84 protein-coding genes and 2 tRNA genes (2 of these 86 running past the window's edge) are annotated in these 115343 nt (G+C 35.2%); 44 read left to right on the top strand and 42 right to left on the bottom strand.

All coding sequences use genetic code 11. The features are described 5' to 3' along the window. A protein-coding gene (locus tag ACJJVP_RS03630) for a gliding motility-associated C-terminal domain-containing protein (protein WP_405410808.1) crosses the window boundary here: on the top strand, positions 1-5091 show its 3' portion. The gene continues 4797 nt to the left of window position 1, outside the view; the window shows 5091 of its 9888 coding nt (coding positions 4798-9888); its start codon lies off the left edge, out of view; it ends in the stop codon at positions 5089-5091. 15 nt (positions 5092-5106) lie between these two features. Further along, entirely contained in the window at positions 5107-6030 is a 924-nt protein-coding gene (locus tag ACJJVP_RS03625; protein WP_405410806.1) for a type IX secretion system membrane protein PorP/SprF, read from the top strand. Positions 6031-6088: 58 nt separating this feature from the next. Here the strand turns inward: ACJJVP_RS03625 and ACJJVP_RS03620 are convergent. The 4 genes from ACJJVP_RS03620 to dnaE all read right to left on the bottom strand — a co-directional run bounded on the left by ACJJVP_RS03620 (position 6089) and on the right by dnaE (position 12251). Then, a tRNA-Asp gene (locus ACJJVP_RS03620) sits at positions 6089-6162 on the bottom strand. 72 nt (positions 6163-6234) lie between these two features. After that, positions 6235-7164: a DUF58 domain-containing protein gene (locus ACJJVP_RS03615; RefSeq protein ID WP_405410805.1), complete on the bottom strand. Its 930-nt coding sequence runs from the start codon at positions 7162-7164 to the stop codon at positions 6235-6237. 127 nt (positions 7165-7291) lie between these two features. After that, entirely contained in the window at positions 7292-7609 is a 318-nt protein-coding gene (gene trxA, locus ACJJVP_RS03610) for a thioredoxin (RefSeq protein WP_024481982.1), read from the bottom strand. Positions 7610-7814: 205 nt separating this feature from the next. Continuing rightward, positions 7815-12251 (bottom strand): DNA polymerase III subunit alpha, encoded by a 4437-nt coding sequence (dnaE, locus tag ACJJVP_RS03605; protein ID WP_405410804.1) that lies wholly within the window; start codon positions 12249-12251, stop codon positions 7815-7817. 400 nt (positions 12252-12651) lie between these two features. On the opposite strand from dnaE, the gene ACJJVP_RS03600 reads away from it, so the two are divergent. Both ACJJVP_RS03600 and rimM read left to right on the top strand, forming a co-directional pair. Further along, positions 12652-13227, top strand: coding sequence for a 30S ribosomal protein S16 (locus ACJJVP_RS03600; protein WP_405410802.1), 576 nt, complete (start codon positions 12652-12654; stop codon positions 13225-13227). A gap of 13 nt (positions 13228-13240) precedes the next feature. Continuing rightward, on the top strand, positions 13241-13768 hold the full coding sequence (gene rimM / locus ACJJVP_RS03595) for a ribosome maturation factor RimM (RefSeq protein ID WP_405410800.1): 528 nt from the start codon (positions 13241-13243) through the stop codon (positions 13766-13768). Between the two features lie 22 nt (positions 13769-13790). On the opposite strand, the gene ACJJVP_RS03590 is transcribed toward rimM, so the two are convergent. From ACJJVP_RS03590 to ACJJVP_RS03570, 5 genes are all read right to left on the bottom strand, one after another. Then, a complete protein-coding gene (locus tag ACJJVP_RS03590; RefSeq protein WP_405410798.1) occupies positions 13791-17129 on the bottom strand; it encodes a VCBS repeat-containing protein in 3339 nt (1112 codons plus the stop codon). A 115-nt stretch (positions 17130-17244) separates the two neighbouring features. Beyond that, complete coding sequence (locus ACJJVP_RS03585) at positions 17245-18726, bottom strand: SusD/RagB family nutrient-binding outer membrane lipoprotein (protein ID WP_405410797.1); 1482 nt, start codon at positions 18724-18726, stop codon at positions 17245-17247. Positions 18727-18735: 9 nt separating this feature from the next. Further along, on the bottom strand, positions 18736-21837 hold the full coding sequence (locus ACJJVP_RS03580) for a SusC/RagA family TonB-linked outer membrane protein (protein WP_405410795.1): 3102 nt from the start codon (positions 21835-21837) through the stop codon (positions 18736-18738). Positions 21838-21981: 144 nt separating this feature from the next. Continuing rightward, complete coding sequence (locus tag ACJJVP_RS03575) at positions 21982-23106, bottom strand: family 10 glycosylhydrolase (protein ID WP_405410793.1); 1125 nt, start codon at positions 23104-23106, stop codon at positions 21982-21984. Continuing rightward, positions 23090-24181, bottom strand: coding sequence for a carbohydrate-binding family 9-like protein (locus ACJJVP_RS03570; RefSeq protein ID WP_405410791.1), 1092 nt, complete (start codon positions 24179-24181; stop codon positions 23090-23092). Before ACJJVP_RS03570 ends, ACJJVP_RS03575 begins: the two co-directional genes overlap by 17 nt. Before the next feature lie 562 nt (positions 24182-24743). Here ACJJVP_RS03570 and ACJJVP_RS03565 point away from each other — a divergent pair. The 4 genes from ACJJVP_RS03565 to ACJJVP_RS03550 are packed head-to-tail and all read left to right on the top strand — an operon-like array spanning position 24744 to position 28280. After that, the gene (locus tag ACJJVP_RS03565; RefSeq protein ID WP_405410789.1) at positions 24744-25613 is read left to right on the top strand and encodes a sensor histidine kinase; all 870 of its coding nucleotides are present in this window, start codon (positions 24744-24746) and stop codon (positions 25611-25613) included. Continuing rightward, entirely contained in the window at positions 25610-26323 is a 714-nt protein-coding gene (locus ACJJVP_RS03560) for a LytR/AlgR family response regulator transcription factor (protein ID WP_405410787.1), read from the top strand. The genes ACJJVP_RS03565 and ACJJVP_RS03560 overlap by 4 nt, the downstream gene beginning before the upstream one ends. A 9-nt stretch (positions 26324-26332) precedes the next feature. Next, positions 26333-27046: a tRNA1(Val) (adenine(37)-N6)-methyltransferase gene (locus ACJJVP_RS03555; protein WP_405410786.1), complete on the top strand. Its 714-nt coding sequence runs from the start codon at positions 26333-26335 to the stop codon at positions 27044-27046. A gap of 55 nt (positions 27047-27101) precedes the next feature. After that, complete coding sequence (locus ACJJVP_RS03550; RefSeq protein WP_405410785.1) at positions 27102-28280, top strand: acyl-CoA dehydrogenase family protein; 1179 nt, start codon at positions 27102-27104, stop codon at positions 28278-28280. A gap of 141 nt (positions 28281-28421) precedes the next feature. Here ACJJVP_RS03550 and ACJJVP_RS03545 read toward each other — a convergent pair whose 3' ends face one another. The 6 genes from ACJJVP_RS03545 to ACJJVP_RS03520 all read right to left on the bottom strand — a co-directional run bounded on the left by ACJJVP_RS03545 (position 28422) and on the right by ACJJVP_RS03520 (position 35877). Continuing rightward, positions 28422-29777, bottom strand: coding sequence for a GH1 family beta-glucosidase (locus tag ACJJVP_RS03545; RefSeq protein ID WP_405410783.1), 1356 nt, complete (start codon positions 29775-29777; stop codon positions 28422-28424). Positions 29778-29851: 74 nt separating this feature from the next. Next, complete coding sequence (locus ACJJVP_RS03540) at positions 29852-30886, bottom strand: glycosyltransferase family protein (RefSeq protein WP_405410781.1); 1035 nt, start codon at positions 30884-30886, stop codon at positions 29852-29854. Next, on the bottom strand, positions 30883-31746 hold the full coding sequence (locus ACJJVP_RS03535) for a UDP-2,3-diacylglucosamine diphosphatase (protein ID WP_405410779.1): 864 nt from the start codon (positions 31744-31746) through the stop codon (positions 30883-30885). The genes ACJJVP_RS03540 and ACJJVP_RS03535 overlap by 4 nt, the downstream gene beginning before the upstream one ends. A gap of 239 nt (positions 31747-31985) precedes the next feature. Continuing rightward, entirely contained in the window at positions 31986-34283 is a 2298-nt protein-coding gene (locus tag ACJJVP_RS03530; protein WP_405410778.1) for an FdhF/YdeP family oxidoreductase, read from the bottom strand. Between the two features lie 83 nt (positions 34284-34366). After that, on the bottom strand, positions 34367-34732 hold the full coding sequence (locus ACJJVP_RS03525; RefSeq protein WP_405410776.1) for a DUF7009 family protein: 366 nt from the start codon (positions 34730-34732) through the stop codon (positions 34367-34369). A gap of 266 nt (positions 34733-34998) precedes the next feature. Continuing rightward, positions 34999-35877, bottom strand: coding sequence for an NDP-sugar synthase (locus ACJJVP_RS03520; protein ID WP_405410774.1), 879 nt, complete (start codon positions 35875-35877; stop codon positions 34999-35001). A 144-nt stretch (positions 35878-36021) separates the two neighbouring features. On the opposite strand from ACJJVP_RS03520, the gene ACJJVP_RS03515 reads away from it, so the two are divergent. Then, positions 36022-37374 carry a Gfo/Idh/MocA family protein gene (locus ACJJVP_RS03515; protein WP_405410773.1) on the top strand — a complete coding sequence of 451 codons (1353 nt, stop codon included), beginning with the start codon at positions 36022-36024 and terminating at the stop codon, positions 37372-37374. 9 nt (positions 37375-37383) lie between these two features. On the opposite strand, the gene ACJJVP_RS03510 is transcribed toward ACJJVP_RS03515, so the two are convergent. Both ACJJVP_RS03510 and ACJJVP_RS03505 read right to left on the bottom strand, forming a co-directional pair. Continuing rightward, positions 37384-38568, bottom strand: a complete 1185-nt coding sequence (locus ACJJVP_RS03510; RefSeq protein WP_405410771.1) for an AEC family transporter — start codon at positions 38566-38568, stop codon at positions 37384-37386. Positions 38569-38690: 122 nt separating this feature from the next. Next, on the bottom strand, positions 38691-39881 hold the full coding sequence (locus ACJJVP_RS03505; RefSeq protein ID WP_405410769.1) for a pyridoxal phosphate-dependent aminotransferase: 1191 nt from the start codon (positions 39879-39881) through the stop codon (positions 38691-38693). A gap of 515 nt (positions 39882-40396) precedes the next feature. Here ACJJVP_RS03505 and ACJJVP_RS03500 point away from each other — a divergent pair. Further along, the gene (locus ACJJVP_RS03500) at positions 40397-40870 is read left to right on the top strand and encodes an Lrp/AsnC family transcriptional regulator (protein WP_405410768.1); all 474 of its coding nucleotides are present in this window, start codon (positions 40397-40399) and stop codon (positions 40868-40870) included. On the opposite strand, the gene ACJJVP_RS03495 is transcribed toward ACJJVP_RS03500, so the two are convergent. Continuing rightward, positions 40867-42258: a Gfo/Idh/MocA family protein gene (locus ACJJVP_RS03495; RefSeq protein WP_405410767.1), complete on the bottom strand. Its 1392-nt coding sequence runs from the start codon at positions 42256-42258 to the stop codon at positions 40867-40869. The genes ACJJVP_RS03500 and ACJJVP_RS03495 overlap by 4 nt on opposite strands. Before the next feature lie 234 nt (positions 42259-42492). On the opposite strand from ACJJVP_RS03495, the gene ACJJVP_RS03490 reads away from it, so the two are divergent. After that, positions 42493-42951 (top strand): COG2426 family protein, encoded by a 459-nt coding sequence (locus tag ACJJVP_RS03490; RefSeq protein WP_405410765.1) that lies wholly within the window; start codon positions 42493-42495, stop codon positions 42949-42951. Positions 42952-43056: 105 nt separating this feature from the next. Further along, positions 43057-43410 carry a pyruvate kinase gene (locus ACJJVP_RS03485; protein WP_405410764.1) on the top strand — a complete coding sequence of 118 codons (354 nt, stop codon included), beginning with the start codon at positions 43057-43059 and terminating at the stop codon, positions 43408-43410. A 182-nt stretch (positions 43411-43592) separates the two neighbouring features. On the opposite strand, the gene hutG is transcribed toward ACJJVP_RS03485, so the two are convergent. The 4 genes from hutG to hutH all read right to left on the bottom strand — a co-directional run bounded on the left by hutG (position 43593) and on the right by hutH (position 49622). Further along, entirely contained in the window at positions 43593-44549 is a 957-nt protein-coding gene (gene hutG / locus ACJJVP_RS03480) for a formimidoylglutamase (RefSeq protein WP_405410762.1), read from the bottom strand. Positions 44550-44730: 181 nt separating this feature from the next. Next, the gene (locus ACJJVP_RS03475) at positions 44731-46731 is read right to left on the bottom strand and encodes a urocanate hydratase (protein ID WP_405410760.1); all 2001 of its coding nucleotides are present in this window, start codon (positions 46729-46731) and stop codon (positions 44731-44733) included. Between the two features lie 64 nt (positions 46732-46795). After that, positions 46796-48043 carry an imidazolonepropionase gene (gene hutI, locus ACJJVP_RS03470; protein WP_405410758.1) on the bottom strand — a complete coding sequence of 416 codons (1248 nt, stop codon included), beginning with the start codon at positions 48041-48043 and terminating at the stop codon, positions 46796-46798. 4 nt (positions 48044-48047) lie between these two features. Further along, complete coding sequence (gene hutH / locus ACJJVP_RS03465) at positions 48048-49622, bottom strand: histidine ammonia-lyase (RefSeq protein ID WP_405410756.1); 1575 nt, start codon at positions 49620-49622, stop codon at positions 48048-48050. A gap of 84 nt (positions 49623-49706) precedes the next feature. On the opposite strand from hutH, the gene ACJJVP_RS03460 reads away from it, so the two are divergent. Together ACJJVP_RS03460 and ACJJVP_RS03455 are read left to right on the top strand one after the other, a co-directional pair. After that, positions 49707-50600: a LysR family transcriptional regulator gene (locus ACJJVP_RS03460; RefSeq protein ID WP_405410755.1), complete on the top strand. Its 894-nt coding sequence runs from the start codon at positions 49707-49709 to the stop codon at positions 50598-50600. A 127-nt stretch (positions 50601-50727) separates the two neighbouring features. Next, positions 50728-51285 carry a nitroreductase gene (locus ACJJVP_RS03455; RefSeq protein ID WP_405410753.1) on the top strand — a complete coding sequence of 186 codons (558 nt, stop codon included), beginning with the start codon at positions 50728-50730 and terminating at the stop codon, positions 51283-51285. Positions 51286-51296: 11 nt separating this feature from the next. Here ACJJVP_RS03455 and ACJJVP_RS03450 read toward each other — a convergent pair whose 3' ends face one another. Further along, the gene (locus tag ACJJVP_RS03450; RefSeq protein WP_405410751.1) at positions 51297-51812 is read right to left on the bottom strand and encodes a DUF456 domain-containing protein; all 516 of its coding nucleotides are present in this window, start codon (positions 51810-51812) and stop codon (positions 51297-51299) included. Positions 51813-51956: 144 nt separating this feature from the next. On the opposite strand from ACJJVP_RS03450, the gene ACJJVP_RS03445 reads away from it, so the two are divergent. The 18 genes from ACJJVP_RS03445 (at position 51957) to ACJJVP_RS03360 (ending at position 67948) form a co-directional block, all read left to right on the top strand. Then, complete coding sequence (locus ACJJVP_RS03445; RefSeq protein ID WP_036151723.1) at positions 51957-52319, top strand: BlaI/MecI/CopY family transcriptional regulator; 363 nt, start codon at positions 51957-51959, stop codon at positions 52317-52319. After that, positions 52316-54172: a TonB family protein gene (locus ACJJVP_RS03440; RefSeq protein ID WP_405410749.1), complete on the top strand. Its 1857-nt coding sequence runs from the start codon at positions 52316-52318 to the stop codon at positions 54170-54172. The genes ACJJVP_RS03445 and ACJJVP_RS03440 overlap by 4 nt, the downstream gene beginning before the upstream one ends. 3 nt (positions 54173-54175) lie before the next feature. Next, positions 54176-55315, top strand: coding sequence for a tetratricopeptide repeat protein (locus ACJJVP_RS03435; RefSeq protein WP_405410747.1), 1140 nt, complete (start codon positions 54176-54178; stop codon positions 55313-55315). 42 nt (positions 55316-55357) lie between these two features. Next, positions 55358-55834, top strand: coding sequence for a hypothetical protein (locus tag ACJJVP_RS03430; protein ID WP_405410745.1), 477 nt, complete (start codon positions 55358-55360; stop codon positions 55832-55834). A gap of 5 nt (positions 55835-55839) precedes the next feature. Next, positions 55840-56397, top strand: a complete 558-nt coding sequence (gene ruvC, locus ACJJVP_RS03425; protein WP_405410744.1) for a crossover junction endodeoxyribonuclease RuvC — start codon at positions 55840-55842, stop codon at positions 56395-56397. Between the two features lie 59 nt (positions 56398-56456). Continuing rightward, entirely contained in the window at positions 56457-56822 is a 366-nt protein-coding gene (locus ACJJVP_RS03420) for a four helix bundle protein (RefSeq protein WP_405410743.1), read from the top strand. 58 nt (positions 56823-56880) lie between these two features. Continuing rightward, the gene (hemW, locus tag ACJJVP_RS03415) at positions 56881-58014 is read left to right on the top strand and encodes a radical SAM family heme chaperone HemW (RefSeq protein ID WP_405410742.1); all 1134 of its coding nucleotides are present in this window, start codon (positions 56881-56883) and stop codon (positions 58012-58014) included. A 102-nt stretch (positions 58015-58116) separates the two neighbouring features. After that, a complete protein-coding gene (locus ACJJVP_RS03410; protein WP_405410740.1) occupies positions 58117-58863 on the top strand; it encodes a cyclase family protein in 747 nt (248 codons plus the stop codon). 2 nt (positions 58864-58865) lie between these two features. Next, a complete protein-coding gene (locus ACJJVP_RS03405; protein WP_405410739.1) occupies positions 58866-59225 on the top strand; it encodes a DUF4260 domain-containing protein in 360 nt (119 codons plus the stop codon). Continuing rightward, positions 59218-59844: a DUF4230 domain-containing protein gene (locus ACJJVP_RS03400; RefSeq protein WP_036151740.1), complete on the top strand. Its 627-nt coding sequence runs from the start codon at positions 59218-59220 to the stop codon at positions 59842-59844. The genes ACJJVP_RS03405 and ACJJVP_RS03400 overlap by 8 nt, the downstream gene beginning before the upstream one ends. 53 nt (positions 59845-59897) lie before the next feature. Then, positions 59898-60257 carry a Dabb family protein gene (locus tag ACJJVP_RS03395; protein WP_405416128.1) on the top strand — a complete coding sequence of 120 codons (360 nt, stop codon included), beginning with the start codon at positions 59898-59900 and terminating at the stop codon, positions 60255-60257. 77 nt (positions 60258-60334) lie between these two features. Next, on the top strand, positions 60335-60688 hold the full coding sequence (locus ACJJVP_RS03390; RefSeq protein ID WP_405410737.1) for an MmcQ/YjbR family DNA-binding protein: 354 nt from the start codon (positions 60335-60337) through the stop codon (positions 60686-60688). A 40-nt stretch (positions 60689-60728) separates the two neighbouring features. After that, a complete protein-coding gene (locus tag ACJJVP_RS03385; RefSeq protein ID WP_405410736.1) occupies positions 60729-61265 on the top strand; it encodes a DUF2199 domain-containing protein in 537 nt (178 codons plus the stop codon). Positions 61266-61464: 199 nt separating this feature from the next. Next, the gene (locus tag ACJJVP_RS03380; protein WP_405410734.1) at positions 61465-62082 is read left to right on the top strand and encodes an ExbD/TolR family protein; all 618 of its coding nucleotides are present in this window, start codon (positions 61465-61467) and stop codon (positions 62080-62082) included. 4 nt (positions 62083-62086) lie between these two features. After that, on the top strand, positions 62087-62569 hold the full coding sequence (locus tag ACJJVP_RS03375; RefSeq protein WP_405410732.1) for an ExbD/TolR family protein: 483 nt from the start codon (positions 62087-62089) through the stop codon (positions 62567-62569). Between the two features lie 88 nt (positions 62570-62657). Further along, positions 62658-64430, top strand: a complete 1773-nt coding sequence (locus tag ACJJVP_RS03370) for a MutS-related protein (RefSeq protein WP_405410730.1) — start codon at positions 62658-62660, stop codon at positions 64428-64430. 49 nt (positions 64431-64479) lie between these two features. Next, a complete protein-coding gene (locus ACJJVP_RS03365; protein ID WP_405410728.1) occupies positions 64480-66879 on the top strand; it encodes a hypothetical protein in 2400 nt (799 codons plus the stop codon). Between the two features lie 67 nt (positions 66880-66946). Beyond that, entirely contained in the window at positions 66947-67948 is a 1002-nt protein-coding gene (locus tag ACJJVP_RS03360) for a metal-dependent hydrolase (RefSeq protein ID WP_405410727.1), read from the top strand. Positions 67949-67952: 4 nt separating this feature from the next. On the opposite strand, the gene ACJJVP_RS03355 is transcribed toward ACJJVP_RS03360, so the two are convergent. Then, positions 67953-70274: a BamA/TamA family outer membrane protein gene (locus ACJJVP_RS03355; RefSeq protein ID WP_405410725.1), complete on the bottom strand. Its 2322-nt coding sequence runs from the start codon at positions 70272-70274 to the stop codon at positions 67953-67955. After that, entirely contained in the window at positions 70264-75258 is a 4995-nt protein-coding gene (locus ACJJVP_RS03350; protein ID WP_405410723.1) for a translocation/assembly module TamB domain-containing protein, read from the bottom strand. Before ACJJVP_RS03350 ends, ACJJVP_RS03355 begins: the two co-directional genes overlap by 11 nt. Positions 75259-75680: 422 nt before the next feature. Between ACJJVP_RS03350 and ACJJVP_RS03345 the strand changes: the two genes are divergently transcribed. Continuing rightward, positions 75681-75809 (top strand): hypothetical protein, encoded by a 129-nt coding sequence (locus tag ACJJVP_RS03345; RefSeq protein ID WP_299797603.1) that lies wholly within the window; start codon positions 75681-75683, stop codon positions 75807-75809. A 57-nt stretch (positions 75810-75866) separates the two neighbouring features. On the opposite strand, the gene ACJJVP_RS03340 is transcribed toward ACJJVP_RS03345, so the two are convergent. From ACJJVP_RS03340 to ACJJVP_RS03330, 3 genes are all read right to left on the bottom strand, one after another. Then, positions 75867-76970 carry a DUF4407 domain-containing protein gene (locus tag ACJJVP_RS03340; RefSeq protein WP_405410721.1) on the bottom strand — a complete coding sequence of 368 codons (1104 nt, stop codon included), beginning with the start codon at positions 76968-76970 and terminating at the stop codon, positions 75867-75869. A 137-nt stretch (positions 76971-77107) separates the two neighbouring features. Further along, positions 77108-80200: a M56 family metallopeptidase gene (locus ACJJVP_RS03335; RefSeq protein WP_405410719.1), complete on the bottom strand. Its 3093-nt coding sequence runs from the start codon at positions 80198-80200 to the stop codon at positions 77108-77110. A gap of 2 nt (positions 80201-80202) precedes the next feature. Beyond that, positions 80203-80568, bottom strand: coding sequence for a BlaI/MecI/CopY family transcriptional regulator (locus tag ACJJVP_RS03330; RefSeq protein ID WP_405410717.1), 366 nt, complete (start codon positions 80566-80568; stop codon positions 80203-80205). Positions 80569-80790: 222 nt separating this feature from the next. Between ACJJVP_RS03330 and ACJJVP_RS03325 the strand changes: the two genes are divergently transcribed. Continuing rightward, entirely contained in the window at positions 80791-81369 is a 579-nt protein-coding gene (locus ACJJVP_RS03325) for a PhnA domain-containing protein (protein WP_405410716.1), read from the top strand. Positions 81370-81379: 10 nt separating this feature from the next. Here the strand turns inward: ACJJVP_RS03325 and ACJJVP_RS03320 are convergent, their stop codons facing one another. The 3 genes from ACJJVP_RS03320 to ACJJVP_RS03310 form a co-directional block, all read right to left on the bottom strand. After that, positions 81380-82072 carry a toxin-antitoxin system YwqK family antitoxin gene (locus tag ACJJVP_RS03320; RefSeq protein ID WP_405410714.1) on the bottom strand — a complete coding sequence of 231 codons (693 nt, stop codon included), beginning with the start codon at positions 82070-82072 and terminating at the stop codon, positions 81380-81382. Between the two features lie 121 nt (positions 82073-82193). After that, entirely contained in the window at positions 82194-83108 is a 915-nt protein-coding gene (locus tag ACJJVP_RS03315) for a YHYH protein (protein ID WP_405410712.1), read from the bottom strand. Between the two features lie 264 nt (positions 83109-83372). Beyond that, complete coding sequence (locus tag ACJJVP_RS03310; RefSeq protein ID WP_405410710.1) at positions 83373-84764, bottom strand: dipeptidase; 1392 nt, start codon at positions 84762-84764, stop codon at positions 83373-83375. 128 nt (positions 84765-84892) lie between these two features. Here ACJJVP_RS03310 and ACJJVP_RS03305 point away from each other — a divergent pair. From ACJJVP_RS03305 to ACJJVP_RS03290, 4 genes are all read left to right on the top strand, one after another. Next, positions 84893-84974: transfer RNA gene (locus ACJJVP_RS03305), tRNA-Leu, on the top strand. 535 nt (positions 84975-85509) lie between these two features. Continuing rightward, positions 85510-88629, top strand: a complete 3120-nt coding sequence (locus ACJJVP_RS03300; protein WP_405410708.1) for a SusC/RagA family TonB-linked outer membrane protein — start codon at positions 85510-85512, stop codon at positions 88627-88629. Positions 88630-88647: 18 nt separating this feature from the next. After that, positions 88648-90159 (top strand): RagB/SusD family nutrient uptake outer membrane protein, encoded by a 1512-nt coding sequence (locus ACJJVP_RS03295; protein WP_405410707.1) that lies wholly within the window; start codon positions 88648-88650, stop codon positions 90157-90159. A 100-nt stretch (positions 90160-90259) separates the two neighbouring features. Beyond that, positions 90260-93625, top strand: coding sequence for a VCBS repeat-containing protein (locus ACJJVP_RS03290; RefSeq protein ID WP_405410705.1), 3366 nt, complete (start codon positions 90260-90262; stop codon positions 93623-93625). 2 nt (positions 93626-93627) lie between these two features. Here the strand turns inward: ACJJVP_RS03290 and ACJJVP_RS03285 are convergent, their stop codons facing one another. The 9 genes from ACJJVP_RS03285 to ACJJVP_RS03245 all read right to left on the bottom strand — a co-directional run bounded on the left by ACJJVP_RS03285 (position 93628) and on the right by ACJJVP_RS03245 (position 106206). Continuing rightward, complete coding sequence (locus ACJJVP_RS03285) at positions 93628-94875, bottom strand: glucuronyl hydrolase (protein ID WP_405410704.1); 1248 nt, start codon at positions 94873-94875, stop codon at positions 93628-93630. 34 nt (positions 94876-94909) lie between these two features. Beyond that, positions 94910-96712 (bottom strand): glycoside hydrolase family 2 protein, encoded by a 1803-nt coding sequence (locus tag ACJJVP_RS03280; RefSeq protein ID WP_405410702.1) that lies wholly within the window; start codon positions 96710-96712, stop codon positions 94910-94912. 61 nt (positions 96713-96773) lie between these two features. Continuing rightward, positions 96774-99179 carry an alpha-L-rhamnosidase N-terminal domain-containing protein gene (locus tag ACJJVP_RS03275; RefSeq protein WP_405410700.1) on the bottom strand — a complete coding sequence of 802 codons (2406 nt, stop codon included), beginning with the start codon at positions 99177-99179 and terminating at the stop codon, positions 96774-96776. A gap of 155 nt (positions 99180-99334) precedes the next feature. Next, positions 99335-101461, bottom strand: a complete 2127-nt coding sequence (locus tag ACJJVP_RS03270; protein ID WP_405410698.1) for an alpha/beta hydrolase fold domain-containing protein — start codon at positions 101459-101461, stop codon at positions 99335-99337. 32 nt (positions 101462-101493) lie between these two features. After that, on the bottom strand, positions 101494-102531 hold the full coding sequence (locus ACJJVP_RS03265; RefSeq protein WP_405410696.1) for an L-rhamnose/proton symporter RhaT: 1038 nt from the start codon (positions 102529-102531) through the stop codon (positions 101494-101496). Positions 102532-102546: 15 nt separating this feature from the next. Then, positions 102547-103509 (bottom strand): aldo/keto reductase, encoded by a 963-nt coding sequence (locus ACJJVP_RS03260; RefSeq protein WP_405410695.1) that lies wholly within the window; start codon positions 103507-103509, stop codon positions 102547-102549. 1 nt (position 103510) lies between these two features. Beyond that, positions 103511-104218: a creatininase family protein gene (locus tag ACJJVP_RS03255; RefSeq protein ID WP_405410693.1), complete on the bottom strand. Its 708-nt coding sequence runs from the start codon at positions 104216-104218 to the stop codon at positions 103511-103513. Between the two features lie 2 nt (positions 104219-104220). Beyond that, on the bottom strand, positions 104221-105045 hold the full coding sequence (locus ACJJVP_RS03250; protein ID WP_405410691.1) for a phytanoyl-CoA dioxygenase family protein: 825 nt from the start codon (positions 105043-105045) through the stop codon (positions 104221-104223). A 114-nt stretch (positions 105046-105159) separates the two neighbouring features. Then, the gene (locus tag ACJJVP_RS03245) at positions 105160-106206 is read right to left on the bottom strand and encodes a GntR family transcriptional regulator (protein WP_405410689.1); all 1047 of its coding nucleotides are present in this window, start codon (positions 106204-106206) and stop codon (positions 105160-105162) included. Positions 106207-106436: 230 nt separating this feature from the next. Here ACJJVP_RS03245 and ACJJVP_RS03240 point away from each other — a divergent pair, with 230 nt between their 5' ends. From ACJJVP_RS03240 to ACJJVP_RS03215, 6 genes are all read left to right on the top strand, one after another. Beyond that, on the top strand, positions 106437-108542 hold the full coding sequence (locus ACJJVP_RS03240; protein WP_405410687.1) for a bifunctional aldolase/short-chain dehydrogenase: 2106 nt from the start codon (positions 106437-106439) through the stop codon (positions 108540-108542). Between the two features lie 73 nt (positions 108543-108615). Then, on the top strand, positions 108616-109896 hold the full coding sequence (locus ACJJVP_RS03235) for a sugar isomerase (protein ID WP_405410686.1): 1281 nt from the start codon (positions 108616-108618) through the stop codon (positions 109894-109896). Positions 109897-109906: 10 nt separating this feature from the next. Further along, positions 109907-111280, top strand: a complete 1374-nt coding sequence (locus tag ACJJVP_RS03230) for an FGGY family carbohydrate kinase (RefSeq protein ID WP_405410684.1) — start codon at positions 109907-109909, stop codon at positions 111278-111280. A gap of 8 nt (positions 111281-111288) precedes the next feature. Continuing rightward, the gene (locus ACJJVP_RS03225; RefSeq protein WP_405410682.1) at positions 111289-112434 is read left to right on the top strand and encodes an alpha-hydroxy-acid oxidizing protein; all 1146 of its coding nucleotides are present in this window, start codon (positions 111289-111291) and stop codon (positions 112432-112434) included. Between the two features lie 189 nt (positions 112435-112623). After that, complete coding sequence (locus ACJJVP_RS03220; protein ID WP_405410681.1) at positions 112624-113829, top strand: alpha/beta fold hydrolase; 1206 nt, start codon at positions 112624-112626, stop codon at positions 113827-113829. Positions 113830-113848: 19 nt separating this feature from the next. Next, positions 113849-114127 carry a DUF427 domain-containing protein gene (locus ACJJVP_RS03215; RefSeq protein WP_405416126.1) on the top strand — a complete coding sequence of 93 codons (279 nt, stop codon included), beginning with the start codon at positions 113849-113851 and terminating at the stop codon, positions 114125-114127. 64 nt (positions 114128-114191) lie between these two features. Here the strand turns inward: ACJJVP_RS03215 and ACJJVP_RS03210 are convergent, their stop codons facing one another. Both ACJJVP_RS03210 and ACJJVP_RS03205 read right to left on the bottom strand, forming a co-directional pair. After that, positions 114192-114440 (bottom strand): hypothetical protein, encoded by a 249-nt coding sequence (locus ACJJVP_RS03210; RefSeq protein WP_027065025.1) that lies wholly within the window; start codon positions 114438-114440, stop codon positions 114192-114194. 133 nt (positions 114441-114573) lie between these two features. After that, a protein-coding gene (locus ACJJVP_RS03205; RefSeq protein WP_405410679.1) for a TonB-dependent receptor domain-containing protein crosses the window boundary here: on the bottom strand, positions 114574-115343 show its 3' end. The gene runs 1615 nt beyond the window's last position; the window shows 770 of its 2385 coding nt (coding positions 1616-2385); the start codon falls outside the window, past its right edge; its stop codon occupies positions 114574-114576.

Genomic DNA, 115343 nt, shown 5'->3' with positions numbered 1-115343 from the left:
GGAAGTGTAATTACAAACCCAATTTTAGATACCGTAGGTACGGTAACCTATTATGCGGAAAGTGAAAGTGATACCAGTGCTTGTCCAAGTTTTACAAGAACACCGGTAAGCTTGACTATTCAAGATACACCTGATATTACGATCGCAACAGCAGCAACATGTTCCCCTGATCTATTGACATACTCAGTTTCTGTAGATGTTAGTGAGGGTACGGTAACTTCAACAGAAGGTACGGTTACTGATAATGGTGGAAATAACTGGACGATATCCGGAATTACTTCAGGTAACGATATTACTTTGACGGTGACGGCACCGAATGCATGTTTACAGACTTTAAATGTAACTGCTCCTGATTGTGCTTGTCCGGTAGTGGATGCTCCGGTAAGTGGAGGAAACCAAACGGAATGTGAAGAGAATCCTATTCAGACATTGACCGCAATGGCAACACCACCAACAGGAGCTACAGTAGTTTGGTACGATGCTGCTACTGGAGGAAACATAGTAGCTGATCCATCATTGAATACAACAGGTACGACAACCTATTATGCAGAAAGTCGTGATAATGTAACGAACTGTGTAAGCGGAAGTAGAACAGCAGTAGTGTTGACTATTAATGAAACACCGACTGCTCCAATCAGTGGAGGAGATCAAACAGAATGTGAAACATCACCAATACAAACCTTGACCGCAACGGCAACAGCTCCTGCAGGTTCAACTGTAGTCTGGTATGATGCCGCTACTGGTGGAAGTGTAATTACAAACCCAATTTTAGATACCGTAGGTACGGTAACCTATTATGCGGAAAGTGAAAATGTTACTAGTGCTTGCCCTAGTTTTACAAGAACACCGGTAAGCTTAACTATTCAAGATACTCCTGATATTACTATCGCAACAGCAGCAACATGTGCGCCTGATTTATTGACCTATTCGGTTTCTGTAGATGTTAGCGAGGGTACGGTAACTTCAACAGAAGGTACGGTTACTGATAACGGTGGAAATAATTGGACGATATCCGGAATTACTTCAGGTAACGATATTACTTTGACGGTAACGGCACCGAATTCATGTTTACAGACTTTAAATGTAACTGCTCCTGATTGTGCTTGTCCTGTAGTGGATGCTCCTGTAAGTGGAGGAAACCAAACGGAATGTGAAGAGAATCCTATTCAGACATTGACGGCAACGGCAACACCGCCGGCAGGTGCTACGGTAGTATGGTATGATGCTGCTACTGGAGGAAACATAGTAGCCGATCCGTCTTTGAATGCAACCGGTACGACAACTTATTATGCTGAAAGTCGTGATAATATAACGAATTGTGTAAGCAGCACTAGAACAGCGATTGTTTTAACTATTGAAGCTGCTCCGTCAGCTCCAACAAGTGGCGGTGATCAGGTAGAATGTGAACAGAATCCTATTCAAACATTAACAGCGACAGCATCTGTTCCTACAGGTTCAAGCGTAGTTTGGTATGATGCGGCAACTGGTGGAAATGTAGTTGCTAGCCCAACATTAAATACCGTTGGTTCAGTAACGTATTATGCGGAAAGTGAAGATACTACAAGTTCTTGTACAAGTCTTTCAAGAACTGCGGTTGCCTTAACTATTGAAGCTGCGCCAACTGCTCCAATAAGTGGTGGGGATGTTACGGAATGTGAGGCTTCTCCAATTCAAACCTTGACCGCTACGGCAACTGCCCCTGCAGGTTCAAGTATTGTTTGGTATGATGCTGCCTCTGGTGGAAATGTAGTTGCTAGTCCAACATTAAATACTGTAGGTTCAGTAACGTATTATGCAGAAAGTGAACATACTTCCAGCTCTTGTACAAGTCTTTCAAGAACTGCGATAAACTTAACCATTCAAGATACTCCTGATATTACTATAGCAACGGCGGCCACTTGTGCCCCTGATCTATTAACCTATTCGGTTTCCGTAGATGTTAGCGAAGGAACGGTGACTTCAACAGAAGGTACGGTTACTGATAACGGTGGAAATAATTGGACAATATCCGGTATTACTTCAGGAAATAATATAACATTAACGGTTACGGCACCAAATGCCTGTACCCAAACTATGGCAGTTACAGCACCTGATTGTGCTTGTCCTATTGTAGATGCTCCAATAAGTGGTGGTAATCAAACGGAATGTGAACAAAATCCAATTCAAACTTTAAAAGCTACGGCAACGCCACCATCAGACGCAACTATTGTTTGGTATGATGCTGGCACGGGTGGAAATGTAGTTACAGATCCATCTTTGAATACTGTAGGTACAATATCGTATTTCGCTGAAAGTGTACAAAATGTGACCAATTGTGTCAGTAATACTAGAACGGAAGTTGTCTTAACAATAGAAGAAACTCCACCTGCACCTACTAGTGGTGGTGATCAGGCGGAATGTGAGCAGAATCCTACTCAGACCTTAACCGCTACGGTATCTATTCCTTCTGGTTATAGTGTGGTTTGGTATGATGCCGCAACCGGCGGAAATGTGGTAGCGGACCCAAATATTAATGCTGTGGGTACGGCAACATATTATGCGGAAAAAGTAGATGATGCAAGCTCTTGTACGAGCTTTAGTAGAACCCCTGTGAATTTGACAATTTATGCATTGCCAAATGTAGTTGCTAATGCATCAACAACAACAATTAACGCTGGTGAACCGGTTACCTTAAATGGTTCTGGAGCTACGTCATACGTTTGGGATAATAGTGTTACCGATGGTGATACCGTTTATCCTTTAGTGACCACTACCTATACGGTTGTTGGTACTGATGGAAATACTTGTGAAAATACAGATAGTGTGACCATAACCGTGAATGCTACGTCAGATATTGAAATAGCGCATTCAGTAGATATTGCAAATCCTAATGTTGGCGATACGGTTACGTTCACCCTAACTGCTACCAACAATGGTCCTAGTGATGATACAGGTGGAACTGTAATTAATGATTTGCTTCCCGCAGGATATACTTATGTAAGCGATACAGGTAGTACGGTTAATGGTATATATGATGCTGTTACTGGAAACTGGACTTTACCTAGTTTAGCTAACGGTGCAAGTGTATCTGTAGAAATAGCGGCTATAGTTAATGCCCCTACAGGTGCAACAAACGAATATCTGAATATTGCACAAGTAACCTCGGTAACAAATTATGATTCTGATTCTGTACCTAATAATGATGATGGAGATCAGAGTGAAGATGATGAAGCATCGGTATCTATTGTACCTCAGGTGGCAGATTTAGAAGTAACAAATACAATTTCGCAAGCCAGTGCAAATCGTGGTGATGAATTAACTATAACTGTTGATGTTCTTAATAATGGTACTGATGATGCTACCAACGTTAGTATTGAAAATATAGTTCCGGTCGGTTTTACGGTAACAGGAATTAATAACGGTGGTACGCAAAGTGCAAATACTATTAATTGGTCCGGTTTATCGGTGCCATCTGGAACCACAACTACATTGTCTTTTAATGTGGATGTAAACAATCCTGTTAATAGTACAAATGAGTACTTAAATACGGTACAAGTTATTGCAGTAGATCAGTTTGATACTGATTCTGCTCCTAATAATGATGATGGTGATCAAAATGAAGATGATGAGGATAATGTGGAGCTACGACTACAATCAACCGATTTAGAAATTATAAATGCCGTTACACCGGGAACTGGTAATCCAGGCGATGTATTAACTTTTACCGTCGAGGTTGTTAATAATGGAATCGATGATGCTACCAATGTTGAGGTGTCTAATATTGTTCCTGCTGGCTTTACGGTAACTACAATTAATGACGGTGGAGTACAAACTGGTAACGAGATTTTATGGAGTGGTTTAGATATTCCGAATGGAACTTCTGCAACCTTGACATTTGAGGCTTCTATTAATGTACCTACGAATACAACAGATGAATATCTAAATACGGTACAGATTGTTAACGTAGATCAATTAGATCCGGATTCATCTCCTAATAATGATGATGGTGATCAAAGTGAAGATGATGAGGATAATGCTGAAATTGTTTTGATTCCAGCAGATTTAAGTTTGGCGAAAGCATTGAGTGCAGCTTCTAACTCTGCTCCAAATGCTGGTGATACTATAACTTTTGAATTGACCTTAACCAACAATGGTCCGGGAATTGCTACAAATGTAAGTATTGAAGATACTTTGCCTAGTGGTTATACTTTAGGTACTGTAAATAATAGTGGCAGTGTTTCTGGAAGTGTAATTTCTTGGAATTTTGCAAATGTACCTGTTGGTTCACAAGTGGTAAGCTATGAGGTGACTCTAAACGCACCAAACAATGTTGCAGATGAGTATACCAATATTGCACAGGTACTTGCATCTGATCAGTTTGATCCTGACTCAACTCCCAATAATGATGATGGCGATCAAAGTGAAGACGATGAGGTGAGTCATATGATAAACCCGCCAACAGTAGATTTAGAGTTAGCCAAATGGGCGGATAAAGAAGAAACCTTCTTTGAAGACACGCTGGTATTTACGGTAACGGCAACCAACAATAGTACATATGCAGCTACCAATGTAGGTATAGAGGATGTATTGCCATTTGGATATCAATTTGTGTCAGCTTCAGCTACCGATGGAGTTTATAGTGAATCAACTTCAACGTGGGATATTCCTAGTATAGCAATCGGTGCAACGGCATCTTTAGAAATGACAGTTAATGTTACGGATGTTGATGATTATACGAATGTAGCTGAGCTTATTTATGTAGATCAAGTAGATTTAAATATGGATAATGATAGGGCTGAGGCTACGCCAGTGGTTACACAGGCACAATGCTTTACGGTCTTCAACAAGTTTACACCAAATAACGATGGCTTAAACGATGTGTTCTTTATAGAATGTATTGAGAATTATCCGAATAATAATGTCAAAGTATTTAATAGATGGGGTAGTCAAGTATTTGAAATGGATAAGTATGATAACTCTTGGGATGGTACCTCTATGGGGAGTACGACAATAAATGCTTCGGAAAAATTACCGGTGGGTACGTATTTCTATCTAATAGATTTCGGTGATGGTTCAGAGCCCAAAACAGGTTGGTTATACATAACAAGATAAAACGATATAAAAGGTATGAAGCTTAGCTTATACATAAAAATAATAATAGTTGTTTTAATAGGTACAGTAAGTGGGTTTTCTCAACAAGATCCACAGTATACCCATTATAATTACAATACCATGACCGTTAATTCGGCTTATACAGGTTCTAGAGGTAATTTGGCCATAATATCATTGTATAGAGATCAATGGGTAGGTGTAGAGGGTGCTCCAAAAACAATCACTTTTGGTATAGATTCTCCTCTTGGTAAATATGATGGTGTCGGACTTTCTATAGTTCAAGACGAAATAGGACCATCATCAGAAACGTATATTGACGGTAATTACGCTCACCAACTGGTGTTGAATCGCAAAGGAGATAAATTGGCATTAGGGTTAAAGGCTGGTGTTCGTTTTTTAAGTATAGATTGGAGTAAAGGTCTTTACAGGGATGAAGGTGATGTTTTTTTAAATGAAAACATTAACGGAAAGCTGTTACCATCTATAGGTGCAGGATTGTTTTATTATACTAGAAACGCGTATTTAGGGCTATCAACACCAAATATATTGACGAATACCCATTATGATGAAATACAAGAGGCAGAAGATGTAGAGCGAGTGCATATTTTTTTAATAGGTGGTTATGTTTTTGATTTAAATCCGTTTTTAAAATTTAAACCTTCGTTTTTTGTGAAACATGTAATCGGTTCGCCGCTTTCTGCAGACGTATCAGCAAATTTTTTAATGAATGAAACTTTAACGCTTGGTCTAAATTATAGGTGGGACGATAGTATTAGTGCTCTCTTTGGCTTACAAATTACACCACAATTAAATATGGGTTATGCTTATGATTTTACTACATCACCACTAACGGCATATAACTCTGGTACACATGAAATCTTTTTAAGATTTATGCTAAAGTCTAGAGATAGAACGATTAAGTCGCCTAGATTTTTCTAAATCAAATAAAAGAATAGTATAAAACAAAAAAAGCTCTCAATTTCTTGAGAGCTTTTTGCGGTCTGGACGGGACTCGAACCCGCGACCCCCTGCGTGACAGGCAGGTATTCTAACCAACTGAACTACCAGACCGTGGCGTTTAGCGAGTGCAAATATATGTGGTTTATTTAATTGCACAAACATTTTTTTTACTTTTTTTTCAATCTAGAGAAATTTATTTCTTTCTACGAGAAAAGTATTGAGCACTGTTGAGAAATCTCGGTGTATGTCAATGTCCACATATTTGATTTTATATTGAGCACATTTCATTTTTATGTCAGATAAATACGCGGTAATACGTTCATTATAAGCTTCTTTAATATTATCGGCATATAAGTCTAAATGTTCGCCGGTTTCCACGTCGACAAATCTTTTGGGTGTATTTTCAAAATTGAAGTATAATTCGCGATTTTTATCCATCGGGTGAAAAAGTACAACATCGTGCTTATTATATTTCAAATGGCGGAGCGCTTCGAACAATTCATCATCGTTTTTTTCGGTCTGGAACATATCCGTAAATAGAAAAATGAGACTTCTTCGCTTAATATTTTCTGCAATTTGATGTAAATAGGTATAAGTGTTTGTTTCTTTTGGTGGATTTTTTGCTATCCCAACGGCACTTAACTGTGCCAATAACATTTGAAAATGACGTTCACTTCCTTTTTCAGGAGCATAATAATTGTAGGCATCAGAGTAAATACTTAAACCTACGGCATCTCGCTGTCTTTTAAGTACGTTCATTAGCGCAGCAATTGCCAAGACGCTATATCCTATTTTATTTAAGGAATCGATACTTAAATTGTCTACCTGCGGATAATACATAGAGGCAGAATTATCCAGTATCATGTGGCACCTTAAATTGGTTTCCTCTTCATAGCGTTTCGTATAAAGCTTATCTGTCTTTGCAAAAAGCTTCCAATCTATATGTTTAGTACTTTCACCATTGTTGTAGATTTTATGTTCGGCAAATTCCGCAGAGAAGCCATGAAACGGACTTCTGTGTATTCCACTAATGAAACCTTCTACTACTTGGTTAGCAAGCAGCTCTAGGTTAGAGAATAAGGATGACTTGTTTAATTCTGATTGTAGATTCACACTTCTAAAGATAATAAAGACGGTTGAACTTTTGGATGCAAGGAATTAAAATTATACTAAATAAAAAATCCTGCTTTTAGCAGGATTTTTTAAATTTTATATTCCCCCTTTGGGGGTTATGGGGCTTTTATAAAGCTGCGTCAATAGCATCTGTGTAAACTTTTTTAGGTGATACACCTACTTGTCTACTTACAATTTCACCACCTTTGAATACTAATACAGTTGGTATGTTACGTACCCCGTATTTAGCAGCGAATTCTTGATTTGCATCTACGTCAACTTTACCTACAACAGCTTTACCGTCATATTCAGTACTAACTTCGTCAATGATAGGACCTACCATACGACAAGGACCACACCATGCTGCCCAAAAATCTACTACTACTGGTTTATCGCTTTTTAAAACTACCTCGTCAAAAGTAGCGTCTGTTATTTCTAATGCCATCTTAATATCTTTTATTGATTATGCAAATTTAGTCAATTATTCTTCTGTTTCCTTACAGGCTAACAATTCGTTTTGCCTATTTAGGTATCAAGCTAATTTATCTATTTATATAGTTCTTTTCTTACATGTACCGATAAATAATAGTTAAGTTCATGTGGTATGCCTAAATCACTATGTCAATTGTAAAAAAATAATAAATATTGCTCTAATTCAGTTTAAAGTGAACGTCTTGTTTTTCTAAAAGTTGTAATAACTCGGTCGAAATATTTACCTTTTGCTTTCTACTATTTAATGTTACCTTAATTTTTTCTTTCATTTCATAAACGATAAAGTTGACAGGGTGCTCACCTTTATGATTAGTGAAAGTGTCTTTTAACGTACGCACATTTTCCTCTTTTAGGTTGGCAATGTTCAGTTTTATCGTCAATTTTCTGGCATAGGTTTCCATTACTTCTTGTAGCAACATAAAGCTATTGAACTGCATTCTTGGATCTCCTTTTTTACCGGTATCTTTATTCATCCACCCATCACGAACAAATAATTTTACATAGGCAAAGGAATTGATCATTAAGAAGTGTCTGAATTTAAGGTACTCTTCCCCAAAAATCCTAAATTCATAGGAGTCGGTATAATCTTCCATGGTAAATGCTGCCCAACCTTTTCCATTCTTGGACACCCTATGTTGTACATCTGTAATTACTGCGGCAAAGGTAAGTTCTCTGTTGACATAGGTAGGTAGATCATTTACGCAAGCAATATTGGCATTACAAAATGCCTTTACTTCTGTTTTGAAATCATCTAAAGGGTGTCCAGAAATATAAATACCTACCACTTCTTTTTCTCTTCGAAGTTTTTCCATGGTGCCCCATTCCTCGCATGGTGGTACAACTGGTTCTGGTATTTGTACCTCGCTCGCATCACCGAAAAGGCTTACTTGACTAGAGTTCTCGCTTTCTTGAAATTTAGCTCCATATTTTATGGTCTTCTCTAAAAACGTGACTCCGTCTCCTTCATTATGAAAATACTGTGCTCTGTGTGTATCGCCAAAAGAATCGAATCCTCCTGCAACGGCTAAACTTTCAAATGCTTTTTTATTTGCTGCACGAAGATCTATTCGTTTCGCGAAATCGAATACGGATTTGTAGGGTCCTTCTTCTTTTCTGTTTTCTACGATAGTTTCTACCGCACCACGACCAACACCTTTTACGGCACCCATTCCAAAACGGACAGCACCTGCATCGTTTACGGCAAACTTGTAATAAGATTCATTTACATCTGGTCCCAAAACATCCAAGCCCATACGTTTACATTCTTCCATGAAGAAGGTAACCTGTTTAATATCGTTCATGTTATTACTCAATACCGCCGCCATATATTCAGCAGGGTAGTGGGCTTTGCAATATGCGGTTTGGTATGCGATCCAGGCATAGCAAGTGGAGTGAGATTTGTTAAAGGCGTAGGCTGCGAATGCTTCCCAATCTTTCCAAATTTTTTCCAGTTTATCAACTGCATGTCCTTTGGCTGAAGCTTGTTCAATGAACTTTGGCTTCATTTTATCAAGTACATGCTTTTGTTTTTTACCCATTGCCTTACGCAAGACATCGGCTTCACCTTTTGTAAAGTCCGCCAACTTCTGTGAAAGGAGCATCACTTGCTCTTGGTAAACCGTAATACCATAGGTTTCCGCTAAGTATTCTTCACAAGCATCAAGGTCATATACAATTTCTTCGGTTCCGTGTTTACGGGCAATGAAACTTGGTATATACTCCATTGGACCAGGACGGTACAAGGCGTTCATGGCAATAAGATCTGCAAAAACGGTAGGTTTTAGCGATCTCATGTGTTTCTGCATCCCGGGAGATTCATATTGGAATACACCAACTGTTTCTCCTCTTTGAAAGAGCTCGTATGTTTTTACATCATCTAACGGAAAATTCTCTGGGTCTAGCTCAACTCCGTGTTTTGCTTTTACAATCTTAACGGTGTCCTTAATCAAGGTCAGCGTTTTCAATCCCAAGAAATCCATCTTCAGTAGTCCGGCATCCTCCACAACAGAGTTGTCAAACTGAGTACAGTACATTTCGGAATCTTTGGCAAGTGCCACGGGTACGAACTTGGTAATGTCATCTGGGGTAATAATAACCCCACAGGCATGAATACCGGTATTACGAACAGAACCTTCTAAAATGTACGCCTGATTTAAGGTTTCCGATTCAGGACCATCACCTTCGGAAATCGCTAAAAGTTCATTTATCTTTTCTAAATCTTCTGATCTAAATTTTGAACGTAAGACCTTTTCATCGACCCCAATAATCTTTTTTAACTTAGACATATCGGGTATCAACTTTGCCATGCGGTCTGAATCTTGCAGAGGCAAATCTAGGGCACGTGCCGTATCTCTAATAGCAGATTTAGCAGCCATGGTACCATAAGTGATAATCTGTGCCACTTGGTTAGACCCGTATTTGTCAATTACATAGTCCATTACACGACCACGCCCTTCATCATCAAAATCAATATCAATATCGGGCATACTTACACGATCCGGATTTAGGAAACGCTCAAAAAGTAGGTCGTACTTAATAGGGTCTAGATTCGTAATCCATAAACAGTAAGCAACGGCAGATCCTGCGGCAGATCCACGACCAGGACCTACGGATACATCCATAGTTCTTGCTGCCCTAATAAAATCCTCCACAATCAAGAAGTAACCAGGATAGCCCGTTTTTTCAATTACTTTAAGCTCAAAATCTAGTCGCTCATCAATGGCAGGTGTAATTTCACCATATCTTTTCTTTGCGCCTTCATAGGTAATGTGGCGTAAAAATTTATTTTCACCACGTTTGCCGCCATCCAGCTTATCTTCCTCGAACTGAAATTCTTCTGGAATATCGAACGCAGGTAACAGTACGTCACGAGCCAAAGTAAAGGTCTCTACCTTGTCAACGATTTCTTGAATATTGATGATAGCTTCAGGGATATCCTTAAAAAGCTCTTTCATCTCATCAGATGACTTAAAGTAATATTCTTGGTTCGGTAAACCGTAACGATAGCCACGACCACGACCAATTGGAGTAGCTTGTTTTTCGCCATCCTTAACACATAAAAGAATGTCATGCGCGTGTGCATTTTCCTTTTCTACGTAGTAGGTGTTATTGGTGGCTACTAGTTTTACATTGTGTTTTTTGGCAAACTGAATCAAGACTTGATTAACACGATCTTCATCTTCTTGACCGTGGCGCATGATTTCTATATACAGATCATCTCCAAAAGTCTCTTTCCACCAGATTAATGCTTCCTCGGCTTGTTTTTCACCAACGTTCAATACTTTACTAGGAACCTCGCCATACAAGTTTCCTGTCAGCACCATGACATCTTCTTTGTACTGCTCAATTACTTTTTTATCGATACGAGGTACATAGTATTTACCCGAAACAAAGGCAATTGATGACATCTTGGCTAAATTTAAATAGCCCTTTTTGCTCTTGGCGAGCATTACTATTTGGTAGCCGTTGTCTTTTTGTGATTTGTTGGTATGATCTTCACAGACCTGAAATTCGCAGCCTATTATAGGAGTTATTTCTTGTTCAGGTTCTGGTAGTTCGGTTAAAGGTTCTTGACCTTCTTCTAAAGTGCCGTTTTTTGTGGCTTCAAATCTTTTTTGATTTGCTTCATTTCTAGAAACAACACCTTTGTTATGATTTAACACTCCGTTTACGAAATGAAAAGCACCCATCATATTTGCGTGGTCCGTCATGGCCACCGCAGGCATTTTGGCTTTTGCTGCAGCTTTTACCAAATCAGGAACACTTATGGTAGATTGTAATATGGAGAATTGTGTGTGATTATGTAAATGTGAGAAACTTGCGTTCCCTAAGGTAGCCAGGTTTTCTTCTATCTCTTCTTGAGAAACTCCGCCAGTATCTTTTGCCCAAAGTGCATCGGCAATTTTTTTCGATGCTTTTTTAAGGTTGATGTGTTTAAGACCGATAAGTTCAATTTCCTGCGGATTAGCCTCAGAGAAATTCTTGAAATAATCGGGTTGAACATCTAACTGTTCTTTTGTATACTGTTGCTTACGGATAAGTTCTAAAAAACAACGTGTAGTTGCCTCAACATCTGCAGTTGCATTATGCGCTTCGCCAAAAGGCTCCCCAAATAAATATTGGTGCAATTCTGTTAATGTTGGTAACTTGAATTTACCACCTCTACCACCAGGGATCTGGCATAATTGTGCCGTGTGCTCTGTACAGGTATCTAAAACAGGAAGTTCTTGTAACGGATTTTCAACACCCAAACGATGAAATTCCGCGCCCATAATATTTAAATCGAAACCTACATTCTGCCCAACAATGAATTTTGTTTTAGACATGGCAATGTTGAATTTCTCCAAAACCTCTGCAAGAGAAATACCTTTTTGCTCGGCAAGCTCAGTAGAAATACCGTGAATCTGCTCAGCGTCATAAGGAATGTTGAATCCCTCTGGACGAACTAGATAATCTTCATGCTCAATGCATTTTCCCATATCGTCATGCAGCTGCCATGCAATCTGTATACAACGTGGCCAGTTGTCTGTGTCTGTAATAGGTGCGTTCCAGTTTTTTGGAAGACCGGTAGTTTCGGTATCAAATATGAGGTACATAGCGAATTTTCTGTGTGTTCAAAAGCGGTCAGTTACGTGACCTAAAAAGTGCCTATAAAATTACTAAAAAGTGCTTGTTAGAAAAAGCGGAGTTGCTAAGAGTTATTAACGAGTGCTTTTTATGAGTGATAAATGAATAGTGTAGTTAGAATTATGCGTGCTGATTAATAGCCGGAAGGCTAGAGTATATGGTGGTTACTGTTAGATAGTTGTATTTTTAAATCTTCTGTTTTGCATTTTTGAAAAAGCCAATTGAAATAACTTGAATTGATTGTTGCCAATTCAGCATTTTAAATTATATTTGCACCCGCTTTCAGATTAGCTTTGCTGGCTGATGGCGAACGAGTTAAAAAACTAGAATTAATAATCAAGGGTCGGGCACCCTACAAATTAATGTGATATGCCAGTAAAAATTAGATTACAAAGACACGGTAAAAAAGGAAAACCATTCTATTGGGTAGTTGCTGCAGATGCAAGAGCTAAAAGAGATGGTAAATTCTTAGAGAAATTAGGTATCTACAATCCTAATACTAACCCTGCAACAATTGAACTTGATATTGATAGTTCTGTAAAGTGGTTACAAAACGGTGCACAACCAACTGATACTGCTAAAGCTATTCTTTCTTATAGAGGTGTTCTTTTAAAGCATCACTTATTAGGTGGTGTTCGTAAAGGTGCATTGACGGAAGAGCAAGCTGAAGAAAAATTCAATGCTTGGGTTACTGAAAAAGAAGCTGCTATTGCTGATAAAGTTGGTGGTATTGATAAAGTTAAAGCTGATGCTAGAGCTGCTGCCTTAAAAGCGGAAAAAGAAGTAAACGATAAGCGTGCTGCTGATGCTGCCGCTGCTGCTTTACCAGAAGTTGCTGAAGGTGAAGACGCTGAAGCTGAAGTAGAAGCTGTTGAAGCTGCTGGTGAGCCAGAACAAGCTGTTGAAACTCCAGAAGCTCCTGCTGCTGAAGAAGATAAAGCATAATTTTTAAGAAACGATGCGAAAGGAAGATTGTTTCTACCTAGGTAATATCGTTTCAAAATATAGTTTCAAAGGTGAGGTGCTAGTTAAACTAGATACCGATGACCCCGAGATATACGAAAACATGGAATCAGTATTCGTTTCTTTAGGAAACAATCTGGTTCCATTTTTTATTAAAAGATGCCGACTTCATAAATCGAACTTACTTCGTATAGATTTTGAAGAGGTGAAATCAGAATCTGATGCGGACCGCATTATGAAATCTGGACTTTACTTACCACTTACCATGTTGCCCAAACTAACGGGTAACAAGTTTTATTATCATGAAATCATCGGTTTTACTATGATAGATTCCGTTCACGGTGATATTGGTATAATACAAAGCGTTAACGATACTACCGCACAAGCTTTGTTTGAAGTGGAGAAAGACGGAACGCAATTATTGATACCTGTTAGTGACGATATAATCACTAAAGTAGACCGCGAGAACAAGAGTATTTTTGTAACTACTCCTGAAGGTTTGGTTGATCTTTATTTGTCTTAGTTTTGGAATAAGTAGTTGTAAATTATTTTTTTCGTGCTTCAAAAAACTGAAGCACGTCATTGTTGTTGCCAACCAAAATATATTCTTTTTCTTTAGAAATTAGCGATGTAATTTTTTTAGCATCTTTAGCTGCGTAAAATCCTATTTCAGAACCTAGTTTTACGGTGAAATCACCTTTTCCATTACCTAACAAAAGAATACCTGTTCCTGCATCGTTTCTTGGGGTTTCGATTTCTGATACGTACAAATTACCAACAGCAAGGACATCTAACGTTCCATCGTCATTAAAATCCCTTACAAGCATGTCGTTAATATTAGTTAGCTGTGCTAGATTCGGTAAATCGGTCATTTTAAATTGACCTTTACCCAAATTCTCAATGAAAACTGAAGAAAAAGTGTCTGCACTGTAATGTAAAGAGTTCTTTAATTTTTCTTCACCGTACACATCTTTAAGTTCCATAGAAGCAAACGCATCATATTTAACGATCTTTTTCTTTAGTTCAGGTACTTGTTCAGAAGAGCAAGAGAAACCTCTCAATGGATAATGTTTTTCTTGGTTGTAGTAACCTAGAACAATATCTGAATTTCCATTCGCGTCAAAATCATTATAGTACACATCAAAAGGTTTATCTGTACTAGTTTTATATTTATAGTTGAGACCTAAGTTACCGGCTATATAATCCAAATCTCCATCATTGTCAAAATCTCCTTGTTCTATACTAAACCACCAGCCGTAGCTTGATTTGAAGTTTTTATTTTCGACTTTGGTCAGGTTTCCATTGCGATTTTCAAAAATGCTTATCGGCATCCATTCGCCAACTATGATTAAATCTAAATCTAGGTCGCCATCATAATCACTCCAAATGGCATCTGTTACCATGCCTATATATAATAATTGCGGCGATATTGATTTTGAGTTGTTAGTTAGCTGTCCATTATCATTGATTAATAGCATACTTGAAGACGGATTTGGGTATTGTTGCGGTGTATGTCTACCGCCAACAAATAAATCGATATCACCATCTCCATCGTAATCCGCAGATTTTACAACTGACCCACTAATTCTATCGGCATTAAGTATCGCACCTTTTTTAAACGTTCCATTACCTTTATTTAAATAGATTCTGTCAGTATAATGGAAATCATTTTTTGGATATTCATTACCTCCACTGACTACGTAAAGATCTTTTAGTCCATCATTGTCGATGTCGATAAATATCGCGTCTACGTCTTCATAACCAGCTTCTTTTTGCCAGAAAGCTGTTTGACTTTTATTGAAATCACCATCTTTTTGCTGAACAAATAGGATAGGAGCCTGTTCTGCGGCACCACCAATATAGAAATCAACTAAACCATCATTATTAATATCACCAGCGGTCAATGCTGGTCCGAATTGAGAAAGTTTATGGGGTAAGAGTACTTGCTTTTCAAAGTCATCAAACGTATTTTCTTGGTGTTTAAATTTAGCAGGAAAAAGATCGGTCTTATCTGCAAAAAGATGCTTGTTAGGTTTTTGAGTTCTAGCTTGTGTAGCTTTAGATTCGGTAGAAGAGATTTGCAATATTTGGTTTGCCTGAATTCCTCTTTTGGTAATACTTTTTCCGTTAGGCCAAAGTACCGAAAGACTGTCAACCTTATCGATATCTTTTAGCCCAAAATGCAAATCAGATTCGCTTGTAGAATAAATACCGCGAACGTTGGTTGTTTCTAAGGTTTGAATGCCTTTTGAAGTGTATAAGTTGACTCTGGCTCCAAATGTGGGTTTGTTGTTTTCGTCAACTAATTGAATTCTTAGGTAATTGCTGTTCTCTTTAGCTTCAGAATTATTTCTGTAAATAAAGGCTTCACTATTAATGTTGTTGACCACAAGGTCTAAATCACCGTCATTATCCAAATCGGCATATGCTGAACCATTGGAGAACGACTCATTATCTAGTCCCCAATCATTAGAACTATTTTTAAATTCCAAGTCGCCTATATTTTTGTAGGCATAGTTTTTTAAAGGTTGGGAGGGAACCATGCTCACCGCTTTATCAAGATCTACAATATCCCAAATACTACTAATATTCTGCGCATTCGGATTTTTTTGAAGCCAGTTTGCTCTCGTAGTATTTATGTAATTGGCAACATTTTTATCAGCATCGGTATTTCTAATGTCTCTAAGGAGCCCGTTGGTGACATAGGTGTCTTTTAATCCGTCGTTATCAAAGTCAGCTATAAGGTTAGACCAGCTCCAATCTGTTGCTGACATGCCACTAAATTGAGCGATATTGCTAAATGTTTCGTTACCATTATTCAATTGTAAAGTGTTATACATGTACTGATGACCACCACCATTTTCAACTACTTTCCAAAAGGAAGCTATGTTCATTCCGCTCATATTAGACTTTAGCCTAAAGTTGTCTTCAGATACCATGTCCAATACAAAAACATCTAATTTTTGGTCGTTATTGATGTCAGCGACATCTATCCCCATGCTGTAGTAAGAGGTTTGTTTCAAAGCAGTTTTTTCTATACTAGAAAAAGTACCATCTTGATTATTCAGAAATAAAAAATCAGGTGCGTAAAAATCATTTGCTACGTAAAGGTCTGTCCACCCGTCATTGTTTATGTCACTTGCTGATACGGCATTAGGGAATCCTGTTTTATTAATGTCCGCTTTTTCAGAAACATCTTGAAATGACTCTCCGTCATTTTTATAAAGTTTGAGGGAATACTTAGGTAATAAAAGGTTATCGGAATTGTGGTATTTAGATAAACTGCCAGGATTTGGTGGTTGTGTAAGTAGGAACAGATCAAGTAACCCATCTTTATCGTAATCTAAAAAAGTAGCGTGTCTTGTTCTTTCTGTATTAGCTATACCGTATTCTTCAGCATTTTCTTCAAAGGTTCCATTACCTTTATTGATATATAGTAAATTTCTACGCCACTCAGGATTTTCGTCATAAAGTTCTCGGCTAACATAGATGTCTAAATGCCCGTCATTATTAATATCAGCAACAGTTACGCCGGTAGACCATCCATCGAAATTTAATATACCTGCTTGTTGAGAATTGTCTATGAAAGATAAATTACCTTGATTGAGGTATAATTTATCGGGTACCATATTACCTGCAAAGAAAATATCTTGTAGCCCATCATTATTAAAATCACCAACACCTACGCCAGCACCACCATAGAAATTGGCATAAGCGAATATGTTTTTATCCGGATCATCTTTAACGATATTATTGAAATCTATACCAGTAACTTCTGACTTCAATAATGTAAATAATTTACTGTCTACTTCAATCTTTTCTGAAGTAGGACTGCAGCGAAAAAGTAATACACAACAGCAGTATAGTAGATGCCTGATTTTCATGATTACAAGATACTATTTTATACAAAAAAAGGAGAGTTTCCTCTCCTTTTCAAACACAATAAAATTAACTCAACGATTATGGGAGGTTTCACTCAAAAACCAAACTTAATTATTGTTACTGCACATCCCACCAAACTCTTGTGGTGAGAACATCAGGACCCTGTATAGCAATTGCAGCTGCATAGTTATCTGGGTTATTACTTTGTTCACTTTCAGAATATGTCAATCTTCTTGGTATTGTACCGTTGGTAACATTACCTGGATAGTCTACAGGTGTAAGAACAGGAAAACCAGTTCTTCTCCAGTTAGAGAATGTCTCGTATTCATTTAAAAAGGTGGCAGCCCAATATTGTGTGTTTATTTGTTCTAAGGCATTTGTCGAATCATAAGGATTAGCCGTTAGGTAATCTGTAATATCGGCATCGGCGATAATGGCATCTTCCCCATAAAGAGATAAATGTTTCATTGCTGCGGTGACACCATTGTTATAGTGAGCTTCTGCATCACCTGCAAGGCCCCATCTCACATTGGCTTCCGCTAACATAAATTCAACTTCGGCATATGTTTGAAAAATCATAGGGGCAGATTCACTAGTAATGATATTTCTGTTAGGCTCTGCATAGGCATCGGTATTATCTTCGCCCGTCATTTCTAAAAGCATAGGCAAATCTAAACCATTAGGGAAACCGACTAAATCATCTGAGATAGTACTTCCATCACTTCTTCTTGCCGCTAAAATTGGCAACCTAGGGTCTGAACCACCTTGTAAAAAGTCTATGAATGTTTTACTCATTCTAGGGTTGTCATCAGCGGTAAATACTTCCCCAATACCGTTTTTGTTATTAGCATCGTGCTGTAGATAAAAGATGTCTTCGTTAGATGTCATAACACCACCCGAAATTGCTTTTGTAACCCAGGCTTGAGATGCGGTTGGGTCTACTTTTATTAACCTAAGCCCTAAGCGTAACATTAAAGAATTGGCTAATTTTTTCCATTTTTCTTGGTCTCCATTGTAGATTACATCAGCAGATCCGAAATCAGATATTCCGGTTCCTAAAGCGGCAGAAGCTTCTTCAAGTTCATTTAATAAATCTGGATAGATTTCACTTTGTAAGTCATATTTAGGTAGATAAATACCTTCGATTACGGCTTTTCCAGCTTCGCTATAAGGAACATCGCCGTAAAGATCAGTAAGTCTAGAATATGTGAAAACACGTAATATTTTTACGATAGCTTTCATTTCTTCAGGAGATTCTTCCTCTTCTAGTTGTACCGTTAAATCTTCAATGGATTTTACGGCATTGTTATAATATCTATCAAGTAATGATGAGGCATAACCTTTGTTCCAAGTGTATTTGTCACCACTCCAATAGCTAGCAGTTGTGGCAATATGCTGCATCATGGTAGATTGATAAATCATACCAGCTCTCCAGTTATCATATCTTTCGCTAGAAATGTATTTCATAACAGCAGTTAGCTTATTGCTAGAAGCAACCTGGGTAGGCTTTGTAGGGTCGACATTTAATTCTTCAAAGCCGTCGTCACATGCACCAATAAAAAGTAGTGCGAACAGTAATATATATATTGATTTTTTCATAGTTCTCTTTTAAAACTTAACATTGATAGTTAGACCGTAACTTCTAGAAGATGGAACCCCGAAATATTCTAAACCTTGCGAGTTTCCTACAGAATATGCGCTTTCTGGATCGATATTGTCAACACTTCTTTTGATATAAAATAGATTAGAAGCAATTAAGGAGACATTTACATCAGTTAAAAATACGTTCTCTAAAGATTTCTGTGGTAAAGAATAGCCAATACTTAATTGTCTGAATTTTATGTAGTCAGAATCTTCTACGAATTCTTCTGCGATGTCTGCAATTTCACTATAGTATGTAGAAAGATCTTCAGGGGCTACTGTTGTTGTGAATGCTGCTCCTGTCTGGTCAACACCTGATACCGTTAATCCATTTTCTCTACCTTCTAAAGTATTTTTATGTAACCCGTTGCTGTATAAAATAGTGTTGGTACCAGAAAATACTTGTCCGCCAAATTTACCATCAATCAAGAAATTCATATTAAAATTCTTGTATCTGAATGAGTTAGTGAAACCAAGAGTTAAAGGAGGTACGCCTTCACCTAATATTTTACGTTCACCTTCTACGGCAATAGGTACGCCGTCACCATCAATTTCGTAAACTATTGTTCCATTTTCGTCACGTTCGTAAGATACACCTACTATTGTTCCATATGTTTCGCCAACGATATGCGTTATTCTTACATTTTGTGTTCTAGGTTCATCTAAGTTTACATCTGAATTTACGTCATCTGTTGCCTCGACAAGCCCTTCATTGTAAGCCCCATTTAGTGTTACATTCCAAGAAAAGTCATTAGTTCTAATTGGAGAACCACTAATTAAGAATTCAATACCTTCATTGCTAACCTTACCTAAGTTGGCACTTGCACTTTCATAACCAGAATATATTGAAGTGGCTACATCTACAATGTCATTGGTTGTTTCATTGCTATAATATGCAACGTCAAAAGAAAGCCTATTATTGAAAAATCTCATATCCAAGCCAATTTCAGTTTCACTTTTGCTAAATGCAACTAGATTAGCGTTTGGAACCGTGCTGCCATTAATTTGACCTAGTGGTTGACCGTTGATAGGGTTTCCGAAAATCTCATAAGTTAAAGCTAAAGAATACGCATCATCTGCACCACCAGCTACTTCAGAATAACCACCTCTAAGCTTCAAAAAACTTATAAAGGAAGGCATGTTAAAGGCATCTGATAATATTAAACTACCATTGATAGAAGGATAAAAATCATCATTTGGAGTTGTTTTGCCAGGGAATGACAATGTTGAGAACCAGTCATTTCTACCTGTGAAAGTTACGTATGCCCAACGATCATATGATAATTCTAATGAACCGTATATGGATCCTATTTTTCTTTCGGAATAGTCTCTACTTCTTGATTGACTAACTGTGTTGCCTATATCTTCTAGACCAGGAACAATAAAATCAGTTCCGCCTAAATATAGATTTTCAGATTTAACGTGGTTGTTGTTCGCTCCTACAAGAGCAGATAAAGCAAACTTATCTGTTATATTTTTTTCTGCAGCTAAAATTAAATCAGCATCAACTTGATTGTATCTTCTTTCTTCTTCATTAATACTACCTAAGGGTATGTATGCAGTACCAAATGGCTCTACAGAAGTTCTTCTGATGATGTCATTGTCTATACCGATTCTACCGGTTAATGATAACCAATCTAAAATGTCATATCGTAAAGATGTAGACGCTATTATTCTATTTCTAACATCGTTATTACTGAAATTGTAAGCGGCAAAATAAGGATTGGTTAAATAGGTGTTGTTCGAAAACCCTCTTTCTGTTCCATCAGCATTTGTTGCTGGTTGTAATGTTGTGACATCAATGTTACCTGGTAATAGTGCGACAGAATAGTTTGCATTACCTGGTGAATCTGATAGTCTAGGTCTATTTTGAACCTTTTCTATAATGTATTTTGCATTTACGTTGCTGGTAAGCTTTTCACCTAAAATTGCACTTGCATTTAAAGAGAATGATTTTCTATTTAAACCTGCATTTGGTAGAACATCTTCATTTGTTAGATCAGATGCAGATAGTCTATAGGTCATATTTTCAGAAGCGTTTGTAATTGCAACTGTATTAATAAAGGTAGAACCTGTTCTATAGAATTTATCAACGTTGTTGCCTGTATATTCATAAGGTCTAGAAACTCCATCAAATTGTATAGAATTTGCGCCGTCAAAAGCTTCGCCCCATGAAGATGTACCTGCTTCTAAAGCAGCTTCTTGAGACCCCGGTCTTACGCCTCTTACACCTTGGCCATATTCTGTTTGAAAATCTTGTAGATCAGTATTGACATTGTCAAAAGTGACCGAACTGCTGAATTCTACTCCAAAACCCTCTTGACCTTTACCTGATTTGGTGGTTACTAGAATAACACCGCCTGCAGCTCGTGAACCATATAATGCTGATGCCGCACCACCTTTAAGAACTGAAATGGATTCGATGTCATCTGGATTTAAACTCGAGATACCATCACCGCCATCGGAACCGCCCCATAAACTAGCAGAACCATTATTGCCGTTTCCAATAGGAATACCATCGACAACATATAACGGTTGGTTGTTACCAGATAATGAACTTGCCCCTCTAATTACAACTCTACTCGATCCAGCAGAACCAGTTGAATTTTGTGAGATGTTTACACCTGCAATTTTACCTTGTAAAGAATTAATTGCATTTGGTGTTTTAATAGTGGCGATTTCTTCTGCATCAACTTCTGTTAATGAATACCCCAATGCTTTAGTTTCTTTGCGAATACCTAGTGCAGTTACAACTACTTCGTCAAGTTCGCTTGCATCTTCTGCAATGGTAGTGTTTACGTTTGATCTACCATTTACACCTACTTCTTTAGTCTTATATCCCAAAGAAGAGAAAACTAAAATTGAAGTAGCATCTACGTTAATCGAATAATTACCGTCAAAATCGGTGGAAGTTCCATTAGTTGTACCTTTTTCAACTACGTTAACACCTGGTAAAGGTGATCCGGTATCATCTGTGACTAGGCCAGATACGTTTTTGTCTTGACCAGTTGCTACTTGAAAAAAAAGAAGCAACACTACGGTCAAAAAACTAAAGAATTTTTTGTTCATAAATGAGTGAGTTATGTTAGTTTGTATTAAATACGATTATAAGGTGAGCCATATTCTACTAAATCATTAAAAATTTCGACAAGTAACTATTGTGAAAAGCTTAACAACGTGTTAATAAAAAGTAAAATTAAAGATATGAAACGATTACTTTGGGTTTTGTGAAGCCTTAATTACCTGCCATTGATCATCGGTAATCGCGGGTCCGTCAAAAAAAGAAACTCCGTTGGCCCCGTTACTTCTTGCTTGATGAATAGCTTCGGTTAACTGATTCGTAGTCATTTCTGGCACATAAATGCCGGTGTGTAATTCCGTATTTCTTCCTTTTAAATCTTCTACACCCTGTTTTGTAGCATAGCCGATCCAATCAATTTCTTCGTTATAGAATTTGTTGTAGATCATTGGTAAAACAGCATCTATATTCCATTTATCCCATCTTTGGCGTACCATATGGTCTGCCATTTCTGGATAGGGAAATACTGCGGCTGTTAATATTTTATTGTTTTCATGGGTAATTCTATATGCCTCGTCTACAATAGCTTTGACTTTGTTCAACCTAAAATTTTTCCATTCCATATCAATAGCAGGATTAATAAAATTATTCGGGTTTTTATGATGTTCTTTTTCGAATTCAGATGTACATACATCACAATAACAGAAGTCATATTCAGGTAGCTCGGTTTCTTGCTCTAAATCGTATTTAGGAAGTAGTCCAATAGGTAAAAAAATGTCCGAGTATCTTATGTAATCTAAGTGAAAACTTGCAACACCCTCTACTTTTGCCAATCCTTCAATTAGCCTTAAAATATGTTCTCGAGATTCTTTTCTGGTGGGGCAAAGCCACTTATAATATCCTACATATGGTGGGTCATCAAAACAAGATTTGCCATCTCTGCTTACCGCATACCATTCGGGATGTTGTTCTGCGATTTTGTCTCCGGGTCTGTTCATGGTAAACATCCAAGCATGTACTTCAAGGTTATGTTTTTTTGCAATTGGCACTAACCTAGCTAGTAATTCTGGATCACCATATGTGTTGATAAGTATGGCATTCAGGCCATTATCTCCATATTTTTTAAATTCTTCGTCAAAAGAATCGTCGGTTCTGGTTTTCTCTGCGGTAATCCACGTCCAAAGTTTAAATGGCGTTTCTTTTAAATTATAGTTTTCAGTGGTGGATGTTGTGGCTGTTTCTTTCTTTGTTTCACAAGAACTATTCAGGGCAAAGATGAAGAGCACAAAAAATGGTAATAGCTTAGTTGGTTTTATCATGATAAATTTCAAATTTTCCATCAGAGTGTATGATGAGTTTATTATTTGTAAAGGGACTTTTTACCCAAATATCAAATCCGTAATTATTCTTTTCTAAAATTGCTGTAATTTTTTTTCCTTTAATAGTTTTTGGTTCTTTTTGTAATGCTCCTCTATTGACTGCCCAACCTTTGTTATTGTTGTTTTTTAGAGACCTGTACAGTTCGTACATATACCATTTTATATATTCGTCTTCAGGAATGGTGAACTCAGTTACGCCTGAATCTTTGTTGAAATAGATATAGCCCCAATGTTCTGGTTCATGCATGTTTATAACACCTTGTGGAGACCAGACCCAATTGTATTCTGGTAGAAAATTTCCAGAATTATCAGTTTTTCTAGAGTACTTGCCATTGTTTAAATCAAAATTCCAATTCACTCGAGAAAAATTTATCCTCCAAGATTTATTTACTGGAACTTGTGTGTTTCCGCCTGGCGCTGTCGTGAATGACCATGGTATTGCAATTTCTACTGACCACCCTTTATCTATATCTGTCGCATTGTTTAAAGTTCCATTTACATGAACTGCAGTTTTAATTCCTTTAAAATCCCACCCATCTAAAATATAACCATTGTTTCTGTATGGCTTGGACAAATAAAGATCCCAAATAGTATTAAGAGCATTCATTTCAAATTCATAATAATTATGAGTGTCGCCATCTGGGTCTAGAAAGATTTCAAAATCATTATTGTAAAAAATAATTGTGTCTTTTTGTTTTAAGGTTCCCCAAACATGTGGTTCTTTTAATTCGGCAAAAAAATAGATATTAAAATCATCCCAAAGCATTTTAAACTTTGTGTCATACAATGGTTCTTTTATTCCTTCTATATCGATGAAGTTACTAGACCAGTCGCTTTTTTTCCATGAAGCTTCGTCCATTTTACCATCAATTTGGATGTCTTCATTAGTGTTTTGAACTACGTAGGTTTTTGGTATTTCTTGTGCGGCCAAAGAAATGGATCCTAAGTATAGAAGAAATAAAAGTAGAGCAATTGCCTTTTTTGATTTCAAAGAATTTTTATTGATAATTGCCATAACTCTATTTTTATAAATAGTTATTAGATAGTTGATAAAGTGGGGTAGTTAAAGTCAATAGAACATTGTGTGCTAGTAGGATCCTATACAAGTTAATTCTTCTACTTTAATTTGTTCTGCTAGAAGAGTAACTTTGAGAATTGCGTGTTAACAATTTATCTCCTGCAATTTTGGGGTATGCTAATGTAGTTTTTAAGTACATTTAACCATAATTAATTTTTTACCTGTTCTATTATTGATACTGAATATTTTTAAAAAATTGAGGAATCTGAAGATTTTTAGCCTAACAACAAAAGATTGATGCTCAACGTCAAATAAAGTCAGTGAAAAAAAGTGCATTTAGCCTATGGATATAAGATTAAGAAAGTTTTTGCGTAAACCTAAATTCTTTGGCACAAGTGAAATTAAACCATGGCATCATTTTTTATTTTGGTCAATTTATTTCATCTTTAATACCTTTCGTTGGTCATTCATTCACAATGATTTTTTACTTTCTCTGCAAACCAATTTAATAGGCTTTCCTATACATATGTTTTTGGCGTATTTAAATGCATATTATTTAATGCCAAAGTTTATTTATACTCAAAAGTATGTTCAGTATGTTATCTACATTCTTTTGTCATTATTTATAATGTTATTGGTAAAATATAACTTAACCTATTACTTAGTTAGTACCGATGTAATGCCAGAAAGTTTAGAGATAATAGACAGTTTAACAGTAGGTTATGCTGTACAAACAATGATAGGTGAAGTTTATGTGATTTCTTTCTTTACGGCTATAAAACTTACCATAGACTGGCTAAGAGAAAGTAGTAAACTTCATGATTTAGAAAAACGACAACTTAAAACGGAACTTCGATTTTTACGCTCACAAGTTTCTCCCCATTTTTTCTTTAACACTTTGAATAATATATATTCGTTAACGCTAGAAAAATCTGATCAAGCACCAGAAGTAGTTTTAAAGTTGTCTGAGCTAATGAGATATCTTTTATATGCAACAAAAAAGCAACGGCAAGATTTAACGAGTGAAATTAATTGTATAAGAAATTATATAGATTTGGAGCGTATTCGGTTCGATGATTCATTGAAGGTTGATATGAATATTTCTGGTAATCTTGATAATTGTAAAATTCCACCAATGTTATTGATTCCGTTAATCGAAAATTGCTTTAAGCATGGAGCAAGTAAGAATATTGGTGAAATGAAAATTATAATTGATGTTAATGTAGGGGGGGGATTTATGGATTTTAAAGTATCCAACTCAATTCCTTTGGTGAAAGAAGAATTTGTTTATCCTGTAAAAAGAGGAGGTATCGGACTCTCTAATGTGAAAAAGCGCTTAGAGTTAGGGTATGGTAAAAATGATTATGATTTAAAAATTTTTGAGGAGAATAAGATGTTTAATGTTTTTTTAAAGCTTAAGGTGTTATGATTTTGAAAGTGATAGTAGTTGATGATGAACCGTTAGCAGTAAATGTGCTTAAAAACTACATAGAAAGAGTAAAAGAATTGCAATTAGAGGGTACTTTTTCTAATGCCCTCGATGCATCGACTTTTTTGAGAGACAACCAAGTAGATATTATGTTTTTAGATATTAATATGCCATATCTAGACGGTTTAGAATTTTTGAGTACCCTACATAATAAACCTTTTGTCATTATGACTACGGCTCATGAAGAGCATGCCTTAAAGAGCTTTGAACTTGAAGCAATAGATTATTTGGTTAAACCAATTTCATTACCGCGTTTTTTTAAATCGGTTGACCGTGTAATTGGTCTTAAAAAAGGTTCGGGTAACGGCACATTAGAGAAGGAAGAGAAGCCGTCTATTTTTGTGAAAGTGGATAAAAAGAAACTTCAAAAAATATATCTTGATGAAATTATGGTCATAGAAAGCCTGAAAGATTATATAAGAATTATAACGCCAACAGCTAAGTATATTATTCACAGAACTCTTAGTAGTTTTACAGATGAATTACCTGGTGATAATTTCATTAGAATTCATAGATCATATACCATAGCCGTTGATAAAGTTAGTGTAGTTGAAGGTAATAGTGTAGAAATCGGGGGTATTAGATATACTATTGGCAGAAGTTATTTGGCAGAAGCAAAAAATAGAATTTTAAATGATTTAGCAGATTAATAATTTATTTTGGGCGAACTCTTTAAATTTAAACAATTCGATATCAATCAAGACCGTTGTGCCATGAAGATTGGTACCGATGGAGTGCTTTTAGGAGCTTGGGCAAATGTTGAAAATGGCCCAGAATCTATTCTTGATATTGGTACAGGTACGGGTGTTATTTCATTAATGTTGGCACAAAGATGCTCGGCTGAAGTAATTGACGCCTTAGAAATAGATGCGGATGCCTATGAGCAGTGTGTAGAGAATTTTGAATTATCACCTTGGGGTGATCGATTATATTGTTATCACGCTGGTCTAGATGAGTTTGTTGATGAAATTGAAGATCAGTATGAGTTGATAGTCTGTAATCCTCCATTTTATTCAGAAAATGTTACTTCTGGAAATTTACAGCGTGATCAAGCAAGGCAAAATGAATTTCTTCCTTTTGATGAATTAATAGCGGGAGTTTCAAAGTTGTTAGTTAACGATGGCGTGTTTACCATAATTATACCATTTAAGGAAAAAGATGTTTTTGTGAAAATGGCATCGGTTTTAGGTTTGTTTCTAAATGAGTGTCTTCATGTAAAGGGAAATCCTATAGCAGACATTAAGCGTGTTTTGTTAGCTTTTTCCCGCAAAGAGAAGGAATGTAAGGTATCAGAATTAGTTATTGAAACTGATAGGCATGTATATACTGCTGAGTATGTGGACTTGACTAAAGAATTTTATTTAAAAATGTAACTTTAGTGCGGTAAAATGTTATATTTCTTTAATTATATTTGATAAAAGCATTGTTATGAGACCAGATTTATTTGAAGCACCAGACTACTATAATTTAGACGATTTACTTTCGGAAGAGCATTTGCTAGTTCGCGATGCTGCACGCCAATGGGTTAAGCGAGATGTGTCTCCGATAATTGAAGAATATGCCCAAAAGGCAGAATTTCCAAAGCAGATAATAAAAGGTCTTGCTGAAATTGGAGCTTTTGGACCGTACATTCCTGAGGAATATGGTGGTGCTGGTTTAGATCAAATAAGTTACGGACTCATCATGCAAGAAATTGAAAGAGGAGATAGTGGTGTTCGATCTACGGCATCTGTGCAATCTTCTTTGGTGATGTACCCGATTTATACTTATGGTACGGAGGAACAACGTAAAAAGTACTTGCCTAAATTAGCTTCTGGTGAATGGATGGGTTCCTTTGGGTTAACAGAGCCTAACCACGGCTCTAATCCTAGCGGTATGGAAACCAAGTACAAAGATATGGGCAATCATTATTTGTTGAACGGTGCCAAACTTTGGATTTCGAATTCACCTTTTTGTGATATTGCTGTAGTATGGGCAAAGAATGAAGAAGGTCGTATTCACGGTTTAATCGTTGAACGTGGAATGGAAGGTTTTACTACGCCAGAAACGCATAACAAATGGTCTTTAAGAGCTTCGGCTACGGGAGAATTGATATTTGATAATGTAAAAGTACCAAAGGAAAATTTGTTGCCGAATAAGTCTGGATTGGGAGCGCCTTTGAGTTGTTTGGATTCCGCGAGATTTGGTATTTCATGGGGTGCAATAGGTGCTGCTATGGATTGCTATGATACGGCATTAAGATATGCAAAAGAGCGAATTCAATTTGGTAAGCCTATTGCAGCAACACAATTGCAGCAAAAGAAATTAGCGGAAATGATCACCGAAATCACCAAGGCGCAATTATTAGCGTTTCGTTTAGGGCAATTAAAAAATCAAGGTAAAGCTACTTCTGCACAAATTTCCATGGCGAAAAGAAACAATGTAGAGATGGCCATTAAGATAGCTCGCGAAGCAAGACAAGTGTTGGGTGGTATGGGCATTACAGGTGAGTATAGTATTATGCGCCATATGATGAATTTGGAAAGTGTAATTACGTATGAAGGTACGCATGATATTCACTTGTTAATTACGGGTGCCGATATTACGGGTATGCCTGCTTTTCAATAAAGTAACATTTTGCTATGATATCCTTAACATGGCTTAAAGAATGACAATATATCTTTGCATTGCGCAAGTAAGATGTGTGTATGTTAATTTTGGATAAAAGCTTGAGCCGGTGGGAGCATCGGCTTTTTTTGTGCCTTTATTTTAGTTGGAAAGGAATTGAGCAAACCATTTACCTGAAGATTTAATTGTTCGTTTTAGTGTTTTAAAATCAATATGTACCAATCCAAATCTTGGATGATAACCTTCTGCCCATTCAAAATTATCTGTAAAAGTCCACACGAAATAGCCGTGAATATTTAAACCTGCTTGTTTTGCCTTTAAAACTTGAGTTAAATAACGTTGTAGATAGTCGATCCGTTTCGTATCGTTAATGTGGAGACCATCTATCTTATCTTTAAATGCAGCTCCATTCTCGGTGATAATTAATTTCTTTATTTGTGGATAGTTGCTAAACTTTTCAATCATATTGTAAATACTAGGTGGGTATACTTCCCAATCCATCAATGTAGTAGCAACGTTTCTTTTACTGGCTTTTATAATCTTGGCTCTTATGTAGGGTACTAAAAGGCTGTATTTTACTTTTTCGCGTGTATAGTTCTGAATTCCTATAAAATCAAAATCGAACTTACAATCATCCATATCCGTAGATTTAATATAGGGCTGTAGTTTCTTTAGAACCGGAGCTTCTTTTGTGGGGTAACCCAAACCAATTGTTGGCTCAATGAATAAACGATTGAGTAAGGCGTCAACTTGAATCGCAGTTTTTCTATCTCTTTTGTTCTGTCTATAAGGTGTAATCTGTGAACATGAAAATGTGGTGCCAATATGAGCATTAGGTACTAGTTTCCTAAGTATTCTGCCACCTTCTGCCTGACAAAGAACTGCATGGTGAACAGCTGGCAGAAAATTTTTGAGTCCTTTTTTGCCGGGTGCATGTACACCTAAAAAATATCCTGCCCCTGTAAAAACCATGGGTTCGTTCATTACCATCCAATTTTTCACCCGGTCGCCAAAAGCATTGGCGCATACTTGGGTGAATTCTGAAAACCATGTTACGATTTGTCTATTCGTCCATCCTCCTTTTTTTTCTAAAATTTGAGGTAGGTCCCAATGATATAAGGTAATCCAAGGGGTGATATTTTGCTCCAAACAAAAATTTATGATATTATTATAGAATTGTATACCAGCTTCATTAATGGTTCCTGTACCATTAGGTAAAACCCTTGACCATGAGATTGAAAAGCGGTAGTTATTAATATTCATGGATTTCATTAATAATATATCTTCCTTGTACTTATGGTAGAAATCACAAGACACATTTGCGTTTTCTCCGTTAAGAATCACCTTTGGTGTGGCGGTAAACTTGTCCCAAATAGAAGGTTCTTTACCATGTAAATTGTGTGCACCTTCAATTTGGTATGCTGCCGTAGATACTCCCCATGTGAAATCTTCACCAAAATCTGATGCGTTCAAAATGGTTTCTTTATGTTTATTCAATGATATGGAAGGCTTTTAGGGAATTACACGATAATCGAGATTTCAATGCTTCGATGTTTGTGTCGAAATAGTAATTACATTTTTAATTCAATGCCCGGCAAACTTGTCTCGAGGTTACTTACTAGAGATTCTTCTAAAAGTTTAGAAACGATTTGATTTGTCATATCCGGGTAATTAACAGGTACAATTGTATCGTTATCTAACCAGTGCTTTACTTTGTCTAGATGCTTTTTTTTGAGTGATTTTATAACTGGAACTCCCATTTCTGCTAAAGCTGCCGCATTGCATTGTTGTTCATATTGCCCTTTCATAGGTATAACAAGCAGTTTCTTTTGCATGAACAGACTTTCTGCGGGTGTCTCAAAACCAGCTCCACATAGAACACCTTTACTAGAAGCCATACTTTTTACAAAAGCCTCATTGGTAATGGGTTTTATATGAATATTTTTATTGAAATATTCATAGGTATTGTGTTTGGAAAAAACTTCCCATTTTGTGCTCTTCATTTTACTTAAAAAATTCAATAATTTCTCATCACTGTATGAAGGGAGGTATACCGTGTAGTGTTCCCCTTTTGTAATTGTTGCAGAACGAATGTCATCTCTAATAATGGGTGTGTAAATATTATCTTCATAAGACTTAAAGTGTAAGCCATATTGTTGACTGGTGGGCGCGTAATTGTTTAAAATCCATTTGCCCATTCTATCTTTTTTCTTTGGTTTTGGTGCTAAATCAGATAAAACTGCAGCTTGGTGGCTAAAGCTGTAACAGGGTTTGTTTTTTAACTTACATGCCCATGCCGTTACAGGTTCAAAATCATTTATGATCAGGTCGTAATCTTCTACAGGGATACTCTTTATTTCTTTCTGTAAGCGCATAGAATTCGCCCTGTAATAGGTTTTCCATACATCTACACCTCCTTTTTTGCCGAAGATAAAACTAAGCCCCTTTAGCTGATATCTAACAGGGTAGGGTAACTTGATATCTGCCTGTATGCCACTAACCAAAATGTCTAACGAGATGTTGTGTTTTAAAAGTGCTGGTATTACGTCTCGCGCTCTACTTAAATGTCCGTTTCCGGTACCCTGAATTGCATATAGTACTCTCATTTACTCTGCTGTGTCATTCCACTAATTCTAAACTCTTCTAGCAAACTTTGAAAAAGCTCTGCCTTTTCTAAGACAAACGTTTCCTCCTTAACATCCTCTTTATGGTCTATGGTAAGCTGGTCTTCTAGATATGAATAGAGTTTCCACTTTCCATTATGGTATTCTAGCGCAGTTAAGTTTTCTATCCAATCTCCAGAATTAAGGTAGGTTACCTCACCTTTTTCTGTTTTTATATTACGAATTTCCGGTTGGTGAATATGACCGCAAATCACGTAGTCATATCCGTTCTCTATGGCAATATCCGCTGCAATCTGTTCAAAATCATTAATGAACTTGACGGCAGATTTTACGCCGTTCTTAATTTTTTTGGACATAGAGATAGGTCCCTTACCTATTTTCTTGCTAAAAAAGTTTATAGCTCTATTCAATAAAATCAAGAAATCATAGCCTTTAGCACCAAGTTTTGCAACCCATTTAGAATGTTGCATGGTTACATCAAACACATCGCCATGAAAAATCCATGCTTTTTTATTTTCAAGCGGAATCACCATTTTGTTTACAATGCTTAAAGAACCCATTCTATTTCCAGAAAACTTGCGCAAAAGCTCATCATGGTTGCCTGTTACATAATGCACGGGAATTCCTTTAGCTACCCATTCTAATAGAAGCTTGATCACCTTCATATGAGATTTAGGCCAGTAGCGCTTACTAAATTGCCAGATGTCTACAATATCACCATTGAGAATTACTTCTTTTGGCTTAATAGATTTCATATATTTTAAAAGCTCTTTGGCGTGGCAGCCATATGTTCCTAAGTGAACATCAGATATGACCACAATATCAACTGGTCTTTTTTTCATAAAATGGTTGGAGGTTTTTGAACTGAAACTTTTAAGAAAGTAAAGGGGGGCAGATTGACCTCCAACTTGGCATTAAATGCAAGAAGGGTATGTAAGAAAACGGTCAATTCAATAGATTTCATGTACTGAAACATATGACCGTAAAGTTTCAAAAAATAAGTGAACAGATAGGTTACTACTAACTTATTTTTGAGTTACCAGATTGTTATGTAATTGAATTTCAGTGGTATGTTGCTTAACTATTTCTTTACTAATCTCACCTTAACCGATTTGCTTATAGGTGTTTTGCTACGATCTGCGAAATGGTTGTAAGGCACTAGTACGTTGGTTTCAGGAAAATAAGAAGCTAAATTACCTGACGGAATATTATATGGCACAACCTTGAAATTATTTGCGGTTCTAATAATTTCATCATAAGTACTGGTAATATCTACAACATCTAATTTGTTAAGCCCTACGGCTTTCATGTCATTAATATTCATGAAAATTATTCGTCTTGCATTATATACTCCTCTGTAACGATCATCTAAACCATAAATGGTGGTGTTGAATTGATCGTGAGAACGAATGGTCATTAACATGTATTCGTCTTTTGCCAATTTATGTTCTGGTAATTTATTAATGGTAAATTGAGCCTTTCCATTGGGCAGCATGCTAAAGTCTAACTCACGAACATTATTTGGTAAGTAATAGCCAGCACCAACAGAACGTTCTTCTGTTTTGCTGAAACCTTTAGCTACTTGGTCTATTTGGGTTCTTATTAATTCATAATCATTTCCAAGCATTTGCCAATTCATAGAATGGTCTTCACCAAAATAAGCATAGCCCATATTTGCGATTATCTCTGGTTCGCTCATAATGGTATCTGCTGCCGGTTTAAGTATTCCTTTAGAGCGTTTTACACGCCCCATACTATTTTCGACGGTAAAATGACGAGGTTTTCCGTCTTTCATGTCTTTCTCTGATCTGCCAATAGTAGGTAGAATAAGAGCTGTTTTACCGGTAATTAAATGTGTTCTGTTCAGTTTTGTACTGATCTGTACGGTAAGGTCACAGTTTTGAATACCCTTTGCAGTATACTCGGTATCTGATGCTGCCATTAAAAAGTTACCGCCTAAACACATAAATACTTTTGCCTTGCCTTCATACATTGCTTTTAGGGTGCCCACAACGTCAACACCTTCATGATCTGGCGGTGTAAAACCTAAGTGTTCTTTAATACGTTCGTTCATTGCCTTATCAACAAAATGCTGAATACCAACGCTGCGGTCTCCTTGTACATTGCTATGACCACGAACAGGGCAGGTACCGGTATTTGGTTTGCCTATGGCTCCCTTAAGTAAAAGAAGATTAATGAACTCTCTAATATTTTCTACACCATTTTTATGTTGGGTCAGTCCCATCGCCCAACACACTATAATTTTTGATTTGTTAGCTAGTAATGCTACGGTTTCATCTATTTTTTCTTCAGATACACCTGTTTGTGCTAATAGCTCTTTTGAGTTGTAGTTTTTTAAATCAGAAATTAAAGACTCATATCCATCTGTATATCTTTCAATGAATTCATGGTCAAAAACATCATTTGATTTTTCTTCTATTGCGACTAGTTTCTTCAATATCAATTTCACTAAGGGTATGTCTTGGTTAATGTTGACCGGTAAATGAATATCGGCCATGTCTTCGCCGCCCCCGATCCACCCACCAAGGTGCTGTGGATTTTTAAAATTCACTAAACCTGACTCTTCAAGCGGATTTATACTTATCACCTTACCACCGTTCTGCTTGCATTTTTCTAAAGCAGATAACATTCTTGGGTGGTTGGTGCCTGGGTTTTGACCCACAATTAAAATCACTTCAGCTTCATATAGGTCTTCTAAAGTTGTAGAGCCCTTACCTATACCTAAAGTTTCGCCTAAAGCAACACCGCTACTTTCGTGGCACATGTTTGAGCAATCGGGTAAATTGTTGGTGCCTAATGCGCGAGCAAACATACCGTATAAAAATGCAGCTTCGTTGCTAGACCTGCCAGAGGTATAGAAAATAGCCTCGTCGGGATTATTCAATTTTTTTAATTCAGCTGCTATTAAATCAAAAGCTGCTTGCCAAGAAATTGGTTCGTAATGAACACTACCAGGTTTTAAGACCATAGGCTCTACCAAACGACCAAATTTATTTAACTGGTAATCGGTCAGTTTAGATAATTCTTCAACTGAATTTTTTTGAAAAAAACTTGTGCTAATTTTTTCTGTAGTTGCTTCATCACCCAAGGCTTTTGCTCCGTTTTCGCAATATTCTGCAACAGGTGATGGATGTTCTGGGTCTGGCCATGCACAACTAGGGCAATCGAAACCATCTTTTTGATTCATGCTAAGTAATGTACGCATGGATCGTAGAACGCCCATTTCTTTAAAAGTATGTTTTAAAGCCTCTCGAACTCCTAAATACCCAGCGGCATGTGTAATGGGGTCTTTTAATTCTATTTCAAGAAATTCTTCTGATCCTCTAAATGATACCTTGCGTTCTGTTTTTGCATCCATACCTTAAACTTAGTAAATGTTCAAGTAAAGAGGGCATCCAATACTATTAAAACTGTTTTAAAAGCGTTGAAATGAAAAGGAAGTTAACTCAGCTTCGGGTTAGGGTAGTTGTCAGACTGGTCTTCGATGGTGTTATCTAAACAGGTAAAATCTTTTTCCAATAATAAATAAAGGTCATTTCCTGAAGATGTTTTCATGGTATGATCATACGTAATAATATCATTAGTAAACCAGGTCTTTCCTGTGGCTTCTGGCATTTCTAAAATAATACTATTATTTTCAAAGCTGATGCGTAATTGTTCTATAGCGCTGTTTAGAACTACACCATAATTGAATTTAATAATTCCAAAATTAGTATGGTCGTTAATCTTTCCGTTTTCAGAAAGCGATTTTACTTCTGTTTGAGTAAGTCGAAACCGAATGGAATCACCTTTTATTCTAATTTTCATAGCTCTAAATTGAGTTCACAACAAAAATAGACCATCTGACAACAAAATATAAGCAGTTGACATCAATTTGTTTTTAATATTTAACCTTACTTGTACATTTACAATGTTATAAAAAACGAATTAAATTTTTTCATTTTCATATAGTGTTCTCGTAAAAGAGTCCGTTCTGTAAAGATCGGACTCTTTTTAGTTTACGTCAATATATAACATAAAAAAACCCGCTAAATTTATATTTAACGGGTTTTTGATTTATAAGTGTAAAAGGATTATTTCCAAACAGGAGCAGGGTATTTACCTGAATCTGATTTTTCTTTTAAACTATTCATAGCTTTTTCTTTATCACTTGCATAAGTAACACCGAACCAATCTCCACCAGAAGGAATACATTTCACTTCAATTTCTTTAGCCTGTAACATTTCTTGTATCATGAAAGGAATATACAGTTCACTACCTGCGATTTGTGCATCATCTTTTAAGAAAGTCCTGAATTCAGATTCTATTTTGTTAAAGATAGACGGTCTGCAAACCCAAAAATTCATGCTTGCTTGTTCATCACCGGTAAATTCTAAGTTGGTATCCTCATCAATGATGTTATTCTCTTTTTGAACAAGTTTAAGTCGCTCTTGAACAGAAACAAGGTTGTCTCCATTTACTTCGCAAACACCTCTAGAAACAGATCCATGCTCAGATAAGGTGTCTTTTAAAGTGTACCCTAAAAGTGCGTATGCTTCATTATCTGATTTCATGAAATCAGCCGCTTTTTTGTATGCCGCTTGTCCGTAAAAATCATCAGCATTAATAACAACAAATGGTCCGTCGATAACTTTTCTAGCTGTCCAAACGGCATGGGCAGTACCCCAAGGTTTTTTACGCTCACCTGTAAAAGTAACTCCGTCAGGTAAATCAGTAAGTTCTTGAGCAAGAACATTTAATTTTATATTTCTAGGAATTCTTTTAGAAAGATGCTCTTTTAAAAAAGAAACATTTTCCTTTTTTGTAATCACTACAATTTGTTCGAAATTATTTTGAATGGCGTCATATATGGCAAACTCCATTAAAAATTCTCCATTTGGTCCTAAATCATCAAATTGTTTTAGCTTCCCATATCTACTACCGCTACCGGCAGCCATTAAAAGTAATGTCATAATTTTCTGTATTTACGGGGCAAAAATAGCGAATGTGATTAAAATTCATACCAATTTTCGATTGTAACCTTATTAAAGTTGATGATATGTTAATGTGGGTCGGTAACTTTTTATAAATTGAGTGTTCTTAAAAATTTATGACTAATGGCATCAAGACGAAGTTTTATAAAGAATACATCATTGGCGGGAATGGGACTTTTTGCAGTACCAGGTTTTGCGCATAATAATTTTAGCCCTGCAGATAAACTGAATGTTGGTTTAATAGGTGTAGGGTTAAGAGGAACAAACCATTTACAGAATTTGTTGCTTAGAAAAGATGTGAATATTACTGCTATTTGTGATGTAGATGCAGATAGAATATCCATTGCTAAAAAATATATATCTGAGGCTAAAGAAAAAGAGCCGAAAGTCTTCGGGTCAAATGAACTAGATTATAAAAACCTTTTAGCACTTTCGGATGTTGATGCCGTAATTATTGCAACACCTTGGTTGTGGCATACGCGTATGGCCGTTGATGCTATGGAAGCTGGTAAGTATGCAGGAGTTGAAGTTTCTGCTTCTAACACGATAGAAGAATGTTGGGATTTGGTAAATACTCATGAGCGCACAGGTACGCACATGATGATATTGGAAAATGTGAACTACCGAAGAGATGTATTGGCAGTATTAAATATGGTAAAACAAAACGTGTTCGGGGAAATGGTGCATTATAGATGTGGCTATCAGCACGATTTACGACATGTAAAATTTAATGATGGTAAAACAGCATATGGAAAGGGAGTAGAGTTTGGTGATAAGGGAATATCGGAATCAAAATGGAGAACAGATCATTCGGTAAAACGAAATGCTGATGTATATCCTACACATGGTTTAGGACCTATTGCCGTAATGGCAAATGTTAATCGTGGTAATCGATTTATGTCAATGACCTCGCATGCATCTAAAGGAATAGGGTTGCACAATTACATTGTAAAAGAGGGTGGTGATGGTCATCCTAATGCAAAAGTGAAATTTAAGCAAGGTGATGTAATTACTTCCACAATAAATACCGCAAATGGAGAAACAATCATAATAACGCATGATTGTAATTTGCCAAGACCTTATTCTTTAGGTTTTCGTGCACAAGGTGCAAACGGACTCTGGGAAGTTGATGGTAGTAGAATTTATGTGGAAGGAGAATCTGAAGCTCATAAATGGGATGATGCACAACCTTGGTTAGATAAATATGACCACCCTCTTTGGAAAAAATATGGTGAATATGCCTTAAATGCAGGTCATGGTGGTATGGACTTCTTTGTATTGAATTCTTTTATAGAATCGGCGAAACAGAGTATAGCACCGCCATTAGATGCTTATGATGCTGCGGCTTGGAGCGCAGTTACGCCACTTTCTGAACTTTCAATTGCTAATAACGGTGAGCCTCAAGATTTTCCTGATTTTACTCGAGGTCTATGGATGAAGAGAACACCTTATCAATGGATGAAAGAAGCTTATTAGATTTCGATTTTAACTTGCTTTGGCCTCGTTTAGAGATTTTTTTTCATAATCAATCTTGGAAATTGTTAAGTTAGAGCTCCTTTTTAACGTTTCATCACTGGTCTTATGTTCGCGGTTAAAGATGAAATTAAAAGACTTAAATATATCTGGAGCAAATGTAATCACTAAAATAATTGCTCCTGAACCAAGTAAAATAAGTGGGTTGATGAAATACTCACTAAAAGAGAATATTCCAATAATTAATAGAGTCGAGAATGGGAGGGAACATGCCAAAATATTCAATCCGAAATTTACATCGAAAGTAGGATTTGGTTGTTTGTCTTTTTCCTCCATGGAATGTATTGCACTCATATGTGCAAATGGCCAAAAGCTGCAGGCACTTTGAGGAAAAACTACCAAAAGCAAAATCATAGCTGGTGTTAAAGCGGGAATTGTAAAAGCAAAAAGTCCGCTTAATAAAAAAGCAAGTCCCATTCTTCGAAAAAGCATAGAGATAATTAATTTAAATTCCCCTCTATTGATTCTAACAGCCATACCAATGAAAAGTAATACTAACGGAGTCATTAAATCTTTAATGCTCAAAGCAGTATTTTGAAAAAATGTGGGTAAGGAAGAAAGGTTTAATCCAAAGCCTAACATTAATAAACCAACTACTATAACTATGTTTATGGGTTCGTTGATCAATGAAATAAAAAGCCCTTTTAATTTTGCTGAAGAAGATTCTTGTTTTTCGATGACTGCGTTTTTTCTATACCAATGCATGGCTAACATGTAAAGTAGTATTAGAACAAATATTTTGTTTCCTATATCTGCTAGCGCAGCCAATGCTAAGGTGTCATCACCTAAATAGGCTACGATAAAAGGAAAACATGAAAGACCAGGTGCAGTAGAAGGTAAAAGCATCATTAAGGTCCGTTTTTTACTTTTCTCTTCTTTGTGTAAAGATGTTGCCAAGAAGTATTTTGTCGCCAATAACATGAGAAGATTAAAAGTTAGAGCTACTAGTGGATAAACTAATAAAGTTCCATTGAGTTCTATTTTTAATAGGGCTACAAATATTGTTGCAGGTAGCGCAACACTTAGAATAAGAACTTTTACACCTTTTAAATCTTGCTTGGCAACCTTTTTTTGTAAAAATACTCCAATACCTATTATTAATACTAGCTCAAGGGTTTTTTGAAGTGCAAAATTCATATGTTGGAAGGTTTCTTATTTCTAGTGTATGTAAAAAATCAATAATAGTCACTAGGAGCTGAATTCAGGTTTTTTGTGTCAAGGCAATCATCCTTTCTTTCAACTCCTGGACTAATTCAAATTTAAACGAGCACTTTTTCTAGTGCAGTCGTGAATAACTTCATTTCGTCCATAGTACCCATACTAACTCTGCACCAGTTCTTTCCATAGATTTCAAAAGCTCTTACTCCAATACCTTCGGCGGTCATTTTTTCTAAGAAAGGTTTACCGTCCATTTCTATTGGAAATATTATAAAACTTGTGGAAGAGGGAACATACTCAAATCCTAATCTATCAAGGTTCGCGTACACATATTCTCTACACTCTTTATTTAATTCTCTAGTTTTATTTTTAAAAGCAACATCTTCCATACTAGCCATTGCTGCATAAACAGAGGGTAACGAAATTCCCATACCGCCACGCGTAATTTTCTGAATAATGTCTAAAGTTTCTGGTTGCGCGACAACATAACCTACACGTAAACCTGCCATACCTTGTATTTTAGAAAAAGTACGTGCGATAATTACATTTTTTCCTTCGTTTATAAGTGAGACCATACTCTTTTCAGCAGCGTCATCTAAAAAACCTAAGTATGCCTCATCAATGAAAATCGGTGTCTTTTCAGATACGCGAGAGCAGAAATCAATCAATTCTGCATGGTCTGTCATACTACCTGTTGGGTTGTTGGGGTTGCAGATGTATACTAGTTTTGTTTCATCATCAACAGCAGCTTCCATAGCGGCCAAATCGTGAGACCAATCTTTTTTAAGTGGTATAGGCTTCCATGTTGCACCTGTTGCCTCGGCAACTTTTATAAGTGACATATAAGCTGGGTCAGCAGAAACGATATTACCTCCATTTTGAAAAAATACCATGGCCGTTTTCTCTAAGAGATCAGACGACCCCGGACCCATCATAATATTCTCTTGCTTAACCCCTTCTTCAACAGCAATCTTATCCATCAATTGATACAACTCTTTCCAAGCGTAACGATTTCCTTTAGGCGCATATTCTTGCATTGCAGATACTGCCATAGGTGATGGACCGTGTGGGTTCTCATTTGCATTCAATTTTGCTGCAAGTTCCAATGGTTGTGTTGGTGCGTATGGTAAAAATTCCTTGAAAAAAGGTGTATAAGGAATATTGCCTTTTGCATCTAAGGTGATAGTTTGTGAAGGAAAAGCTCCATAGGTTAAATATGGTGCCGCCATAACACCCGCTGCAGTAAGTACTCCTTTTTTAAGCCAATCTCTTCTGTTTACTGTTGTTTTCATATCTGTTTAAGTTTGAAAGATTAGAATTTGTTTTTTTTGTTTAAAACAATGGCTTCCAATCAAGTATTTTGAATTTTGTTGTAACCGTTTTTAAACTGGTATAATGTTGATTTAACTACAAGAAATACAAGTATTTCTGGCTACACAATATTATCAATTGTAGTATAGAAATAAAAACAACCTTAATTATATTGAAATATAAATTGGGTTGTAGTTCCATGATAAATTGAATTATCACTGGTATTTTGTCAATAAACTATCAATATTTTAATTTATATGCCCTTATAATTTTAAAGTATGTAGAATTGATATTATTTCAGCAAAAAGTACTTTTTATGTATTTGTCAATTTGATTAGTAAATAATAAACAATACGTCATTAATTGGCTTTTTTATTGCGGTATTATTACTAAAAAATACATAACTATAAATTAAATTTGTTAAAATAGGTTAAAACCTTACAATAGTTCAATAGGAATTGAATTTTATTGTGGAGGATGTTTTAATATAGAACAGATGAGGAATAAATTAGACCAAGTTGATTTTAGTATTTTAAATATTTTGGCAGAGAATGCACAAACACCATATACGGATGTCGCCAAAAAGCTAATTGTTTCTCCGGGCACCGTTCACATGAGAATGCGAAAAATGAGAGAGATGGGTTTGATAACAGGAGCCACTTTAAGTTTGGATTATGCCAAAATGGGCTGGAAAATGACCATCTTTTTGGGTATTTTTCTTAGTGAAATAAGCCTATTTAAAAAAGTAATGAAACGGTTAAACGATATTGAAGAGGTAGTGAAAATACACCACGTAACCGGTAAATATGACATTTTTATAAAAATGCATGCTAGAGATAGTTTTCACTACAAACAAGTGTATCAAGATGAAATTCTAAGTATTTCGGGTATACGTGGTATAGAATCTTTTATTTCAATAGAAGAGAATTTGGAACGCCATATTCAATTCGTAGACGTAGAAGAAGATTAAATTAATTTCATTTCTGTCGGGTTCCAGTTTACAGGTTGTTTTCTAGAATAGCTTTCGTTCGCCAATAGAGCCGCACCTGCAGCTCTTAATCCAAATTTTGGATCTTGAATTACACTGCCGCTTGTTCTAATAGCAGTAAAGAAATTATAAAAATGGTCATAATGAGCTCCTTTATAATTTCGAGGGGCTTGCCAAGTAGCACTTCCTGTTTTTAAACTGCTTGCTCTTGTATTTAAATTTTTAGAAGCATATTCTTTATTAATTTCTTTTTGCATGTCTTCGGTAAACGAAATCATAGAATAGCCAGTTGGTTCTAAACTTAATTTTGAACGATTTACAGTAACTGAATTTTGACCTACTTCCATTTCACCTTCGGTGCCAATTAGTTTAAAACCTCCCCCACCGCCACTACCGGCAATGAAATTAATACGAAAGGCTGCATTAAAAGGAGCATGGGTTTCTGTTTTTGGGTAGTCGTACAATGTAATAGAAACATCTGGCACATCTCTACCATCTTTCCAGTATCGTAATCCGCCAGTTGCTAAGGCCCTATTAGGACCATCTGAGCTTATTACGTAATTCAGCGTAGAGAATGCGTGAACGAACAAATCACCGGCAACACCTGTACCGTAATCTTTATAATTTCGCCATCTAAAAAAACGATTGTTATCGTAAGTCACTTTAGGTGCGCTTCCTAAGAAAGTATCAAAATCAACAGTTAGCTTATTTGCATCTGTAGGTATTGGATATTGCCATGCACCTTCGGCAGAATATCTATCGTTATACATATCTAGCATTACAATATCACCGATTGCCCCGTCTTCATAAAGTTCTTTTGCTTTTTCATTGCCAAGAGAAGCCATGCCTTGACTACCAATTTGGCATATTTTGCCAGAGGCTCGTTGGGCAATAATAATTTCTTGACCTTCTTTGAAGTTTTGAACCATAGGTTTTTCGCAATACACATGCTTACCTGCTTTTAAGGCAGCTACGGTAATAGTCTGGTGCCAATGGTCTGGAGTGGCAATTAATACGGCATCAACATCTTTTCTATTTAAAATCTTACGATAATCTCTTGTTACAAAAATGTCTTCACCCCAAAGTTCTTTTGCACGTTCTAGTCTACCGGTATATAGATCACACGCAGCCACCAATTTCACTCCCTTTACCTGTAAGGCTGCTTGGGTGTCATAAATACCTTGAATGCCAGTGCCTATAAGAGCTATGTTAATTTGATCATTTACACCAAAGTCTTGATAAGAATAATCTCTGTATAATAGCTGAGTTTCATTTTTTGATGTTGCAAGAATAAATGGAGCTGTGCTCAATGCGGCAGAGGTAATTGAAGCTCGTTTTATAAACGATCTTCTTGAATTTTTACTAGTCATGTTTTAAGTTGTGTTGAAAATTAGTTGTTGTTGTAAGCTATTAAAAATACCAAATTATAATAGTCTTCGTGTGCGTATTCTGTCAATTTTAAAAATTATAGTCATTTCTAAAGTATGTAGAATTATTTTGCGAGTTATTCATCCTTATAATTTACCAATGGACAATATTTATGATTAAATGGCATAGAATTTTTCTAGAAGGGTGTAATTTTGCATTCGCTTAAAAACAGAAATTTGTTGAAAGATATACTTATAGCCGCACTTTGGAGTATCTCCCCTTTAGGAGAGGCAAAAGTGGGTATACCTTATGGTCTTTTGCAAGGAGGTAATATTTATGTGGTTTTTGTAGTTTGCTTTCTAGCTAATGTTCTTGTATTTCCTATTATGATGTTCTTCTTGAATACAGTAAATAGGTATCTATTGAGATGGCATTTTTATAAAAAAAATGCGCTTTTTGTAGCTAGACGAGCAAAAACAGGCTCCGGAGATAAAATTAAGAAATATGGTTTTTACGGACTTATATTTTTTGTAATGTTACCGGTTCCTGGCACGGGTGTTTATGCAGGTAGTATAGCTAGTTATCTTTTTAAGATTGAAAGAAAGAAAGCCTTTTTGGCAAATACTATCGGTATATTTTTATCTTCTTTAATTGTTTGGGCAACTACTTTGTTGACCATGAAGGGAATGGCATAATATGTAATTTCCAAGATTTTTTATTCATTTATTTTGTGAATAACTATACCCAATTTTAATTTCATTAACTGACTTGGCCTTTTAAATTTGTAGCTTTTTTGAGCTATGGATACCCTTAAAATTGGAGACAAATTATATAATGTTGAACAGAACGGATTCAGTGATTTTGCACGATATTCTTTTTCCGAAGTAGTACGACTTACCGAAACCCTGGCGGTTTTAAAGAATGGGGTTAGACTCATTAACAGACCTAAACAGTCTTACATTATGGAAGATATTGGCTATTCTGTTAATAGAAATAAGGGTTCGCATTGGCATATTGTTTCTTTAAAAGCAATAAGAAATGCCCAGATAGAGAATGAAAAAATAAGAATTCATAACTGGTTTGAAGAGAAACAATTCACTTTAAAAGAGAAACAATATATCTACAAGCTGTTCAAGGCTGAAGAGACTCGATAATATTCAGGCGTAGTATAGTTATTATAAGAAATGAACAGACCGTTTTTTTATTAAAAAACCTTTATTACCTTTACAGCGTTGTGTTGTGTCTCAAAGAAATTTGAGGCAATTGTGTTTATCGAATATAATCGATAGAACCCAATGAAAGGCTTTCCATTTAGGGAGGCTTTTTTTGTTTCTATCTATAGTTTATGTATAACATAATGTACTAAAGATGCTGCTAATTTTGCTGTTTGCTCATCAATATCATAATTAGGATTTAACTCTACCACATCTAGACCAACAAATTTTCCGGATTCAATGATTAATTTGAGACTTTCTAAAACAATATCTGGCGAAAAACCCATAGGTGAAGCAGCACTTACACCTGGGGCATAGGCAGATGAGAAACCGTCAAGATCAATAGTAGTATATACATAATCTACATCTTCCAAAAATTGAATGAGCCTTAATTGAACGTGTTCCAGATAGCTTATATTAAAATATTTTTGAGATAAATAGTGAATATGTTGAGATTCGGCAAAATCAAATAATTCTTTGGTGTTAGAGTCTTTTCTAATGCCTAAAGCCATGTATTTTATTGGCTGATTTTTTGCCTTTTGTTCTAATGCTATTTGATAGAACGGTGTGCCAGAACTGTTACCATTGGTATTTTCCCTCAAATCGAAATGAGCATCGAAATTTATAATACCCAGTTTTTCGTTACTCTTTAAGTGCTTTAATATTCCATTGTAATGTGCATATGCCAGGTCATGACTACCACCTAATAATATTGGTATAGTTCTATGACCAATTAAAGATTCGACGGCATGAATACACTCCTGTTGTAACTCTTCTAAATTTTGATCAATACATTCTAAATTCCCGAAATCTTTTAATTGGGTCTCTTCATTTAAATGATTAGTCATTTTACCCAGTTGTTTGCGTATAGCATTAGGACCCAATGCTGCACCGACTCGCCCTAAATTTCGTCGTACACCTTCATCGCTACTATAGCCCATAAGTGCGATAGTTTTATTATTGGTAAGTGGATAAGACTCTTCTAAACACGAAAATTCTATTTTTTCATGTAAATAAAGCTTCTTGTTCGATTTTCTACCGACCCAAGCATCTTTTGAGCTTGATTTATAATGTGACATATAAGTCTAAATTTTATTAGAATTATAAAATCTTGAACTTCTAAAAGTTCGGGGGAACCTTAAGATTTTAAATAGTATTTTAATATAACGGAAAAGTAATAATAATCTTACATTATTAGTAGTCCAATATAATTTTATATTCAATTACGAAATATTGAAATGAATATGGTGTCGATTTGTATTAAAATAGATCGATTAAATATTTATCTTCAACTAATGTGGGAATTGTAACTTTTAAGGTTTGTGTTCTTTCCATTTCACGCTGTAAGGCAAACATAGCCTCTTTGTTTCTTGCCCAGCTGCGTCTAGCTATTCCGTTGTTTACATCGTAGAAGAGCATGTTTTTCAATTTACGTGCTGCATCTTCAGAACCATCTAACACCATACCGAAACCACCATTGGTGACTTCTCCCCAGCCAACTCCGCCACCGTTGTGTATAGAAACCCAGGTTGCTCCCCTAAAGCTATCACCAATTACATTATGTATTGCCATATCTGCAGTAAATTTACTACCGTCGTAAATATTACTAGTTTCTCTGTAAGGTGAATCTGTACCACTAACATCATGGTGGTCGCGACCTAAAATTACAGGAGCACTTAATTCTCCCTTCGTAATTGCTTCGTTAAAAGCCAAGGCTATTTTTGACCTGCCTTCAGCATCTGCATATAAGATTCGTGCTTTAGAACCAACAACTAGATTGTTTTGCTCAGCTTCAGCTATCCATTTTATATTGTCTGATAATTGTTGCTGTATTTCTGCAGGTGCTTCCTTATTTATTTTCTTTAATACACGTAATGCAATGGCATCGGTTTTTTGTAGATCTTCTATTTTTCCTGAAGAGCATACCCAACGAAATGGTCCAAATCCGTAATCAAAACACATAGGTCCCAATATGTCTTGAACGTAAGACGGATATTTAAAATCAATTTTGTTTGCTGCCATTACATCGGCACCTGCTCTTGATGCTTCCAATAAAAAGGCATTTCCGTAATCAAAGAAATAGGTTCCTTTTTTAGTATGCTGATTGATAGTATCTGCATGTCTACTTAGCGATTCTTGCACTTTTGTCTTAAATGCATCAGGATCCTGATTCATTAATTCGTTAGATTCTTTAAAAGTCAACCCTACAGGATAATAACCACCTGCCCATGGGTTGTGTAATGAGGTTTGATCAGAACCTAAGTGAATGAATATGCCTTCTGCATAAAATTTTTCCCATAAATCGACAACATTACCTATAAATGCGAGTGATACGACTTCGTTTTTAGATGTGGCTTCCTTTGTTCTGGTTACTAAAATATCTAAATCATTAATCAATTCATCTACCCAACCTTGTTCGTGTCTCTTTTTTGCTGCAAGCGGATTCAGCTCTGCGCAAATAGTAATGCATCCCGCTATGTTGCCAGCTTTTGGTTGTGCACCGCTCATTCCGCCTAATCCCGCAGTTAAGAATATTTTTCCATTGGGATTTTCATCCGTATTTAACACCTTTCTAAATGCGTTCATTACTGTAATTGCAGTACCATGAACAATACCTTGCGGACCTATGTACATATACGAACCCGCAGTCATTTGACCGTATTGGGTGACACCTAGTGCATTGTATTTCTCCCAATCGTCTTGTTTGGAGTAATTGGGAATCATCATTCCGTTTGTGACTACAACTCTTGGTGCTTCTTTTGATGATGGGAATAATCCCATTGGGTGACCGGAATAGATATGTAAGGTCTGCTCGTCGGTCATTTCAGATAAATACTGCATGGTTAATAGATACTGCGCCCAATTCTGGAAAACGGCTCCGTTACCACCATAGGTAATGAGTTCTTGCGGATGTTGTGCAACGGCAGGATCCAGATTATTCTGAATCATGAGCATGATGGCTGCAGCGTGACTGGTCTGTGCTGGATAATCTGAAATAGCACGAGCATGCATCTTATAAGAGGGTTGAAAGCGATACATATAAATTCTGCCATACCTCTGTAATTCTTCAGCAAATTCAGGAGCCAATACTGAATGCCAGTCAATAGGAAAATAACGCAAGGCATTTCTAATTGCCAATTGCTTCTCTTCTTTAGAAAGTATCTGCTTTCTATTTGGCGCATGACTAACCGCTGAAGAACGCTCTTTTTTTGGAGGAAGTTCTGTTGGTATACCAATCTGTATCTGTGCTTTAAAATCCATCTTTAATTTTTAAATAAATTTATTTGGTTTTGGATCTAGAGGTTTGTTTTCTAACAACCAACAACTACTTATGTCGATCAAAAACCAACTCTCCATTTTTCCAAAGCATACACGGTTTTAGATTTCCTTGATTGTACAGAATATCTTGATAATTATCTGAATGAAAAACGGCTAAATCTGCTAGTAGTCCCGCTTCCAATTTTCCTCTGTCTTCTAGTTTCAATGCTGCTGCAGCTCTAAAGGTGATTCCTGCCAAGACCTCGGCATTCGTTAATTTTTGAAATGTTCCAAGAATACTAGCTTGGGTCAGTAAATCGCCCATTGGTGCGGATCCTGGATTATGATCACTGGCGATGGCAAGTGCTACGCCTGCATCTAACAATTTACGTGCGGGGGTAAAATTGCATCCTAATCCTATGGAAGCTCCCGGAAGTGCTACGGCAATGGTATCGCTGTTTGCTAAAAGTGCTATTTCTGTATCTGTACTAGCTTCAAGATGGTCTGCGCTAATGGCTTTATGGTTCACGGCAACTTTGCTTCCGTTGGTTGAGAACTGGTCTGCGTGCACTGTAATATCAAAATCTAGTTCACTTGCTTTGGTGAAATACCCCTGAATATCATCAGCAGAAAAAGCACTTTGCTCAATAAAGGCATCAATTCGATGGGTTAGATTTTCCTTTCTAAGAACAGGGAAAAGCTCCTCACTTATCATTTTTAAATATTCCTTCTCTGAACCTTTAAAATCTTTGGGTAACATATGCGCAGCAAGGCATGTAGCTATCAATTCTGGTAATGCCTTTTTATTAGCTTTTTTAATAGCGCGAAGCATTTTTAGCTCTTCATCTATTGTTAGTCCGTAGCCACTTTTAACTTCTAGCGTTGTGGTTCCGTTTTTTAAATGACGATTGGCTCTTTTTATAGTGCTATTCGTTAACTCCTCTATACTTGCTTTTCTGGTTTGGGTAACGGTATCCCAAATGCCACCGCCGGCTTTTGCAATTTCTAAGTATGTTTTACCCGCATTTCTCATGGCATAGTCTTTAGCACGAGACCCACCAAAACAAATATGGGTATGAGCATCTACAAAACCAGGCAGGCAAACATGATTTCCTTTTAATAATTGGATATCCGCTGCTGGATATTTCGATTTTAAGTCTTCAAAATTCCCTGTGGCAAGTATTAGGTTATTTTCTATCACAATTCCGCCATCGGCAATCACCTGAAGCTCATGGTCGGCAATTGCACCTTTCAATGCCAAGCCGGTCATGGGGATGATTTGTTTAAACGGACCTATAAGTGTTCTTTTTGTCATTAGATTAGTAGTTTTCGAACTCTTCTGAGTGTTTTGTCTTTAAAGATATGTTATGTTCTGCTTGTACACGGTCAATAACTTTTAGTATGGTCTGATCTTTAATCATGGCAATACCCTTTTCAATATCATCTGCAAATACTCTGTCTTTACTTGCGAAAGCTACTTGCGCGCGGACCGCATTATGTACCTCGTCTAAATAAATACCCGATTTCAATGGCTTTCTAAATTCAAAAGCTTGTGCAGCAGTCAATAATTCAATTGCCAAAATCTTCTCAACATTACCAATAACCTGCAACGCTTTTCTGCCACCTATTGATCCCATACTCACATGGTCTTCTTGACCTAAAGATGTAGGAATACTATCTGCGCTTGATGGAAAGCAAAGTCCCTTATTTTCGCTTGCCAATGCTGCGGTAGTGTATTGTAAAATCATGTATCCGGAATTTATACCGGTGTCATTCATAAGTAGTTTTGGTACACCGGGACTATTACCTTCTAAGGAAAGATAAATACGACGGTCTGAAATATTACCGATTTCAGATGCTGCTAAACAGGCATAATCTAATGCCATAGCCAAGGGTTGACCGTGAAAATTACCACCACTTATAGTCAATTCTTTATCTATAATTACCGGATTGTCGGTGACCGAGTTTAACTCCACTTCTAATAATTCTTTTAAATGTAACCATGCTGTTCTTGAAGCGCCATGAACTTGAGGAATACAACGGATGGAGTAGGGGTCTTGTACTTTTTCGCAATCTACATGCGCTTCCAAAATTTCTGAACCCTTTAATAATTTTTTCACTCGTTTTGCTACATGCACATTTCCTTTAAAAGGGCGCAGTGCATGTAGCTCGTTGTAAAATGGTTTTACAGAACCTTGTAAACCTTCTATCATCATAGCGCCAATGACATCTGCCTGAGCTAGAATAGAATGTAATTGAGCTACCACTTTTACTGCATGTGCCGCTATAAATTGTGTACCGTTTATAAGTGCTAAACCTTCTTTTGGACCTAAGGCAATTGGTGCTAATCCTGTTTTTTTGAAAAGGGTTTCAGTAGTTATGGTTTCATTCTTGTATTCTACCTTACCTAAACCGATAAGCGGTAAAAATAAATGGGAAAGCGGCGCTAAATCTCCTGATGCACCTACTGATCCTTGGGATGGAACAACGGGAATAGCATCATTTTCTATATGCCAAATAATTCTATTTAATGTATTCAATGCAATGCCCGAATAGCCCTTTGCCAACGATTGTGCTTTAAGAATTAGCATTAATTTTGCAATGTCTTTTACTATAGGTTCGCCAACGCCTACACTGTGACTTTGAAGTATGTTGGTCTGTAAAATATTGGTTTCTGACTTTGATATTTTGGTGGTACATAATGGTCCAAAACCTGTATTAATGCCATAAACAGGATGACCTTTATCTACAATGTTCTGTACAATGTTCCAGCTTTTGGTTATTTTGTTTTCCGTAGCTTTAGACAGTATGGGGTTAATTTTACCATGAACAATTTGCATTGCTTTACCGGCTGTTAGCCAATCTTTGCCCAATTTAAACGTCTGTTTGCTCATAGCTATCTGTCTTGAATATTCTAATTAAAATTAATGACTATTTTTGATACTTGATAATATCATTTTTATCATTAATCAATAACTATGAGTAATCAGATAGAATTGCGTCACCTTACCTATTTCCTAGCGGTAGCACAAGAATTACACTTTAGAAAGGCTGCTAATAAATTATTTATTTCACAACCGGGACTTAGTAGGCAGGTGAAGCAGATGGAAGAGATTCTAGAGACCCAATTATTCGAAAGAAATAAGAAAAAAGTGGCATTAACACCCGCAGGTCACTACTTAAAGAAGGAGGTTGAATATATTTTCAACCATTTAGAAAAAGTAAAACGACAATTGAAGTTGGTTGGCGATGGTAATAGTGGCGAACTTCGTATTGGTTTTTTAGGTTCTGCGATGCAACAAGTAATACCTAAATTATTACTTGGATTAAAGGAAAACTATCCAAAGGTGAAAACATCTTTGGAAGAACTCTCTAATGTTTCCCAAGTAGATGCTGTTTTAAAAGATAAATTGGATATAGGTTTTGTGCGGGTTTCAAGGGTACCCAGTACATTAGAAATGAAAACTGTATTTACCGATACTTTTTCTTTGGTTTTACCAGAAAGATACCCGATGCTGACAAGGGAGTTTGAGGGTATGGAAAGATTTGCCAAAGAAGATTTTATATTATTTAGTCAGGCATATAGTCCTTTATATTACGATACCATTATGAGTATTTGTAAAGATGCGGGTTTTGTACCTAAAGTCTCGCACAAATCGGTTCATGCACATACCATTTTTAAGTTGGTAGAAAATTATATGGGTATTGCAATTGTACCTACTTCTTTGCAAAACGGATTTCAAATGAGGGTGAAGTTTGTGGAGCTTAAAGATATTCCCCAACGAGCAGAACTATCGGTTATTTGGAAAAAGGAACATACCAACCCTGTTCTTAAGAATTGTATTGAGTTGCTTTTAAAAGATAAGTTTTAATACTTATCTAACATAGAATGAGGTTTTCAAATCATAATTTTACTTTGATTTAGAAAAGAGAGAATAGAAAAGAGAAAATAGAGCGTGCTGCGTTTAGCGTAATGCGCACAGCAAATAAACGAAAATTATGATATTTGATATAATAAAGAAGAGACGATCGGTATTTCCGGTACAGTATAATGATACACCAATTGCGAAGGCAGATATAGAGAAGGTGTTAGAAGCGGCGAACTGGGCACCAAACCATAAGTGTACAGAACCATGGCGATTTAAAGTGATTCAAGGTGAGGCACAAGGCAGACTTGGTGTTTTCTTAGCTAAAAAGTATGAGGAGTTAGACCCCAAGCCAAAGGCAATGAAGATAAAAAAGTTGCAGGAAAACCCTAAAATGGCCGGAGCAATTGTAGCAATTTGTATGCAAAGAGACCCAAAAGAGTCGTTGCCGGAGTGGGAAGAGGTAGCAGCTGTTTCAATGGCCGTACAGAATATGTGGTTACAATGTACCGAAATGGGAATAGGTTCGTACTGGTCTTCACCGGGACTCATAAAACACATGTGTGAATTTTTGAATTTAGCCGAAGGGGAAAAGTGTTTAGGCTTTTTCTATATGGGTAATTTTGATGGGGAATTAGGTGAAGGTAAACGCGAACCTATTGAAACTAAAACCGAATGGTTATCGGAGTAAGTGCTCCTCCATTAATTAAAGAAAGGAAATAGGGCGTTACTATACTCCCATGCTTTTGAAATGAAGAGTCCCAAATAAACAATGGCGACCATAAATTTCAAAAAAGTACCCGTTAAAAATCCTAAAAAAGATCCAAAAGCCGCTTTCGTAGCGGTTTTTTTGTCCGCCTTATTTAATAATTCTCCCACTAAAGCACCAACAAAAGGCCATATAATAATTCCGAATGGTCCTAGTATAGGAAATATTAAGGCAACTAACAATCCTACGGTGGTGCCTATAACTCCTGCTTTTGTGCCTCCAAACTTTTTTGTTCCAATGGCAGGTATCACATAATCTAATCCGAAAACTATTAAAGCTATAGCTAGTGTAATGCCTAAGAACGTCCAATTCATGGTAATGGCGCTTGTGGAATACAGTAAAAGAAGACCTACCCAACTAATTGGTGGTCCTGGTAAAACTGGTAAGAAGCTCCCTAAAATGCCCACGAGCATTAAAATGAATCCTAGAACTAATAAAAATATATCCATTGTAAATAGTAAGTGTTGCTTATAAGACTAATATAGGTTGCATTTGTTACATGATCACCTATCAAAAGTAATTTTTTCAACTATAAAATTAGTTTAAACTAAATATTTAGTTATATTTGAGCGTAGAACTAAAAAATTAGTTGAATGAAACAGTTGACAAAAGCAGAGGAAGAAGTAATGATTGTGTTATGGGAATTACAGAAATGTAACGTAGCATCAATCATTGAAAAATTACCTGAACCAAAACCGGCATATAATACCGTTTCTACAATTGTTAGAATTTTAGAAAGCAAGGGTTTTGTTGATCATGAACAAGTAGGTAAAGGATATTTGTATTTCCCTTTGGTGAAGAAATCAGATTACAGTAATCAATCCATCAACAAATTGGTAGACGGCTATTTTCAAGGTTCATTTAAAAGTATGGTGTCGTTTTTTATGAAGAAAAATGATATGAGCCTTTCTGAATTAGAGTCGGTATTAAATGAAATTAAAAAGGAGAAACCATGATACAATACATTTTGGAGTGCATCGCCTTTCAACTTCTTTTTTTAGTTATTTATGACTTTTTTCTAAAGAAAGAGACATTTTTTCAATGGAATAGGCTGTATTTAATCGGAACCTTTATTTTGTCTTTGATATTACCTTGGGTAAAAATTGAAGCTTTTAAGCAGCAAGTACCGCAGACATTTGCCCAATACCCAGAATATTTATGGGGATTACAAAATACGGATGTAGTGGTACAGATTCAAGAATCATCGGGCTGGAATCTTACTTGGCAAGAAGGATTGCTGTATGGCGGAATGCTTGTAGCATTAGTGTTATTCGGATTAAAAATTAGACAATTATATCTCTTGAGAAAGAGCGGAGAAAAGTTTACATACCCCTTGTTTACACAAATAGTAATAACAAATAGCAACATTGCATTTTCATTCTTAAAGTCCATTTTTATTGGGGATAAAGTATTGAAGATGAAACATGATACCATAATAGCACATGAACTGGTACATATAAGACAAAGGCATACGTACGACTTGTTGTTCTTTGAGTTGATGCGAATTGTAGGCTGGTTTAATCCGCTAGTGTACGTATATCAAAATCGCATTTCAGAATTACATGAATTTATTGCCGATGCTCAAGTATCAAAAGAGCATAGATCAGATCATTATGAGCAGTTATTAGCTCAGGTTTTTCAAACCGAACATATATCATTCATCAATCAATTTTTTACACAATCATTAATCAAAAAACGAATAATCATGTTACAAAAATCAAAATCAAAAAAAGTTTGGCAGTTGAAGTATTTACTATTAGTACCTATGGTGCTGGGAATGTTGTTGTATACAAGTTGTGAAGTTGTCCCTAAATCTGAAAGTAAAGAATCAATCGATAGTACTAGTTTAAAATCAGGTTTAGAATTTGCTTATGCCGTTGTTGACGAAGCCCCAATTTTTCCTGGGTGTGAAGATGCTGAAGATAAACGTGCCTGCTTTAATGAGAAAATACAACAGCATATTGGAAAACATTTTAATTACCCACAAGAGGCTCAAGATGCAAATATTGAGGGTAGGGTAAGTGTTATGTTCAATATTAATTCTGAGGGAATTATAGAGAATATTAAACTGCGAGGTCCAGATAAATTACTCGAAGATGAGGTTGAACGTATTATTAAAAGATTACCAAAAATGACACCTGGTAAAAATGATGGTGTGGCTGTGAATGTTCCTTTTTCTATTCCTGTTCAGTTTAAGTTGGATGACGGTGATGATTCTGATGTTGAAGAGGAACGATACTTAAATGAAGGGGATATACCTTTTGCCGTTGTTGACGAGGTTCCAATTTTCCCAGGCTGTGAAGAAGCAGATGATAAACGCGCTTGTTTTAATGAAAAAATGCAGCAACATATTGGTAAACATTTTAATTATCCAAAAGCAGCTGTAGATGCTAATATAGAGGGTAGAGTTAGTGCTATGTTTTTAATTACTCCCGAGGGTACCATTGAAAACATTAAAATGCGTGGTCCAGATAAATTACTAGAAGATGAAGTGGAGCGCATTATTAACAGGTTGCCAGAAATGACCTCTGGAAAACATAAAGGTAAAGCAGTAAATGTTCCTTATTCTATACCTGTTAATTTTAAATTACAAGAGGGTAGTACAGCCAATATGGTTTCTGAAATTTCTAAAGAAAGTGAGGTGGAGCCATTGTACTATGTTAATGATAGAAAAATCACTAAACTAGAAATGGAAGCTATCGATCCAAACACTATAGAAAGTATTTTTATTTTAAAAGATGAAAAAGCCATAGAGAAATATGGTGAAGAAGGTAAAAAGGGAGTGGTTGAAATTAGAATTAAAAAATAATAAGTGAAGCATCTTTTTATATTTACACTGCTATTATTACAGATTAAAGTCGAGGCTCAAACCTCGGCTTTAGCTATTGCAGATAGCTTATATACTTTAGGGAATTATTCAAAGGCGATTAATGAATATTCCAAAGTTGGCGGACTTTCTGCTGCGCTTCAGATAGCAAGAAGTTACAATGCCGTTGGCAATTATGAGAAAGCTATTACACAGTATCAATATGTGGTCGATGAAGATGTTGAAAATCAACTCGCACAATTTGAACTTGGAAAATTACTGCTCAAGGTAAATAGGTTTGACGAGGCAAAACCTGTGTTTATCAATTTGTCCAATCTCAATACAACTAATCCGGAATTTCAATTTTATTTGGGGGAAGTCAATCGTCATTTAGATGCTACAGACGCAAGTTTAAAACAATATAAAAAAGCAATTGATTTAGATAGTACGCATCTTAGAAGTCTGTTTCAGCTTGCAAAACATTACACTATAAAACGAGAACGCGACAATGCTTTAAAGTATATTATAAAAGGATTGAATTTTTATGAGAATGATGTGTCGCTCATAAATTTACATGCATTGGTGCTATTTAATGATTCTCAATTCGAGAAAGCAATTCCTTTATTCGAACGGGTTTTAGAATTAGGAGAGGATAAAGATTACGTCTATGAAAAACTAGGCATTTCCTATAGGCGGAATTGGGAGTTTAAAAAGGCTAAAGAAGCTTATGCCATTTTATTGAAGAGAGATGATACCAATTCCCAGACCTATTTTGACTTAGCTAACGTCTATCAAAAAGAAAGCAAATTAGATAGTGCCAAGATTTTCATTAATAAGGCAATGGCAGTTCAAAAACCCATTTTTGCGAACGGTTATAGTCAATTGGCATATATCGCCCGTGAACAAAAAGATTTTAAAAAAGCATTCAAATTCTTCAAAATGGCTCATCAAGAAGACACATTTGATGCTCGTATATATTACAATATAGCCACTACGTACGATCAGTTTGGTACCGACTTGCAGAAGAAATTAACCTATTATCAGAATTTTTTAAATGATTACCCGAATGAGCATCCCTATTATTATGAAACCGCTAAAAAACGTATTTCTGAATTAAAGGAAGAAATCCATTTTGCCAAAGATTAAACTCCTTAAAAAAATCGTAATTTCACTTGTAGAACAGGTGTAATGAAACGAGTTGTGTTTTTTCTTTTGATGATACTTATAAGTTCATGTTCGTTCTTTGAATCTAAACAAAAAAGAACGCAAGAGCTTATAGATGAGGAGTTGCGCCATATGGATTGGAACAGTGTAGATTCTTATCCGTTTTTCTATACTTGCGATGAAGCGGTTACCAAAGAACAGCAAAAGATTTGCTTTGAAGAAACCTTAATCTCCCATTTTCAAGAAACCTTGAATGATTTTGAATTCACTTTGACCGATAAGGAAAGTGAAACCGTTGAAGTTATTTTTGTAATTGATACCTTAGGTAGAATAAGAGTTAATAATATTTATAAAAATGAACTAGTATTAAACCAAATGCCAGAATTTGATGGTGTTATTACGCAAAGTTTAAAGAATCTTCCTAAACTTGCACCCGCTTTAAAAAGAGGAATTCCGGTGAATACTAAATATCGAATTCCGGTTCAATTAAATACAAACTAAGCATTTTGGCGAACGAGAAAATAATTTTGGGTATTGACCCAGGTACTACTATTATGGGTTTCGGACTCATAAAAGTGGTGGGTAAAAAAATGGAGTTTATTCAAATGAACGAATTGCTTCTTCAAAAATATAACGACCCATACACCAAATTAAAACTCATTTTTGAGCGTACTATTGAATTGATAGATACCTATCACCCAGATGAGATTGCCATTGAAGCTCCTTTCTTTGGTAAGAACGTACAATCGATGCTAAAGTTGGGTCGTGCACAAGGGGTTGCCATGGCAGCGGGACTATCACGTCAAATACCGATTACCGAATACTTGCCCAAAAAAATTAAAATGGCGGTTACTGGAAATGGAAATGCTAGTAAGGAACAAGTCGCTAGAATGTTACAAAGCGTATTGGGACTAAAAACACTCCCTAAAAACCTAGATAGCACTGACGGACTGGCTGCTGCCGTATGTCATTTTTATAATCAAGGGAGAGTTGATGTGGTCGGTAAAAGCTATTCTGGCTGGGGTGCCTTCGTGAAGCAGAATGAGAAACGAGTTAAAAAATAGTTTTCAGTAGGCAGTACCAGTATTCAGTAGGCAGTAGCAGTAACCAGTAAAAATAATTTATGCAGTTTCAAGATTTGTTGGCTTACAAAAAGTCTTTTGCACTTGCAATGAAGATATTTCATACTTCAAAATCTTTTCCTAAAGAAGAGAAATATTCTTTGACTGACCAAATAAGACGTTCGTCTAGAAGTGTGAGCGCTAATATTGCAGAAGCCTATCGTAAAAGAAGTTATCCTAAGCACTTTATAAGTAAGTTAACTGATAGCGATGCTGAAAATTCAGAAACTCAGACTTGGCTAGAGTTTGCATTAAAATGTGAATATATTGACGAAACAACCTTTACTGATTTCAAAAACGATAGTGAAGAAGTAGGTAAGCTGTTAAATTATATGATTAATAACCCAAGCAAATTCGGTTCAGAATAAGAACTGAAAACTGGTACTGCCTACTGAATACTGGTACTGCCCACTGAAAACTGAAACTATGTCCGGTATCTACATCCACATTCCATTTTGTAAACAAGCTTGCCATTATTGTGATTTCCATTTTTCTACTACTATGGGAAAGAAAGAGGCGATGGTGAATGCATTATGTAAAGAGTTGGAAATACGTAAGACGGAATTTTTTGGGGAACAAGTTGAAACTATATATATTGGTGGAGGCACACCTTCAGTTTTAGAGACTGCGGAAATTGAGCAATTGATAGAAGCGGTTCGTGAACATTATCATGTTGTAGACAATCCGGAGATTACCTTAGAGGCGAATCCTGATGATTTATCCGAAGAAAAAATATTGCAATTGGCGGATAGCCCAATAAACCGATTGAGTATAGGCGTTCAATCGTTTTTTGAGGAAGATTTAAAGCTGATGAATAGGGCGCATAATGCTTTGGAAGCCGAAAAATGTTTACAATTAGCGAGTCAGCATTTCGATAATATTTCGATTGATCTTATTTACGGAATGCCGAATATGACTTTAGAACGCTGGAAACGGAATATAGATAAAGCACTTGGTTTTAATATTCCCCATATCTCTAGTTATGCTCTTACGGTAGAGCCTAAAACGGCACTTGCGAAGTTTGTGGAGGATGGGTTGATTACGCCTACATCTGACGAAGAGACACAAGAGCATTTTAACCTGCTGAATGATACTTTGCTTGCGGAAGGATTCGATTGTTACGAGATTTCCAATTTTGGGAAACCAGGGTATTATTCTAAGAATAACTCCGCCTATTGGCAGCAGAAAAAATATATAGGTATTGGTCCGTCTGCGCATTCATTTGATGGTGTTCGTAGAGGATGGAACATTAATAACAATCCGAAGTATATAAAATCCATAGAGCAGAATATATTACCTATGGAGGTGGAAGTACTTTCTTCGACCGATAAATATAACGAGTATGTTATGACAGGCTTGCGGACTATCTGGGGTGTTTCTCTTACTAGAATATCAACTGAATTCGGACCTAAATACAAAGAGTACATCCTAATGCAAGCCGATAAATTTCTAGAAGAGCATTTACTTTTTGTTGATGGTGACATTCTGAAGACCACTAAAAAAGGGATGTTTCTAGCAGACGGCATTGCGGCAGATTTGTTTATGTTGAATTTGAAATAGATGAAAGAAGCTTGTTATGAGCAATCTAAAAATTCGTAATTTTCTAACTCTTAAAAGAAAAGCCTTAACCATACGTCTGCACATAAATTTACAAATTGTAAAATGAAGACTACCATAACCCATAATGCTAAAGAGTATCAAATAGACTTGTCTAAACCCCTAGATATTTCCATACCTATTACTGATAAAGATGATAATGTAAATGCTTGGTATGTTGATGCTCCAACAATAGAGCCCCATAGAGAAACTAATTTTACAGGGAGTATTGCGGCAGGTTCTAGTACTAATTTTTATGATATATCTTTCAATCCGCATTCCCATGGTACACATACGGAGTGTGTTGGTCATATTTCTGCAGAGCATCAATCTGTAAATCAGCATCTAAAACAGTTTTTCTTTTTTGCTGAGGTGATTACGATTACACCATCTGAAGAAAAAGGAGATTTGGTCATCACAAAAAATCAAATTCAAAAGGCACTTGGCAATAATACACCAAAGGCACTAGTGATAAGAACGCTTCCTAATCAGGCATCAAAACGAAATAGGCAGTATTCACATACCAATCCGCCTTACATATTAGAAGATGCGATGGTGTTTATAAGAGAATTGGGAGTGGAGCATTTGTTGATCGATTTGCCATCTGTAGACAAGGAAAAAGATGATGGCAAACTTCTGGCGCACAAGGCATTTTGGAACTTTAATGGGGAGGTGAGATTAAATGCTACCATTACAGAGTTCATATATGTTCCAGATGCCATTACTGATGGTGCGTATTTTTTAAACTTGCAGGTGGCACCTTTTGAGAATGACGCTAGCCCAAGCAGACCAGTGCTTTATAAAATAGAATAATTATGAGAAATCTACTAAAATTAGAGGAACTCGCCTTAATGGTGCTCGGTATTTTTATGTTCGGCTTGTTAGGTTATCAATGGTGGTGGTTGCCAGTTTTAATACTTACGCCAGATATTTCAATGTTGGGTTATTTACTAGGTTCCAAAATTGGTGCAGTGTGTTATAATATCTTTCATCATAGGGGATTCGCCGTACTATTATACTTTGTAGGAATTTATTTTATGTTACCTATAATACAATTAATTGGTACAATTCTTTTTATACATACCGCCATGGACCGTATCTTTGGTTACGGACTCAAATATGATAAAGGGTTTAAGTTTACGCATTTAGGCGAAATAGGAAATAATAATGGATAATATATTTGATACGATTCTCGGTCTGGTTCTAGGGGCTATTGGCATGTATTGGCTTTTTAATTTTTTTAAAGGCAAGAAAAGTAAAGAGATCACAACACATCAATCTACCGTATTGTTAGAGAAGATGAAAAGTGTTTGCAAATTGATATCTGTAGAAGGTGAATTTGCAGAAATCTACCAGTATGAAAATGTAAAAGATTTCATGAGTTTGGTGAGTAGTAAAAAGAAGGCTTTGGTAGTTATAAAAGCTAAAGCACATATTGGCTATGATCTAAGTAAACTTTTAATGCATGCCGATGAGAAAAAGAAAAAAATAGTTCTTGATAATTTTCCGCAACCGGAAGTGCTAAGTATTGAACCAGAACTGGAGTTTTATGATATTAAAAGTGGATTTTTTAACTTTTTTGCTCCAGATGATTTAACCAAATTAAATGCGGAAGCCAAAGCACATATAAAGGAAAAGATTCCTGAAAGCGGACTAATGGATAACGCAAGAAAAGAAGCCTTGCAGACAGTTTTGATAATGGAAAAAATTGTAGAGACCATAGGTTGGACATTAGATTATTCCGCACTTAAAATTCCGCAGAAACAAATAGAATTACTCGAAGAAAAACAATAAACAACTAAGATTTAATTATGAAAAACGTAATTTGTATCCTTGCAATAACGCTAATGACCTCTGTGACTTTTGGTCAAAATGATGATAAAATGACTGAATTCGACGCTAATTTTTCCCATACTGTATTTTTTTGGTTGAAAAACCCTGATAATCAAGCAGACCGAACTGCTTTTGAAACTTCTTTACGTAAGTTTTTAGATAACTCGGCATATGCTAAAACACAATTTATTGGCAAGCCGCCAAAAGCGAGTAGAAATGTGGTAGATGGTTCATTTACGTATTCTTTAATCGTAAGTTTCGACTCTGCTGAATCTCAGCAAGCATACCAAGATGAGGCACCTCACAAGGTGTTTATTGCCGAATCTGAAAAGTTATGGTCTAAGGTCATCGTTTACGATTCTACTAGTATCTAAAAAGTACCATGATTTAAGGTCGGTTACTGTTTACGGTATTTGATCTTACTTAAATTATGTTCTAAAACCTCAATAGCATGAATGTTGAAGAATACCGAGATTATTGTATCTCAAAGAAAGGAGTAACAGAATCTTTTCCTTTTGATGAGACGACGCTGGTATTCAAAGTTATGGGTAAAATGTTCGCCCTTTGTGGCTTGGATAATGTTCCGCTTCGCGTTAATTTAAAATGCGACCCAGAAAGAGCTATAGCACTTCGTGAAGAGCATGATGGCATTATTGAAGGTTGGCACATGAGTAAAAAGCATTGGAACACTGTTTACTTAGATAAAATATCCAAAGACCATACAAAAGAACTTATTGATCATTCGTACAATTTGGTGGTTTCTAAATTGACTAAGAAAGTGAAGGCGGAGTTGGAGGCGTTGTGATTTGTTTGATCTTTCAACAATAAATAAAAGATTAAGATTAATGTTTTGGAAAAGAAAAAAGAAAGTACCACCTGCATTTACATGCTCCGAATGCGGAAAAATACATTCTGATTGGCCAGCTTTAGCTTTTAATTCTCCTACTAACTATCATAATCTTTCTGATAAGGAAAAACAAGAAATAGGAAAACTGGATACGGATTTTTGTGAAATTCATCATCCTGACCAAATTGACCGTTTCATTAGGGTGACGCTTACCCAAAAAGTAAATGATATTTGTGAAACTCTTGAATATGGTCTTTGGGTTTCCTTAAGTGAAAAAAGTTATTCTGATTATAAGGAGAATTATAATAATTCTAATCATGAAGTGGGATATTTTGGGTGGTTCTGTAGTAATATTGCTGAATATGGAAACACGCTTTCAATTCCTTGTGATGTTATAACTAAAACAGGTAATAGTAGACCTGAGATTTTTCCACATCAAGATTTTGACCATCCTTTAGTTAAAGACTATTATGAAGGTATTTCTAAAAAAGAAGCAGTAAATCGTATAGATGAAATGCTGAATAATATAGGGTAATTTTAAATAGCTCTAATACGCAATCTATAGGTCCATTCTATTTGAATAATGAGGGTGTCATATACATTTTATCCTAGACAGTGATATTACTATACGGTAAAGAATATCCCATTCCCTCACTCAAAACCACCATTCCCTAATTCTAACTTTCCTTTGACAATCAATTTTCAGTACTTAATAGTGTATAAAACCACTATTTATGAAAAACCACAGAAACCCTCAAGAAGTAAATGCCGGGTCAATGGCAGACATTGCTTTTTTATTACTTATCTTTTTCTTAGTTACCACTACTATTGAGAATGATGCGGGACTAAACCGTATTATGCCTCCTGATGATAATAATGCTATTGTAGATATCAAAGAGAGAAACCTTTTTGAAATCAGCATAAATGACGCTGATTTAATAATGGCAGAAGAAGATATTATAGACCCTAAAAATCTTAGAGAGAAAGTAATCGCTTTTATTGATAACGGAGGATTACCATTAGAAGCAGAGGGATACTGCGATTATTGTAAAGGAGAGAGATCAGCAAATTCCTCTGAGAATCCTGATAAAGCTGTTATTTCTTTAAAGGCACAGCGTAATAGTAGTTATCCGGTTTATGTAACTGTGCAAAATGAAGTTATTGCAGCTTATAATGAATTACGAGATAGAGAGAGCTTACGATTGTTCAATACTCCTTATAAAACCATTTATTCCGATTATTACAATGAAGAAATTAACGAGGATGAAAAGAAAGTTTTAAAAGAACGACTTGAAATTATAAGAGCACTTTATCCACAGAAAATTTTAGAACCAGAAACCTTAAATAACTAAAGCCATGATAAAATTCAACAAATATAGAACTAGTAAAAGCTTGCCGCCTGTATCAACTGCATCATTACCTGATATTGTTTTTATACTTCTCTTTTTCTTTATGACGGTTACCGTTATGAAGAATCAAAATTTATTGGTGGAGAATACCTTGCCAACCGCAACTGAAACTGAAAAATTGGACAAGAAAGATAGGGTTATTGAAATTTATGTGGGTAAGCCTACTGCAGAAGCCAATGCCAATTTAGGAGATGAGCCCAGAATTCAAATGGATAATAAGTTTATTACCGTAAGTGAAGTTGGCGATTATGCATTACAAGCCTTGTCGTCAATGCCGGAACATTTAAAAAGTGTTGCAACAGTCTCCATAAAAGCAGACGTTGGTGTGAAAATGGGAATAATAGAAGACCTTAAAAGCGAACTGCGTGTGGTGAATTTGTTGAAAATAAACTATACCACTTATGAAGGTGCTGCTGTAGATAACTTATAGAATGAAATGAATGTTTTAAATCTACTTTCCATTTATAGAAACCATTTTCTAAGACTATCTTTACCTTTTCTATAATAGGTTGATATTCATGAATAATTTAGAAGAATTTTACACCCAACGCGTACAAAAGTTTGAGGAGCTTATTGAAGTTTTAAATAAGAAACTATTTTTATTTAGCACGTTACGATTACTGATATTCTTAGGTACAATAGCTGCACTTTATTTCGCTTCGGTAAATGCCAAATATGTGGTTGCCGTTTTATTTGTTGGTATACCATTGTTCTTGTTTTTAGTAAGTAAGTACACAAATCTAAAACTTCAAAAAGCTAAAATTGAAGAGTTGAGAAATCTCAATCAAGTAGAGTTACAAGTGCTAAAAAGAGATTTTTCTAAATTACCTAACGGAAATGAATTTGCCGATGACATTCATTTTTTCAGCCAAGATATAGACTTGTTTGGTGAAGGTTCTTTTTATCAAATTTCAAATAGAACAAAACTTGCAGAGGGTAGCCTTTTATTAGCCGAAATTTATAAGGAGAATTCGATTAACGACATTGCCGAAAAGCAAGAAGCAATTACTGAAATTGGTAAAAAAGTTGATTGGCGACAAGAGTTTTCTGCTATGGCAGCATTAACGAAAACGGAAACTTCTACACATACTATTGCCAAATGGTTAAAGAATTACAAGTCTTTTGTACCAAAGGCAATGAAATTTATTCCGTTAATATTTTCAATTATTTCAGTGGCTATTTTTATTGCATACTTTTTGGATTACCTACCGGAATCTGTATTGATTTCATGGTTGGTTCTAGGTATAATCATCGTTGGTATATTTACAAAAAAAGTAACCAATTTAGGACAGAGTGCTACCAAAATGAAATCTACTTTTGACCAGTACAATCAACTTTTGGCAATGATAGAAAAGACTGATTTCACATCAGATCTATTGAAAAAACAAAAGGAAAACATTTTAAGCAATGGTGAACATAATTCTAAAGTTCTAAAGAAATTTGCATCACTTTTAAGCAACCTAGACCGTAATAATAATCTACTCTATTTAATATTTGCAAACGGATTTTTCCTTCGCTCATTAACTGATTGTCTTGCTATTGAAAAATGGATTGAGGCGCATGGTAAAAGTGTAGAAATTTGGTTCAATGCCATCGCATTTTTTGATGCCTATAGTAGTTTAGGGAACTTCGCTTTTAATCATCCGAATTTCACATATCCTACGATTACCAATGACGGAGTGGTATTAAAGTCTAAAAATGCAGGTCACCCGTTATTAGATCCAGCGAAAAGTGTATTAAATGATATTACTATTGATGGTGGACAGTTCTTTATCATTACCGGTGCAAATATGGCAGGTAAGAGTACGTTCTTGAGAACGGTGTCGCTGCAGATTATGATGGCGAATGTTGGGTTGCCAGTTTGTGCTGAATCTGTAAGTTATTCCCCAATAAAACTAATTACCAGTATGCGTACTACAGATTCATTGACAGATGATGAGTCTTACTTCTTTTCAGAATTAAAGCGCCTTAGATACATTGTAGATGAAATACAAACAGATCGCTATTTTATTGTTTTAGATGAAATTTTGAAAGGAACAAATAGTACAGATAAAGCTTTAGGTTCAAGAAAATTTGTAGAACGCCTAGTGAAAAGTAAATCTACTGGCATTATTGCTACGCATGATCTTAGTCTTTGCGAAGTCGCAAATGAATATAATGCAGTAAAGAACCATTATTTTGACGCGGAAATCATAGATAACGAACTACATTTTGATTACACGTTCAAAGACGGTATTTGTCAAAATATGAACGCTTCTTTTTTGTTAAAGAAGATGGGGATTATTGAATAAATCTTTTTTATTCTTAGATTTAAAATTGTAATCATTTTCCGTCTTTTTTATGCATAGAATTTCGCTTTTATTCCTTTTTCTTTTTTCAAATATTCTTCTAGCTCAAAATGAAATTGGTAACAATTTGGTCAAGGATAAATTCCTGAAATATTTTGAATTACCAAGAGAGTCTGTATTTCTACACACTAACAAAACAACGTATATAGCCAATGAAGAAGTATGGTTAAAGGGTTATGTGTATGACAGGCATAACAATAAACCTTTTAGTCAGACTACATCGATTCATGTAGGCTTGTATAATGCCGACGGCAAGAAATTTAACGAATATCATTTTAAAGCAGGTGATGGCTATTTTAAAGGTAGTATTATCGTAGATTCAATGCTTGCTAGTGGTGAGTATTATCTTCGTACAAGTACAAATTGGATGAAGAATTTTAAAGAAGATGATTCTTTTGTTCAGAAAGTCACCATTTTAAATGAAAAATCGATTGAAAAGGCTAAATCTATTAAAGATTATGATATCCAGTTTCTGCCTGAAGGCGGTAATTTCGTTGAAGACGCGCCTGGTGTTATGGGAGTTAAAGTTACTGATGCTAACGGATATGGTGTTAGAATTGTAGAAGGGTCTGTATTCGATAGCGATAATACTCAGGTAGCCAGATTCTATACATCAATTTTTGGTTTGGGAAAATTTAATTTTAATCCTAAGGCGGGTGTTGAGTACGTGGCTAAAATAGAGTTTGACGATGGTAGTGTGGAAACCACTATACTCCAAAAACCTTCTAAAGTAGGCATCTCTTTTAGTGTAAAGAATCTTAATGATGACCGGTTTATTATTAGTTTAACAACAAACGAGGCTACAAAGGAAATTATTAATGAAAAACAGTTTTATTTGCTGGTACATAAAGATGGTCAAGCAAATAGAATACCCATTACCTTCCCCAAGAATAAACTATTTGTATCAAAAGTTTTAAATAAAGAGGTGCTTAATAAAGGGTTGAATATCTTGACGTTATTTAATCCAGATGGTAAGCCAATTGCAGAACGATTGATTTTTAATCATGCAGATCTTTTAGACACTAAATTGAAGGTAAGCAAAATAACTACAGAGGGCGATTCTTTAAATATTCAAGTCAAACTTCTTGATTACGGTAATGTGCAACAAAATTTAAGTGTCTCTGTTTTACCTGGCAATACAATTTCTTACAATCAAAAAAACTCTATTTATAGTGCTTTATATTTAAAACCTTATGTAAAAGGATTTATTGAAAATCCAAAATATTATTTTAAGGATGTTACTCCTAAGAAAGAGAATGATCTAAATCTTTTATTGATGACCCAAGGTTGGTCTAAATATGATTGGACCGATGTTTTTAAGGGACCTCCTGGTCAGTTTTATGAATTTGAAAAGGGAATAGATTTAGAAGGAACTATTTATAATAAAGGAGTTACATCAGAAGAAAAGCTTTTAGTTAGTTTTCCTGATGGTCGTAGTAGATATTTAGACATTTTAGACAATAGATTTTTGATTCAGAAAAATTTCCCTGTAAAAGGTGAAACTTTGGATTTTACGTTAATTGTAAATAATGGAAAATTGGCAAAACCAAATATAGGTTTGAATATGAATTTAGGGGCAATCCCCGATGAAATTGATACTATTTGGAAAGAAAAAGTAGAATTTGAAGATGAAAATAGTTCTAAAATAAATAATGCGCCAGATTTAATTTCTTCTGATAATACCATAAGTCTAAATGAGGTTACGGTTGTTGAAGATAAGATTAAGACTACTGTAGAAAGTAACGTGTTTATTCCTAAATATTTAAAAGGAAAAATGACAGAGGTTACTGAAGATATAGAATTTAGTTTTCCGCTAATAACCGACATTATAGCGTCTAGGGGTTATTACGTTAGAGAAGAGTTAAGTTTTGGTAGTACAGATCGGCTAATTATTAGAGCAAGAACTGTACAATCTTTTCTTTCAGGTAATGCATTGCCTGTTCCTGTTATTTATTTAAATGGTGCAAGATTAAGTACACTTGATATTTTATATAGAATGCCAACTAGTGAGGTGGAAAGCTTTTTAATAGATAAAACAGGCGCAGGTGAAGGAGCAAGAGGTGCAGGTGGTGTAATTCGAATTTATACCAGAAGATTGCCAAGGGATTATAATGATCAGTATGGTAAAGATGAGAATGTTTTTAAGTACGAACTTAAAGAAGGATTTGAGCCTGTTAAGAAATTCTATACCCCTAAATACACTTCATACCTTTCTAATGAATTTGAGAATTTTGGTACTATACATTGGGTTCCAGAATTAAAGACTGATGAAAATGGTATTGCTACCTTCAAAATACTAAATACCTTACAGAATAATATCAATTTTTATATTGAAGGCATGGGGTCTGATGGTAGTTTGATTTCTGCTGAACAAAATCTTGTAATTGATTGATTTTTAAATTTTTAAAATAATATAACAACACCTATTAATTCCCCCTTTGGGGGCTAGGGGGCATCATATGGATTCATTAACACAAATTGTACTTGGCGCAGCAGTGGGTGAGGCGGTTCTTGGTAAGAAAGTGGGCAATAAGGCTATGCTTTATGGTGCTATTGCTGGCACAATACCCGATTTAGATGTCATAACTCGTTATTTTCTAGATACTGTTACTGCTACCGAATGGCATAGGGGAGTTAGTCATTCTATTTTCTTTTCAGTAGTATTTGCACCCATTTTTGGTTGGCTGGTCTGGAAAATAAACAAGAAAGAATCTGCTACTTGGAAAGAATGGTCTTGGTTAATGTTCTGGGGGCTCTTTACGCATCCGTTATTAGATGCATTTACTACTTGGGGAACACAATTATTTTGGCCATTTAAAACAAGATTAGCTTTTCAGAGTGTTTTTGTGATAGACCCGTTGTATACTGTTCCGTTTATTATTTTCTTGATATTAGCTATGTTTCAAAAGCGTACTTCTTTGAAACGTAAAAAATATGTGAAACTCGGACTAGTCATTAGTACATCCTATTTAGTATTAACATTGGTCTTAAAAGGTATCGCTTTTCAGAAATTTGAAAATGCGCTTGGGGAACAAGGTATTTCTTATAACGAAATGAATACCCGCCCTGCACCATTGAATACGGTATTGTGGATGGCAAATATAGCTACTGAAGATGCTTATTTAATGGGGGATTATTCTTTTTTTGATACGCAGCCTATCTCGTTTACATCGTATCCTAAAAATCATGAATTACTGGGTAAATGGTCTAGTAACGATAAAATAGAGCGACTTATAAAAATAACCGAAGGCTGGTATACGATTACCGAAAATGATGGGCAGCTGTATTTTAACGACCTAAGATTCGGACTCATTAGTTTAGACGATAATGAAAATCAATTTGCATTCAGTTATAAACTAGTACCTAATGGAGATGATTTAATTGTGGAAGAAAGACCGAAGTTCAAAAGAGACGCCAAACGTTTAATGGCTGCGCTGTGGCAACGTATGTGGGGCAATTAGTTTCTTAAAATGGATAGCCTATCGCGAAGTTCAAGGTCATGTTGTTATCTGCATTTCCAAAGAAGGGCACATTCCACCGGTTATTTTCTTCTAGATAAGGTATACGCAACGGTGATGCTAAATCTAATCGTATTACAAAACTTTGAATATCTAAACGAACACCAAAACCTACACCTGCCGCTACTTCGCTTAACCAGTCTTTTTCAAATTTACCATCAGTAAAAAGTGAGACAGATGAAGTGCTTGTAGACTCATCTTCTATTAGACTAGAATAATCGCCCGTTAGCCATACATTACCAGCATCCACAAAAAACGCACCTTTTAAATAGGAGAAAAGTGGAAAACGATACTCTACATTGGCTTCTAGTTTTAAATTACCAGATTGGTCGTAATAATCGGTAGTATCATCATCGGTGTCCGGTAAAAAATTACCGGGACCTATGGATCTGATGTCAAAAGCCCTCACGCTATATGGACCGCCAGAGTAAAATTGTTTAACGAAAGGTAAAGTTGTGCTATTTCCATACGGTACACCCCAGCCTGCATATAAACGAGATACTAATGTACGTTCTTTTTGCCAGCGTAAATAGAGTCGTAGATCAGCATCCACTTTTGCATATTGTGCATATTCTGATCCAAAGATTGTACTTGAGCCTCCGCTAAACAAACTCAATGCATTTCCTGCCAAATCAAAATTCGTAGAAAAGTAAATTGGTTTTTCTTTGCTAAGATTAGATACTTCGTCATACGTAAAACTATACAGTAAGCCAGCTATAAAACGCTGTTCAAAACTTTGACTTAAATATTCGTTATCATCTAGAATAGCCTGAAACTCATCGGTTACATTAGATAGTCTAGAATAGTTGATGCTGATAGGGTCTAAGGTGTGATATACGTACTGATTTTCTTTCCATGTATACCCAAAACTACTGTTTACAGAACTTAGGGTGAATAAATCGCTACGCTGCAGAAAATCAATACCTAAAGATATTTTAGTTTTGGGCACCGCATATTTAAATCTACTAGGTGAAAATGGTATTGATCTTGGTATGATCAAATCGGCACTTAAACCACCGGCAATACTGCTAAGGTTAGAATCGCTGTTAGACAATTGTAACTCATAAGAAAAATCTGCCGAAACACTAAAAGTTTCACCACCATTAAAAACATTTCTGTTGGTATGGCTCAATAAGATTCCCGGACCCGTGTAACCGTTAGATCTAGAAACCGCCTGTAGTTCTGCCCTAATGGATCGTTTTGTTAATGGGGCTAAATAGATATCTGCTGCTAAGGTTCCGCCATTACCGTCGGTTGCAGTAGTGTCCAATTCGGTGTATTGTATGTTTACGTACTTGTAGCTGCCCAATGCAGATAATCTGCTGCTTGTTTGTTTAGACGTGTTCGCATCGTATAGGTCACCTTCATTAAAAAGCAAGTATGACTCTAAGAGCTCAGGTTTGAAATATAATTCGTTCTGTATAAAATCTATACTATCTACTTGGGTGACGTTTTCTTTGGTGAATGGCAACGTATCTCCTTCTATTGAGTAGTTAGGATAAACGGTAATAGAGTCTATTTTATAGGGGATAGAAGCACGACTAGGAACATCTTTTTTGAGTCTTAAAAACAAATCAAATTTTCGGTTTTTGTATTGATTGGTGTCCGCTTCAAAAATTAAAAGATCTTCTTGACTATTGTAAAACCCCTTTTGCTTTAAAGCATTATTCAAACGTGCTCTTTCGGCTTTTAATAGATCTAAATCAAAACGATCTCCTTTCTTTAAAGCGGTTTCAGGTAGCATTTTTTCTATTTCCTTATACATGGGTAAGGTATCAGATTCTAGATTGTAATTCTCTAATACGTAAGGAGCAGGTAACTTGGCGGAATAATTGACCGAGGCAAATTTTTCATCTATGACCGTTTCAGATTCAGACTGACTGTAGAAAAATCCGTTATTATCCAATCTGTTCAGTATCAATTCTTCTACACGTTCAGGGTTTACATCTGAAAAATAAACGGGTTCTTCTCCAAAAGATTTGTTTAGAAATTTATATAAGAATCCTGGTTTTTCTCGCTGCGCCTTATAATGAAAAAATAAGGCAGGTTTCATTCCTAATAATTTGGTGTTAGGGTTTGGCTCAATAAGGTTGATCAATTCTGATTTTACTTCTTTACCATCTTGGAATTCACTTTCAGAATTTATGTCAAGAGTAGCTCCAGTATACAATTGTTCTCCTTCAGGTATATATTTTTCTATACCACATGAATAGGAAAACAATAGTGCTAAGCATAGTAAAGTACGATATGTGAATTTTTTATTTTTCAATTGTATCTTCTTTCTTATCGTTCTTTTTTGAAGATTTTTTCTCTGAATCTTCCTTTTTTATCGGACTAAATAATTGACTGAACTTATTGAACTCGCGATTAAAGATAAACGCGACTCCGGTAATTATCAATTGACCATCAATGATATTTTGATACTCTTGTTTTCTGTATCCTTTAAGTCGGTATGTGCCTTCTTCGCTCAAAAGGTATTCTAACGTTACATTGCCTATTAAAGGGGTTTCGGTATCACTAGAATAGGCGCTACCTTCAACATCTACAGCACTACCAGCGGTAACAATTAGCCTGTCATTAAATAGTTTTTTACTTGCGCTTATATTTAACTGTGTTCTACTTTCAGCAGTACCACTTTCATAATCTTCAAAACTATCTAAATCAAAACCTAGCTCAAAACCGGTATTACCCAATAGTTTGTTTGAAATAGAGGAGAGTTCATTTGAAAGGACCTTGTTGACATTGTTTTTGGCAATTGAAATAGCACCGCCGCTACTACCATCACTACCCGTGGTTGGGTAAAAACGATTTAATGCCAATAATGAAAAAACTTGCTTATTCAACTCAGACTCCTGTTCGTTAAGTTGTTGTACACGACTATAAACTGCACCACCAAAACTACCTTGTTCACTTTCAGGCATATCTAAAGCAAATGATAATTCTGGTTGAGTTAACTGTCCGTCGATATTTAGGTAAACCAAAAAGTCTGTTGCTTGCTGGTAAGTACCAGATACACTACTGTCTGTTCCGTAACTTATAGATGACATTAGCGAAGATGCCGAAGTTTCAATTTCGTAAATAGCGGTAACATCCATTTTGGCATCATAAGGGTCTCCGCTCCAAACAATACTACTTCCTTCCTGTAGTTTAAACTCGCGACTAACTAAATTGTATAAGCTTGTTCTGTAAAAACCGGAGTTTAATTCTAGCCTGCCCGATAAACGTATATCTTGGTTGGGGTCAATATTAAGATTTAGTGTTGCACTGCCAGATGCCTGTAGTTTGTCATCTGTTTTCTCATCAAGAACAACAGTAAACTTAGCTTCATTTGCTACTTCTAAAATTGTATTGATATCCATGCCTGCAAAAAAGGCATCTGATTTTTCGCCGTCGTTCCGCGTAAGTATCGCGTCTGGATTTTCTCTGTTTACAAAAATGACCACGCCATCTCGTTCTTGAATATCTAACTGGTCTTGCGGCACTACATAGGTGATGTCCGTTACATCACGTACACGTAATTTTCCATCTATAACAGGTAGTTCTAAATTTCCTTTTACGGTTAAATCTACCAAAATACTTGCAATACCATAAACAAGTTCGTCATCACCTTTTTTAGAATCCAATACCCTAAATTGGTCAGTTTTAACCGAAAGATCAAAATCAGGATTTGCAAAACTCTTAGTAGTTATAGTACCATCTACGGTTAATATTCCTTGATTAATATCATTAATGGCAAAGGAGTTGAATGTAATTTCATCTTGATCAATATCAATATATTCGTCATTAATGGCAAAAGAAGATTTGTACGCTGCTAAGGTTAAACTAAAATCATTGAAATTAATTCTGCCAGAATATTTTGGTTCGGCAAGTGAGCCATTTACAAGAAGACTACCATCTAAATACCCCTTACCATCCGTTAATTGATTATTTGATAAGCCTTGAATAATAGTAGCTTCTAATTTTTGAATATCGAGCTCCATGTTCAAGTCTGCTGTATTTTCTTTTGCGGTATAGTCTCCGGTCAATGTTAGATTGGCTCCACCATCTTTTAATGCCAAATCAAAATCATATTCAGATAATGATTTAGAAGACGCATCTAACGTTAATGTTCCTAACGGGTTCTCCATTACCTGAAAATCCTTAATATCAATATCTGCTACTAAACCAGAAGCGCCATACGGATTAAGAATTACGAAATCCCCGGCGACCTTACCTTTTGCTAAAGCTTCATCAGGATTAAAAAAGCTTAGGAATGTTTGAAGTTGAAAATTCTCGAATAAAATGCCAATATGTTCGGTACTCATTTTTGGAAACTTATTTGAAATTTCCATCCTCTGAGAATTTCTACTCAAGATTACGTTGTCAAAGTCTGAATAAGATTGCGCTATGACTATGTTGTTGTCTTCAGGTATTTCCCATTGCTTTTTATTTAAGATTAAATCATTTGGGCTAATGTGAAGTTTTAAAGTGTCTTTTTGAAATGCCAAACCAGATGAAATATGCATTACTTGTACAGAGTCATTTTTTGATGTAAAGTCAAGTAACAGTTCTTTGTTTTTAAGGCTGCCTTCCAAATAAGTTTGTTTTAGATGGATGGGTTCATAGATTAAATCTGCCAAACCAGCAGAGAATTTAAGGTCTACAGAATCTCCCTTTACAAAAGCATTTAAACTGTCAACAGAGCTACCTGCATATGCAATGTGCGGTACTTTTATTTCCGCGGATATCTTTCGCTTTTTAGAATTGAAACTAGCATCTATATTTACGGAGTCTAAGTCTTCAACTCCATTAAAAAACACCTTCGATAAAACGGGAGTAGGTATAATGGCAAGTGACAGGTTTGCATCGATATCGTCCTCAGCTTCAAAAGTAGTCTCATCAGTAGAGAAATACTGCTCTATTTGCTTTTTAAGTGCAGTAGTAATACGATTTGGTGATGCATTTGATGCTAATTGTCCATTTAAGAAATTACTTTTGACCGATACATCTGTAATAGAATCTTCAATATGAGCTTTTAAGGCGATAGTAGCTACTTGATATTGCTCATTGTCGGCAATGGTAACACCGTTTTCTATAGTTGTGTTTATTGTAAAATTGGATGGTGTGCCGGTATAATTTCCGTTAATATTTGCCGCTATTTTTATATTGTTTTTTGTGAGACCTAGTTGTTGTAAATCTGCGCCAATAATATTTGAAGTAAAAATAATATCATTTTCTTGAGATGAGAGTGCCATAGTTGAATTGACCTTCATGTTCAAGTTTGGGTCATCTATATTAGCGGTTACAGTACCGTTACCATTTTTTAGATTCCCGGTAATTTCTATGTCATTATAATCGTATCCGTCATATTGAAATTGTGTAATAGTGCCATCAATAGTACTGTCAAAATCATTAAGTTGAGAACCCGCACCTGTACCTTCAATTTTAAGTGATAATTTACCTAATTGGTCGTTTTGTAATAGCTTTCCTAATTGTAGACTATCAACAGAAATTTGACCATTGAACTTCATGATGTCATCAAAATCAACAAGTGCATTTACATTGGCGTTTCCTTCGGGTATTTTGATGTGTAAATCAGGATTTACCCAAGTGGTTCCACCAGATAGACTTCCTTCTGCGAGGATAGATTCTGGAATAGCTATCCCTAATTCTTTGGACGATATTATTTTATTGATTGCGAATTTAGTACTTGTAAAGCTAATATCGTTCAAGTTGTACCTAAGTGAATCTATATCAGTGAGATTGCTGATGCTACCTTCTGCAGTTAGTTTAGTATCTTTTCCCCATAATAGTTCTGTATTAAAATCATTCACTTTTTCAAGACTACCTACGGCTTTTAGATTACCAGTAATAGGTTGTGCGGACAAGGAATCTAAGTATTGATTTTGGGCTAGTTCCGGTTGTAGTTGAAGTACATCGTCAAGCTCTAAATTAAGAGCTGAAATAGTAGCGGACAAGGTACTTTTCTCAGGATTTTTCAATGCGCCTTTTAAGGAACTAAACTGTACATTAAAATCTGCCTTTACTGAACTCTGATTCATTTGAAAAACGACATCTGAAAGTGATGCTTCGGTATTGGTCAGACCTGCATTAAATACCAATTGATTTAATTCGATGCCACTAGATTCTGAAAAAGAAAATTTAGAAACGTTCAGATTAAATTTCTCGGGTTGGTATTTTAAATCTTCAGCTAGCAGTCGTAGCTTTTCAATTTTAAAAGCATTTGGGTTAAAGCTTTCGGTGTTATGTTGGTTACCATTTAATGAATAGCTAAATGTATTTTTTGCAATATCAATATCTTTGGCTACAATGATAAATTCTGGCCATTCAAATTCAGCTGTATTAGTGGTAGTAATTTCAGTTTCTTCACTACTTATTTGAAGGTCTATTTGGGAATTTTGAAAAACAAAGTCATCTGTCTCGTATCTATTCTTAGAAACATCTGCGAGTATATCTGTGAGTTCAATAGTGCCTAATTTTAATTTAGTTAGTAAACCATCAGGCTGGTTATTGTAGTTAACAAGTACATTTTCTACTTTAAAATCTTCTAATTGTATGAATGGTAGCGTAGTACTGGTAGTGTCTTCAGTAACAGGGAATGGGTGTGTTTGATTATAGGTGAATTGGGTGTTGGTTAGATTTAAATCATCTAAAGAAAACTTCATTTTTTCTAAATCAAACTCAGAAACGTCTATATCTAAGTTGCCAAGTATTAGGTTGATGTCCGTTCCTAAATAGGCATCGTTGTAATTCAATTTCCAATCAGTTGAATCTAAACTTCCTATAGAAATCTCCATAGGTTCAGAAGTAGCTGCTGTGGTATCTGTAGGCGTTGTTAATACATCGATAAGAAAAGTGAAATTAAATTCATCAGGATTATCTTCTCGACTAATATTCGCAACCACACCATTAGAAATGACTCCATCTATAGCTAATGAATTTTTAAAAACAATAGGGTAAATAGGAATATCTGCTTGAAGCGATTTTGAATAGAATAAAGTATCACCTTTTTTATCCTCCAGAAATATATTCTCCACTTGAATGTCTCCTGAGAAAGTAAGATACAATTTGCCGACTTCTACTTTAGTATTTGTTTTTTCTGATATATAATTAGTGACTTTAGAAACAATGAAGTTTTGCGTCCAAGGAGTTCTAATGACCAACACCAAAATAAAAAATAGCAATAACACCCCTAGAATAACTTTTCCGAAGCGTATTAAATACTTTTTAATTTTCTGATTTTTTTCGACCATATGGTGAACACTATAGGATTGAATACTAACATTCAATTTTCAACAGTGACGTTACCATCCCAGTTGCGCCATAAAACCTGTAGCAATTATAATTAGTAAAACTATTATGATCATTAGGTTGTAAAACCTTCTTTTCTTTTTCTTGGTTTCTTTAAGTGATGCCATAAAAACGCAAAGTTAAACCTACCAATATATAAATTTAGCTTATTTGCTACGAAGATTGTCGGTAAACAACATAATCTGTGTATGTGTTTGGTTCTAAATCTAAAATTTAAAATAAAAAAACAGCTCGTCTATATATTTTGTCATTCGGTCTATACTTATCCTCTCTTAGTCAATTGAGCCAGATTACAACGACCATAACCTTATACCTTTGAAGTGTAATTAAAGATTAGCAAGTAATATCATTAACTCTGAATCCTATGAAAACTGTTAAAAATTCAAATAGATGTTTAGGTTATTTTGAATCAGCGAACCAAGATGAAATTTTTGAAATAGACAATTTTAATATTACAAATTCAGAATTGATACTAGAAGCTATGGCAAAATAATAGTTGTTCAGGTAGTTCCCCAAATCACCAAAAAGCCAATAGAAATATTGGCTTTTTTTATTTTAAACCTTTGGTCTGAATTTTATGAAAACTATCGGCTTGTAGGCGAAGTAGTTCTTCTGCTTTTTTCTTTTTATAGCCGTACAATTCCTCTTCTCCCTTCAAATCTTCATATATTTTCTGATTAATTTCTCCGTCAGTTGAAGCTATAAGTTGACGTTGCACCAATTTTTGCTCTACCCAAGTAGAAAGTACACTTTCTTCCTCTTCTAATTTAATATCATATTCCCCTTTAGGAGCAAGTAGCTTAGCTATAATTGGTGAAGTCTCAATAGCCAAAAACAAAAGAAATATAAAAAATGATGGTAGCCATGGCAATTCGTCTAAAGCCGTAATTCTAGCCATTAATCCGTCGAAACCATCTATAATGGGTTGCGAATTTTTAACTACTTCTGCATATTCTGTATCTAATGCTGCTATTTGAGATTCTATCGCCGATACTTTTTCATTATTAATAGTTTTAAGCGCCTGTAATTCTGCAAGAGCTGCATCATGCTTATCTCGTTTTTCAGCATAAACGGGACCTTTGCCTAGCAGTTTGGTTCCGGCAGTACCTTCGGCTTCATTAATATAAATATCATATAGTGCATCTGTCTCTGTTTCCTTTATTGAAACTTCACTTTTTAATCCAGCAATAGCTTGATTTAATTCGTCAATTTTAGGCGTGTATTGCAACGAGAGTTGGTCTTTATTGGCAAGTGTAAGTTCATTTTTTTGCTCTAACAATACTTGATTTATTTCTTTCTCGAAAATTTTCATTTCCAAGGGTTTTGAAATTACTATGGCAATTATGACTGCGAGAATGATACGTGGAGTAGCTTGTAAAAATTCTTGACCAAAATTGTTTCTCTTTTTAATAGTAGCAACTATAAAACGGTCTAAATTGAATATTAATAATCCCCAGATAAAGCCAAAAAATATAGCTGCATAAACATTGTCAAAAACAGTATATAGGGCATAACTACTGGCGATAAATGCCATGACCGCAGTAAAGAAAACTGTAGCGCCAATACCTGCATATTTGTTTTGTTCACCTTTAGAGCAGGTTTTTAAAAGATCGGCATCTGCCCCTGAGCAGAGAATAAAGAAGTTTTGTATCATGATTAATGATTTGTTTTTTGACCATCCATACGGCTGGCAAGTTGATGATGATGTATACTGGGTGAACGTAACTATTTCATTTTTGGTACGCAAAAAGCCCTCGAAAAGAGGGCTTTAACATATGTTTGACGTTGTGGTTATCTTATTGTTACAGGTTCTTTGGTAATTCTTACTTCTGCTTTGCCATTTTTCTCTCTAGATTCTATATTTAACTCTTTGTTTTTCTTTAGTAGGTCAATGGCTTTATCAGACGAAACCTTTTTGCCTTCATAGAAGAATGTTGCTCCTTTTTTTGCCATATCAATGGCATAATCTAATGGGGATGGTGGAGTAGGAGGTGAAGGGGCAACCAGACTTGATGGTTTATCTAATGTGTACCAGGTATGTTTTGTTGATGGGATACCGTTTATAACTTTAGTGTCAAGAGTTAAGTAGTCATATGGATCTTGATTTTTAATTATTTCTTTTAGTTGGTTACTAGCATAGTTAGTCGTGTTCAGTGTTTTTGGTGCATCGGGTGAGCGGGGCGGTGCAGGGAAATTTAATGATGATTCTATAAGTATTTCTGGTTCTTTTGGAGCTGGTGGAGGTGGAATGTTACTTTTTTCTCCTTTTGCCACTTTAGGTGCCATTGGAGCAGGTGGTGGTTCTGGAAAATCAGGGAATGGGGCTGCGGAGGTTTTTTGTTTAGCAGACATTAATCCGTAGAAATATGTTAGTTGATCAACATCAGATTTTAGGATGCGAATATTACCACCTTTAGATAGCATGGTGTTATAACTTTTTGCCAACTTATTGTAGGTGGATATTTGCTCTTTTGTAGCACCATCTTGATTTTGCTTAGGGAAATACTTGGGAAAGGGTTGAGCTTCCTCTCTTTGAGCTGGACTCAAATTTCTATAAAGAGACTCCAATATTTTGAAATCCTTAAGTGGAATTTCTCGCGTTGCAATGGGAATAGCGTTGTATTTTTTAGCAAGGTTATTATATGTGGAAAAAGCTCTCTTGTTGAGGTTAGCATTTATGTTGCCCGAAGTCGTATATATAGCAAACTGAGAACTGTCATAGCTTTCTAGTGGAGACATTGCTTTTATACTGTTTCTATTAATATAACTGTTTAATTTGTATGCAGGTAAATATTCTTTATCATTAATAGCTATAATATCGTTTGTAGAATTTAGTTTAATCCATGACGTAGCATCTACTAAATAATGTGTTTCATTAACCTTTACAATACAATTAGTATTACCATTTTTTGCATCCTCTAACTTTGAATTGAAAAAACGTTCGCTTTCAATTATAGATTTGTCTTTTAAAACAGATGCATAATCTAAGTTACCGTTCCTCGTAAAAAGTTTAGAGAACTCAGTTGTAGCTCCGTTATTTTTTTGAAGACCGAAGAAGAAAGAGCTAGTAATTTCACTTTGAAAATTTCCCCAATGCTCTTTCTGTAATAATGATTTATAGCCATCTTTTCTGACCGTTAGGTTAAAATTTATTTCACCTTGTGAGTCATTATTTAATTCAAACGAATAATAACCTTTAATGTCTGTTTTGGTGAGAACAGTTCCGTTATGGTCCTTAATTTCTGCATTTACTAAAGGTTCTAAAGTTTCAGAATCTACTACTAAACCAGCAAGTTTTATTACTCTGTTTGAGTTTTTGTTAGAAGTGTTGTTACTGCTCAATTTATTTGAAGAATCATCTTCTGGCATGGCATATCTATCAGAGAATATGGTGATACTTTTTGTATTTAATTTTCTTAATTCTACTGTTATAGCATCTGTAAAATTTGAATCGATATGCTTGGTGGTATAAACTTGCGCTGATAGTTTGTTGTTTTTAATCGCTAATGGAAATTCTGCCTTTACCTTTTCATTTAGTTTTGATAGAGGAACAAGTTGATCATTGAACCAAATTTCGTTTTCATCTTTAATTTCTATCCAGGCTATTTCTAGCAGTGGTTCATGATTGGCATCAGTTTTATGCTCATTGAAAACATTATTCCTTCTAATACGTTGTGCTTCATTTACTGTTTTTCCATGATATTCACTTGGTGTAAATGCATTTTCACCAAGAATATTCGTAGTTTTTTCACTATAATGTTCAATGTTAGAAATGCCAATAGCTCTTAGTTCTGTCTGAACTTGGTCAATTAATCCATACTGAGTTTCATCATAAAGAATATGAGCTGTTAGATAGTTTTTTATGATGTAAGGACCGAAATTTTGATTGGTTCTTAAAACTTCTGTCGAAAGGTTTTCTAATGCTATTTGCTTATTATTGATTAGTAAATCTCCAGTTTTTGTAATTTCTATATTAATGTCTTTAATGGTGTTTTGAGCTATTACATTTTTTTGACTAAAACCATAAAGCATTAAAGCCAATACCGGTAGTAACATTAGACTTCGGATTGCAATTCCTTTTTTTGATGTTTGTTTTTTCATGATGATGAATCGTTTTTTGATTGATGAATAATTTATGGCATTTGCAATACCAACTGATTGATGGATGTTAAAGCTGTCGTTTGATAAGTACGACAGTAATGTATTTTGATAGTTTAAGTGGTCTTCTTGACTATTTAGTACAGCACTATCTGCTAAGAATTCATGGTTTAGTTTTATTGTTTTTTTGTAAACGTAAATCAACGGATTAAACCATAATACCACTTGCAATACCTCCAGAAAAAGAACATCCAAACTATGCCTTTGTATAGCATGGGTTTCTTCATGTAGCAGGACAGAATTAGGTATGCTTTTGGTCTTAAGTTTTTGTTTGTTCAGAAATATGTACTTTAAAAAAGTGTGTGGCGGCAGTTGTTCTTTTAATAGGACTCTATAGATAGTACTATGTTTCGTTTTTGGATTGTTACGAATACGTTTCCATATTTTAAGTAGATTTAACATAAAGCGAAATGCGAATCCTGCAACACCTAATCCGTAGATAGTCCATAGTATTAAAGACCAATTCATGGGCGATTTTTCAATAGCCTGAATTACCGGTTGTATATTTTGGGGTTCATTTATGGATATAATTTGAGTGACTGCCGTGGTGGGTTCTACTTCAATATATTCTGTAAATACAATTTGTGGTATTATAAAAGAAGCGATAACTGCAGTTAATAGAAAGAATCTTTTAAATTGATGCATATTTTCATTCTCCAATAGGAGTTTATAGAAAAGCAAAAAGATGCCCATACATGCGGCGGATTTTAAAAGATAGATTTCCATAATTACTTCTTTTCTATTTCAACATCTATTAGTTTTTTAAGTTCTTCCAATTCTGCTTTGCTTAAATTGGTTTCTTGAGTAAAAAAAGATGCGAACTGACTGGCACTATCATTGAAAAAGTTTTTAATGAGTCCGTTAACGTGTTTAGAGAAGTAATCTTTCTTTTTTACCAGCGGATAGTATTCTCTACTTCTACCAAAGCTTTTATAATCAATAAACTTCTTGTCGGTCATTCTTTTCAATAAAGTGGCAACAGTTGTTGTGGCGGGTTTTGGCTCTGGATAAGCATCGAGCAAATCTTTCATGAACGCCTTTTTGTGCTTCCATAGAATATTCATTAATTCTTCTTCTGATTTGGATAACTGCATTTTCTATAAGTTTAGAGTATGTTCTACAAACATAGAACATATATTTTAATTCTACAAATGTAGAGTAAGTTTTGTTTTTTGCCTTAGGGATAGTAATGAAAAGCCCGCATTTGCTTTTTAGCAAAGCGTACTTGTAGTGTATAGCCCGACCCCAATTCTTTGGGGAAAGGTCCAATTGACCCACTTAAAAGATGTAAATTCGTATTATAAAAATAATGAATAATGAGTGTATTAGCAGATTTGGAAGCGCGTAGTGGCTCCACTTGCGAATTATGTACGGGAACCAATAATTTAGAGGTTTTTGAAGTAGAACCGGTTTCTATTAGCGGAGTCGATTCAAGTATTTTGGCATGTGAAATTTGCCGTACCCAAATAGATGATCCAGAACAAATGGATGCAAATCACTGGCGTTGTTTGAACGACAGTATGTGGAGTGAATATGACTCAGTAAAAGTTGTAGCTTGGAGAATGCTTTCTAGATTAAAATCTGAAGGCTGGCCTAAGGATTTGTTGGATATGATGTATTTGGAACCAGAGGTTTTAGATTGGGCAAAAGCTACTGGCGAAGGATTGGCAGAAAGCGAGAAAATTATACACAGAGATGTCAATGGTGTAATTCTTGAAAATGGCGATAGTGTGGTTTTGGTTAAAGACCTAAAAATAAAAGGTTCTAGCCAAGTAGCCAAGCAAGGTACCGCGGTTCGTAGAATTTCTTTAGATCGTGAAAATGCAGAATACATTGAAGGTAAGGTGGGACCAACCATGACGGTTATCATTACCAAATATGTAAAAAAGATTTAAGCCAAGAAGTTTATTTTTTTCTTACTTCGGCATAACCTAACATTTCTGGTTCTTCGTTTTTAACATTATAGCAAAGGGAAGCTCTGTTTAATCCATAGGTTTTACCATTTATAATTTCATTGTTAATCTGTAGTTTACCTGAGGTTCTCCATGCTTTTTGCTTTCCTTCTCGTTTTCCATTGATATAATTGAATACGTAGAAGGGAGAGCCATCTGCATACCACTTCTTCTGTGTACCTTCCATTTTACCATTATAGTACCAGTTGTCAGCTTTTAGATTACCGTTTTTCCAATATATATAGTGTCTACCTGTAACACGGTTGTGCTTGTATTGTTTGGTTTCAAAAAGTGCTCCTGTATCATAATAACTGCTATAAGAGCCATGACGTTTACCTTTATAAACAGAGGTGTAAGCTATCATGTTAACTTGTGCATGAGTCTTTTTTAAGATGCCAGAATATTTTTTGCCATTATAATAGAAAAGACCATTTTTAACAGCGTAATCAGGATCGGTGTTATCTATAGTATCGTTTGGTACACCTGAAAGGTCTATAGCTATAGCTACACTTTGTGTTTGTAATGCAAATTTGTCAATAGTTCTATTATCATTGTCTTTGGTAGATTGTTTACATGAGGTAAAACTGCAAAGCATACCTAAGGTTATAACAATACAAAAACGGTATTTAATTGTCAAAGTATTCATAGTTCACTTAGGTTCTTCTAAAACCAATAATGATGGTTTGTATCATACAATAAAAAATATGAAAAAGATAGCTGGGATTTTTTAATTATCACAGCTACCTTTTGTTTATTACGATGGTATTCTAATTACCTGACGAAGGTCCGGGAGTACCATGATAAGCACCTGCTTTCATTACGTACCAACCTGTGTTTAGATAATTTTCACTACTACAATGGTAATGATATATACCTTCAGTAAAATCTGCTGTTGCGGCAATGTGCCCTCCATTTTCATCCAAATCATCAGGGTAGGAACCATCTTCCTCTTGACGTCCATAAATTGGGAATCCATCTCTCAAAAATCCTATTAAATTAGAATCATTTACAGTAGGGTATGTACTACCATCGTCTTCGGCATAAATACTTAATTGCGCTGCTGTATGGTAATGATAATCTGAATTAGGACCTGGGTGTGCACCTGCTGAATCAAAAGTACTCATGGCAACAACACCAAGTACATCTCTACCTTCGGAATCATTATAAATAGGAACTCCGTTTAAAGCTAAACCTATTAACCCAAGATCGGTTTGTTCTTTGTTTTCGGCTTCTGAAGGATTAGTAGGGATTTCCATACTATAATCAAAAGCTATCATTTCCATATTCATGTTATTTTGATAGGTTATTAACGTATTACCTTCACTATCGGTACTTATTAATCTACTTAATTCTTCTGCATCATCGTCGTAGGCATCGGTATCATCAATAAGATAAGTGGGAAAAGATTCGTATAATTCATGCTCCATACCTTCAATATCCCAATATGGTGTTTTGTGATCGGGAAGACCTGTACTAGTTATAATAATAGTTTCGCCCTCAACGTTAACCGTTACATCATTTTCTGAGTCGAAAACATTCTGAACTACAGTGGAAATATCAACAGAACCATTTTCTGATGTGGTGGTTGTGGTGGTCGTTGTTGTAGTTTCGTCATCTGTACTATCAGAAGCACTACAGCTGATGAGATAAAACGGTAATAGAATTAAAAAATACTTTATCATTATTTTGATTTTAAATAAGTTAAGATCATTTATTTATTAAAAATAAGAAAGTTAGCAATTGTTATTTTAAGTATTCTGTGAATCGTGGCTATATTTAAGTGAAACTGTACTCTGAGTCTTTTTAATTTTATTTGTAGTTTGAGGTGTTGGTTTATTAAAAAATACAACCACTTGTTAAATACATAGAGAGAAGCGACTTTTAGCTTTGGTATACCAAAGCTAAAAGTCGCTTCTTTTTTCTGAAATACTGAAACTAATGGATGGCTACTTCTTGGTCATCTCAGTAAAATATTCATAGAAATAAGGAATGGTTTCAATTCCTTTAAAGTAGTTCCACACTCCAAAATGCTCGTTAGGGGAGTGTATGGCATCACTATCCAGCCCAAATCCCATTAATATAGTTTTACTCTGTAGTTCTTTTTCAAAAAGAGAAACTATAGGGATACTACCACCACTACGTTGCGGTATCGGTTTTTTACCGAATGTAGTTTCATATGCTTTTGAGGCAGCTTGGTATGCAGTAGTATCGATAGGGGTTACATAACCTTGTCCGCCATGGTGAGGTTTTACAACCACCTTCACTCCTTTTGGGGCAATAGCTTCGAAATGTGTTTTAAACAAGTCGGTAATTTCTTTCCAATCTTGATTAGGAACTAATCGCATAGATATTTTGGCGTATGCCTTACTTGCTATAACCGTTTTTGCACCCTCTCCAGTATATCCGCCCCAAATGCCATTAACATCTAATGTGGGTCTAATAGAATTACGTTCGTTGGTAGAATATCCTTTTTCTCCGTAAACAGATTCAATATCTAAAGCCTCTTGGTATTTTTCAATACTAAAAGGTGCTTTTGCCATTTCTGCACGTTCATCAGCAGAAAGTTCTTCTACTTTGTCATAAAAACCGGGAATGGTTATATGGTTGTTCTCATCGTGTAGACTAGCAATCATTTTGGTTAAAATATTGATAGGGTTGGCAACGGCACCGCCATATAATCCTGAATGTAAATCGCGATTAGGACCGGTAACCTCTACTTCAACATAACTAAGTCCGCGTAAACCTGTAGTTATAGACGGCACATCATTGGCAATCATACCTGTATCCGAAATTAAGATAACATCGTTAGCCAGTTTTTCTTTATTCTCGGCTACGTAAATGCTTAAGTTATTACTGCCAACTTCCTCTTCACCTTCAATCATGAATTTTACATTACATGGTAGCTGGTCGGTTTTCACCATAAGTTCCAATGCTTTTACATGCATATACATTTGCCCTTTATCGTCACACGCACCACGTGCAAAAATGGCTCCTTCTGGGTGTAAGTCCGTTTTTTTAATTACAGGCTCATAAGGAGGGGAAGTCCATAATTCCAATGGTTCTGCCGGTTGTACATCATAATGACCGTATACTAGAACCGTTGGTAGTTCTTTATTAATGATTTTTTCGCCATAAACTATAGGGTAACCGGCTGTTTCATGAATTTCAACAACATCACAACCTGCATCCTCTAATCTGGACTTTACCATTTCTGCAGCATTTAAAACATCTTGAGAAAAGGCAGGGTCTGCGCTAACAGACGGTATTTTAAGTAGTTCTATGATTTCATTTAAAAATCTGTCCTTATTTTCCGCTATATAATTCTTTACGTTTATCATGTGCTTTTTTATGTAACTTTCGATAAAAGTACAAAAAGCGTAATTTTTAAATAGCTAAAATTTAGAGAATTGATTTTTTGCATTATATTTGCACCCCGATAATCACATATCGTGATTTAGGAAAGTATGCAGGCGTGGTGGAATTGGTAGACACGCTAGACTTAGGATCTAGTGCCTTGCGGTGTGAGAGTTCGAGTCTCTCCGCCTGTACAACGAGAAGCCTTTCAGGAAACTGAGAGGCTTTTTTTATGGAAAAAAATTATTGGAGATTCTATTCGGAGAGATGAGAAGTTTATCCTGAGCGCAGCCGAAGGGAGTCTCTCCGCCTGTACAATGAGAAGCCTCTTGAGAAATCAAGGGGCTTTTTTTATGGAATGAATTTCTTGATATTATTTTCAGGAATATGCGAAGATTGTGCTGAACTCAGACGAAGGTTTTTTTTGCGGAAGAGTATTTATACATCATGATAAGCCAAAAGAAATGAATTCTATAACCATTAAGTCGACTTAATTTTAATAAGTTGATTCTATTTCTTCTATATCAAAGAAAATATGCTGATTTAGAACTTAAAATAAGATTTTAAGTGATGTTTACATTTGTGTTTTTCGCAAAAAAATGAATCTATAGTTGTGATATTATAATTTTAAACAGGATACGACAGGATACTTATAAATATTGAAACTAATAATTTAGAATCTTGAATTGATGTTTTAATCAATAATGTTCAACCAAACTCAAGATTCTTATGAAAAACACGATAGGGTTTTTTAGCCATTTTTTTAAAGCAAAGACTAGTCTTAGAACTAGTGTCTTAATTTTTTGTACACTAATGCTTAGTGATTTTTCATACGCTGTAAATAAGGGTGATGAAGCAGAAAACATGCTAAGCATAAAACTGCAACAGCAAATTAAAGGAACTATACTCGATGAAAATGGATCACCTCTTCCAGGCGCATCTGTAGTTGTAAAAGGAACTTCAATAGGTACACAGACAGATTTTGATGGAAATTTTATAATCGAAGCCGCATCTTCAGATACTCTTGTTATTAGTTATATTGGATATTTAAAGCAAGAAGTAGCGGTAGAAACGCAAACAACTATTACTGTTCAAATGAATGTTGACAGTAATGTTTTAGATGAGGTAGTAGTGGTAGGTTACGGTACACAGAATAAATATATGGTTACTGGTGCTATATCAACGGTAAGTTCAGATGATTTAGTTAAGCTGCCGACCACCAATGCAGTAGAGGCCTTACAGGGAAAAGCATCTGGTTTAACTATTATTAATGGTGGAACACCAGGTTCAGAACCGACAGTACGTATTAGGGGTATTGGTACCTTAGGTAATAATAATCCTGTGTATGTTGTTGATGATATTGTAGTAACCGATATATCTAGTTTAAGTGCAAATGATATTGAATCTATAAGTGTTCTAAAAGATGCATCTACAACGGCTGTTTATGGTTCGCTAGGTGCAAACGGAGTTATTGTAATTAAAACGAAAACTGGTAAAGCTGGAGAAGTAGCTTTTAATTTCAACACCTATTTAAGTACGCAGTTTAAACCAAAATCACTTGATGTGTTATCTACAAGTCAGTATTTGTCATATGCAACCGATATGATTTTAAACGCCGATCCTAATGCAACAGTACCAAGTCAGTTTACAGATGGTAGTTTAACAGGTAATAATTATAACTATCAAGACGAGATCTTTCAAACCGGGTCTATTCAGAATTATGAATTAAGTGCTGCAGGTGGTAATGAATTTGCAAAATTTCGTGTTTCAGCTGGTTATCAATCTCAAGAAGGAATTTTACTTAATACAGATTTAGATAGATATACTTTAAGAGTAAACAGTAGTTTTGATAAGGGCATATTTTCATTTGGCGAATCTTTAGGTATTACCTATGCTGAGCAAAACCCACTTATACTGGCTTTTAGTGTTTCACCTATTGAGAATGCCATAAATATGGCGCCATATTTACCATTTACCAATTCAGAGTATATAGGTGGGTATAGTGAGTTGACTGCAGAAGATATTAATACCACACGTAACCCACTTAGAACATTAAATAGAGAAGAACAGCTAAATAAAAACATAAGTATTTTAGGTAATGTTTATGCAAAAGCCAGATTAGCTCCTGGGTTGGAGTATAAAATAAACGGAGGTATGAATTTTTACGATAATTCATTCAAGAAAACAGAACTTCCTTACGGTATTTCTGGAGGGCTGTTTAATCAGCTAATTACACGTTACACGTATTTTGATACAAGGGTGAAAACAGTAACGCTTCAAAATAGTCTTCAATATAAAACCACTTTTAACGACAAGCATAACGTAGAAATTTTAGGTTTATCTGAACGTCAAAAAAGAAAAACAACCACATTAAGTGGTGTTGGTACAACCGATCTTGGTATTTCAGATATTGGCGCTGCATTATCGGGCGGAGCTGCAACAGTAGAGTATAATAAAATTGGATACTTAGGCAGATTAAATTATAACTATGATAATAAATATATTTTAGCGGCCTCAATAAGACGAGATGGTTCTTCTAGATTTGGAGCAAATAAAAGATGGGGAAATTTCCCTTCATTAGCCGGTGGTTGGGTAGTTAGTAATGAAAATTTCATAAGTGATACTTCAATATTAAACTACTTAAAATTTAGAGCTAGTTGGGGTCTTGCAGGTAATGACAATAGTGCAGGTGATTATAGTTATGAATCTAGTTTGCTTGCAAATTTTTTCTACGGTGACGATGCTGCTTTAGCGATTAGCTCTCTTCAGAATCCTGATTTACAATGGGAACAGACAGAAACTACAAATATTGGTGTAGATTTTGGTTTCTTCAAAAACAAAGTGACTTTTAGCGCAGAGTATTATAATAATACAAGTGATGATTTAATAGTTGCATTGCCGGCAGCAGCTTCTGTTGGGGTGCCGAATAGTACACCTACCAATATTGGTGGTATGACTACCAAAGGTTTCGAATTTAACTTAGGGATTAGCGAAGCGGAAAAAAAGTTTAAATGGTCTGCAAATTTAAACCTAAGTACAACTGAAAACGAGATTACAAATTTAGCACCAAACGTAGAGCAAATTTTTAATGGTGATAAGCCCAATGTATTAGCGAACGGATCTATTTCTAGAATAGCAGTAGGGGAGTCATTATGGCATTTCTATGGTTATGAAACCGATGGTATTTTTCAAAATGATGCTGAGATTGCTTCAGCGGCAACACAAAGTGGTGCGGCACCTGGTGATATTCGTTTTAAAGATAATAACGGAGACGGCGAAATTAATAGTGACGATAGGGTGGTAATAGGAAATCCTTTTCCAGATATCTCTTATGGTCTTTCATTAGATGGTAGATATAATAATTTTGACATGGCTGTTTTATTATCAGGTGTTGCGGGAAATGAAATATTCAACGCTACTAGATATTACTTAGATGGTGCATCCCAATTAACAAATACAAGTACAGCGGTATTAGATAGATGGACGACGACGAACCCTTCTACTACACAGCCAAGAGCAGTTTTAAATGACCCTAATCAAAATTCAAGAGTATCAGATAGGTATGTTGAAGATGGATCATATTTAAGATTGAGAAATATATCCATTGGGTATAGTTTGCCTAGTGCTACATTAAAAAGAATGATTGATGGTACATTCTCTAAGCTAAGAATATATATAAGTGCTCAGAACTTATTAACTATTACAGATTACTCTGGTTTTGACCCTGAAGTAGGTCCTTCATTGGATATAGGTTCTACCAGTGGTGATGGCAATAGTGAACTTGGTATAGATCGCGGACAATATCCACAGTCCAAGTCCTTTGTATTTGGTTTACAAATGTCATTCTAATCTTAAATATAAAATATTATGAAAAAATATATCGCTACAATTATCACTTTCAGTCTTTTGTTGAACGCATGTAAAACAGATGATTTAGAACTATCTAACGGTTCTGGAGTTTCTGCTGAAACATTCCCGCAAACACTGGCTGAGCTACAACAAACAATGAATGGCGTTTATTCGCCTTTACAATCTCAAGGATTATACGGTAGGTATTTATTCTATATGTATGATTATATGGGAGATGATTGCCAAACCCAAAGAGGAACTCCAGATTTATTAGAGTTCATAAACTACACTTTTACTTCTAGTAACAATGATATTTATTTATATTGGAAGAATGCCTATAATGGTATATCAAGAGCTAATTTTATTTTAGATAAAGAAGCTAATATTAATGAGCTTGAAGAAAGTGTTGCTTCACAAGAAGTAAAAGATAGATATATAGGTCAGGCAAAATTTTTAAGAGCATATTACTATTTTCTTTTAGTAGAAAGATTTGGGGATATTCCACTTTACACTACAACAAACGTTAGCCCGAACGGATTGGCGAAATCAGCAAAAGAAGAAGTTTATGATTTAATAATAAGTGATTTGACCGATGCTGCAACTAAACTACGATTAAAATCTAGCGAAGAAGCAGGTAGGGTAACCCAAGGTAGTGCAAATGCACTATTAGGTAAATTGTACCTGTATCAGCAAGATTATGCACTTGCAAAAGTTGCTTTTGATAAGGTTATAAATTCTGGAGAGTATAGTTTAACAGCTGATTATTATGATAATTTCAATACCGAGACAGAAAATAATTCTGAGTCCGTTTTTGAAGTTCAATTTTCTTATGACGGTGGTAATGCGTGGGCATATGCTGATTGGGGAGGGCAAGATAATGGTCATTCTGAAACGACTTTTAGGTCTGCCGAATATGGTGCTTTTGGTGGTTTTCATAATAATGATCCTTCTCAAGAATTATTGGATGAATATGAAGACGGCGATTCAAGATTTAGTGATAATTTTTACGTTGAAGGTGATGTTTATGGTATTGGTGGTGCAAATATCGTTACGGCTGATCAAGTAGGTTCAGTAAGTGCTTTATGGAGAAAATATACCAAAACTTATGGTCAAGATAATTCTAACTATAACGGGTTATCAGATATTAATCATCGTGCTATTAGATATGCAGATATATTGCTGATGGCTGCAGAAGTAGAAAATGAATTGAATAATAGTCAAGTAGCTATAGATTACCTTAACGCAGTACGTGATAGGGTAAATATGCCTAATTATGGAACTGATGAAATGAATGCTACATTTCCTGTTACAACCAAAGCAGAAATCTTTAATGCCGTTGTTCATGAAAGAAGAGTTGAGCTTGCAGGTGAACAATCTAGATTTCCTGATTTAATGAGATGGGGATTAATAGAAACGGTATTGAGTAGTAAATTTAATGCGAGTAAGAATTACTTACTTCCAATTCCTCAAGGGGAGTTCGATACAAATTTAATGTTAGACGCTTCGGCTGATCAAAACCCTGGTTATTAAATAGGTTAGTTTTCTTTTGTGTAAAAACTGACCTTTATAAAAGGTCAGTTTTTTATTTCAAGTAATTTGGCTTTTAATTTCTTTATTTAAATTTCATAAGATGAGATATACCCTAAAAACACCGCATTTTCTTATCATCCTATTTTGTTCCATTTTTATCTTTGATTCATGTACTACCAAAGAAGAATATAAAGGAGGTTCAAATGACCAACAGATGTTTGTAAAGAAAGATGCATCTTATTCTGGTATTGATTTTAGTAATAGCCTTCTAGAAACAGAAGAGTTCAATTATTTTAATTTCCAATATATTTATATGGGTGGTGGTGTTTCTGTAGGTGATTTTAATAATGATGATCTAGATGATATTTACTTTACCGGTAATATGGTTAATAATAAGCTATATATCAATGATGGTGAATTAAAATTTACAGATGTAACAAGTACATCAAATACGACCACGTCAAACGTTTGGTCAACTGGTAGTACAACGGTTGATATCAATAATGATGGGCTGTTAGATATTTATGTTAGTGTAGGTGGCAGAGATAATTCATTTGCCAATAAATTATTTGTGAATCAAGGTACTAATGAAAAAGGGATTCCTATTTTTTTGGAACAGGCAGAAGATTATGGTATTGCAGATGCAGGAAGAACACAGCAAAGCATTTTTTTTGATTACGATAACGACGGTGATTTAGATTTATATGTAATCAACTACCCAACTACCGATTTTAAGACACCAGTAAGTATTTATGCATTACTGTTAGATAATGCTCAACATGAATCTTCGAGTCACTTTTATAAAAATAATGGTGATAATACTTTTAGCGATATCACTAAAGAAAGCGGTCTACTATCGTTTGGTCTAAGCATAGGGGTTAGTGTGTCTGATGTTAATAATGATGGTTTTAAAGATATTTATGTGTCTAATGATTTTGCTAGTCCAGATTTCTTTTACATGAATAATGGAGATGGCACTTTTTCTGAAAAGAGTAAAGAGGTAACACAGCAAACTTCGTACTATGGTATGGGTACGGATATTGCAGACTTCAACAATGATGGTTTGTTCGATATCATACAGTTAGATATGGCACCTACTACGCACAAACGATCAAAAGAGAATATGGCAAGTATGCTACCAGAGAAATTTGATGAAATTATAAATCTAGGTTTACATCATCAATACATGTACAATAGTCTACAGCTCAATAGAGGCTTAGATCAACAGGGTTTACCTGTATACAGCAATATTGCAGCATTTTCAGGTGTAAAATCTACAGATTGGAGTTGGGCTGGCTTGTTTGCAGATTTCGATAATGATGGACAGAAAGATTTGTTCATATCAAATGGTACAAGGCGCGATATCAACAATAATGATTTTTTTAATCAATTTAAAAAGTCTCTTTATTTCGAAAAAACTATTGAGCATAAAAAAGATGATTTTAAGATATTAGAAAAAATGCCTTCAGAACCCTTAGCCAATTTTCTTTTTCACAATAATGGGGATTTAACATTTACCAACAAGAGTAAAGAATGGGGACTGGGAGATAAAGCTTTTTCTAATGGTGCCGCATATGCCGATTTCGATAATGATGGCGATTTAGATTTAGTTGTTAATAATATTGATGCTACCGCAGATTTATATGAAAACACACTTGAGAAATCTAAGAGCGGTAATTTTTTAAAAATAAAATTCGAAGGAACTCAGCAAAACCCTATGGGTGTTGGGAATATTGTTACTATTTATAAGGATGGAAATTTACAAGTATCAGAATTAATGTTGACTAGAGGGTATCAATCTTCAGTTGCTCCTAATATTCATTTTGGTGTTGGTGAAACTAAAACTATTGATTCATTGATAGTAAAGTGGGTTGATGGTACTACACATAAATTAACTGATGTATCAGCTAATCAAACATTGATCTTAGGCTTTAAGCAATCTATAAAAGAAGAAAACAAAATTAGCTCTAAAGAGAATACAACCATTTTTAATAGTGGTGATAGAAGTTCAGAAATTAATTACACACATGTTGAGAATAATTATTTCGATTTCACAAAAGAGCCTTTATTGCCTCATAGAATGTCGCAATTCGGACCAGGATTAGCGGTAGCCGATATAAACGGTGATGGTCTCGATGACTTTTGGGTTGGTGGAGCGCTGAATAGAGCAGGCGCCCTTTATATTCAAAATAAAGAAGGGAGTTTTGAAAAATCCAATAATGAACTTTTTCAAAGTGAAAGTAGATATGAGGATATTGACGGAATCTTCTTTGATGCCAATAATGATGGTTTACAAGATTTGTACGTTGTTAGTGGAGGAAATGAATTTGAAGCTAATTCAAAGAATTACGAAGACAGGTTATATATAAACATTGGTGATGGCTTATTTAAGAGAGATGATTTAGCATTGCCTAAAGCATATGAAAGCGGGGGTAAAGTACTGCCTATCGATTTTGATAATGATGGTGATCTAGATTTATTTGTAGGGTCTAGATTAGTGCCGCAAAATTACCCTACTCCAGCAACTAGTCATTTGTTAGAGAACATTAGTAGCGGGCAAGGTGTGAAATTCAAAGATGTGACTAGCATATCTTCCCCATTTACAGATTTAGGGTTGGTCACTGATGCAATTAGTATAGATTTTGATTTTGATAATGATGAAGATTTAATTGTTGTTGGAGAATGGATGCCAATTACATTTTTAGAAAATGATAATAAATCATTTAAAAATGTAACTGATAAAAATTATTTAGAGCATACCACTGGTTGGTGGTATAGCATTGCGAAGGCTGATTTAGATAAAGACGGTGATCAAGATTTTGTTGTTGGTAATTTAGGATTAAACTATAAGTACAAAGCAAAACCAAATAAAACCTTTGATGTTTATGCGAACGATTTTGATAATAATAATCAACTAGATATTGTTTTAAGCTATTACGAAGGTAAAAGACAATTACCGCTAAGAGGAAGAGAATGCTCTTCTCAGCAAATACCAGGCATTGCAAAGAAGTTTGATAATTATGAAAAATATGCAGATGCAGATTTGGTCGATATTTATACAGAAGATAAGTTAGAAGATGGTTTGCACTATAAAGCCGAAAGTTTTGCCTCTGTATATATCGAAAATAAGGGAGACGGCTCTTTTAAAAGTAAGAAACTACCTAGCGAAGCACAGTTTTCTTCAATCAATGCCATACTGGTAAATGATTATAATCATGACGGGAATAATGAGATTTTAATAGCTGGTAATCTTTTTGCTTCTGAAGCTGAAACACCTCGTAATGATGCTTCTATTGGTTTGTTAATAGAGAATAACGAAAATGGTCTACAATCTATATCATTAAAGAAATCTGGGTTTTTAGCAAAGAAGGACGTTAAAAAAATGAAAGAAATTAATATCGCTGGTCAACAGTATATACTAATAGCGAATAATAATGATGCTTTACAAATAGTAGAGGTAAACTAGTACTACTTTACCTCTTGCCATTTTATCAATGCTTCTAAAAAGTAATAATCGGCATAGTTCAAAGGTTCGTCATTTTCTTCTCCAGTATGAATATTACCTACAGAATGTTTTAATAAGAAACCTTGGTTGCTACCTAAATCTGCCAGATAATCATTAGACGAAAGTCGTCTTATTATCTTTTCGGCATAAGCAATCATAGCTTCTTTCTCTTCTGGTATGTAATGCTGTAATGACAATAGTGCAGAGGCAGTTATTGCTGCCGCAGATGCATCACGTGGTTCGTTTGGTATACCTGGAGCGTCATAATCCCAATAAGGAATTAAATCGTTTGGGATCGTCTCATTCACCATGATATAATGTGCAATGTTTTTTGCTTGTTCTAAAAATACACGGTCTTTCGTATTTTCATAAGTTTGAGTAAAACCATAAAGTCCCCAAGCTTGACCTCTGGCCCATGATGATGAATCTGAGTATCCTTGAGCTGTTTGCTTACTTCTTACATTACCGGTTTTACTATCGTAGTCAACTACATGAAAACTGCTGTAATCTTCCCTATAGTGATTGTTTAGGGTTGTTAGTGCATGATTTGATGCTATTTTATAGAACGTTGAATCATTTGTGAATTTAAAAGCTTTATACAACAATTCTAAATTCATCATATTATCTATAATCACGGGGATATCCCATCCTCTCTCAGAAATCCATCCCATATCCGGTGTCGTATCCCAAGATTGTATTATTCTACTATTTGGTCTATATCTAGTAATTAAAGATGTTGCTCCTTTTACAATTACGTTCTTGTAAAGGGTGTCATTCGTTAATAAATGACCATTGCCATAGCTACAGTCAAGCATAAACCCAACGTCATGTGAATTTGTAATGTACTTCACAGAGTCTAATGCAGCAGTAAATTTTATGGCATTAGCTTTCCATTCATTTTTCTGGTTGTGTTTATAAATGTACCAAAGAGAACCAGGAAAAAATCCACTTGTCCAATCTTGATAGGGGACTAATCGTACGCTATTATCTTTGGTTACACCTCTAGGTTGAAGTAATGGTTTTTCGTTAGAGATGTTATTAATAAGTAGGTCGTATTGTTTCTCTGAAAATAGAAAAACTCGATCAATTAACTCTTGTTTAGTTTCAACTTTATTCTCTGTAGCAATTAAAGTTGATGCCTCTGTTTTATATTCTTTACATCCAAAGAGGCAGGCTATAAGTACTACTATAATTGCAAATTTATCTTTCATCATCTTTTGATTTTGCTAGCGATGTTATTAGATATCAATCTTTGTTTTCATTCATATAGTACTTCTGTAATGTGTAAAATGCTTTTTTACGCATTCCTTGTTCAGATATAAGTCCTTTTCTGTTGAAGTCTTCTTGAATGCGTTTAAGAGGTCTGCGTGAGGATCTAAAGTCCATCAATATCCATGGAGATACACCTGCCAAGAAATCGATGTTTTTCATCATTTCTATGTTATTCTCGTAAACGTTAGCTTGATATTCTTCTGTCCATCTTTCATCAGATGCTCCATGAAGTCCATATAACGCTCCTGCACCAACTTCACTCATAATCATAGGTTTATCAAATTTACTGCTCCATTTTACTTCTGCACACGATTCTGGTGTCGCATAATACCACCCACAATAATTATTGATACCAATGACATCTACTAGGTTGCCTAAAGCGTCTTCAATATGTTTTCCATCATTACCTTCTGCTTGTGTATCTAACGCAGCTGTAATTAGGCGAGTAGGATCTAAAGATCTGGCTCGTTTAATAAGATTATCTAAAAATTGTAATCGGTCTTCTCCTTCCGGAGTTTCATTTGCAACCGACCATAAAATTACACCAGCTCTGTTTTTGTCTCTTGCTATCATTTCAGATAATTGGTTTTCCGCATTTTTATAGGTGTTCTTATTTTCAAAAGCAACTGTCCAATACACCGGAATTTCTGACCACACCATCAATCCCATTTTTTCGGCTTCACGAACCATTTGTTCATTATGTGGGTAATGTGCTAAACGTATAAAATTGCAACCCAATTCTTTTGCCCAACCTAAAAGGGTTTTACTTTCTTCTAATGTTGTTACTCTACCTGTTTTAAATGGCGCTTCTTCATGTATGCTTATCCCTTTTAAAAATATTTTCATGCCATTTAAGATAATGTCACTTCCATCGGTTGATATGGTTCTAAATCCTATTTCATCTGTAAGTGTTTCAGATGTGGTTGTCATTGAAATATTATACAGTTTTGGGTTTGTAGGGGACCATAATTGGGGCTTAGCTTTAAAATTGAATTTACCTAAACCATTGTTTATTTTGATTTCTACTTTTTTTGATAATTCTGGTATTTCTAAAATAACCTTGTCATTTTCTGAACTATTTTTAACACGAACCCATCCAGAAATTTCGTTTTTATTACTTGTAGATAGTTGAACGGAGTAATCATTAATAAATGTCTTCGGTGTTTTTACTAGATAAACAGATCTTGTAATACCGCCATAATTCCACCAATCTTGGTTAACTGTTGGTACATTTTCACGTTCTCTTCTGTTATCAACTTTAACAACAACAAAGTTATTACCATCTTTAACCTTATCTGTTATATTAAACTGAAAAGGTGTATAACCACCTTCGTGCGTACCAACCAATTCTCCGTTTAAATAAACTATAGCCTTGTAGTTTACGGCGCCAAAATAAAGGAATAGATTTTCTTGCTCATCCTTAATGTATTCAAAGTCTTTCTTGTACCAAATGGTGCCTTCGTAATAATACAGTTTGTCTTTCTGCGTATTCCAGTCTCCTGGTACAATAAGTTGATCGCTGGTGTCAAAATTATATTCTACAAGGTCAGATGGTTTTTTCATTTTCTTGTTAAGAAAATACCCATCTGGTTTAGGTTCTAATCTATGACTATAATACCCGTTTTCTAATGGGTCAACTATAATATCCCATAAACCGTTTAATGATATTTTCTCTCTTTCCTCTGTATTTTGAAATAGGTTAATATCAGAGTTTTCTTGGCATAGACCAGTTATAGATACTAATAATAATAGTATAAGTGTATATAGTTTTTTCATGTGTAAACGTTTAATTGATGATATATAATTATGTAATCCTGTTGTTGTGATAAATGTTGTCTTAGAAATTAATTTCTGTACTTCCAGCGTTTAATTCTAATTGATTTTTACCATATATAAATATTCCAGAGCTGCCTTTAGGTAATGAAACAAAACCTTTTAGCCGGTCTTTAGCATCTTTTTTAATAACTACTTGTATTTCTCCATTTGGGTGGGGCATTTTAGCGGTAATTTCATTTAAATCGCCAAAATTTGGTGCTATAGCTATTTTCTTAAAATTAGATTCGACGGGATAAATACCTGCTATAATTTTAAGAAAGTGATAATTTGGTGATGCTGACCATGCGTGGCATTCTGATCTTGGCTCTATATCCTTTTCTGCAAATGTGGTTAACCCTTGGTCTAATTGATTCGTCCAGCTATCTAGCATGTTTTGGTACTTATTACCTAAACCCGATTTATGTAAAGCTTCAAATAAATAGTATTTATAGTATATTGTAGTTTGTATCAAACTTTTGTCATCAAGAATTTTTTGCATTAATGCTTTCTGATTTTCTTTGGGTATGGCATCTGTTAGAATAGCCATTATGTTGGTATGTTGTGAAAACTGGGTCTTATTCGGTGTTTCTGCAAGCATTCCTTTTTCTTTTACAAAGCAATTTCTTAGAACACTATCACTTATTTTTTTTGCTAAATCAAGGTATTTTATAGCCTCTTCTTGATAGCCTAAATCACCAAAAATTTGAGCTGCATCTTGTAGTGTTTTTACAAATTGTAATGCTACTGATGTAGAATACCCATCATCTGCGCCAGGAGGTATTCCGTTTTTGTAACCCTTTGCCCAATCGGTGAAATTCCACCATTCCATATTTGCAGGCATGTAGTTATCGTCTACTTTATCTATCCACCAGTCAATTACAGTTTTCATACCAGGTATAAATTTTTTAACGAATTCATCATCGTTTTTATACATATGGTAATCATGTAACATATTAATCCACAGTAAAGAATATGTAGGTATTACTTGAACAATATAAGAGGGGTATCTACTTTGTGTAAGTCCGTTCGGTAATCTAGAATTATCGAACATTTCTATAGCTTTACGCATTAACCTGTCATCACCATCAACACTTATAGATACCTTGGCTTCTATTCTAGTATCACCAATATACTGTAGTTGTTCGTAATATGGGTCAATAAAACTTTCGGTAGATGAGTTTCTAAGAGTGCGCCAAGATGCATCCCAAATTTGGCTAAGTACTTCATTATTAGTTTTAAATTGTGCATTGTCTTTGAAAGGGTAAGCCGTAAATATGTTGTAGAAGTCATCAATGAACAATGCTTCATCTTTAGTTTCTATATCTAATTGTATAAATCGAAACGTTTTTTGTCCAAAAGGTTTGAATATTTGATCTTCTCCTCCATCTGGTTCTATGATATCATAATAACCTAAAATTTGTTTGCCTTCTATTTCATTTCTATTGCCTTTTTTCCAATTTGTATCATACAAAGCTTCTGCATATGTTATTTTAATTTGACTGTCTTTTCCTTTAGAATATTTAATTTCTGGGTGACCAATTGTATGGTGAGACATGTCTAGTAAAACGCTGACTTTTTTATTAGGAGGTATTATTAATTTATTTTTTCCTTTTATGAAATCTGTATTAGCTTTTAAACCTTCGGTCCTGGCGATTTTATTGAAACGTTGTTGAGTTTCTTCTAAAAAAGGAATTTTTCTAGGTACTAAGTACCATGTACTGCCATATAGAAAACCACGACCAACGGCAAACTCAACCGTACCCAATTTTGGATTTAGCCATTTTGTATCATCGTAGTCTGTATTTTGCCAGCCCCATTGGTGTTTTTTGGAAATTAGTTTTTCACCTGGTCCTGCAGCATAGTAACCTCGTAAAGAATCGCTGACAAATGGTATGCTTTTAAAACCTTCATCATTAATTACTTTCCATTCAGAATCTCTACCTGTATTAATATTTACAGTATTTTTTTTATCACCTTGTAATATAAATGCAGTTTGGAAAGTCATAGAAGAAGCTTTTCTATATTCTCCAAAATTGACCACTTCAGCAGAGACTATATTACTCCCGATCTTGAGGTAATTTGCAATATCAATGGTTTCGTATCTATAATTATCAATGTCAGATGAAGAAGGTCCAGAAAGTAAATATTTGCCATTTACATATAAACGATAGCGATTATCTGCTGAAAGGTGTATTATGAATTTTTCTGGTTTCGAGTCCAATTCAAAGGTTCTTCGAAATAAGAATTTTCTAGCATCTAACGTTGATTCTTTTGGGTGAGTAATCCATTGAGAGGTCCATGTATGTTTAAGTTGTGTAAACTCTTTACCTTCATGATTTATAGTTACGGTAGATTCTTGCGAGACCATTAAATTAGATACAACTAGGAAAAATATAAGAGTATAAAAGCGTGCATATTTATTCATCATATTCAATGTATTTTTTGACGTAGTTATAATTGTTTTTATTGATGTAAATTTGTCTAATTGTTCAGATAAAGACATAAGAAATAATACTAGAAATAATTTTTTCTAATGACACTTTAATAAGAACAATGATACATCTAATTGAAAAAATCGTTTTTCTATGGCATTTTTAGATGTTTCAAAATAAATTTATTGGTGTTTTTAACTGCTGTTTTTGATTCAGGAGTTAAGTAATAACCTTGCCAAACATGCCACATACCTTCGTATACATCTAGCTTTGTTTCTATACCGTGGTTATCCAAGATTCGGTACATTCTTATAGCGTCACTTAATAATATTTCTTTACTACCAACCTGTATTAAGGTTGGTGGAAATTTTTTAGAAAAGTCACCATAAACAGGGGAGACATATGGGTTTTTAAACTCTGTCTCAGGGGCATATGCTAATGCTGCGTTTTCTAAGAGATTTGAATATTTTAAACTTGGGTCGTTATCTGCTAACGTAAAATGACTGTCGCCTACTTTTGCTACATCTAGCCATGGTGACCATAAAACCAATGAAGATGGTAATGGTAAATTTGAATCTCTTATTTTTAAAATACTACCAGCTGCCAATCCGCCACCTGCTGAATCTCCATAGAACGCAATATTTTCAGCGTCATATTCATTTAGGAGCGCTTTATAAAACTGAATAACCTCATTTGTTATGGCTTCAAATTTTGCCTGTGGGGCTAAGGTATAGTCAATGGCTATAATTCTTAATCCAGAGATATCTGCTAGTGGAAGCATAGATGCCAATGTCGCATCGGCACTTAAAGAAACATAACCGCCACCATGCACATAGACTATTACTTTATCGTTTTTCTTATACTCTTTTGGTTTAATGTTTATTGCCCTAATACCACCAACGGTTATGGTATCTATTGATGGTTTATAAAATAGTTTAATTGGTTCTATCGCTTTTAACACCCTGTTTTCTAAATTGTTTTGGTAATCTATCCACTCTTTTAGGGGTGCATCGGGATTTGGTAAATAGGCATTGTTTTTTGCAAACCTTCCTCTTTTTTCAAGAATTTCTTTTGCTTCTTTAGAAATGGTAGAGGGTACATAATATTCGTCTTTAAGAGTAGTTAGCTCAAAACGCATTTGATTACTGTTTTTGGGAATGGTATCATCAACTTTTCCTTCTAATATAATTTGGCCGTTATCGGGTATAGCTTTTACTAAAGCATATTTGTTGCTATTGTATTGTATAATTTCACTTTCTATTTCGTTTCCGTCTTGGATTGTAGATAGAGACACCCAATTATTGGCTAAACGAACTTTTACAGTTAATGGATAGTCGTAAATATCATCTCTCATTTCATCCTTTAATGTGATATGAATTTTAGTCGCGGAAACAGAATCTATATTGATAGAATGTGTTGCATATTCTTGAGCATATTTTGCAATATCAGGAAAAGTGCCAATCCATAATCTATCTTCTTTTTCTTTGAGATATTTAAGAAAATCTATGGTTTTGTTTTGTGATTCTAAGGTAGATACTTCATGAAAATGAGTGCTACCCCAACCTCTATAATAGTTTTTACCTTCTAATGTTGATGTCTTGTCTAAGAGCGGTAATATGTAATGATTACGAGTACTGTCGTTTTCATAAATATGAGGATTGGAAATACTTCTTACCTGTTTAAAATCTATTTGATTTGCAGTGTTTAATCTGCCAATAACTCCTCTACTAGCTATAAAGTGTTTACTAGCCTCATTTTCATTTCCTTCGCCCCATGGATATGCATATGTTAAGCATTTTTGATTTTTAATATGCTTTTCAATTTTTGATTTTGTTCTATTTAATCTGCGGTTGTATTCTTTTAAAGAAGGAAAATTGATGCCTTTGGTTTTATCTTCGTACCAATTTCTATCATCATGACCTTGTATAGCATTTCCTTTTTTTGCAAGTTCATTGAATAATGACCAATTCTTTACATTGTATTTTTCTTCAGCCTCTGTTATTATAAACCATGTAAAATTGAAAGAAAATCGTTTCTGTTGTTCAATCCAAAAAGGAATATCCTGTTCATAGTTATCGTCAATGGTAATGCTAAATGCACTTAATTTATCATCGTTCCAAAGAGAAACAGATGCATCACCAATATTTTGTACCCAAATTTTATCGGTTAGATCGAACCTAGATGTAGTTGCATCTTCCAAAATAAAATTATCTTGACCATGAGTTGTTATTACTAGTAATAAAAAGATAAATAGCGATGCTATATTTTTGATTTTCATTTCTGCTCTAAGAATTTAATTCAATGTTGAAATTACAGGCTGTTTCCTATTCCAATCAATAGTGTGGATAAAATGATTACAGAGAGACCGAGCCATAATGTGCGCATGGTTTTTTTAGAGACACCTTCCCATTCTTTAAAATAAACTCCCCAAAGTGTGCTAAAAATGATAATGAAGGCCATGTGTAAAGACCAGCTGGCAAATTCATATTCTTCACCTAGAAAAGTTGTACCCATACCGTAAAAGAAAAATTGAAAATACCAGGTTATACCACCAGCTATAGCTAGCAAATAGTTTTTGGGTTTGTTGGGTATTTTTTCATCTGTAAGTTGACCAAATGTTTTGTTCCTAATGCCTAAAACAACTGTCCAAATGATATTGGTTAATAATCCACCCCAAAGGATCCATACAATAACAGGGTTGTTTTGAAATATATTCTGGACTCCGACTTTTAAAGCCTCATCTGCAATTGGTTTACCTGCGGCGAGTCCAAAAGCAAAACAAGCACTCAGAATACCTGAGATGATAGCTATCACAATACCTTTAGAAAGGTTGAATTCTGCAACAGCAGCTTGTTGTTGTTCTACGTTTAAATTTTTCTCTTTTAAAATTCCGGCTTTTCCCGCAATTGCAATTCCGAGTAGTGTAACTAATACCCCGATTAAAACAATAATACCACCGGGTGTTTCTAATAACTGAAAAAATGTACCAGAATAAATTGGTGGTATTAGTGTGCCAAATGCCGCGGTAAAGCCTAAGACAACGGCCATACCTAAGCCTATGCCTAAATAACGCATAGATAAACCAAAGGTTAATGCTCCTATACCCCAAAGTACACCAAAAACGAAGGTGTAAAGTTTGGTTTCAAAATCTGCCGCGAACAAAACATCAAATAAATTTGGTACTGTAAACCAAGCCATCAGTATTGGCGCTATTAGCCATGCGGCAATACCTAATACAAACCAAGAAGTTTCCCAACTCCACTTTTTTATTAGTTTAAAAGGAATGTAAAAACTACCTGCTGCAAAACCACCAATTGCATGTAAAATTAAACCTAGTAATGCACCCATAGTTTTATTTAATTTTTAGGCCGCTTCATAATTTTTGTTCAAAACTGTTTTGGCTTTTTGTAATTCTTCTTTTGTAAAAGAATCTGCTTTGGAAGCAGATACGGCACCTTTAAGTTCATGAATGTTTTTTGCGCCAGATAAAGTAGTGGTTACACCATTTTGATCCAAAACCCATCGTAATGCAGCCTCTGGCATGTTATGAATGTCGTTCTGTATTAGAAATTTAAAAGCATTTACTTGTTCAATTCTTTCCGCAAGTTGCTCACGAGAATAACGAGCATTTAAAGTTCCTTCTTTAAAAATAGTGTCTTTTTTAAATGCTCCCGATAAAAAACCATTAGCAAGGCACTCTCTTGCGAACACGCCTATATTCGATTCATGCAATTCATCTATTAGCTTTTGTGATTCTCTGTTCATCAAGCTAAGTACAACTTGTACAACATCTATTTTGTTTTCATTTGCCCATTGTCTTGCCATGTTTTCGGTTTGGTTGAACATCGAAACAGAATGCCCCATAAAGCGGACTTTACCTTGCTTTTTTACATGCTCTACACCTTCCCAAACATCATCGTTTATTTCATCGGAAGAGAAAGGAGAATGAAAAAAAAGTACATCTATGTAATCGGTTTGCAAGCGTTTTAAACTTTCGTCAACAGAATCTATAATTCGTGATTTATAAAATTGCGAAGCGCCATTTTTAATACAAGGATTTCTGCCAAATTTTGATGATATGAAAACCTTGTCTCTTTTGCCTTTCAAAGCTTTACCTAATACTATTTCAGCAACACCATCTTGCTTATCTGTTCCATATTGTGGAGCCGTATCAAATAGGTTAATACCCATATCTATACCTGCATGAATTGTTGCGACACCATCTTTTTCCGCAACACCACCGTAAACATTGTTTCCGAAAGCCCAAGTACCTAAGCCTATCTCACTTACATTTAATCCAGTACGCCCTAATATTCTTTTTTTCATTTTAAAAATATGTTAGTTTTAAACCTTCTATTTTTTCTGATGCATTCAGTACAAAGGTTTTCGCTATTTGCTCACCAAGTTTTTTGCTGGCTAATCTTGGGTCTTTACCAGATACTGCATCTTGCTCAAGTGTTATTTCTCTATCTTTCGGTAAATTATCCAGAACTACTGTCTGGGGTTCATAATACAATTGTAAAGATGTCTCGCCTAAGGCAGAATGATTAGCTTCTAATAACTCATTAGGCAAGATGTCAAACTCTGCCAATGCCCAGATATAATAGTCTGTTTGTTTTTTGTTAAACTGTTCGGCTACCTCTTTTAAAATATCGAGATGAGGTTGACCGGCATGACCAGATAGTAAGACCACTATTTTAAATTCTTGAGAGATTAATTGTTCTATATATTCTTCGCAAATAGAGCGTACTAATCGTTCAGAAAACTCTATGGAATGTTTAGGAAAATCAACACCCGGATATGATTTTATTAAATTGGCAGCTAAACTTATAGGCGGAAAAACTAAACCACCAGAAACTATTGCCAAATCAGAGCATAGATGATGAGCTTTATGGGTGTCCAACCCTGTTGGGTTGTGATTGCCATGATATTCAATTGCTCCCCATGGTATGTAAGCAATTGGAGTTTTTTTGAATATGGCTTCTATTTGTAAAGGCAACATTCTGTCAAAATGCCCCCAATTAGCATCATCCATTTTTAATCCCAGTTTTTATGATATATTAAAGGGTTCTGCTCTTCGTTATTTAAAACATCCCCAATTTTCAATGATTTAAAATAATCATCTGGCAAAACATTTTGTTTTCCATTAAAAACAGCGCCATCTGGCATATATGCGCAGGTCATTGCTTTTCTTGTTCTAGGGGTCATGTTAACACCAGCAGCATGAATTGTTAACCCGTTATGAAAAGTGCAACTACCAGCTTTTATTACCGCAGGTTGCGGGTCTTTTGAGCCATATTTTGGGTACGAATTAAAAACATCGCCCATATTAGAACCAATGCCAGGTTCTACAAGTTCGGTATCTTTATTGGAGCCAGGCATAAAATACAAACAGCCATTTTGTAACGTTACATCTTCTAAAGCTACCCATATACTCAAAGCTTCTCTGTCATTAAAAGACCAAAACGGAGTATCTAAATGCCAAGAAGTTGGGTTGCCCCATGGTTGTTTTACTAAAGATTGGTCATGCCAAATACGAATACCATCTGCTTGTGCTAAATTTGCAGCCATTTTACCTAGTCGCTTGTCAAGCATCAACTTCTTTACGCCATCATCTGTCATCCATAAATTAATGATCTGGTCAAAAACCTTACCGAAATATTCAGCATCTTTGTTGATGCCATCTGAATCTCCTGTTTTTACTTCTGAATGAGGAAATTTTCTTCCTTGCCTTTTTTCAATAGCTAAATCAATGGTATCTTTCCATAACTTTACTTCCTCTTCATTCAAGAAATCATCGACAATTAAAAATCCGTTTGTGCGATAACTTGAAATTTCTTCTGCCGTTAAATCATGTCTCATAACTCGATAATTTTGGAATTTTGAATATTGGTTTCGATTTGTTAAACAATACTAGAATAAATTAGTATTTGCTTCATCCTGTGCTATCCTGTAATGCTTTAAATCTATTTTTTATTACATAGAGTTGCGATCAATAAGGTTAAAAGGGTTTTTAATTTTACTCATTTTAGAATCTAAAATTAATTGGGCTGCCGATTTTCCCATATTTTCAAAATCTGTGGATATTACGGTTATGCCTAAGAGCTCTTTTAAAGGGGTGTCGTTATATGAGATAATACCAATATCTTCTCCTATAGACATATGGTCTTCGCGAATTTGATGAACCAAATTCACTAGGTCCGTTTCTTCAATTGTAATATAGAGATCTCCCTTCTTTAAAATCATATCATCATATATCTCGTTTAGTATTTCAAAATCTAGATTATTTTCTGCACAGAATTTTCTAAAACCAAATACAATGCGTTTTGGATAGGGGTATTCAATTTTTTCAGGATAAACCAATAAAAGTTTTTTATACTTTATAATTTTATCGATACCATCATTTAGCGCATTGTAAATGTCGTTTTCAAAATCTTGATATACTTCAGAATAATCACCCTTTAAATCAATCTTATTATTATCCATTATAATAAGTTTCTTCTTAGGGATATCATTTAATTTATTGATGATAGATTCAGAAAAACTTTTATGCTTAAGTTGCTCAGATTTAAAATGTGGCATTACTAGATAATAATCATATGCACTCTGACTTTTGTCTAATAGATTCAAAAATAAAGATTCGTTGCAGTGGTAAATAAACAAATCTGTATGTACATCGCTGCCTAAGGAGTTTATAAATGAATTGTAAATTTTCATTTTATAAGTGCTCATTTTGTTTGTAAGAAATAGCACGTTGATTTTAGAAATTAGCTGTGTTCTTGATACAAAGTACCCTTTGCCTCTTACGGAGGTGATGATTTTTCTCTCTTTTAAAATTTTGTAAGCTTTTTCGACAGTGTCCCGCGATAATAAGAACTCTTCACTAAACATATTTATAGACGGTAACTGTTCATCTATTACGATTGATCCTGAGGCAATACCATCAATTATTGAATCAACAATTTGTCTATATTTAGGTTTTCTTGACTTTCTGTCAATCACTATTTTTCTAAATGTTATCATGAAAAGGGGGTTGTTGATTTATTGTTTACAGGGAATGATTTTGCTTGTAACATTACTGATTAAAGCTATTATTCACTTAAAATACGTAATGATTTTACTTAAACAAGGGTAAAATAAATATTTAAAGCAAGAGCGCTAATTTACAGTATAGTACAGGATGCTATATTGGTTGCTAACTTTTAGCTTAGCTTGCTAATGTAGCGATAATACTAATTATTTAAGTAATGTTCATGAGTCATATATCTGAGAATTTAAAGTATGTTGATTATTTATGGGACCACAAGAAAGCCGCCGAATTAGGTGATGATCAAGTTGCCTTATTTCTCTACCGTTCAAATATTTTAGGTGCAGATTTGAGAATAACCAACTACGGTGGTGGAAATACAAGTTGTAAAACCATTGAAAAAGATCCGTTGACAAATGAAGAAGCTGAAGTAATGTGGATTAAAGGTTCTGGTGGCGACATCGGTACCTTGACCAAAGCTGGTATTGCAGGTCTTTATACGGAGAGACTGCGGAATTTAAAAAATGTTTATGGTGGTCTAGAGGATGAGGATCGTATGGTTGGTCTATTCAATCATTGCATTTACGACTTAGAAAGTAAAGCACCTTCTATCGATACCCCGTTACATGGATTGTTACCTTTTAAACATATAGACCATCTACATCCAGATGCTTTGATTGCGGTTGCCGCAGCAAAGGATAGCGAAAAGGTGACGAAAGAAATATGGGGAGATACCATGGGGTGGGTTCCATGGCAAAGACCTGGTTTTGATTTAGGTCTTCAGCTAGAAAAATGTCTAAACGACAATCCCGGAATTCGTGGGATTGTATTAGGTAGTCACGGACTTTTTACCTGGGGCGATACCTCTTATGAATGTTACATAAATAGTCTTGAGGTTATTGAAATGGCTTCAGAATACATAGAAAAAAAGATTGCCGATAACGGTAGTGTATTTGGTGGTCAAAAATTAAAAAGCCTTGATAAAGAAGATCGTGTAGAAAAAGCTGCACAATTAATGCCAATGCTAAGGGGGCTTTGCTCGTCTGAAAATAGAATGATCGGTCATTTCAATGATAGTGATGTTGTTCTTGAATTTATAAACAGTAATGATTTAGAACGTTTAGCGCCAATGGGCACTTCATGTCCTGATCATTTTCTAAGAACTAAAATACAGCCATTAGTGCTTACATTAGACCCTAAAGAAGACCTTTCAGATACGGCAACGGTATTTTCAAAATTGCATCCAGTATTTGAGCAATATAGAAAAGAGTATAATACTTATTATAAAACGCATAAACGTGATAATAGTCCTGCTGTTAGAGATGCTAATCCTGTTATAATTATCTACCCTGGTGTAGGTATGTTCAGTTTTGCTAAAAACAAACAGACTACTCGGGTTGCTAACGAGTTTTACATAAATGCAATCAATGTGATGAGAGGTGCCGAGGCAATCACATCATATACTTCTTTACCTAGACAAGAAGCTTTTGATATTGAATATTGGTTACTTGAAGAAGCGAAGTTACAACGTATGCCTAAAGAAAAACCCTTATCTCGTAAGGTAGCTATGGTTACTGGTGCAGGTGGTGGTATTGGTAAGGCAATAGCCGATAAATTAGCTGAAGAGGGAGCTAATGTTGTGTTGACCGATATTGTTGAGAGCAGACTTGAAGAAGCGGTCGCTACCTATGCTAGAGATGTTGCAAGCTATGCCATTTGCGATGTTACAAAAGAAGTATCTATAAGCGAAGCTTATAAAAAAGCATGTTTAGAGTTTGGAGGTGTAGATATTGTAATTCATAGTGCAGGTCTTGCAATTTCAAAACCATTAGAAGAAACTACAGATAAAGATTGGGATATACTGCAAAACGTACTGGTAAAAGGTCAGTTCGAACTTGCGAAACAAGCTGTAGGTATTATGAGAAAACAAAACTTAGGAGGTGATTTCATTAGTATTGCCAGTAAGAATGGTCTGGTATCAGGTCCAAATAATGTTGCTTACGGAACAGCGAAAGCGGCCCAACAACATATGGCAAGGTTATTAGCAGCGGAATTGGGTGGTGATAAAATACGTGTAAATACCGTAAATCCTGATGGGGTTATTGTAGGTAGTAAAATATGGGAAGGTGATTGGGCAGAAGGTAGAGCAAAAGCATACGGAATTACCGTAGATGAGCTACCGGCACATTATGCAAAAAGAAATCTTTTAAATGAAATTATTTACCCTAAGGATATTGCAAATGGTGTATTTGCTTGTGTAGGTATTTTAGATAAAACCACCGGAAACATCATCAATGTTGATGGCGGTATGAGTAATGCCTTTGTAAGATAAATTAGTTTGTACTTTCATGGGTTATTAGGGTTAATTAGCTCATGGAAGTATTTTTCCAATAATTAAGAAGTTTATGAGAATAGATAAAAATCAACTTGGTGTTGCAAATAGAAAAGACATTATTGAGCATAATGAAAATTTCGAATTTTTAGCTAATAAATTGACTAAAAATGGAAAGAATGTTGATGCAATAATAAAAAAAATTGAAGACTTTCAGATAGCCATACCAAGCTGGGCATTAGGTGCTGGAGGTACTCGTTTTGGTCGTTTTGGTTTCCAAGGCGAACCATCTAGCCTAGAGTTGAAAATTGATGATGTGGGTATTGTTCATTCTCTCACGCAAAGTGCGGGTGCCATTTCATTACATATTCCATGGGATGTTCCTCAAGATTATAATGCTATAAAAGACTTGGCTAAATCTCACAACATCATATTTGATGCGGTCAATTCCAATACCTTTCAAGACCAAAGAGATTCAAAAGAAAGTTATAAGTTCGGGTCGCTGAGTAACACAAGTAAAGCTGCACGAGAACATGCAGTGGCACATAATATTGAAGTTATAAAAATTGGCGATAAACTGGGTTCAAAAAGTTTAACGGTATGGTTGGCAGATGGGGCTAATTTTCCTGGTCAGAATAATTTTCAATCTGCACTTCAAAATACTGAAGATAGTTTAAAGGATATTTACAAAACGTTACCTGATGATTGGAAAATGTTTATTGAATACAAACCTTACGAGCCTAATTTTTATAGTACGGTAATTCAAGATTGGGGTACCTCTTTTATGCTAGCAAATGCCTGTGGAGAAAAAGCATATACTCTAGTTGATTTAGGGCATCACTTGCCGAATACCAATATCGAACAAATAGTTTCTACCTTAATGTTAAAAGGAAAATTAGGTGGTTTTCATTTTAATGATAGTAAGTATGGCGATGATGACCTTACTGTTGGCAGTGTTAAACCTTATTCTTTATTTTTAATTTTTAATTCCTTGGTATATGGTATGGAGAACAATCCTCAAAACCCATATCCTGCATGGATGATAGATGCTAGTCATAATATTAAAGATCCTTTAGAAGATTTAATTCAGTCTTTAGAAGCCATAAAAGAAGCATATGCAAAAGCGTTGCTTGTAGATCAAAAGCTTTTAACGACCGCACAATTAAATCATGATGTTGTAAAATGTCAAGAGATACTTCAAGCTGCCTACCGAACGGATGTGCGACCATTACTTGAGAAGGCAAGGCTAAATAAAGAAGGTGCATTAGATCCCTTAAAAGTTTATAGGTCATTGCAGGTAAGAGAAAATTTGATTAGAGAAAGAGGCGCTGATTCAGTCGCATCTGGTCTATAATTATACTGTAATGAAGATAAAGGTAACGGCTGTATTCGATATTGGAAAAACGAATAAAAAATTCTTTCTTTTCGACGAATCTTTTAGAGAGATTTATCGCGAGTATATTCGTTTTGAAGAAATAGAAGATGAAGACGGTTACCCTACCGAAAATCTAAAAGCTTTGAAAGATTGGGCTGTCGGCATTTTTGATAAAATGCTAGACACAAAGGAATATGATATACAAGCTTTAAACTTTTCTTGTTATGGAGCTAGTTTGGTGCATATTGATGAAAACGGTAAGCCACTTACGCATCTTTACAATTACATGAAACCTTTAAAGGATGAGGTTTTAGGTTCTTTTTATGAAACTCACGGTGCAGAAACCGAAATTACTAGAGTAACCGGGTCACCAAAATTAGGCATGTTAAATGCAGGAATACAGTTATATTGGCTAAAGTTAGCCCAGCCAGGGGTCTTTGAAAAAATTCAGTATTCGTTACATCTACCACAATATTTAAGCTATTTATTTACAGGTATTCCGCTAAGTGAGTATACAAGTATAGGTTGTCATACCATGCTATGGGATTTTGAAAAGAAAGACTATCACGACTGGGTGTATAAGGAAGGTATTGATAAGAAATTGCCTCCAATTCAATCATCATGTAAAACAACACTGGTTAACTATAAAGGACATCATATTAATGTAGGTAGTGGTATTCATGATAGCTCATCAGCTCTAGTACCGTATATTCGTAGTGTTTCCAAGCCTTTTTTATTGGTTTCCACTGGTACATGGAGCATTTCTATCAACCCTTTTAATGAGAGGATGTTGGGTTTAAATGATATTGAAAATAGTTCGCTTTTTAATATGCGAGTAGACGGAAGTGCTGTAAAAGTTTCGCGATTATTTTTAGGTAACGAGTACAAGGTCCAAGTCAAAGTATTATCCGATTATTACAATGTGCCTTATGACTGTCATAAAAAAGTAAAATTCAATCAAGATATCTTTTTAGAAATCAACAGAAATTTTACTCACATGTTCAAGTGGTCTACTATGTATTCAGAACATATGCCTAATGAAACCATATTGGTATACGATAGTTATGAATATGCTTATCATCAATTGCTTTTAGAATTAGTTTTACTTCAAGAGAAGAGTATTAAAGCTTCTATTGGAAATTCTAAAATCAAAAAACTTTATATTGACGGTGGTTTTAGTGATAATATAGTGTACATACAAATGCTTTCACAATTTATGAACACGATGAAGCTTAGAACTGCAAATTCTTCGCTTGGTTCTGCTCTAGGTGCTGCAATCGTTATTTCAGACAAGATATTAGAACCTAAATTTCTTAAAAATAATTACGATGTTAAAAAACACGTGCCACTTATTTTAAAATAAAATTAGTTATGGCTATGAATTTCAACTCAGACTATCCGTCAGTAGAGGATTTGCGGTCTAAGGCAAAATCAAGAATTCCAAAGTTCGCTTTTGAATATTTAGATGGTGGCTGTAATGAAGATGTAAGTCTTATTAGAAACACATCTGATATTCGAAAGGTTCAGTTACAACCACGGTACCTAAGGAATAATGGTACATCTAGTTTAAAGACGAAAATAATGGGGATGGAGTTTGATGCTCCTTTTGGTATTGCCCCTGTCGGACTTCAAGGTCTCATGTGGCCAAATACACCGGCTATTCTTGCAAAAGCAGCACATAATCATAATATTCCGTTTATACTTAGTACTGTTACCACCATGGATATTGAAAAAGCTAGCGAGCTGACAGAAGGTAATGCTTGGTTTCAATTGTATAACCCCGTTGACGACGCGATAAGAGATGATATTATCGATCGTGCCGAAGCTGCGGGCTGCCCTGTTCTTGTTTTATTATGCGACGTACCTACCTTCGGGTACCGCCCGCGCGATTTTAGAAATGGATTGGCACTACCACCAAAAATGACTATGGCTAATATTCTTCAAATTTTAGGAAAACCCCAATGGGCATATAACACCTTAAAATATGGTCAACCTACTTTTGAGACATTGAAGCCATATACGCCAGAAGGGCTAGATTTAAAGCAACTAGGTGCTTTTATGGATAAAACTTTTTCAGGTAGATTGAATGAAGAGAAAATTAAGCCAATTAGAGATAAATGGAAAGGAAAACTAGTTTTAAAAGGAGTTGCTTCTGAACAAGATACTCAAGATGCTATACGCATGGGTTTTGATGGTATTATCGTTTCTAACCATGGCGGTAGACAGTTAGATGCAGCTCAATCGACGATAAATTCGCTTCAAGAAATTACAGCTAAATATAGCAATCAAATTGAGATTATGATGGACAGTGGCTTACGTTCAGGTCCTGATATTGCGCGTGCAATAGCTAGTGGTGCTAAATTCACCTTTATGGGTCGTTCTTTCGTTTATGGAACTGGCGCGTTAGGTGACAAAGGCGGTGATCATACTATCGGGATGCTAAAAACACAGTTTAAACAGGTTATGGATCAATTATGTTGTGAACGTGTTGAAGATTTACCAAAACATCTTATATAAATTGCAATTATTTTTCTGTTCTCAATAATTTGCAATAGAGAAGCCTTTTGAAAAATCAAGGGGCTTTTTTTATGGATGATTTTTTTATAATAAGCTCTTTAGAACTTCCTTTTAAAACAGATTTGTAAGTTTTAACCTTTATTTACTTCTAATACTCTAGATTAAATTAACAGTTTAGAAAGGTCAAATATGGGGTTCGAAAAAGTATCGTTTACAAATTCTGAAGGAAAACAATTAGCGGCTAGGTTAGAAATACCTAATGACCAAGAGGCGCATAGTTATGCCATTTTTGCACATTGTTTTACTTGTAATAAGAATTTTTCTGCCGTTCGTAATATATCAAGAGCTTTAGTGAATAAGGGTATTGCCGTACTTCGATTCGATTTTACCGGGTTAGGTGATAGTGAAGGTAGTTTTGAAGATACCAATTTTTCATCGAACGTTTCTGACCTTATTCACGCGGCCAAATTTTTAGAAGAAAATTATAAGGCTCCTGCTTTATTAATTGGACACTCGCTTGGTGGTGCAGCTGTGATTTTCGCTGCTTCTCAAATTGCATCTGTTGTCGCTGTTTCAACTATTGGTGCTCCATCTTCACCAGCTCATGTAAAACATTTATTCATATCTAATGTGGAAGAAATAAATGCTATAGGAAAAGCAAAAGTGAATATTGGTGGTAGGGACTTCACCATTAAAAAAGATTTTATTGATGATATTGAGTCAAAACCTATGAAAGAGGTTTTAAAGAACTTGAGAAAACCATATTTGGTCATTCATTCGCCACAAGATACTATTGTGGGTATTGAAAATGCAAAAGAACTATATCAATACGCGCATCATCCTAAAAGCTTTATTTCAATAGATAAGGCGGATCATCTTTTGACGGATAATGAAGATTCTACTTATGTAGGCAATGTTATTGCTGGTTGGGCAGAGCGTTACCTAGATATTCCTAAGAGAGCACCATTAAAGACTGCTCATCAAGTAGCGGTGAGTATAGGTAATGAAGGCTTTACCTCTGAAATAGTTTCTGGTAATCATTTGTTGATTGCAGATGAACCTACTGATTTTGGTGGAAATGATTTTGGTCCTTCTCCGTATGATTATGTTTCATCAGGATTAGGAGCTTGTACCGCAATGACATTGAGAATGTACGCCACTAGAAAGAAATGGGATTTACAAAGAGTAATAGTACATGTTGATTATGGCAAAGAGCATGCCCCAGATTCTGAAAACACAGCAACGATTAAGAAAATAGATACCTTTAAAAGAAAAATAGAACTGTTCGGTAATCTAGACGAAAAACAACGTCAGCGGTTATTGGAGATTGCCAATAAATGTCCCGTACATAAAACTTTAACCACTGGTTCTACAGTATTAACGGAATTAAAATAGAATTAAATATTAAGATATGATACAAGCAATATGGAATAACGAGGTAATAGCAGAAAGTGATGTTACAGTAGTGATCGAAGGAAATCATTATTTTCCTCCAACAGCAATAAAACAAGAATTTTTTAAGAATACTGAGACCCATACAAACTGCCCTTGGAAAGGTGTGGCATCATATTATGATATTGAGGTTGACGGTGATGTAAATAAAGATGCTGCATGGTATTATCCTGAAGTTTCAGAATTAGCCAAAGGAATTAAGGGTTATGTGGCTTTTTGGAAAGGTGTAGAAGTAAAATAGTTTATATTAAAAAAGGTCAGCTTTAGGCTGACCTTTAAATTTTTAACTTAAATAATTTTTGCATTTATGCAGTAGCATTTTGTGGTGCCCAATGGCTACACGACATGCCCGGAGCAGCTTTTTGTGGGTTAGCACAATCGCTTGACTCAAATCTAATACAGGTTACACAATTAGTATCGTCCTTCAAAGCTGCTTTCATTTCAAAACTATCACAAGTATAGCTGTTTCCGACTTTTACGCCATGAACTTTACAAGTATTTCCTTCTACTAAGTTATCGCAGTTAACGCAACTATTTCCTAATCTTATCGACATAATCTTTTGTTTTAAATTCAATTTAAATTTACAGCTGTATGTCTTTAGAAGCAATTCAAATAGCTGTTTTACAGTAGTATGTATTTAGATTATTTAAAAATAGCGGCGATTTTAGTAATGCATTACAGGTGATTTAGAAGCGTTTTTGACCTGAAAACTCCATCGCTTCTCCTTTGCCAAAACCAAAACTGATACCCAAGGTTACAAAGCGGCCTCTTTTACTATAATCTCTTAAATAATATGTGGGTTGGCTCGTGATACTCTCGCTTATACGCGAAGCAAAAACATCTCTCACGCTAAAGTTGATAATGGCTTTCCCTTTAAGAATCTTCTTTCGTGCTCCAAAGTCCATAAAAAGATTTTCGGAAACTTCTTGTTGAAGTGTTCTGTAACTGGAGCGGTAATTGCCTATAAACTCTAAATCAATATCTGCAGGTAATTTAAATTTTCCGGTTAAACGTGTAGACCATTGATTGCCTTCAAAATCGAACGAGCTACCTTCAAAGTCTCCTTCTCTTGTAAAATGACTGTAATTGAAATCGTTTGTGAATGACAACCAATTGGCAGGAATGTATTTTGCATTAAATTCTAAGCCGGTAGTATTATTAATGCCTACATTCTCAGGTCTTGATATACTTATGTTGTCAGCAAATTCTACAATGCTTTCTACAACATCTTCAGTATGTCTGTAAAATAGACCAAGGTTCATAGATGCTTTTCCTAGCTTATAAATACTGGTTATTTCAAAACTATCGGTAAATTCTGGCTGTAGGTCTGCGTTGCCTGTACTTATGCTGAAACTGTTTCTTATATTAAAAAACGGATTTAAATCCCACAAACGGGGTCTAAATATACGTTTAGAGTAACCTGCTTGTAATGATAGGTCATCGTTAATTTTATAGC

The sequence above is a fragment of the Maribacter sp. Asnod1-A12 genome (genome assembly GCF_045063735.1).
In the GTDB taxonomy this organism is placed as follows: Bacteria; Bacteroidota; Bacteroidia; order Flavobacteriales; family Flavobacteriaceae; genus Maribacter.
This window is presented reverse-complemented; position numbering and strand designations above follow the sequence as displayed.

Coding starts and splice junctions, on each gene's coding strand:
- ACJJVP_RS03530 (WP_405410778.1), bottom strand. CDS start 34,283: ATGGATGCAAAAACAGAACGCAAGGTATCATTTAGAGGATCAGAAGAA.
- ACJJVP_RS03370 (WP_405410730.1), top strand. CDS start 62,658: ATGAATAATTTAGAAGAATTTTACACCCAACGCGTACAAAAGTTTGAG.
- ACJJVP_RS03265 (WP_405410696.1), bottom strand. CDS start 102,531: ATGGGTGCATTACTAGGTTTAATTTTACATGCAATTGGTGGTTTTGCA.
- hutG (WP_405410762.1), bottom strand. CDS start 44,549: ATGTCACATTATAAATCAAGCTCAAAAGATGCTTGGGTCGGTAGAAAA.
- ACJJVP_RS03320 (WP_405410714.1), bottom strand. CDS start 82,072: ATGAATACTTTGACAATTAAATACCGTTTTTGTATTGTTATAACCTTA.
- ACJJVP_RS03315 (WP_405410712.1), bottom strand. CDS start 83,108: ATGATAAAGTATTTTTTAATTCTATTACCGTTTTATCTCATCAGCTGT.
- ACJJVP_RS03285 (WP_405410704.1), bottom strand. CDS start 94,875: ATGAAAGATAAATTTGCAATTATAGTAGTACTTATAGCCTGCCTCTTT.
- ACJJVP_RS03390 (WP_405410737.1), top strand. CDS start 60,335: ATGAATGTTGAAGAATACCGAGATTATTGTATCTCAAAGAAAGGAGTA.
- ACJJVP_RS03575 (WP_405410793.1), bottom strand. CDS start 23,106: ATGATAAAACCAACTAAGCTATTACCATTTTTTGTGCTCTTCATCTTT.
- ACJJVP_RS03460 (WP_405410755.1), top strand. CDS start 49,707: ATGAGTAATCAGATAGAATTGCGTCACCTTACCTATTTCCTAGCGGTA.
- ACJJVP_RS03240 (WP_405410687.1), top strand. CDS start 106,437: ATGAGTCATATATCTGAGAATTTAAAGTATGTTGATTATTTATGGGAC.
- hutH (WP_405410756.1), bottom strand. CDS start 49,622: ATGAGCAAACAGACGTTTAAATTGGGCAAAGATTGGCTAACAGCCGGT.
- ACJJVP_RS03345 (WP_299797603.1), top strand. CDS start 75,681: ATGAAAACTGTTAAAAATTCAAATAGATGTTTAGGTTATTTTGAATCA.
- ACJJVP_RS03255 (WP_405410693.1), bottom strand. CDS start 104,218: ATGGATGATGCTAATTGGGGGCATTTTGACAGAATGTTGCCTTTACAA.
- ACJJVP_RS03350 (WP_405410723.1), bottom strand. CDS start 75,258: ATGGTCGAAAAAAATCAGAAAATTAAAAAGTATTTAATACGCTTCGGA.
- ACJJVP_RS03260 (WP_405410695.1), bottom strand. CDS start 103,509: ATGAAAAAAAGAATATTAGGGCGTACTGGATTAAATGTAAGTGAGATA.
- ACJJVP_RS03535 (WP_405410779.1), bottom strand. CDS start 31,746: ATGAAAAAAAGACCAGTTGATATTGTGGTCATATCTGATGTTCACTTA.
- ACJJVP_RS03420 (WP_405410743.1), top strand. CDS start 56,457: ATGCAGTTTCAAGATTTGTTGGCTTACAAAAAGTCTTTTGCACTTGCA.
- trxA (WP_024481982.1), bottom strand. CDS start 7,609: ATGGCATTAGAAATAACAGACGCTACTTTTGACGAGGTAGTTTTAAAA.
- ACJJVP_RS03430 (WP_405410745.1), top strand. CDS start 55,358: ATGAAACGAGTTGTGTTTTTTCTTTTGATGATACTTATAAGTTCATGT.
- dnaE (WP_405410804.1), bottom strand. CDS start 12,251: ATGTACCTCATATTTGATACCGAAACTACCGGTCTTCCAAAAAACTGG.
- ACJJVP_RS03495 (WP_405410767.1), bottom strand. CDS start 42,258: ATGACTAGTAAAAATTCAAGAAGATCGTTTATAAAACGAGCTTCAATT.
- ACJJVP_RS03550 (WP_405410785.1), top strand. CDS start 27,102: ATGAGACCAGATTTATTTGAAGCACCAGACTACTATAATTTAGACGAT.
- ACJJVP_RS03330 (WP_405410717.1), bottom strand. CDS start 80,568: ATGCAGTTATCCAAATCAGAAGAAGAATTAATGAATATTCTATGGAAG.
- ACJJVP_RS03515 (WP_405410773.1), top strand. CDS start 36,022: ATGGCATCAAGACGAAGTTTTATAAAGAATACATCATTGGCGGGAATG.
- ACJJVP_RS03505 (WP_405410769.1), bottom strand. CDS start 39,881: ATGAAAACAACAGTAAACAGAAGAGATTGGCTTAAAAAAGGAGTACTT.
- ACJJVP_RS03290 (WP_405410705.1), top strand. CDS start 90,260: ATGAGATATACCCTAAAAACACCGCATTTTCTTATCATCCTATTTTGT.
- ACJJVP_RS03570 (WP_405410791.1), bottom strand. CDS start 24,181: ATGGCAATTATCAATAAAAATTCTTTGAAATCAAAAAAGGCAATTGCT.
- ACJJVP_RS03340 (WP_405410721.1), bottom strand. CDS start 76,970: ATGATACAAAACTTCTTTATTCTCTGCTCAGGGGCAGATGCCGATCTT.
- ACJJVP_RS03525 (WP_405410776.1), bottom strand. CDS start 34,732: ATGAAAATTAGAATAAAAGGTGATTCCATTCGGTTTCGACTTACTCAA.
- ACJJVP_RS03445 (WP_036151723.1), top strand. CDS start 51,957: ATGAAACAGTTGACAAAAGCAGAGGAAGAAGTAATGATTGTGTTATGG.
- ACJJVP_RS03385 (WP_405410736.1), top strand. CDS start 60,729: ATGTTTTGGAAAAGAAAAAAGAAAGTACCACCTGCATTTACATGCTCC.
- ACJJVP_RS03245 (WP_405410689.1), bottom strand. CDS start 106,206: ATGATAACATTTAGAAAAATAGTGATTGACAGAAAGTCAAGAAAACCT.
- ACJJVP_RS03325 (WP_405410716.1), top strand. CDS start 80,791: ATGAGTGTATTAGCAGATTTGGAAGCGCGTAGTGGCTCCACTTGCGAA.
- ACJJVP_RS03405 (WP_405410739.1), top strand. CDS start 58,866: ATGAGAAATCTACTAAAATTAGAGGAACTCGCCTTAATGGTGCTCGGT.
- ACJJVP_RS03450 (WP_405410751.1), bottom strand. CDS start 51,812: ATGGATATATTTTTATTAGTTCTAGGATTCATTTTAATGCTCGTGGGC.
- ACJJVP_RS03400 (WP_036151740.1), top strand. CDS start 59,218: ATGGATAATATATTTGATACGATTCTCGGTCTGGTTCTAGGGGCTATT.
- ACJJVP_RS03300 (WP_405410708.1), top strand. CDS start 85,510: ATGAAAAACACGATAGGGTTTTTTAGCCATTTTTTTAAAGCAAAGACT.
- ACJJVP_RS03225 (WP_405410682.1), top strand. CDS start 111,289: ATGGCTATGAATTTCAACTCAGACTATCCGTCAGTAGAGGATTTGCGG.
- rimM (WP_405410800.1), top strand. CDS start 13,241: ATGCGAAAGGAAGATTGTTTCTACCTAGGTAATATCGTTTCAAAATAT.
- ACJJVP_RS03500 (WP_405410768.1), top strand. CDS start 40,397: ATGAGGAATAAATTAGACCAAGTTGATTTTAGTATTTTAAATATTTTG.
- ACJJVP_RS03250 (WP_405410691.1), bottom strand. CDS start 105,045: ATGAGACATGATTTAACGGCAGAAGAAATTTCAAGTTATCGCACAAAC.
- ACJJVP_RS03565 (WP_405410789.1), top strand. CDS start 24,744: ATGCCAAAGTTTATTTATACTCAAAAGTATGTTCAGTATGTTATCTAC.
- ACJJVP_RS03455 (WP_405410753.1), top strand. CDS start 50,728: ATGATATTTGATATAATAAAGAAGAGACGATCGGTATTTCCGGTACAG.
- ACJJVP_RS03275 (WP_405410700.1), bottom strand. CDS start 99,179: ATGATGAATAAATATGCACGCTTTTATACTCTTATATTTTTCCTAGTT.
- ACJJVP_RS03590 (WP_405410798.1), bottom strand. CDS start 17,129: ATGAAAATCAGGCATCTACTATACTGCTGTTGTGTATTACTTTTTCGC.
- ACJJVP_RS03560 (WP_405410787.1), top strand. CDS start 25,610: ATGATTTTGAAAGTGATAGTAGTTGATGATGAACCGTTAGCAGTAAAT.
- ACJJVP_RS03600 (WP_405410802.1), top strand. CDS start 12,652: ATGCCAGTAAAAATTAGATTACAAAGACACGGTAAAAAAGGAAAACCA.
- ACJJVP_RS03585 (WP_405410797.1), bottom strand. CDS start 18,726: ATGAAAAAATCAATATATATATTACTGTTCGCACTACTTTTTATTGGT.
- ACJJVP_RS03510 (WP_405410771.1), bottom strand. CDS start 38,568: ATGAATTTTGCACTTCAAAAAACCCTTGAGCTAGTATTAATAATAGGT.
- ACJJVP_RS03440 (WP_405410749.1), top strand. CDS start 52,316: ATGATACAATACATTTTGGAGTGCATCGCCTTTCAACTTCTTTTTTTA.
- ACJJVP_RS03540 (WP_405410781.1), bottom strand. CDS start 30,886: ATGAGAGTACTATATGCAATTCAGGGTACCGGAAACGGACATTTAAGT.
- ACJJVP_RS03295 (WP_405410707.1), top strand. CDS start 88,648: ATGAAAAAATATATCGCTACAATTATCACTTTCAGTCTTTTGTTGAAC.
- ACJJVP_RS03410 (WP_405410740.1), top strand. CDS start 58,117: ATGAAGACTACCATAACCCATAATGCTAAAGAGTATCAAATAGACTTG.
- ACJJVP_RS03380 (WP_405410734.1), top strand. CDS start 61,465: ATGAAAAACCACAGAAACCCTCAAGAAGTAAATGCCGGGTCAATGGCA.
- hemW (WP_405410742.1), top strand. CDS start 56,881: ATGTCCGGTATCTACATCCACATTCCATTTTGTAAACAAGCTTGCCAT.
- ACJJVP_RS03210 (WP_027065025.1), bottom strand. CDS start 114,440: ATGTCGATAAGATTAGGAAATAGTTGCGTTAACTGCGATAACTTAGTA.
- ACJJVP_RS03360 (WP_405410727.1), top strand. CDS start 66,947: ATGGATTCATTAACACAAATTGTACTTGGCGCAGCAGTGGGTGAGGCG.
- ACJJVP_RS03220 (WP_405410681.1), top strand. CDS start 112,624: ATGGGGTTCGAAAAAGTATCGTTTACAAATTCTGAAGGAAAACAATTA.
- ACJJVP_RS03230 (WP_405410684.1), top strand. CDS start 109,907: ATGAAGATAAAGGTAACGGCTGTATTCGATATTGGAAAAACGAATAAA.
- ACJJVP_RS03485 (WP_405410764.1), top strand. CDS start 43,057: ATGGATACCCTTAAAATTGGAGACAAATTATATAATGTTGAACAGAAC.
- ACJJVP_RS03395 (WP_405416128.1), top strand. CDS start 59,898: ATGACCTCTGTGACTTTTGGTCAAAATGATGATAAAATGACTGAATTC.
- ACJJVP_RS03475 (WP_405410760.1), bottom strand. CDS start 46,731: ATGGATTTTAAAGCACAGATACAGATTGGTATACCAACAGAACTTCCT.
- ACJJVP_RS03270 (WP_405410698.1), bottom strand. CDS start 101,461: ATGAAAATCAAAAATATAGCATCGCTATTTATCTTTTTATTACTAGTA.
- ACJJVP_RS03375 (WP_405410732.1), top strand. CDS start 62,087: ATGATAAAATTCAACAAATATAGAACTAGTAAAAGCTTGCCGCCTGTA.
- ACJJVP_RS03335 (WP_405410719.1), bottom strand. CDS start 80,200: ATGGAAATCTATCTTTTAAAATCCGCCGCATGTATGGGCATCTTTTTG.
- ACJJVP_RS03625 (WP_405410806.1), top strand. CDS start 5,107: ATGAAGCTTAGCTTATACATAAAAATAATAATAGTTGTTTTAATAGGT.
- ACJJVP_RS03520 (WP_405410774.1), bottom strand. CDS start 35,877: ATGACATTACTTTTAATGGCTGCCGGTAGCGGTAGTAGATATGGGAAG.
- ACJJVP_RS03580 (WP_405410795.1), bottom strand. CDS start 21,837: ATGAACAAAAAATTCTTTAGTTTTTTGACCGTAGTGTTGCTTCTTTTT.
- ACJJVP_RS03235 (WP_405410686.1), top strand. CDS start 108,616: ATGAGAATAGATAAAAATCAACTTGGTGTTGCAAATAGAAAAGACATT.
- ACJJVP_RS03280 (WP_405410702.1), bottom strand. CDS start 96,712: ATGAAAAAACTATATACACTTATACTATTATTATTAGTATCTATAACT.
- ACJJVP_RS03365 (WP_405410728.1), top strand. CDS start 64,480: ATGCATAGAATTTCGCTTTTATTCCTTTTTCTTTTTTCAAATATTCTT.
- hutI (WP_405410758.1), bottom strand. CDS start 48,043: ATGACAAAAAGAACACTTATAGGTCCGTTTAAACAAATCATCCCCATG.
- ACJJVP_RS03310 (WP_405410710.1), bottom strand. CDS start 84,764: ATGATAAACGTAAAGAATTATATAGCGGAAAATAAGGACAGATTTTTA.